This window comes from Neisseria brasiliensis (assembly GCF_009671065.1).
GTDB lineage: Bacteria > Pseudomonadota > Gammaproteobacteria > Burkholderiales > Neisseriaceae > Neisseria > Neisseria brasiliensis.
The window spans coordinates 340,007-455,349 of the sequence record NZ_CP046027.1 but is presented as its reverse complement, the minus strand read 5'-3'; the positions used below and the strand labels follow the sequence as shown (position 1 = coordinate 455,349).

99 protein-coding genes, 5 tRNA genes, 9 pseudogenes and 1 riboswitch (2 of these 114 running past the window's edge) are annotated in these 115,343 nt (G+C 48.9%); of the genes and pseudogenes, 68 read left to right on the top strand and 45 right to left on the bottom strand.

From position 1 onward, the window contains the following. On the bottom strand, positions 1–958 hold the 5' portion of the coding sequence (locus tag GJV52_RS02405; RefSeq protein ID WP_095502691.1) for a Re/Si-specific NAD(P)(+) transhydrogenase subunit alpha. Its footprint begins 584 nt before the window's first position; the window shows 958 of its 1,542 coding nt (coding positions 1–958); its start codon is at positions 956–958; its stop codon lies beyond the left edge, outside the window. 224 nt (positions 959–1,182) lie between these two features. On the opposite strand from GJV52_RS02405, the gene gloA reads away from it, so the two are divergent. Further along, positions 1,183–1,596, top strand: coding sequence for a lactoylglutathione lyase (gloA, locus tag GJV52_RS02400; RefSeq protein WP_095502690.1), 414 nt, complete (start codon positions 1,183–1,185; stop codon positions 1,594–1,596). 70 nt (positions 1,597–1,666) lie between these two features. Here the strand turns inward: gloA and GJV52_RS02395 are convergent, their stop codons facing one another. Together GJV52_RS02395 and GJV52_RS02390 are read right to left on the bottom strand one after the other, a co-directional pair. Next, positions 1,667–2,731, bottom strand: coding sequence for a 2,3-butanediol dehydrogenase (locus GJV52_RS02395; RefSeq protein ID WP_095502689.1), 1,065 nt, complete (start codon positions 2,729–2,731; stop codon positions 1,667–1,669). Between the two features lie 216 nt (positions 2,732–2,947). Beyond that, positions 2,948–3,997, bottom strand: a complete 1,050-nt coding sequence (locus GJV52_RS02390; protein WP_100562482.1) for a histone deacetylase family protein — start codon at positions 3,995–3,997, stop codon at positions 2,948–2,950. A 197-nt stretch (positions 3,998–4,194) separates the two neighbouring features. On the opposite strand from GJV52_RS02390, the gene yajC reads away from it, so the two are divergent. The 6 genes from yajC to GJV52_RS02360 all read left to right on the top strand — a co-directional run bounded on the left by yajC (position 4,195) and on the right by GJV52_RS02360 (position 10,768). After that, a complete protein-coding gene (gene yajC, locus GJV52_RS02385) occupies positions 4,195–4,458 on the top strand; it encodes a preprotein translocase subunit YajC (protein WP_095502687.1) in 264 nt (87 codons plus the stop codon). 71 nt (positions 4,459–4,529) lie between these two features. Beyond that, the gene (gene secD, locus GJV52_RS02380; RefSeq protein ID WP_095502686.1) at positions 4,530–6,392 is read left to right on the top strand and encodes a protein translocase subunit SecD; all 1,863 of its coding nucleotides are present in this window, start codon (positions 4,530–4,532) and stop codon (positions 6,390–6,392) included. Positions 6,393–6,395: 3 nt separating this feature from the next. Continuing rightward, entirely contained in the window at positions 6,396–6,611 is a 216-nt protein-coding gene (locus GJV52_RS13490) for a hypothetical protein (RefSeq protein WP_154212849.1), read from the top strand. 3 nt (positions 6,612–6,614) lie between these two features. Next, positions 6,615–7,550, top strand: coding sequence for a protein translocase subunit SecF (secF, locus tag GJV52_RS02370; RefSeq protein WP_100562484.1), 936 nt, complete (start codon positions 6,615–6,617; stop codon positions 7,548–7,550). 394 nt (positions 7,551–7,944) lie between these two features. Next, positions 7,945–9,246, top strand: a complete 1,302-nt coding sequence (locus GJV52_RS02365) for an MFS transporter (protein ID WP_100562486.1) — start codon at positions 7,945–7,947, stop codon at positions 9,244–9,246. Between the two features lie 640 nt (positions 9,247–9,886). Continuing rightward, the gene (locus tag GJV52_RS02360; RefSeq protein WP_100562489.1) at positions 9,887–10,768 is read left to right on the top strand and encodes a carbohydrate kinase family protein; all 882 of its coding nucleotides are present in this window, start codon (positions 9,887–9,889) and stop codon (positions 10,766–10,768) included. Positions 10,769–10,847: 79 nt separating this feature from the next. On the opposite strand, the gene GJV52_RS02355 is transcribed toward GJV52_RS02360, so the two are convergent. From GJV52_RS02355 to GJV52_RS02345, 3 genes are all read right to left on the bottom strand, one after another. After that, positions 10,848–11,405 (bottom strand): nitroreductase family protein, encoded by a 558-nt coding sequence (locus GJV52_RS02355; RefSeq protein WP_095502911.1) that lies wholly within the window; start codon positions 11,403–11,405, stop codon positions 10,848–10,850. 124 nt (positions 11,406–11,529) lie between these two features. Then, complete coding sequence (serC, locus tag GJV52_RS02350) at positions 11,530–12,636, bottom strand: phosphoserine transaminase (RefSeq protein ID WP_095502912.1); 1,107 nt, start codon at positions 12,634–12,636, stop codon at positions 11,530–11,532. A 124-nt stretch (positions 12,637–12,760) separates the two neighbouring features. Beyond that, the gene (locus tag GJV52_RS02345) at positions 12,761–13,720 is read right to left on the bottom strand and encodes an IS30 family transposase (protein ID WP_154143172.1); all 960 of its coding nucleotides are present in this window, start codon (positions 13,718–13,720) and stop codon (positions 12,761–12,763) included. Positions 13,721–13,904: 184 nt separating this feature from the next. On the opposite strand from GJV52_RS02345, the gene GJV52_RS02340 reads away from it, so the two are divergent. Together GJV52_RS02340 and pheA are read left to right on the top strand one after the other, a co-directional pair. After that, complete coding sequence (locus GJV52_RS02340) at positions 13,905–15,140, top strand: multidrug effflux MFS transporter (protein ID WP_100564239.1); 1,236 nt, start codon at positions 13,905–13,907, stop codon at positions 15,138–15,140. A gap of 159 nt (positions 15,141–15,299) precedes the next feature. Further along, positions 15,300–16,382, top strand: a complete 1,083-nt coding sequence (gene pheA / locus GJV52_RS02335; protein ID WP_100564238.1) for a prephenate dehydratase — start codon at positions 15,300–15,302, stop codon at positions 16,380–16,382. A 75-nt stretch (positions 16,383–16,457) separates the two neighbouring features. On the opposite strand, the gene nqrM is transcribed toward pheA, so the two are convergent. Together nqrM and GJV52_RS02325 are read right to left on the bottom strand one after the other, a co-directional pair. Continuing rightward, positions 16,458–16,682, bottom strand: coding sequence for a (Na+)-NQR maturation NqrM (nqrM, locus tag GJV52_RS02330; RefSeq protein ID WP_095501998.1), 225 nt, complete (start codon positions 16,680–16,682; stop codon positions 16,458–16,460). A gap of 21 nt (positions 16,683–16,703) precedes the next feature. Continuing rightward, entirely contained in the window at positions 16,704–17,744 is a 1,041-nt protein-coding gene (locus tag GJV52_RS02325) for an FAD:protein FMN transferase (protein ID WP_095501999.1), read from the bottom strand. A 278-nt stretch (positions 17,745–18,022) separates the two neighbouring features. Here GJV52_RS02325 and GJV52_RS02320 point away from each other — a divergent pair, with 278 nt between their 5' ends. Next, positions 18,023–18,484: a DMT family transporter gene (locus GJV52_RS02320; RefSeq protein ID WP_095502001.1), complete on the top strand. Its 462-nt coding sequence runs from the start codon at positions 18,023–18,025 to the stop codon at positions 18,482–18,484. Positions 18,485–18,576: 92 nt separating this feature from the next. Here the strand turns inward: GJV52_RS02320 and nqrF are convergent, their stop codons facing one another. From nqrF to GJV52_RS02290, 6 genes are read right to left on the bottom strand one after another with little or no spacing between them, the layout of a single operon-like run. Further along, positions 18,577–19,794 (bottom strand): NADH:ubiquinone reductase (Na(+)-transporting) subunit F, encoded by a 1,218-nt coding sequence (gene nqrF, locus GJV52_RS02315; protein WP_095502002.1) that lies wholly within the window; start codon positions 19,792–19,794, stop codon positions 18,577–18,579. Positions 19,795–19,806: 12 nt separating this feature from the next. Continuing rightward, positions 19,807–20,400 (bottom strand): NADH:ubiquinone reductase (Na(+)-transporting) subunit E, encoded by a 594-nt coding sequence (gene nqrE, locus GJV52_RS02310; protein WP_095502003.1) that lies wholly within the window; start codon positions 20,398–20,400, stop codon positions 19,807–19,809. A 3-nt stretch (positions 20,401–20,403) separates the two neighbouring features. Then, positions 20,404–21,030, bottom strand: coding sequence for an NADH:ubiquinone reductase (Na(+)-transporting) subunit D (locus tag GJV52_RS02305; RefSeq protein WP_095502004.1), 627 nt, complete (start codon positions 21,028–21,030; stop codon positions 20,404–20,406). Continuing rightward, a complete protein-coding gene (locus GJV52_RS02300; RefSeq protein ID WP_100564236.1) occupies positions 21,030–21,800 on the bottom strand; it encodes a Na(+)-translocating NADH-quinone reductase subunit C in 771 nt (256 codons plus the stop codon). The genes GJV52_RS02305 and GJV52_RS02300 overlap by 1 nt, the downstream gene beginning before the upstream one ends. After that, the gene (locus GJV52_RS02295; RefSeq protein ID WP_100564234.1) at positions 21,793–23,025 is read right to left on the bottom strand and encodes an NADH:ubiquinone reductase (Na(+)-transporting) subunit B; all 1,233 of its coding nucleotides are present in this window, start codon (positions 23,023–23,025) and stop codon (positions 21,793–21,795) included. The genes GJV52_RS02300 and GJV52_RS02295 overlap by 8 nt, the downstream gene beginning before the upstream one ends. Positions 23,026–23,027: 2 nt before the next feature. After that, positions 23,028–24,371, bottom strand: a complete 1,344-nt coding sequence (locus GJV52_RS02290; RefSeq protein ID WP_100564232.1) for a Na(+)-translocating NADH-quinone reductase subunit A — start codon at positions 24,369–24,371, stop codon at positions 23,028–23,030. Positions 24,372–24,862: 491 nt separating this feature from the next. Between GJV52_RS02290 and GJV52_RS02285 the strand changes: the two genes are divergently transcribed. Then, on the top strand, positions 24,863–25,702 hold the full coding sequence (locus GJV52_RS02285) for an aldo/keto reductase (protein WP_095502008.1): 840 nt from the start codon (positions 24,863–24,865) through the stop codon (positions 25,700–25,702). Positions 25,703–25,947: 245 nt separating this feature from the next. Here the strand turns inward: GJV52_RS02285 and hisD are convergent, their stop codons facing one another. The 3 genes from hisD to GJV52_RS02270 all read right to left on the bottom strand — a co-directional run bounded on the left by hisD (position 25,948) and on the right by GJV52_RS02270 (position 28,720). Continuing rightward, entirely contained in the window at positions 25,948–27,240 is a 1,293-nt protein-coding gene (gene hisD / locus GJV52_RS02280; RefSeq protein ID WP_100564230.1) for a histidinol dehydrogenase, read from the bottom strand. 74 nt (positions 27,241–27,314) lie between these two features. Then, entirely contained in the window at positions 27,315–27,971 is a 657-nt protein-coding gene (gene hisG / locus GJV52_RS02275) for an ATP phosphoribosyltransferase (RefSeq protein WP_100564228.1), read from the bottom strand. Positions 27,972–28,045: 74 nt separating this feature from the next. Further along, a complete protein-coding gene (locus tag GJV52_RS02270; RefSeq protein ID WP_095502011.1) occupies positions 28,046–28,720 on the bottom strand; it encodes an SCO family protein in 675 nt (224 codons plus the stop codon). A 272-nt stretch (positions 28,721–28,992) separates the two neighbouring features. Between GJV52_RS02270 and GJV52_RS02265 the strand changes: the two genes are divergently transcribed. From GJV52_RS02265 to GJV52_RS02200, 14 genes are all read left to right on the top strand, one after another. Next, a tRNA-Leu gene (locus GJV52_RS02265) sits at positions 28,993–29,077 on the top strand. A 143-nt stretch (positions 29,078–29,220) separates the two neighbouring features. Next, on the top strand, positions 29,221–30,393 hold the full coding sequence (locus GJV52_RS02260; RefSeq protein WP_198511412.1) for a family 20 glycosylhydrolase: 1,173 nt from the start codon (positions 29,221–29,223) through the stop codon (positions 30,391–30,393). Between the two features lie 399 nt (positions 30,394–30,792). After that, positions 30,793–32,577, top strand: a complete 1,785-nt coding sequence (gene ilvB / locus GJV52_RS02255; RefSeq protein WP_100564226.1) for a biosynthetic-type acetolactate synthase large subunit — start codon at positions 30,793–30,795, stop codon at positions 32,575–32,577. Then, complete coding sequence (ilvN, locus tag GJV52_RS02250) at positions 32,574–33,065, top strand: acetolactate synthase small subunit (protein ID WP_095502013.1); 492 nt, start codon at positions 32,574–32,576, stop codon at positions 33,063–33,065. The genes ilvB and ilvN overlap by 4 nt, the downstream gene beginning before the upstream one ends. A gap of 69 nt (positions 33,066–33,134) precedes the next feature. Beyond that, positions 33,135–33,428 (top strand): putative quinol monooxygenase, encoded by a 294-nt coding sequence (locus GJV52_RS02245; RefSeq protein ID WP_095502014.1) that lies wholly within the window; start codon positions 33,135–33,137, stop codon positions 33,426–33,428. A gap of 47 nt (positions 33,429–33,475) precedes the next feature. Next, on the top strand, positions 33,476–34,489 hold the full coding sequence (ilvC, locus tag GJV52_RS02240) for a ketol-acid reductoisomerase (RefSeq protein WP_100564223.1): 1,014 nt from the start codon (positions 33,476–33,478) through the stop codon (positions 34,487–34,489). Positions 34,490–34,675: 186 nt separating this feature from the next. Next, complete coding sequence (locus GJV52_RS02235) at positions 34,676–35,635, top strand: IS30 family transposase (RefSeq protein WP_154212848.1); 960 nt, start codon at positions 34,676–34,678, stop codon at positions 35,633–35,635. A 395-nt stretch (positions 35,636–36,030) separates the two neighbouring features. After that, on the top strand, positions 36,031–38,292 hold the full coding sequence (locus GJV52_RS02230) for a NosR/NirI family protein (RefSeq protein WP_100564391.1): 2,262 nt from the start codon (positions 36,031–36,033) through the stop codon (positions 38,290–38,292). Positions 38,293–38,366: 74 nt separating this feature from the next. Then, on the top strand, positions 38,367–40,334 hold the full coding sequence (nosZ, locus tag GJV52_RS02225; RefSeq protein ID WP_100564387.1) for a TAT-dependent nitrous-oxide reductase: 1,968 nt from the start codon (positions 38,367–38,369) through the stop codon (positions 40,332–40,334). 153 nt (positions 40,335–40,487) lie between these two features. Continuing rightward, on the top strand, positions 40,488–41,837 hold the full coding sequence (locus tag GJV52_RS02220; RefSeq protein ID WP_095501845.1) for a nitrous oxide reductase family maturation protein NosD: 1,350 nt from the start codon (positions 40,488–40,490) through the stop codon (positions 41,835–41,837). Positions 41,838–41,897: 60 nt separating this feature from the next. Continuing rightward, the gene (locus GJV52_RS02215) at positions 41,898–42,788 is read left to right on the top strand and encodes an ABC transporter ATP-binding protein (protein WP_095501846.1); all 891 of its coding nucleotides are present in this window, start codon (positions 41,898–41,900) and stop codon (positions 42,786–42,788) included. After that, complete coding sequence (locus tag GJV52_RS02210; RefSeq protein WP_095501847.1) at positions 42,785–43,615, top strand: ABC transporter permease; 831 nt, start codon at positions 42,785–42,787, stop codon at positions 43,613–43,615. The genes GJV52_RS02215 and GJV52_RS02210 overlap by 4 nt, the downstream gene beginning before the upstream one ends. Next, complete coding sequence (locus tag GJV52_RS02205) at positions 43,612–44,109, top strand: nitrous oxide reductase accessory protein NosL (RefSeq protein WP_095501848.1); 498 nt, start codon at positions 43,612–43,614, stop codon at positions 44,107–44,109. The genes GJV52_RS02210 and GJV52_RS02205 overlap by 4 nt, the downstream gene beginning before the upstream one ends. A 161-nt stretch (positions 44,110–44,270) precedes the next feature. Further along, positions 44,271–45,278 carry an FAD:protein FMN transferase gene (locus tag GJV52_RS02200; protein ID WP_095501849.1) on the top strand — a complete coding sequence of 336 codons (1,008 nt, stop codon included), beginning with the start codon at positions 44,271–44,273 and terminating at the stop codon, positions 45,276–45,278. Positions 45,279–45,477: 199 nt separating this feature from the next. Here GJV52_RS02200 and GJV52_RS02195 read toward each other — a convergent pair whose 3' ends face one another. Beyond that, positions 45,478–46,815, bottom strand: a complete 1,338-nt coding sequence (locus tag GJV52_RS02195; RefSeq protein WP_095501850.1) for a sodium-dependent transporter — start codon at positions 46,813–46,815, stop codon at positions 45,478–45,480. 317 nt (positions 46,816–47,132) lie between these two features. Here GJV52_RS02195 and GJV52_RS02190 point away from each other — a divergent pair, with 317 nt between their 5' ends. The 3 genes from GJV52_RS02190 (at position 47,133) to GJV52_RS02180 (ending at position 49,805) form a co-directional block, all read left to right on the top strand. Then, entirely contained in the window at positions 47,133–48,095 is a 963-nt protein-coding gene (locus tag GJV52_RS02190; RefSeq protein WP_095501851.1) for a calcium/sodium antiporter, read from the top strand. Between the two features lie 353 nt (positions 48,096–48,448). Beyond that, the gene (locus GJV52_RS02185; RefSeq protein ID WP_229439473.1) at positions 48,449–49,138 is read left to right on the top strand and encodes a lytic transglycosylase domain-containing protein; all 690 of its coding nucleotides are present in this window, start codon (positions 48,449–48,451) and stop codon (positions 49,136–49,138) included. Next, positions 49,047–49,805, top strand: coding sequence for an integrase core domain-containing protein (locus tag GJV52_RS02180; protein WP_229439500.1), 759 nt, complete (start codon positions 49,047–49,049; stop codon positions 49,803–49,805). The genes GJV52_RS02185 and GJV52_RS02180 overlap by 92 nt, the downstream gene beginning before the upstream one ends. A 25-nt stretch (positions 49,806–49,830) precedes the next feature. Here the strand turns inward: GJV52_RS02180 and GJV52_RS02175 are convergent. The 6 genes and pseudogenes from GJV52_RS02175 to GJV52_RS02145 all read right to left on the bottom strand — a co-directional run. After that, positions 49,831–50,253: pseudogene (locus GJV52_RS02175) on the bottom strand (DUF637 domain-containing protein); the annotation flags it as partial. An 810-nt stretch (positions 50,254–51,063) separates the two neighbouring features. After that, positions 51,064–51,480, bottom strand: a pseudogene (locus tag GJV52_RS02165) (DUF637 domain-containing protein); the annotation flags it as partial. Between the two features lie 46 nt (positions 51,481–51,526). Continuing rightward, positions 51,527–52,018 (bottom strand): hypothetical protein, encoded by a 492-nt coding sequence (locus GJV52_RS13070; protein WP_195690060.1) that lies wholly within the window; start codon positions 52,016–52,018, stop codon positions 51,527–51,529. Next, the gene (locus GJV52_RS02155) at positions 52,008–57,785 is read right to left on the bottom strand and encodes a two-partner secretion domain-containing protein (protein WP_100564516.1); all 5,778 of its coding nucleotides are present in this window, start codon (positions 57,783–57,785) and stop codon (positions 52,008–52,010) included. The genes GJV52_RS13070 and GJV52_RS02155 overlap by 11 nt, the downstream gene beginning before the upstream one ends. A gap of 92 nt (positions 57,786–57,877) precedes the next feature. Next, positions 57,878–58,822, bottom strand: a pseudogene (locus GJV52_RS02150) (ShlB/FhaC/HecB family hemolysin secretion/activation protein); the annotation flags it as partial. A gap of 160 nt (positions 58,823–58,982) precedes the next feature. Then, positions 58,983–60,125: an RNA-guided endonuclease InsQ/TnpB family protein gene (locus GJV52_RS02145; protein WP_095503172.1), complete on the bottom strand. Its 1,143-nt coding sequence runs from the start codon at positions 60,123–60,125 to the stop codon at positions 58,983–58,985. A 44-nt stretch (positions 60,126–60,169) separates the two neighbouring features. Between GJV52_RS02145 and tnpA (GJV52_RS02140) the strand changes: the two genes are divergently transcribed. Next, positions 60,170–60,586 (top strand): IS200/IS605 family transposase, encoded by a 417-nt coding sequence (gene tnpA, locus GJV52_RS02140; RefSeq protein WP_095503171.1) that lies wholly within the window; start codon positions 60,170–60,172, stop codon positions 60,584–60,586. 84 nt (positions 60,587–60,670) lie between these two features. Here tnpA (GJV52_RS02140) and GJV52_RS02135 read toward each other — a convergent pair. The 6 genes and pseudogenes from GJV52_RS02135 to GJV52_RS02110 form a co-directional block, all read right to left on the bottom strand. Continuing rightward, positions 60,671–61,468 (bottom strand): annotated as a pseudogene (locus GJV52_RS02135) (ShlB/FhaC/HecB family hemolysin secretion/activation protein); the annotation flags it as partial. A gap of 328 nt (positions 61,469–61,796) precedes the next feature. After that, complete coding sequence (locus GJV52_RS02130) at positions 61,797–62,150, bottom strand: hypothetical protein (protein ID WP_095503313.1); 354 nt, start codon at positions 62,148–62,150, stop codon at positions 61,797–61,799. Beyond that, positions 62,140–62,583: a hypothetical protein gene (locus GJV52_RS02125; protein WP_095503314.1), complete on the bottom strand. Its 444-nt coding sequence runs from the start codon at positions 62,581–62,583 to the stop codon at positions 62,140–62,142. Before GJV52_RS02125 ends, GJV52_RS02130 begins: the two co-directional genes overlap by 11 nt. Before the next feature lie 50 nt (positions 62,584–62,633). Then, positions 62,634–62,990 carry a hypothetical protein gene (locus GJV52_RS02120; protein WP_095503315.1) on the bottom strand — a complete coding sequence of 119 codons (357 nt, stop codon included), beginning with the start codon at positions 62,988–62,990 and terminating at the stop codon, positions 62,634–62,636. Position 62,991: 1 nt separating this feature from the next. Further along, positions 62,992–63,339, bottom strand: a complete 348-nt coding sequence (locus GJV52_RS02115; RefSeq protein WP_198511426.1) for a molybdenum ABC transporter ATP-binding protein — start codon at positions 63,337–63,339, stop codon at positions 62,992–62,994. 51 nt (positions 63,340–63,390) lie between these two features. After that, on the bottom strand, positions 63,391–63,789 hold the full coding sequence (locus tag GJV52_RS02110) for a phosphoglycerate kinase (RefSeq protein WP_100564589.1): 399 nt from the start codon (positions 63,787–63,789) through the stop codon (positions 63,391–63,393). A gap of 666 nt (positions 63,790–64,455) precedes the next feature. Here GJV52_RS02110 and GJV52_RS02105 point away from each other — a divergent pair. Further along, complete coding sequence (locus GJV52_RS02105) at positions 64,456–64,833, top strand: hypothetical protein (RefSeq protein WP_095503317.1); 378 nt, start codon at positions 64,456–64,458, stop codon at positions 64,831–64,833. A gap of 39 nt (positions 64,834–64,872) precedes the next feature. Here GJV52_RS02105 and GJV52_RS02100 read toward each other — a convergent pair whose 3' ends face one another. Both GJV52_RS02100 and GJV52_RS02095 read right to left on the bottom strand, forming a co-directional pair. Then, complete coding sequence (locus tag GJV52_RS02100; protein ID WP_095503318.1) at positions 64,873–65,136, bottom strand: Txe/YoeB family addiction module toxin; 264 nt, start codon at positions 65,134–65,136, stop codon at positions 64,873–64,875. Further along, positions 65,133–65,381, bottom strand: coding sequence for a type II toxin-antitoxin system Phd/YefM family antitoxin (locus GJV52_RS02095; protein WP_195690059.1), 249 nt, complete (start codon positions 65,379–65,381; stop codon positions 65,133–65,135). Before GJV52_RS02095 ends, GJV52_RS02100 begins: the two co-directional genes overlap by 4 nt. A 322-nt stretch (positions 65,382–65,703) precedes the next feature. Between GJV52_RS02095 and GJV52_RS02090 the strand changes: the two genes are divergently transcribed. The 3 genes from GJV52_RS02090 to GJV52_RS02080 are packed head-to-tail and all read left to right on the top strand — an operon-like array spanning position 65,704 to position 67,348. Further along, positions 65,704–66,663 carry an IS30 family transposase gene (locus GJV52_RS02090; RefSeq protein WP_154212846.1) on the top strand — a complete coding sequence of 320 codons (960 nt, stop codon included), beginning with the start codon at positions 65,704–65,706 and terminating at the stop codon, positions 66,661–66,663. A gap of 41 nt (positions 66,664–66,704) precedes the next feature. Continuing rightward, the gene (locus GJV52_RS02085) at positions 66,705–66,929 is read left to right on the top strand and encodes an AbrB/MazE/SpoVT family DNA-binding domain-containing protein (protein WP_154212845.1); all 225 of its coding nucleotides are present in this window, start codon (positions 66,705–66,707) and stop codon (positions 66,927–66,929) included. Then, positions 66,926–67,348, top strand: a complete 423-nt coding sequence (locus tag GJV52_RS02080; RefSeq protein ID WP_100564407.1) for a hypothetical protein — start codon at positions 66,926–66,928, stop codon at positions 67,346–67,348. Before GJV52_RS02085 ends, GJV52_RS02080 begins: the two co-directional genes overlap by 4 nt. Here the strand turns inward: GJV52_RS02080 and GJV52_RS02075 are convergent. Further along, positions 67,296–67,865, bottom strand: a complete 570-nt coding sequence (locus GJV52_RS02075; RefSeq protein ID WP_154212844.1) for a plasmid fertility inhibition factor family protein — start codon at positions 67,863–67,865, stop codon at positions 67,296–67,298. The two genes, GJV52_RS02080 and GJV52_RS02075, sit on opposite strands and share 53 nt — an antisense overlap. A gap of 398 nt (positions 67,866–68,263) precedes the next feature. Between GJV52_RS02075 and GJV52_RS13065 the strand changes: the two genes are divergently transcribed. The 6 genes and pseudogenes from GJV52_RS13065 to GJV52_RS13435 form a co-directional block, all read left to right on the top strand. Continuing rightward, positions 68,264–68,440, top strand: a complete 177-nt coding sequence (locus GJV52_RS13065; RefSeq protein WP_195690058.1) for a hypothetical protein — start codon at positions 68,264–68,266, stop codon at positions 68,438–68,440. Between the two features lie 125 nt (positions 68,441–68,565). After that, positions 68,566–69,096, top strand: a complete 531-nt coding sequence (locus GJV52_RS02070; protein WP_100564405.1) for a TrbM/KikA/MpfK family conjugal transfer protein — start codon at positions 68,566–68,568, stop codon at positions 69,094–69,096. A gap of 30 nt (positions 69,097–69,126) precedes the next feature. Beyond that, positions 69,127–70,002 (top strand): P-loop NTPase family protein, encoded by an 876-nt coding sequence (locus GJV52_RS02065; protein WP_229439471.1) that lies wholly within the window; start codon positions 69,127–69,129, stop codon positions 70,000–70,002. Next, positions 69,999–70,439, top strand: coding sequence for a hypothetical protein (locus GJV52_RS02060; protein WP_154212843.1), 441 nt, complete (start codon positions 69,999–70,001; stop codon positions 70,437–70,439). The genes GJV52_RS02065 and GJV52_RS02060 overlap by 4 nt, the downstream gene beginning before the upstream one ends. A 461-nt stretch (positions 70,440–70,900) precedes the next feature. Then, positions 70,901–70,990 (top strand): annotated as a pseudogene (locus GJV52_RS13440) (XRE family transcriptional regulator); the annotation flags it as partial. Positions 70,991–71,106: 116 nt separating this feature from the next. Continuing rightward, a pseudogene (locus GJV52_RS13435) lies at positions 71,107–72,114 on the top strand (tyrosine-type recombinase/integrase); the annotation flags it as partial. 47 nt (positions 72,115–72,161) lie between these two features. Here GJV52_RS13435 and GJV52_RS02040 read toward each other — a convergent pair. Further along, positions 72,162–72,237: transfer RNA gene (locus GJV52_RS02040), tRNA-Ile, on the bottom strand. A 218-nt stretch (positions 72,238–72,455) separates the two neighbouring features. Here GJV52_RS02040 and ubiD point away from each other — a divergent pair. From ubiD to pqiB, 5 genes and pseudogenes are all read left to right on the top strand, one after another. Then, the gene (gene ubiD, locus GJV52_RS02035) at positions 72,456–73,934 is read left to right on the top strand and encodes a 4-hydroxy-3-polyprenylbenzoate decarboxylase (RefSeq protein ID WP_095501961.1); all 1,479 of its coding nucleotides are present in this window, start codon (positions 72,456–72,458) and stop codon (positions 73,932–73,934) included. A 298-nt stretch (positions 73,935–74,232) separates the two neighbouring features. Continuing rightward, positions 74,233–75,252: a quercetin 2,3-dioxygenase gene (locus tag GJV52_RS02030; protein ID WP_100564395.1), complete on the top strand. Its 1,020-nt coding sequence runs from the start codon at positions 74,233–74,235 to the stop codon at positions 75,250–75,252. A gap of 229 nt (positions 75,253–75,481) precedes the next feature. Then, positions 75,482–76,938 (top strand): annotated as a pseudogene (locus GJV52_RS02025) (DASS family sodium-coupled anion symporter). Between the two features lie 128 nt (positions 76,939–77,066). Beyond that, positions 77,067–78,359: a paraquat-inducible protein A gene (locus GJV52_RS02020; RefSeq protein ID WP_095501959.1), complete on the top strand. Its 1,293-nt coding sequence runs from the start codon at positions 77,067–77,069 to the stop codon at positions 78,357–78,359. Further along, positions 78,349–79,938: pseudogene (pqiB, locus tag GJV52_RS02015) on the top strand (intermembrane transport protein PqiB); the annotation flags it as partial. The gene GJV52_RS02020 and the pseudogene pqiB, both read left to right, overlap by 11 nt. Before the next feature lie 137 nt (positions 79,939–80,075). Here pqiB and GJV52_RS02010 read toward each other — a convergent pair. Beyond that, on the bottom strand, positions 80,076–81,218 hold the full coding sequence (locus GJV52_RS02010) for an RNA-guided endonuclease InsQ/TnpB family protein (protein WP_095503172.1): 1,143 nt from the start codon (positions 81,216–81,218) through the stop codon (positions 80,076–80,078). A 44-nt stretch (positions 81,219–81,262) separates the two neighbouring features. Between GJV52_RS02010 and tnpA (GJV52_RS02005) the strand changes: the two genes are divergently transcribed. Continuing rightward, on the top strand, positions 81,263–81,679 hold the full coding sequence (gene tnpA / locus GJV52_RS02005) for an IS200/IS605 family transposase (RefSeq protein ID WP_095503171.1): 417 nt from the start codon (positions 81,263–81,265) through the stop codon (positions 81,677–81,679). Between the two features lie 193 nt (positions 81,680–81,872). Then, entirely contained in the window at positions 81,873–82,388 is a 516-nt protein-coding gene (locus GJV52_RS02000; RefSeq protein WP_100564636.1) for a PqiC family protein, read from the top strand. Positions 82,389–82,436: 48 nt separating this feature from the next. On the opposite strand, the gene GJV52_RS01995 is transcribed toward GJV52_RS02000, so the two are convergent. Further along, positions 82,437–83,006 carry a TIGR00645 family protein gene (locus GJV52_RS01995; RefSeq protein ID WP_100564638.1) on the bottom strand — a complete coding sequence of 190 codons (570 nt, stop codon included), beginning with the start codon at positions 83,004–83,006 and terminating at the stop codon, positions 82,437–82,439. A 297-nt stretch (positions 83,007–83,303) separates the two neighbouring features. Between GJV52_RS01995 and GJV52_RS01990 the strand changes: the two genes are divergently transcribed. Continuing rightward, positions 83,304–84,308, top strand: a complete 1,005-nt coding sequence (locus tag GJV52_RS01990; RefSeq protein WP_195690057.1) for an IS5 family transposase — start codon at positions 83,304–83,306, stop codon at positions 84,306–84,308. A gap of 139 nt (positions 84,309–84,447) precedes the next feature. After that, positions 84,448–85,209 carry a sulfite exporter TauE/SafE family protein gene (locus GJV52_RS01985; RefSeq protein WP_369832044.1) on the top strand — a complete coding sequence of 254 codons (762 nt, stop codon included), beginning with the start codon at positions 84,448–84,450 and terminating at the stop codon, positions 85,207–85,209. A 65-nt stretch (positions 85,210–85,274) separates the two neighbouring features. Here GJV52_RS01985 and GJV52_RS01980 read toward each other — a convergent pair whose 3' ends face one another. The 4 genes and pseudogenes from GJV52_RS01980 to GJV52_RS01965 all read right to left on the bottom strand — a co-directional run. Beyond that, a complete protein-coding gene (locus GJV52_RS01980; RefSeq protein WP_100564575.1) occupies positions 85,275–86,873 on the bottom strand; it encodes a peptide chain release factor 3 in 1,599 nt (532 codons plus the stop codon). A 247-nt stretch (positions 86,874–87,120) separates the two neighbouring features. Continuing rightward, on the bottom strand, positions 87,121–88,041 hold the full coding sequence (locus tag GJV52_RS01975) for a c-type cytochrome (protein ID WP_095502166.1): 921 nt from the start codon (positions 88,039–88,041) through the stop codon (positions 87,121–87,123). Positions 88,042–88,286: 245 nt separating this feature from the next. Continuing rightward, positions 88,287–89,735 carry an NAD-dependent succinate-semialdehyde dehydrogenase gene (locus tag GJV52_RS01970; RefSeq protein ID WP_100564577.1) on the bottom strand — a complete coding sequence of 483 codons (1,449 nt, stop codon included), beginning with the start codon at positions 89,733–89,735 and terminating at the stop codon, positions 88,287–88,289. Between the two features lie 157 nt (positions 89,736–89,892). Next, positions 89,893–90,309 (bottom strand): annotated as a pseudogene (locus GJV52_RS01965) (biliverdin-producing heme oxygenase); the annotation flags it as partial. Between the two features lie 45 nt (positions 90,310–90,354). Here GJV52_RS01965 and GJV52_RS01960 point away from each other — a divergent pair. The 14 genes from GJV52_RS01960 (at position 90,355) to trhA (ending at position 103,246) form a co-directional block, all read left to right on the top strand. Further along, positions 90,355–91,032, top strand: coding sequence for an IS1595-like element ISNme3 family transposase (locus GJV52_RS01960; protein WP_095503842.1), 678 nt, complete (start codon positions 90,355–90,357; stop codon positions 91,030–91,032). Between the two features lie 188 nt (positions 91,033–91,220). Next, positions 91,221–91,315, top strand: a riboswitch (TPP riboswitch). A gap of 116 nt (positions 91,316–91,431) precedes the next feature. Further along, positions 91,432–92,229 carry a hydroxyethylthiazole kinase gene (gene thiM, locus GJV52_RS01955; RefSeq protein ID WP_095503038.1) on the top strand — a complete coding sequence of 266 codons (798 nt, stop codon included), beginning with the start codon at positions 91,432–91,434 and terminating at the stop codon, positions 92,227–92,229. An 86-nt stretch (positions 92,230–92,315) separates the two neighbouring features. Further along, positions 92,316–93,122, top strand: coding sequence for a bifunctional hydroxymethylpyrimidine kinase/phosphomethylpyrimidine kinase (gene thiD, locus GJV52_RS01950; protein ID WP_095503037.1), 807 nt, complete (start codon positions 92,316–92,318; stop codon positions 93,120–93,122). Positions 93,123–93,400: 278 nt separating this feature from the next. Next, entirely contained in the window at positions 93,401–93,817 is a 417-nt protein-coding gene (locus GJV52_RS01945) for an OsmC family protein (protein WP_095503036.1), read from the top strand. A 416-nt stretch (positions 93,818–94,233) separates the two neighbouring features. Continuing rightward, positions 94,234–94,980, top strand: coding sequence for a GntR family transcriptional regulator (locus GJV52_RS01935; RefSeq protein WP_100564247.1), 747 nt, complete (start codon positions 94,234–94,236; stop codon positions 94,978–94,980). A gap of 56 nt (positions 94,981–95,036) precedes the next feature. Beyond that, positions 95,037–95,939, top strand: a complete 903-nt coding sequence (locus GJV52_RS01930; RefSeq protein ID WP_100564256.1) for a lysine exporter LysO family protein — start codon at positions 95,037–95,039, stop codon at positions 95,937–95,939. A gap of 79 nt (positions 95,940–96,018) precedes the next feature. Continuing rightward, a complete protein-coding gene (locus tag GJV52_RS01925) occupies positions 96,019–96,798 on the top strand; it encodes a DeoR/GlpR family DNA-binding transcription regulator (RefSeq protein WP_095503034.1) in 780 nt (259 codons plus the stop codon). A 9-nt stretch (positions 96,799–96,807) separates the two neighbouring features. Beyond that, complete coding sequence (locus GJV52_RS01920; protein ID WP_100564249.1) at positions 96,808–97,425, top strand: glutathione S-transferase; 618 nt, start codon at positions 96,808–96,810, stop codon at positions 97,423–97,425. Between the two features lie 115 nt (positions 97,426–97,540). Further along, complete coding sequence (locus tag GJV52_RS01915) at positions 97,541–99,232, top strand: glutamine--tRNA ligase/YqeY domain fusion protein (RefSeq protein ID WP_100564251.1); 1,692 nt, start codon at positions 97,541–97,543, stop codon at positions 99,230–99,232. Positions 99,233–99,424: 192 nt separating this feature from the next. Continuing rightward, positions 99,425–100,687 carry a transcription termination factor Rho gene (gene rho / locus GJV52_RS01910; protein ID WP_095503031.1) on the top strand — a complete coding sequence of 421 codons (1,263 nt, stop codon included), beginning with the start codon at positions 99,425–99,427 and terminating at the stop codon, positions 100,685–100,687. 87 nt (positions 100,688–100,774) lie between these two features. Beyond that, positions 100,775–102,133, top strand: coding sequence for a deoxyguanosinetriphosphate triphosphohydrolase (locus GJV52_RS01905; protein WP_195690056.1), 1,359 nt, complete (start codon positions 100,775–100,777; stop codon positions 102,131–102,133). Between the two features lie 133 nt (positions 102,134–102,266). Next, a tRNA-Arg gene (locus GJV52_RS01900) sits at positions 102,267–102,343 on the top strand. Between the two features lie 20 nt (positions 102,344–102,363). Continuing rightward, positions 102,364–102,438: transfer RNA gene (locus tag GJV52_RS01895), tRNA-Glu, on the top strand. A 181-nt stretch (positions 102,439–102,619) separates the two neighbouring features. Then, positions 102,620–103,246: a PAQR family membrane homeostasis protein TrhA gene (gene trhA / locus GJV52_RS01890; RefSeq protein ID WP_095502843.1), complete on the top strand. Its 627-nt coding sequence runs from the start codon at positions 102,620–102,622 to the stop codon at positions 103,244–103,246. 65 nt (positions 103,247–103,311) lie between these two features. On the opposite strand, the gene GJV52_RS01885 is transcribed toward trhA, so the two are convergent. Next, positions 103,312–104,739, bottom strand: a complete 1,428-nt coding sequence (locus tag GJV52_RS01885) for an alanine/glycine:cation symporter family protein (RefSeq protein ID WP_095502842.1) — start codon at positions 104,737–104,739, stop codon at positions 103,312–103,314. Positions 104,740–105,152: 413 nt separating this feature from the next. Here GJV52_RS01885 and GJV52_RS01880 point away from each other — a divergent pair, with 413 nt between their 5' ends. Next, complete coding sequence (locus GJV52_RS01880; RefSeq protein WP_095502841.1) at positions 105,153–105,878, top strand: YebC/PmpR family DNA-binding transcriptional regulator; 726 nt, start codon at positions 105,153–105,155, stop codon at positions 105,876–105,878. Between the two features lie 103 nt (positions 105,879–105,981). Here GJV52_RS01880 and GJV52_RS01875 read toward each other — a convergent pair whose 3' ends face one another. Further along, a complete protein-coding gene (locus GJV52_RS01875; RefSeq protein ID WP_100564260.1) occupies positions 105,982–106,479 on the bottom strand; it encodes a disulfide bond formation protein B in 498 nt (165 codons plus the stop codon). A 285-nt stretch (positions 106,480–106,764) separates the two neighbouring features. Further along, on the bottom strand, positions 106,765–108,810 hold the full coding sequence (locus GJV52_RS01870) for an AsmA family protein (RefSeq protein WP_229439498.1): 2,046 nt from the start codon (positions 108,808–108,810) through the stop codon (positions 106,765–106,767). 225 nt (positions 108,811–109,035) lie between these two features. Here GJV52_RS01870 and GJV52_RS01865 point away from each other — a divergent pair, with 225 nt between their 5' ends. Together GJV52_RS01865 and GJV52_RS01860 are read left to right on the top strand one after the other, a co-directional pair. Continuing rightward, positions 109,036–109,908: a chorismate mutase gene (locus GJV52_RS01865; protein ID WP_100564254.1), complete on the top strand. Its 873-nt coding sequence runs from the start codon at positions 109,036–109,038 to the stop codon at positions 109,906–109,908. A 161-nt stretch (positions 109,909–110,069) separates the two neighbouring features. After that, positions 110,070–110,747, top strand: a complete 678-nt coding sequence (locus GJV52_RS01860) for an IS1595-like element ISNme3 family transposase (protein WP_095503842.1) — start codon at positions 110,070–110,072, stop codon at positions 110,745–110,747. Between the two features lie 75 nt (positions 110,748–110,822). Here GJV52_RS01860 and GJV52_RS01855 read toward each other — a convergent pair whose 3' ends face one another. Then, a complete protein-coding gene (locus tag GJV52_RS01855; RefSeq protein WP_095503529.1) occupies positions 110,823–111,665 on the bottom strand; it encodes a c-type cytochrome in 843 nt (280 codons plus the stop codon). 285 nt (positions 111,666–111,950) lie between these two features. Between GJV52_RS01855 and GJV52_RS01850 the strand changes: the two genes are divergently transcribed. After that, positions 111,951–112,026 (top strand) — tRNA-Arg (locus GJV52_RS01850). 78 nt (positions 112,027–112,104) lie between these two features. Here GJV52_RS01850 and GJV52_RS01845 read toward each other — a convergent pair. Continuing rightward, on the bottom strand, positions 112,105–113,298 hold the full coding sequence (locus GJV52_RS01845) for an amino acid aminotransferase (RefSeq protein WP_095503530.1): 1,194 nt from the start codon (positions 113,296–113,298) through the stop codon (positions 112,105–112,107). A gap of 175 nt (positions 113,299–113,473) precedes the next feature. Between GJV52_RS01845 and folP the strand changes: the two genes are divergently transcribed. Beyond that, on the top strand, positions 113,474–114,319 hold the full coding sequence (folP, locus tag GJV52_RS01840) for a dihydropteroate synthase (RefSeq protein ID WP_100564177.1): 846 nt from the start codon (positions 113,474–113,476) through the stop codon (positions 114,317–114,319). Between the two features lie 152 nt (positions 114,320–114,471). Then, positions 114,472–115,343, top strand: the 5' portion of a protein-coding gene (glmM, locus tag GJV52_RS01835; protein ID WP_100564175.1) for a phosphoglucosamine mutase. 469 nt of this gene lie beyond the right edge of the window; the window shows 872 of its 1,341 coding nt (coding positions 1–872); it begins with the start codon at positions 114,472–114,474; its stop codon lies beyond the right edge, outside the window.

Genomic DNA, 115,343 nt, shown 5'->3' with positions numbered 1-115,343 from the left:
AGCGGTTGGCCATATCGGTATAGCCGATGATTTTTACGCCGTTGTCGGTGATAAAGAGTTCGCCCGGACGGGTTAATTCGCAGTTGCCGCCGGTGGCTGCTGCCAAATCGACAATCACCGAACCCGGTTTCATCGATTGCACCATTTCGGCGGTAATCAGTTTCGGCGCCGGTTTGCCCGGAATGGCGGCGGTGGTGATGATGATGTCGACTTCTTTGGCTTGCTCGGCAAACAGCTTCATTTCCGCAGCGATGAATTCTTCGCTCATCACTTTGGCATAACCGTCGCCGCTGCCACCTGCTTCTTGTGGGAAGTCGAGCTTCAAGAATTGGCCGCCCATCGATTCGATTTGCTCAGCCACTTCCAAGCGCGTATCGAATGCTTTGACGATGGCGCCAAGTGAGTTTGCCGTGCCGATGGCGGCCAAACCGGCCACACCCGCACCAATCACCAACACTTGCGCCGGCGGTACTTTGCCCGCAGCGGTAATCTGACCGGTAAAGAAACGGCCGAACGCATTGGCCGCTTCAATCACGGCGCGGTAGCCGGAAATATTGGCCATAGAAGACAGCGCATCTAAGGCTTGGGCGCGGGAAATACGCGGCACCATGTCCATCGCTAACACGTTGACTTGCTTATCGTTTAAGGTCTGCACCAATTCAGGATTTTGTGCAGGCCAGATAAAGCTGACCAAGGTTTGACCGGCGTTCAGACGGCCTGTTTCCGATTCGGTCGGCGCGTTGACTTTATAAATCAACGGGCTTTGCCACACCGTATCCGCGTCGGCCATAATCGCACCGGCAGCTTCGTAAGCGGCATTATCCAAGCTGGCAGCCAAGCCGGCATCGCGTTCGATCACAATCTCAAAACCCAGCTTCTGCAACTGGGTCACGGTCGCAGGCGTACACGCCACACGGGTTTCACCGGCCAGAGACTCCTTAGGGATACCAATCCTCATGTCTTCGTCCTTTAAGTTGGTTAATCAAGCTTATGTAAATGAATCTTAGCCAATACTTTATAACTAATTTTTGCCTGAAAGACAATGAAAAAATTCTTTTTCTTAATATATTAATTTTAACTATACTTAGTCCGAAAAAGACTTTAGACTGCGGAAAAGGAGGTGGATAGCGTAGAGATTGTCGTGTTAAAATAAGACTTTAAAACCAACAAAAGGAACACATCATGCGGATGCTCCACACTATGCTGCGTGTCGGCAATCTGGAAAGATCACTGGATTTCTATCAAAATGTTTTGGGCATGCAGCTTCTGCGCCAACATGATTATCCGGACGGCAAATTCTCTTTGGCTTTTGTCGGCTACGGCAATGAAGCGGAAAATACCGTATTGGAACTGACCTACAATTGGGGTACTGAAAGCTACGATTTAGGCGATGCCTTCGGCCACATCGCGATTGAAGTGGACGACGCTTACCAAGCTTGTGAAATGGTGAAACAAAAAGGCGGTAAAGTGGTACGCGAAGCCGGTCCGATGAAACACGGCACCACCGTGATTGCGTTTGTGGAAGATCCCGATGGCTACAAAATCGAGTTTATCCAAAAAAATTCCGGCAATGATTCGGTACAATACGATAAGTAATTCAAGGCAATTAAGAAAGGCCGTCTGAAATTTAAGTTTCAGACGGCCTTTTATTTAACAATTCAATAGGTTAAAGATTCGGATTCACAATGATTTTTACCGCAGATTCGTTGTTGTGAATCAGGCGCTCGAAGCCTTCAGAAATCAATTCGTCCAACTTAATACGTTGAGTGATGAACGGCTCAAGATTGATTTTGCCTTCTTCCACCAGCTTGATGGTTTCGGCATGGTCGTTGCAGTAGGCGATGGTGCCGCGTACGTCCAATTCTTTCATCACCACGCTGTGTACATTGATGGTGGCCGGGTGGCTCCAAATCGACACAATCACCACTTTGGCGGTAGGCTTGCAAGAAGCCACCAAAGTATCCAATACTTTATTCACGCTCGAGCATTCAAATGCCACGTCTACGCCTTCGCCGTTGGTCAATTTCAATACTTCTTCGGTCACATCGACTTCGGAAGGGTCAAGAATATAATCGGCTACACCGGCTTCTTTGGCTTTGTCTTTACGGGCTTTGCTCAATTCGGTGATGATGACTTTAATGCCTTTGGCTTTCAAAATCGCCGCCAGCAACAAGCCGATAGGGCCGGCGCCGCCGACCAAGGCCACATCACCTTCTTTTGCGCCACTGCGCACATAAGCATGATGACCTACGGATAAAGGCTCGATCAAAGCGGCCTGATCCAATGGGATATCGTTGGAAATCGGGTGTACCCAACGGCGCTTAACGGCGATTTTTTCCGCCAAGCCGCCACCACAGCCGCCTAAGCCGATGAAGTTCATATCTTTAGACAAATGGTAATTGCTGCCTTCGCCCGTATCCACATCATCACGGATAATGTAAGGCTCAACTACCACATGCTGGCCGACTTCGATGTCGTCCACGCCTTCGCCCACAGCATATACCACGCCGGAAAACTCGTGCCCCATGGTAACCGGTGCTTCCTCACCGGAAATCGGATGTGGATGGCCGCATGGCGGAATGAAGATTGGCCCTTCCATAAATTCATGCAAGTCGGTACCGCAAATACCGCACCAAGCCACGTTGATGCCGACGGTGCCCGGTGCCACGGTTGGCTCGGGGATGTCTTCAATGCGGATGTCGCCTTTGTCGTAGAAACGTGCTGCTTTCATATGTAACTCCTTTTTGATTAATCAAAGGTTAGGGCTAATGGAATTCAGATATTCATGATATGTATGAAAGGGTGTTCTAATATTATTATCTGTGATAAGTTTTTTATTTGATTATATAAGATAACAATCTTTAATTTAGATTCTACACTTTTTGAGCACGATGTAAATAGGCCGTCTGAAAGCCAAGTTTCAGACGGCCTGATTAAAAGAAACAAATTATTTAGCTGCGCGTTTGCCCTTAAGCCGCTTTTCATATTGATGCGCCTCATCGGCTTTAGGCAATCCGGCCAACACATGAATATGCGCGGCGGCTGATTTTGCCAGCGGCTCAAGCGTGTAGCCGCCTTCCAATACCGATACGATTTTGCCGTTGCAGCTTGAGGTCGTCTGAACAATTTTATGCGTCAACCAAGCAAAATCGGCTTCGTGCAGATTCAGACGGCCTGTTTCATCGAGTTTGTGTGCATCGAATCCGGCGGAAATCACCACCAATTCGGGCTTAAACTTGGCCAGCTTGGGCAGCCATGTTTCCCGAATGGTGGTGCGGAACACGCGGCTGCCGGTATCCGGGGTAAAAGGCGTGTGAATGATATTCGGGTTGCGCCCTTGCTGATTTTGCGGCAAGGCGAACGGAAAAAGGTCGTGCTCAAACATATTCAGCAGCATCACGCGCGGTTCGTCTTTGAAGATTTCCGCCGTGCCGTCGCCGAAATGGATGTCGAAATCAATCACCGCCACGCGTTGCAAGCGGTATTCGGCAATCGCGTGCATCACGCCTACGGCCACGTTGTTGATTAAGCAAAAGCCACCGGCTTTATCGGAATGGGCATGATGGCCGGGTGGACGTACGGCGCAAAAAGTATGGTAAGCTTTTTTGTTCATCACCATGTCAATCGCCTGTACCACCGCCCCCGCCGCAAAACGGGTGGCTTGTAATGATCCGTGACTCATGACGGTGTCGTCGTCAATGCGGTAGATTTTGCTCGGCTGCGGCTGATGACATTCTAGGAAACGCAGGTATTTTCGCGGATGCACCAAGGCGAGTTGTTTGTCGCTGATTTCCTGTGCTTGAGCGGTTTGCAGCTTCGGCCAAATATTTTGGCGTTTGAGTTCGGCTTCGATGGCGGCAATGCGGGCAGGGGATTCGGGGTGATGGATGCCTGGTTCGTGTTCGGCAAAAATAGGATGCGATACCCACAGGGTGCGGGCGTTTTTTCCCATAAGCCGTCGGATAAACGTGCGCAAGCGGTTGATGATTTTCTTCATGTGTGAGCAGGTTCGCAATAAGGTGGGCTTCAGGCCGTCTGAAATTTCAGACGGCCTGACTGATAAATATGGTTAATAAACGCGGAAATACTTGGAAAATTTGCAGACGGCCTTTAGAATAGCGTAATTTTGGGGCTGACCCAACTGAAATTTCAGTCCTGCTTTTCAATTAACAACGATTATAGAACGGAAAAACTATGGAACAAAGTATGTTGGCTCAATTTGCACCGCTCGTCCTCATCATGGTGGTGTTTTATTTCTTGATTATGCGTCCGCAACAAAAGAAATTCAAAGCCCATCAACAAATGCTGTCTGAATTGAAAGTCGGCGATAAAGTGGTGTTGGCTGCCGGTTTCAAAGGCCGCGTGACCCGCGTTGGCGAACAGTTTTACGGTGTGGAAATCGGCCGCGGCGTGGAAGTGGAAGTTGACCGCAACGCCATCGCCAGCAAAGCTGAATAAGATTGATTGCTGCAAAAGCCGCCTCATTTTGAGCGCGGCTGTTTGTCTTTAAGAAAAACTGAAGGTTTCCCATGAACCGTTATCCTTTATGGAAATACCTGCTGATTGCGTTTACGATTATTGTGGCGGTGATTTACGCGCTGCCTAATTTATTCGGTGAAACGCCTGCGGTGCAGGTATCGACCAACCGACAATCTATTGTCATTAACGAACAAACCCAAAGCAGGGTTGAATCTGCTTTGAAGGCGGCCAATATTTCAACCGACGGCATGTTTATTGCCGATAATTCGCTGAAAGTGCGTTTTAAAGATGCGGAAACGCAGCTGAAAGCACGTGATGTGATCGAAAATACCTTGGGTGAAGGCTATATTACCGCGCTCAACCTGCTGGCCGACAGCCCGGAATGGATGGCGAAAATGAACGCCAATCCGATGTTCTTAGGCTTAGACTTGCGCGGCGGCGTGCATTTCACCATGCAGGTGGACATGCAGGCGGCGATGCAGAAAACATTTGAGCGTTACGCAGGCGATATCCGCCGCGATTTGCGCCGTCAAAAAATCCGTATCGGCACCATCCGCCATACAGACAACAGCCTGACTGTGCCATTCCAAGATGCGGCCGATGTGCAAAAAGCCCTGCCGCAACTGCAAAACCTGTTGCCGGAAACCACGCTGACGGCTGACGGTAATAATGTGGTGCTGACGCTGTCTGAAGCGGCAGTCACCAAAATCCGCACCGATGCGGTGAAGCAAAACATCACTACGCTGCACAACCGTGTCAACGAATTGGGCGTGGCCGAGCCGGTGATTCAGCAATCCGGTGCCGAGCGCATTGTGGTGCAGTTACCGGGTGTGCAGGATACAGCTAAAGCCAAAGACATTATCGGCCGTACCGCTACTTTGGAAGTGCGCATGGTGGAAGACGATCCGGCGCAAATTACTGCCGCTTTAAACGGCAATGTGCCAAGTGGTTATGAATTGCTGTATAGCGCGGGCGAGCATCCGCAAGCCACTTTGGTGAGCAAGCAGGTTGAGCTCACCGGCGACAACATCAACGATGCCCAACCGAGCTTCGATGAAATGGGCGCCCCTGCGGTGAGCATCAACTTAGACGGCACCGGCGGCACCATTTTTGCCGAGCTGACCTCGCAAAATGTCGGCAAACGCATGGCGATGGTGCTGATTGACCAAGGTAAAGCCGAAGTGGTGACCGCACCGGTGATTCGTTCTGCCATTACCGGTGGCCGTGTGCAGATTTCCGGCAGCATGAGCAGCGCAGAAGCTAACGATACGTCTTTGTTGTTGCGTGCCGGTTCGCTGGCCGCACCGATGGAAATTGTGGAAGAACGCACCATTGGCCCGTCTTTGGGTAAAGAAAACATCGAAAAAGGCTTTAATTCAACGCTGTGGGGTTTTGCTGCTGTGGCAGTGTTTATGGTGATTTACTACCGCCTGATGGGTGTGTTCTCGACCATTGCCTTGAGCACCAATATCCTGTTTTTGATTGCGATTCTGTCTGCCTTGCAAGCCACTTTGACCCTGCCGGGCATTGCCGCATTGGCGCTGACTTTGGGTATGGCGATTGACTCGAACGTATTGATTAACGAGCGTATCCGCGAAGAATTGCGCGCCGGCGTGCCACCGCAGCAGGCGATTAATCTCGGCTACCAACACGCTTGGTCGACCATTGTCGATTCCAACTTGACTTCGCTGATTGCAGGTATCGCCTTGCTAATTTTTGGCTCGGGTCCGGTACGCGGCTTCGCCGTGGTGCACTGCTTGGGTATTTTGACCTCGATGTATTCGTCGGTGGTGGTATCGCGCGCATTGGTGAATTTGTGGTATGGCCGCAAACGCAAGCTGCAAAGCATTTCCATCGGTTCGGTGTGGAAGCCGGAGCCGGTTGCCTCGAATACCGTGGTGGATAAGGAGTAAAACATGGAATTATTCAGAATCAAACGCGATATTCCATTCATGAGCTACGGTAAACTGACCACGTTTATTTCGTTGGTGACGTTGTATTCGTCGGTGGTGGTATCGCGCGCATTGGTGAATTTGTGGTATGGCCGCAAACGCAAGCTGCAAAGCATTTCCATCGGTTCGGTGTGGAAGCCGGAGCCGGTTGCCTCGAATACCGTGGTGGATAAGGAGTAAAACATGGAATTATTCAGAATCAAACGCGATATTCCATTCATGAGCTACGGTAAACTGACCACGTTTATTTCGTTGGTGACGTTTATTGCAGCCGTATTTTTCTTGGTGACCAAAGGTTTGAATTTCTCGGTGGAATTTACCGGCGGTACCGTTATGGAAGTGCAGTATCAGCAAGGTGCCGATGTTAACCAAACCCGTGAAAAGCTCAATACCTTAAATTTGGGTGAAGTGCAGGTACAAGCTTTGGGTACCAGCAAACACATCATGATTCGTCTGCCGAACAAAGAAGGTGTGCCTTCAGCGCAATTGTCGAACCAAGTGATGGACTTGTTGAAACAAAGCAATCCTGATGTCACACTGCGCCAAGTTGAGTTCATCGGCCCGCAGGTCGGCGAAGAGTTGGTGACCAACGGTTTGCTGGCTTTGGGTATGGTGGTCATCGGTATCATTATTTATCTGTCGATGCGTTTCGAATGGCGTTTTGCCGTGGCGGCGATTATCGCCAATATGCACGATATTGTGATTATTCTCGGCTGTTTCGCGCTGTTTCAATGGGAGTTTTCATTGACTGTGTTGGCCGGTATTTTGGCGGTATTGGGTTATTCGGTGAACGAATCGGTGGTGGTGTTTGACCGTATCCGCGAAAACTTCCGTAAACCGGCCATGCGCAATCATACCGTGCCGCAAGTGATTGACAATGCGATTACCGCAACCATGAGCCGTACCATCATCACCCACGGCTCGACCGAAGCGATGGTGTTGTCGATGTTGATTTTCGGCGGCGCGGCCTTGCACGGTTTCTCACTGGCCTTGACCATCGGTATCGTGTTCGGTATTTATTCATCGGTTTTGGTGGCCAGCCCGCTGTTGCTGATGTTCGGCCTGAATCGAGAAAATATTTCGAAAACGCCGAAGAAAAAAGAAGAAGTGGTGGTGTAACTGCCGTCATCTTTTCAGACGGCCTTGTGAATATGAGGCCGTCTGAACTAAAAAACACGCTGATTTTCAGCGTGTTTTTTTATGGGTGTTTCATTTAATTGAAATAGCACTAAATCGGTATTTCCACTATAGAGACCGTCTGAAACATTCAGACGGCCTCTCAATGAATTTCATTCATATCAACGCGCAAATTTAGAATTTGCTTGTGTATAGTGAAGCCGTTATAGTGGCAGCATTCCGTTAAAAGCATTATTTCAAAAATGAATGATATCAATTGGTATTAGTTAAATCGGTTAACTTGCCGATGACAATATTGATGGAATAGTATCATTTTATTTCGAATAATACTTAAAATGATAAAAGTAGACGGTGATTTGGAAAGAGAAGGTTATTCATGGATTTAAGACAAAAAATTGCCCAAAGCCCGATGAGCGGTTATCAATGGATGGTGGTTGCATTGACCTTCATTTTAAATATGCTCGACGGTTTTGATGTGTTGGCGGTGGCGTTCACGGCAAAAAGTATTCAAACTGAGCTGGGCTTGGATGGTGCGCATATCGGCACGTTGATGAGTGCAGGTTTGCTGGGCATGACTTTGGGCTCGGTATTTTTAGCACCGTTCGCTGACCGTTTTGGCCGTCGCCCTTTGCTGATTTTTTCAACGCTGTTGTCGGCCATCGGTATGTTGATGACGTATTTCTCACACTCGATGGAAACAATTGCGTTTTGGCGTATTGTCACCGGCTTGGGTGTGGGCGGTATTCTGCCGTGTACCAACGTGATTGTCAGTGAGTATGCCAACCAAAAATGGCGCGGCTTGGCGATTGCGATTTATGCATCCGGCTTCGGTATCGGCGCGATGTTGGGCGGTATGTCGGCAGTGATGCTGCAGGGTGAATACGGCTGGCGTTCGGTATTTTTGGTTGGTGCGGTGTTGACCATGTTGGCGGTGGTGTTGCTGATGGCGGTTTTGCCGGAATCGGTGGATTTTTTGCTGACCAAGCGTCCGGCCAATGCCAAAACGCGTTTGGATAAGATTGTCGCCAAAATGGGCTTGAGCGGTGATTGGGCGTTCCCTGAAATCGAACAGGGCGTGAAGAAGGCGAAAGTGTCGATTCTGCGTTTGTTTGAGCCGCAATATCGGGCGACCACGCTGTTGATTTGGTTGGCGTTTATCACTGTGATGGCTTCGTATTATTTTATCAACTCATGGACACCTGCTTTGCTGGAACAAGCCGGTATGGCGAAAGAGCAAAGCCAGTCGGTCGGCATGGCAATTTCAGTGGGTGGCGCGATTGGTTCGTTGATTTTCGGTTTCTTGGCCAGCCGTTGGACGGCACGCGCGGTGTTAATCAGTTTTGGTGTGTTGGCAGTCGGGGCGATTTTTGCATTCTTATCATCAAGCGCTTTAAGCGTGGCGCTGGTGTTTGCCGTTTTGATTGGTGCACTGATGAATGGTTGTATTGCCGGTCTTTACACCATCAATCCGACGCTTCATGCCGCTGATTTCCGCAGCGCCGGTGTGGGTGTCACCATCGGTGTCGGCCGTTTGGGTTCGATTTTGGCACCGATTGTGGCTGGTGGTTTGCTGGATGCAGGTTGGGCGAAAGATGATTCATATGGCGCAACCGCAGCGGTGATTATCTTAGCGGTAGTAGCATTGTTCTTCTTGAAGCCTAAGGTGCAACACGCTTAAGGAAATATGCTCAATAAATGAGAATCAGGCCGTCTGAAAGGGGAAAATAACCTTTCAGACGGCCTTGAATATTTAATGAATGTATTTAAATTTCATTTTTTATGTTTGAAGTTGAATTTTTAGGCGGAGAAAATAGGAAAGAAAAATGAAAATTTAAGCGATTGAAATGTTTATTTACAGGGATTTTGCGGTGTATCAAATTTATGCAGCAGATTCTTAAAGGCTTGCTTGTCAGTTTCAAACTTTTTAAACATAATAGCTTGCATGTAAATTTTATTACATGCTTGCGAGGCAGATTGGTTTAAAATAAAAATAATGCAGTGTTAATGCCCCTTATGTGCCGGGTATATACGGCAGTTATATCGCCTTGTCTTATTTTTATTTGAAACAACTAGGTAAAAGAGAATATCAGCTTAAATGAATAAAAATAATTGTTGGCAGTATACTCATGTTCAAAGTCTGATGGATAGTAGAGATGGCCGGTAGTTTATTCTCAATAATGCGCCAAAATCATTCGGGGATAAACGGTTTTGTCCTCATGGCCAGTATTGCAACGGTTGTTTGAGATGTTTATGATATTGGGAAATTAAAGATATTGTGTTGGAAAATTGTGTAGGTTGTTAATTAAGGAAGATTGAGCATGAAAGTAACCAGTTTCGGTGAAGTGCTGTGGGACGATTTCCCAAGCGGAAAAGTATTGGGCGGTGCGCCGCTGAATGTGGTTGTTCGCCTGAAGGCCTTAGGTGCGGACAGCAGCATCATCAGCTGCCGCGGCGACGATGAAGACGGCGAAGAATTGTTGCGCCAGATTCTGAGTAAGCGCGTGAATGCCGACCTTGTGCAGATTTGCCCTGACCAAGCCACCAGTTTGGTGAAAGTATCGCTGGATAAAAGCGGTAGCGCTTCATACGAAATTGTTTACCCTTGTGTTTGGGACCGCATTCAGGTGCAGCCGGAAGCTTTGCAGCGTGTAGCCGAATCCGATGCGTTTATTTTCGGCAGCCTGGCCACTCGTGACGAAGTTTCCCGCGCCACGCTGGAGCAATTGCTGGAGCAAGCCAAATTCAAGATTTTTGATGTCAATCTTCGCAAGCCGCATTACGATACCGACCGCCTGTTGGCGACCATGAAGAAAGTTGACATGGTGAAATTGAATGACGATGAATTGTACGAATTGGCTGAAGTGTACGGTTCGCCTTATCATTCGATTGAGCAAAATATCGCTTATGTCGCCAAGCTCACCGATGTGGAAACTTTGGTGGTGACGTTGGGCAGTCATGGCGCAGCCTTGTATCGCGACGGCCAGCTTTACCGCCACAGCGGTTTCCGCGTGAAAGTAGCCGATACCGTTGGCTCGGGCGACAGCTTTTTGGCCGGTTTGACGTATAAGCTGTTGAACAATGCCGACCCACAAGAAGCCGTAACCTTTGCCTGCGCATTGGGTGCTTTAGTGGCTTCACGCCATGGAGCGACACCTGAAATTTCTTTGCAGGAAATTGAAACCTTCATGAATCCGGCGTAATGTTTTCATGATGAATCAAAGGCCGTCTGAAAGTAGGATTTACTTTCAGACGGCCTTTTTTGATATTTTGTTGGATTGATTACCAATAAGTCACAAACGAATCCAAATCGGTGTTTTTCGCGCCACCGGTTTCTTCATCGGGTGTGCCGACCATAATCAGGCCAATGATTTTGTCTTTCTCGCCGCAGCCAAAAGCTTCGCGCAACAATGGGCTGTTGGTCCACAAGCCGGTAATCCAAACATTATCAAAACCTTGTGCGGTAGCCGCTAATTGCAAGCCATAGGCCGAGCATGCGGCGCTGAGCATTTGTTCCCATTCCGGTTTGGGTTTCGGCACATTTTGGTTCGGCGCAAAGGTCACGCCAATTACCATCGGCGCCATGTGGCCGACTTTTTCCGCTTTTTTCATTGATTCTTCACCGAAGTTCAACTCGGTAACCGTTTGGCGCAAGAGTTCGCGAAAGCGGGTTAAACCGGCTTCACTTTGAATTACGGTAAATTTAAACGGGCGCATATTGCCATGATCCGGCACTTGGGTTGCCGCTTGCAGCATGATTTCCAATTGTTCGGCATTGGGTGCGGGGGCGACCAGTTTTTTAGACGAGCGTCGGGTGGTTAATAATTCGAGAGCGTTCATGAGAGATTCCTGTGATTGGATGTGTGATGGTTCTTTATAGCACAAAATATTTTTTCAAGCGAATGGGTGAGTCATAAAAGAAGGCCGTCTGAAATGTTCAGACGGCCTATGATTTTGTTTTCAATCAACCGTAGCGGCGTTGGAAATCCTGCATAAATTCGACCAAGGCTTCCACACCGGCCAGTGGCATGGCGTTGTAAATGCTGGCACGCATACCGCCGACTGTTTTGTAGCCTTTGAGTAAACGCAAGCCGCGCAAATCGGCTTCTTGCACGAACATTTTATCCAGTTTGTCGTTGTCGGTTTTGAACACCACATTCATTTTAGAGCGGGCGTTGACGGCAATCGGGTTGATGTAGAAGCCGCCGCTGCTATCGATGGCATCATAAAGCGTTTTGGCTTTGAGGTTGTTCACCGCTTCGATGGCTTTCACACCGCCTTGCGTTTGCAGCCAGCGGAACACCAAGCCCGACATGTAAATCGGGTAGGTAGACGGTGTGTTGTACATGCCGTCTTTTTCGATGTGGGTGCGGTAGTTGAACACGCTTGGAATATTTTTCGGGCAGCGATCCAGCAAATCATCGCGGATAATGACCACAGTTACGCCGGCCGGACCGATGTTTTTCTGTGCGCCGGCATAAATCAAACCGTAATCAGCCACGTTAAATTTACGCGATAAAATTTCACTCGACATATCACACACCAAAGGCGGCATGCCATTTGAAAGTTTTGGCACGTCTTGATATTGCAAGCCGTTGACGGTTTCATTGATGGCAAAATGCACAAAAGCCGAATCTTTGGAAATATTCCAGTCTTCCACGGCAGGCAAGTCTTTGTAATCAAACAATTCACCGCCATGCGCCGCGATGTTGACTTGAGCATCGCCCAAAAGCGGCATTTGCTCGGCTGCCAAGCGGCTCCAGTTGCCGGTAATCACGGCATCAATGCGCTCGAAACCATGCGCCAGATTCATCGCGGTCATATTAAATTGTGTGGTTGCACCGCCTTGTAAAAAAAGCACTTTATAATTATTGGGAATGTTTAACAGTTGGCGCAAATCTTGTTCGGCATGATGCAAAATCGACATAAACATATCGGAGCGGTGGCTCATGGCCATCACGGGGAAACCGGTGCCGTTGTAATCCAGCATTTCTTGCTGGGCGGTACGCAAAACGGCTTCAGGCAAAACGGCAGGGCCGGCGGAGAAATTGTAAATCGGCTGGGCAGACATGGTGTGTTCTTCGCAATAGGAATGATGGAGCATTCGATTTTAGGGTTTGCTATCGGGTTTAGCAAGTATTTAAACCGACATTGAGGCCGTCTGAAAACTTACATTCGCATTTCAAGTGCAACGCTCAAATGCCATTGGCAAGGGCTGCTGAAAACAGATCACCCGGTGTCTCATAGTCCAATGTCTTTCTCGGTCGGCGGTTAAGGGCCTCCTCAACCGCTTTAATCTTTTTAGCACCCAGTTTCCTAAAATCCGTCCCCTTTGGGAAGTATTGTCTGATCAGCCCGTTGGTATTCTCCACCAAGCCTTTTTCCCAAGAATGGTATGGACGGCAGAAGTAAGTTTCCGCACCCAGGGCTTTGGCAAAGGTTTTATGTCGGTAAAACTCTTTACCGTTATCCAAAGTAATCGTTTGAATGATATCTTTAAACGGCTTCAATGCCCGAATCACTACCCGGGCTACATCTTCTGCTTTGAAATTGCTGATTTTGCGGATAACGACAAATTTGGTTTTTCTTTCAACAGCAACCACCAGTCCGCTTTTTTGATCTTTACCGACAATGGTGTCCATCTCGAAATCGCCGACCCGCTCTTTTTGATCGACAATGGCAGGTCTGTGTTCAATGTCGGTTCTGTCCGGTACGCTGCCTTTTGTCCATGCACCGCTGCCGTATTTTCTGCGGTAGGGTTTGGAAACGATACGCAGATGGGTGTACAGGTCGCCGCCGTTTTGACGGTCTTTGGCGAGATAGCGGTAAAGGGTGCTGTGGTGCAGTTTGATGTGTTGATGTTTCAGCAGATAGCCGCAGACTTGTTCGGGGCTGTATTTTTGGGTAATCAGTTTGTTAACAGTCTGTTTGACGGCAGTAGTCAGTTTGGTTGGCTTTTTGTTTTTCTTTTTAACTTCGCTTTGCTGTTGTGCTTTTCGGTAACAGTAGGTTCCGTTGACGGAATGCCGTCTGATTTCCCGACTGACGGTGGCGGGATGACAACCGATGTTCTGTGCGATTTGGTTTAGGGGTAGGTTGCGGTAATGTCTGGAAATGTAGTATCTTTGGTGTGAGGTCAGTTGTGTGTAGGCCATATTGCAATCTTTCTTGTCAGGAAAGGCAGTATACCACCGCATACTGGCCTTTTCTGTTATTGGAAATTGCACTTGTTAGGCGAATGTAAGGGCCTTGTGCTTTCAAAGCAATCTGATATGGGCTATAATTTCAGGTTTTTCAATCGCCTAGCGCGGTTTGTTTTAATGTGAACAGAAAGAAGTTATGACTGCTGCGAAAAAGCCTTTGGGCGAAAAGCAGATGGCGGTATTAATGGCGATGTTGATTGCACTGATGCCGTTTTCGATTGATGCGTATCTGCCGGCGATTCCCGAAATGGCGGAAGACTTGGGCTCGAATATCCACCGAATCGAGCAGAGCCTGAGTATGTTTATGTTTGGTGCGGCATTTGGCCAATTGGTTGGTGGCTCGGTGTCAGACATCAAAGGGCGCAAACCGGTGGCGTTGGTCGGGCTGTCGCTGCATTTCATCAGCGTGCTGGGACTGACGATGATCAGCAACGTCGACCAATTGCTGACCTTGCGTGCGCTGCAGGCGTTTGGCGCAGGCATGACGGTGGTGGTGGTCGGTGCTTTGGTGCGCGACCATTACGATGGGCGTAAAGCGGCGCAGATGTTTGCGCTGATTGGCATTATTTTGATGATTGTGCCACTGATGGCACCGATGGTCGGTGCGTTGTTGCAGAGTTTGGGCGGTTGGCGCGCGATTTTCTGGTTTTTAACCGCTTATAGCGTGTTATTGTTGGTGTTGGTAACATTTTTCCTGCCCAAACCGACGCGCACCGATAAAATCAGCCGCGAGATTTTTGCTGTGGTCGGTGGCCGGTTTAAGCATGTATTGCGCAATAAAGGCGCGATGGGTTATCTGTTTTTCCAAGCATTCAGTTTTGCTTCGATGTTTGCTTTTTTGACTGAATCTTCGTTTGTTTATATGCATTTATACGAAGTGTCGTCGCACGGCTATGCGTGGATTTTTGGTTTGAACATCATCACCATGGCCTTGTTCAACCGCGTAACGGCATGGCGCTTGAAAACCGGCGTGCATCCGCAGAATATTTTGCGCTGGGGCATTATCATTCAGTTTGCCGCCAATTTATCGATGGTGCTGCTGGTGTTGGTGAGTGATTTGCCGCCGATGTGGGCGCTGGTCGGTTGTGTGATGTTGTCTGTCGGTACGCAAGGTTTGGTCGGCGCCAATACGCAGGCGTGCTTTATGAGCTATTTCAAGAAAGAAGGTGGCAGCGCCAATGCGGTGTTGGGCGTGTGTCAATCGGTGATTGGCGCGGTAATGGGCATGCTGACCACATGGCTGCACAACGGCACGGCCTTGATTATGCCGGTGATGATGCTCACGGCGACGGTATGCGGTATTGTGCTGTTGTGGGTGTGTTCGCATGAAGCGTGGATTGAAAATGACAAAAACCGCGGCGAGTTTAAATAAAAATAGTAGTTTTACCTGATTGGTGCAATGAAATACTGTTTTTCCGCAATCATTGGGCTTTAATGCTTTAATTTCTATTATCAGGCCGTCTGAAAGCCTTTCAGACGGCCTGTTTAATGCTAAAATCGCTACATTCACGAATCATGCAAGAGAAACATCATGTCGATTGATGAACAGTTAAAACCCCACCGCGATGCGATTGACGAAATCGACGCCACCGTATTGCGCTTGTTGAACCAACGTGCCGGTCATGCCCACGCCATTGGCGAACTCAAAGGCACCGGCACAGTATATCGCCCTGAGCGCGAAGCCGCCGTATTGCGCCGCATTCAGGCATTGAACGAAGGCCCGTTGCCGAATGAATCGGTGGCGCGCCTGTTCCGCGAAATCATGAGTGAATGTCTGGCGGTGGAGCGCCCGCTCACCATTGCTTATTTGGGCCCGCAAGGCACGTTTACCCAACAAGCCGCCATCAAGCATTTCGGCCATGCGGCTTATACCCAAGCCTGCACCACCGTGGATGATTGTTTCAAGCTGGTGGAAACGCGCCAAGCTGATTACTTGGTGGCGCCGGTGGAAAATTCGACCGAAGGCTCAATCGGCCGCACTTTGGATTTGCTGGCCGTATCCGCCCTTAAAGCCTGCGGTGAAGTGGTGGTGCGCATTCATCATAATTTGCTGCGTAAAAACAGCTATGAAATCAACGGTGTGACCAAAGTTTTTGCCCACGCGCAAGCCTTGGCGCAATGTAACGACTGGCTGGGTCGCAACCTGCCCAATGCCGAGCGTATTCCGGTTTCCAGCAATGCCGAAGCCGCACGCATTGTGGCCGAGTCTGACGATGGCACCTTAGCCGCGATTGCCGGTATTACCGCAGCGGAAATTTATCAATTAAACATTGCCGGTGACTGCATCGAAGATGAACCGAACAACACCACGCGCTTTTTGGTGCTCGGCCATCAAGATACCAGCAGCACCGGCAGCGATAAAACTTCATTGGTGATTTCAACACCAAACCGTGCAGGTGCGGTGATGGGTTTACTGCAGCCGTTTACCGATTTGGGCATTTCCATGACCAAATTTGAGAGCCGCCCGAGCAAATCGGCTTTGTGGGAATATTTGTTCTTTATTGATATCGAAGGCCATAAAGACGATGAGCGCGTGCAAAAAGCCCTACAATTATTGAGCGAACGTGCATCGTTTGTGAAAGTGATTGGCTCGTATCCGACTGTGGTGTTGTAAGGTTTTAAATAAACAAAAGGCCATCTGAAACCTGATTTGTGGGTTTCAGACGGCCTTTATTTTTATAAACATGGACTAATGATCAACCACGATGCCTTTGCTTTCGCCGGCTGCTTTTTCAGCATCCAATTTCTTTTGCAGCGTGTCGCAAGGGATTTCACAATCGCACATTTTTTCCATGCCCAAAGCGGAAATGCCACCGCAGCTGCCTTTAATCGAGCGTTTGGAGAAAATGTAGCCGACTGCCATGCCTAAAATCACCAGCAGGAAAATGCCGAAGGTTAAGAAAAGGGTTTTCATGATGTGGGTTCCAAGGTTAAATTAATTAAGTAACTGTTTGAATGCACTTGATATTTCAGTTTTGTAGCCGTCACCATCGTAGATGATTAAGAATACCGCCAAATCGTGTTGCTCGGCAAGCGCCAAGGCTTTTTCTTCGCCTAACACGAATAAACCGGTGGACAGGCCGTCGGCGGTGGTGGCGTTATCGGCAATCACGCTGATGGACGCGAGCTTGTGGCGAATCGGCGCGCGCGTTTGCGGATTGATGATGTGGGAGAGGCGATTGCCGTTTTGATCCAAATGGAAATTGCGGTAATCGCCCGAAGTGGCCAAAGATTGGTTATCCAGCGGCACGATAATTTGTGTGCCGCTACCTTGCACCATATTCGGCTGCTCAATGCCCACGCGCCAAGCTTCGCCGGAAGCGTTGCGGCCTTTGCCGTGTAATTCGCCGCCTATTTCTACCAAATAGTTGCGAACGCCTGATTTTTCAAGATGTTGTGCCACTTTATCCACGCCGAAACCTTTGGCGATGGAAGATAAGTCCAAATAAACACCGGCTTGGGTTTTGGCAAGCGTGGCAGACTCACCATCGTGAGCCAACAAAATTTTATCGATGCCGACAGCCTGCGCGGCTTGTTCGATTTCGGTTTTGCTGGGTGAGTAGGTAACTGCTTTATCCGGCCCAAAGCCCCATAAGTTCACTAAAGGGCCAACGGTCACGTCTAATGCGCCTTGGGTCATTTGGTTTAAACGTACGGCTTCGGCGGCCACATCAGCAAAATCTTGGGAAATCTTCAGCGGGCGGTTGGCTTTACGCATTTGGTTGAATTGGCTGATTTCCGAATCCGGCTGATAGGTGGACATTTGGCGATTGACTTCTTTCAGCACATCATCGATTTGTGTCTGCATGATTTCCGGTTTGGGCAAATCAAGGCCGTCTGAAAGGTATTTGACGGTGTATGTCGTGCCCATAGTTTCGCCTTGCAGCGTGACCGTTTGCGCTTGTTTGCCACAAGCAGCGAGCAGAAACAGCGTAGCAGTGAAGAATAGGACGGCGAGAGATTTTAAAACGGACATGAGTGTGTGCGACAAAATTTTTCAGACGGCCTATTGTAACGTAAAATGAACACCAACGGGCTGCTCTGAACGATGATGGAGCGGTGGGAAATCGGCTGGAAAGGCCGAGACCTTTGCAAAATCCCTAGATTTGAGTACAGTTCTAAAGTTGTAGCAGCACAGAAAGCGCAGACATATCACAAAGATGGGCAAGCTTTCGAGCAGCGCATAACGAAGAAATGTGCCAAAGATAGGGATTTCCAAAGGCCTCGAGCCGTCTGAATCTTTGGGGCGCTATTATGCGGGCAATTTATCTGGGTTTGGCTTTTGCAGCAGGCATGGCTTCGGCCATGCAGGCGGCGATTAATACGCAACTGGCGCGGTATATGGGTGGCGAAACATTAATCGCTACTTTGATTTCGTTTGCCGTCGGCACGGTTGCGTTGTTTTTCATCACCTGGGCCAAAACGGATTTGTTCGGCTATTTGGCCACTATTGGGCAGCAGCCTTGGTGGAAATTAAGCGGCGGTTTGCTCGGTGCGATGTTTGTGTTCACCAGCGTATTGTTGGCGCCTAAATTGGGTATTGCGAACATGTTGTTTGTCATTATCATCGGCCAATTGCTGGCGGCGGCGGTGATTGACCATTATGGCTTGATCGGCATGGCGGTGCGGGAACTGACGATGCCGAAATTAATCGGCTTGGTGGTAATGGGGGTAGGGTTGGCTTTGTTTTCGTTTGGGGATAAGGTTTGGAAGTAGAAGTTATTTGATTGAAAGAGTGATGCCGTCTGAAAAGGTTTAGACGGCATCAAAATAAAAAAGGAAGAAACCAAAGTTTCTTCCTTTTTTTGTTAGCCGCCGAAATCGTCCAGCAGGATGTTTTCGTCTTCTACGCCCAAGTCTTTGAGCATTTTAATCACGGCTTGGTTCATCACCGGTGGGCCGCACATGTAGAATTCGCAATCTTCAGGGGCTTCGTGGTTTTTCAGGTAGTTTTCATACAAGACATTGTGAATGAAGCCTGTGTAACCATCCCAGTTGTCTTCCGGCAGTGGGTCGGAGAGGGCAACGTGCCATTCGAAGTTGTCGTTTTCTGCAGCCAGTTCGTCGAAATCTTCCACGTAGAACATTTCGCGTTTCGAACGTGCGCCGTACCAGAATGAGATTTTGCGTTTCGATTTCAGACGGCGTAATTGGTCGAAAATGTGTGAACGCATAGGCGCCATACCTGCACCACCGCCGATGAACACCATTTCGGCATCGGTGTCTTTGGCAAAGAATTCACCAAATGGGCCGGAAATCGTCACTTTGTCGCCCGGTTTCAATGACCAAATGTAAGAAGACATTTGACCCGGAGGCGCATCAGGTTCGCGTGGTGGCGGAGTTGCGATACGCACGTTCAGCATGATGATGCCTTTTTCTTCCGGATAAGAAGCCATCGAGTAGGCGCGCAGAATCGGCTCATCTACTTTAGAAACATAGCGCCACAAGTCGTGTTTGTCCCAGTCTTCGTGATATTCCTCAGGAATATCGTAGTCTTTGTAGGCTACGGTGTGCGGTGGTGCATCGATTTGGATGTAACCACCAGCGCGGAACGGCACTTCTTCACCTTCAGGAATGGCCAGTTTCAATTCTTTAATGAAAGTGGCTTTGTTGTCGTTGGAAATGACGGTACATTCCCATTTTTTCACGCCGAATACTTCTTCCGGCACTTCAATATCCATGTCGGTTTTGACATTGACTTGGCACGACAAACGGCAGCCTGCTTTCGCTTCACGCTTGGTGATGTGAGACAGCTCGGTTGGCAAAATATCGCCGCCGCCGCTATTCACTACCACACGGCATTGGCCGCATGAACCGCCACCGCCGCAAGCTGAAGGAATGAAAATGCCTTCATTGGCCAAGGCGCCTAAGAGCTTGCCGCCAGCGGGCATGGTTAGCTCTTTTTCGCCGTTTACTTTAATGGTGATGTCGCCTTCGTTAACCAATTTTGATTTGGCAAACAGAATCATCAGCGCCAAAATCAAAATGATGACGGTAAACATCACAATACCTAAAATAATTTCCATTGTGTGTCTTCCTTATAACTGAATGCCGGAGAACGACATAAAGGCCAAAGCCATCAGGCCGGCGGTGATAAAGGTAATACCCAGACCTTTTAAGCCGTCAGGTACATCGGCATACTTCAGTTTTTCGGTGATGCCGGCCAATGCCACAATCGCCAGCATCCAGCCGGTTCCTGCGCCGAAGCCGTAAACGATGGATTCGGTGAAGTTGTATTCACGCTGCACCATGAACGACACACCACCGAAGATGGCGCAGTTTACGGTAATCAGCGGCAGGAAAATACCGAGGGCGTTGTAGAGGGCAGGGAAGAATTTGTCCAATACCATTTCCAAAATTTGTACCAATGCGGCAATCACGCCGATGAAGGTAATAAATTTCAAAAAGGTCAAATCCACGCCGTCAATCAGTGCGCCTTCTTTCAGCAGCGAGTAAACCAATTGGTTAACCGGTACGGCAATCGTTAATACCACGATGACCGCAACACCCAAACCAAAAGCAGTGGAGACTTTTTTAGACACGGCCAAAAAGGTACACATGCCTAAGAAGAAGGCCAAGGCCATATTCTCGATGAATACGGACTTAACAAATAAGCTCAGATAATGTTCCATGGATTATTTCTCCACCTGTTCAGGTTTCCAAGTGCGGATGGCCCATACCAGAAAACCGATAATAAAGAATGCGCTTGGCGCCAGCAGGAACAAGCCGTTGGCCTGATACCAGCCGCCGTCTTGAATGGTTTGGAAAATAGTCATGCCGAACAATTTACCCGAACCGATCAATTCACGCAGGCTGGCTACGATAATCAAAATCAAGCCATAGCCCAAGCCGTTGCCGAAACCGTCAACAAAGCTTTCCAGCGGCGGCTCTTTCATCGCGAATGCTTCCGCGCGGCCCATTACGATACAGTTGGTAATAATCAGACCGACGAATACCGACAATTGCTTAGACAATTCATAAGCAAATGCCTGCAAAACCTGGTCAACCAAGGTTACCAATGAGGCAATAATCGCCATCTGTACGATAATACGGATGCTGTTGGGGATGTAATTGCGCACCAGCGAGATAAACAGGCTGGAGAAACCGGTTACGAATGCTACGGAAATACCCATGACGATGGCGGTTTCCAATTTGGTGGTCACGGCCAGTGCCGAACAAATACCCAATACTTGCAATGCAATCGGGTTGTTGTCTACCAGTGGGGAGAACATTAAATGTTTCAAACGTTTGGTGTCAGCCATTATTCTGCTCCTGCTTTCAGTTTGGCTAAGTAAGGTTTATAACCGTTTTCGCCAAACCAGTAATCGAACGTACCTTGCACGCCTTTGGTGGTCAGTGTGGCGCCGGATAAACCATCTACGCCGTGTTCTTGATCGGCGCCTGCGCCTTTACCAACACGGATGGCAACGTTGCCTTGCTCATTGTAGAGTTTCTTGCCGACAAATTTTTGCTGCCACAAAGGATTGGCGATTTCGCCACCCAAGCCCGGGGTTTCACCCTGCTCGTAGTAGGTGATGCCGTTGAGCGTGTTGCCGTCTGGTTTCACAGAAACAAAACCATACATTACTGACCACAAACCATTGCCGTGCATAGGCAAAACGATTTGCTCGACCTTGCCGCCTTCGTCTTTTACCAAATAAACGTCGGCGAGTTTGGCACGGGTTTTGATGCTGGCCAAATCGTCTTCAGGGGCAATGCGCACGTTTTGTTGCGGGTCTTTGGCCGCGCTGCGGGCATCGAAGCCTTCCGGCGGATTGTCAACATATTCACCGGTTGCCAAATCTACAACACGCGGTTCGATTCTTTCGGAATAGGTTTTGGCGATGTCGGTTTTCTCATCGAGCAAACCGGCTACGCTTAAGATGTAGCTTTGTTTGTCTTTGGCTTTTTGTTCAAGCTGTTTGGGTTTGAGGCCAACAGCAGAACCGGCTACCACCACAGAACAAACCAAGCTCACCACAATCACGACGGCCAGCGTGCCGCCGAAGCTGTCTTTATTGAATTTAGCCATTGGTGCGCGCCTTTCTGCGTTTGATGTTCGCTTGTGCGACGATGTAGTCGAAAATCGGGGCAAACAGGTTGGCAAACAGAATCGCCAACATCATGCCTTCCGGATAGGCCGGGTTAACCACGCGGATTAACACCGCCATCACACCGATTAATGCGCCATACCACCATTTACCGGTGTTGGTAAACGAAGCAGAGACCGGATCGGTGGCCATAAACAGCATACCGATAGCAAAGCCGCCCAATACCAAATGCCAATACCAAGGCATGGCAAACATCGGATTGGTGTCGGAACCGATGGCGTTAAACAGCAATGAAGTGGTAATCATACCAATCATTACACCGGCGATAATGCGCCAAGAAGCGATGCGGGCGAATACAATCATCAAGCCGCCGATAATTAGCGCGATGGTCGATACCTCGCCAACCGAGCCTGGCATGTTCCCGATAAAAGCATCCATCCAAGTAATCGGCTGACCGGTGGCAACATTTTTTAAGCCGGTCATGCCGTCTGAAGCCCATTGTGCCAAAGCGGTTGCACCTGAATAGCCGTCAATGGCAGTCCATACTTTATCGCCGCTGATGTTGGCAGGATAAGCAAAGAACAGGAATGCACGGCCTGCCAGTGCAGGGTTCATGAAGTTTTTACCGGTACCGCCGAATACTTCTTTCGCCACCACAACACCAAAGGTAATACCCAAGGCGGCCTGCCACAACGGCAGGGTAGGGGGAACGATTAAGGCAAACAGAATCGAAGTCACGAAGAAACCTTCGTTTATTTCGTGTTTGCGGATTGTGGCGAACAATACTTCCCAGAAACCGCCGACGATAAATACGGTGGCGTAAATCGGCACAAAGAAAATCGCACCGAAGAGCATTTTGCTCAACCAGCCCGCATCGGCCGCCATGTTGATGCCCAAAGCATTGGCTAAGGCATAATGCCAATCATTGGCAATGCTTTGTGGCAATAATTCCGGCGTTAATACAGCAAATGCTTGCGCACCCACGTTGTACATACCGTAGAACATGGCCGGAAACAGCGCCAGCCATACCATAATCATCATACGCTTAGAGTCGAGCGCGTCGCGGACGTGTGCCGCTTTGCGCGTTACCGCACCTTGCGTATAGAAAATCGTTGCCGCCGCTTCATAGAGCGCGTACCACTTTTCGTGTTTGCCGCCCGGCAGGAAGTGCGGTTCGATTTTTTCTAAAAAATGTTTCAAGCCCATAATCAGCCTTCCTTCTCAATAGTATCCAGCACTTTGCGCAACAGCGGGCCGTATTCGTATTTGCCTGGGCAAACGAAGCTGCACAAGGCCAAATCTTCTTCGTCCAATTCCAGACAACCCAGGGCTTGCGCGCCGTCGGTGTCGCCGACAATCAAATCACGCAGGAGCAAGGTCGGCAGGATATCGAGCGGCATGATGCGTTCGTATGTGCCGATTGGTACCATGGCACGGTCGCCGCCGTTGACAGCGGTGTTGAACTTGAAGAGTTTGCTTTTGAGGAAATGACCGAGTGTGGTGCGGGTAATGGTGTATTTTTCCGCTTGCGGAGCAATCCAGCCGAAAAACTCCTTGTGGCGGCCTTCTTCCAATACCGACACTTGGTTGTGATAGCGACCGAGATAATCGTGTGGGCCGGTGGCGATGCCGCCGTTTAACACGGAGCCGGAAATCACACGATTGTCGCCATTCACCAATTCACCGGCTGTGAGTTGGGAAAGGTTGGCACCCAATACGGTACGCAACAGACGCGGTTTGTTGACTTGCGAACCGCCCAAAGCGACCACGCGTTCGGTATTCAGACGGCCTGTGGTAAACAATTGACCAATGGCAATCACATCTTGATAGTTGATGGTCCAAACGGTTTTGTTCGCGCCGACAGGCTCGATAAAGTGGATGTGTGTGCCGCTCAGGCCGGCCGGATGTGGGCCATCGAATTCGTGTACGGCGATATTGGCTGCGCTTTCAGACGGCACATTGGCACCGGCTGCTTTACACACATGCACCGTGCGTTCAGTCAATCGGCTTAATACACGCAAGCCGTTGGTGAAGTCAGCCGCTTTTTCGGCAATGATGACAGTTGGGTCGGCAGCCAAAGGATTGGTGTCCATGGCGTTGACAAAAATCGCCGCAGGGTTAGCGTCAACCGCAGGTGTTTTGCTGAACGGGCGGGTACGCAATGCTGTCCACAAACCTGATTGAATCAGATTGGCGCGCACTTGCTCGCTGCTCAAGCCTGACAAGGCTTCGGCAGAATATTGCTCGAAGGTGATTTCATCGTTGCCTGCAACGGAAATCACCACAGATTGCAATACACGTTTCTCACCACGGTTGATCGCCGTGATGGTGCCTGAAGCCGGAGCGGTAAAGACCACGCCCGGATTTTTCTTGTCTTCAAACAATACTTGGCCTTTTTTGACGACATCGCCTTCCTTGACTTTCATCGAGGGGCGCATGCCGACATATTCTTCGCCAAGCAACGCGACTTCGGTAATGGCCGGACCATCATAGATGGTTTGCTCCGGTCGGCCTGCAATAGGCAGGTCTAAGCCTTTTTTTATCTTAATCATAGAGATGCGTTACTTCTTACTAGGTTAAAAAACTGGCAAGCCGATGGTGTTGAGTGTAACCACCGACGTCGGTATTTTGGATAAAGACACATTTTTCTTCAAAATCAAATCAATTTATTCGGTCATCAGCCTAATGGGGCTAATCTTTGTTTTTATTATTAAATAATGGACGATAGCTGATAGAGGCCGCCTGAAACCGAGTTTCAAAGAAAAAACGATTTAAAAATATTCAAATGGCTGAATAAATAAAATCTTTGGGATTTTAACAGGAATGGACGGATTTTTGTCACATTCCGCCAGATTTTTTCACTTATAAGGCTAATTCAGTAAGCCATAATAACTAATAAATTATGATATAAAAATAATACCTTAAGAAACGATATGGCTGAAAAAGAGTTGGGGCCGTCTGAAAAGAATAGGCCGATGAATAAAGCAACCCCACAAAAATCAGACTAAAATAAGCCAGTATTCAACCCAATCGGAGAGTCATCATGGCAAAAAGTACACTGCTCAATCACGGTAAATTAGGCATGGGAACATGGTATTTAGGCGACCGTGCTGCCACGCGCCAAGAAGAAATTGCCGCATTGCGTTACGGCTTGGAACACGGCGTGTCGATTATCGATACTGCCGAAATGTATGGCAACGGACGTTCGGAAAATCTAGTCGGCGAAGCGATTCAGCCGTTTGCGCGAGACAGCATTTACCTGATTTCTAAAGTGTTGCCGAGCAATGCCAACTGCCGAAATTTAGAGCGCAGCTTGGATGCTTCGTTGCGTCAACTGCAAACCGATTATCTGGATATGTATCTTTACCATTGGCGCGGTGCCACACCTTTGGCCGAAACGGTTGAGCTGATGGAAAACATGGTGCAAAAAGGCAAAATCAAAGCATGGGGCGTGTCAAACTTTGATTTGGAAGACATGCAGGAATTGCATGATGTAGGCGGCACCAATTGCGAAACCAATGAAGTGCTCTATCACTTGGGCTCGCGCGGTATCGAGTTTGCGCTGAAACCATGGCAGGATGCCCATGCAATTTCTACCATTGCCTATTGTCCGCTGGCGCAGGCCGGTGATTTACAGGATGATTTGCTGCATCATCCGGCAGTTCGCCAAGTGGCGGCTGAACTCAACATCAGCGTGTATCAAGTGTTGCTGTGTTTTACTTTGGCGCAGCAAAATATGGTATCGATTCCGCGCACCGGCAAAACAACGCATATGAAGGAATTGGTCGATTGCTTGGCTATCCGTTTGTCGCCCGAGCAATATGCGGCTTTGGATGAAGCTTATCCTGCACCACAATGGCGCGTGCCGCTGGATATTCAATAATCAGATGAGGCCGTCTGAAATATTCATTTTCAGGCGGCCTGAGACCTTTGTAAAATTCAATTTGAACTAAGAAAACTACGCTCGTCATTCCCGTGCAGGCGGGAATCCAGACCTATCGTTTTCAGGAATATTTAACTATTTCAGAAGTTTAACATTCTGGATTCCCGCCTGCACGGGAATGACGGTTTAAAGATTTATGAAAAATAACGAGTTTTACAAAGGTCTTGGCCTTGTTATTTACACCATCAATCTTTCAAGCGGAACTCTGCGGCACGGGCGTGGGCGGTCAGGCTTTCGCCGTGTGCCAATACGCTGGCGATTTGTCCCAGTTTTTGTGCACCGGCTTCGGAAACTTGAATCAGGCTTGAGCGTTTTTGGAAATCGTATGTGCCCAATGGCGACGAGAAACGGGCGGTGCGGCTAGTCGGCAAAACGTGGTTCGGGCCTGCGCAATAATCGCCCAAGCTCTCGCTGGTGTATTTGCCCATGAAAATCGCACCGGCATGGCGGATTTTCTGCGCCCATGCTTCGGCGTTTTCAACCGATAATTCCAAATGCTCCGGCGCAATGTAGTTGGCAATCTCGCAGGCTTCGTCCAAATCTTTGGCCAAAATCATGGCACCACGGTTGCCCAAGCTGGCTTCGATGATGTCGCGGCGCGGCATTTCTTCAATCAGCTTGTCCATGGCGGCTTTCACTTCGTCCAAATACGCTTGCGACGTGCCGATTAAAATGGCTTGTGCAATTTCGTCGTGTTCGGCTTGACTGAACAAATCCATCGCCACCCAATCGGCAGGCGTGGAGCCATCGGCAATCACCAAAATTTCAGACGGCCCTGCCACCATGTCGATGCCGACCACGCCGAACACGCGACGTTTGGCAGCGGCGACAAAGGCATTGCCCGGGCCGGTAATTTTATCGACTTGCGGCACGGTTTCGGTGCCGTAAGCCAACGCTGCCACGGCTTGCGCGCCGCCGACAGTAAATACTTTGGTTACGCCGGCCACATAAGCGGCGGCCAAAACGATGTCGTTGCGCTCGCCTTTCGGCGTCGGCACCACCATGATGATTTCTTTCACACCGGCCACGTGCGCAGGCATGGCATTCATAATCACGCTGCTCGGATAGGCTGCTTTGCCACCTGGCACATAAATGCCCACGCGGTCGAGCGGGGTGATTTGTTGGCCGAGCAGAGTGCCGTCTTCATCGGTATATTGCCACGATTCCATTTTTTGGCGTTGGTGGTAGCTTTCCACACGTTTGGCTGAAGTCTGTAAGGCCGTCTGAACTTCCGCCGGAATGCGGTCAAACGCGTTTTTCAAATCATCTTGGGTTAAGGTCAAATCGGCGATGGTTTGCGCGGAAGTGCCGTCAAATTTATTGGTGTATTCGATTAAGGCCGCATCGCCGCGTTTTTGCACATCGGCGCAGATGTCGGCCACGATTTGATCGACTTTGGGGTCTTGCGCGGTTTCAAAAGCCAATAGGGCTTTGAGTTCGGCTTGGAAACTGTCGGATTGGGTGTTGAGAAATTTCATGACTTGCCTTTATTTTCATAGTAAAAATTGCGTTTCAGACGGCCTATGCAAATGATAAGGCCGTCTGAAAAATATTATTTGTCGCCGTTTACCACGCCGGCAAAGGCTTGGATAATTGGCTCAAGCAGGGTGTGTTTGGTTTTTAATGCAGCTTTATTCACCACCAAGCGGCTGGAAATATCGACGATGTGTTCTACCGCTTCGAGGTTGTTGGCTTTGAGCGTGCCGCCGGTGGAAACCAAATCGACAATCGCATCACTCAAGCCGACCAGCGGCGCAAGTTCCATTGAGCCGTAAAGTTTGATGATGTCGACGTGCACACCTTTGGCGGCAAAATGCTCGGCGGCGATATTCGGATATTTGGTGGCAATGCGTAAGCGGCTGCCCGGTTGGGAAACGCTTTCGTAATCAAAGCCTTTGCGCACGGCAACCATCATGCGGCATTTGGCAATCTGCAAATCGAGCGGTTGATACAGGCCATCGCCGCCGTGTTCGATTAACACGTCTTTACCGGCAATACCAAAGTCGGCTGCGCCGTATTGCACATAAGTCGGCACATCGCTCGCGCGCACAATCACCAAGCGGATATTTTCATGATTGGTGTCGATGATGAGTTTGCGTGATTCTTCAGGGTTTTCGGTCGGAACGATACCGGCAGCGGCCAGCAGGGGAAGGGTTTCATCGAAAATCCGGCCTTTAGAAAGGGCAATGGTTAATGCGTTGTCAGTCATTGTGGATTCTGCTCTATTTTGGGTGTGTGGATAGCGAAAGGCCGTCTGAAAAAATCTTTCAGACGGCATGGATATTATAATAAAGTGCGGATGTCGGCAGCAACGGCATCAGGTTCGGTGCCGTAAGGTGAGAAGATGGCGACTTCGCCTTCTTTGTCAATCAAATACGCGCCTGAAGTGTGGTCAACCAGATAGTTGGCGCTGCCTTCTTTTTGGTTGACTTTGGCTGATACCACACGGTATTGCTGTTTAATCACCGGCAGGGCTTGGCCTTCGGTGGCGGTAATGCCGATGAAATCAGGGTGGAATTGTTTGGCGTATTTGCCAATCAGCTCCGGCGTGTCGCGTTCAGGGTCAACGCTGGCGAATACCACTTTCACATTTTTGGCATCGTCGCCCAATTGTTTTAAAGTATCGCTGTAAGTCAGCAATTCAGTCGGGCAAACGTCAGGACAGTGGGTATAACCAAACGACAATACCACCACATTGCCTTTCAAATCGCTTAATTTAAATGGTTTGCCGTCGCCATCGGTCATTTCAAAATCACCGCCGATATCTTCTTTGCGCATATCGGTGCCGTTGATTTGACCCGGTACGGCTGCTTTTTTAGCTGGCGCGACTTCGGTGCTTGGAGCGGTAGAAGCAGGTGCTTCAGGTGCTTTCGGTGCGGCTTCTTCTTTAGGTTGGCACGCAGCCAGAGCGGCTAAGGCAAAAACGCTGAATACAAACTTTTTGGCTGTGATGGGCATGGTATTCTCCGATTGATTGAGTTTTGCGAGACAATATCCCGTATCTTAACGCTTTTGTTCCTTGAAATGTAGCATTTCTCATGAATTTTATAGAAAATTCATCAAAGTTTGATATAGATGCACATTTGGCTTGCACATTAACACCGAGTGAATTTGAAATTTGATAAATATAATTTCATTTTTAATCAATAAATTGTCATTTAATTGTCAAAAAAATCATCAAAAGCACTTTACAAGTTTTTTGTGCTGGCTATAATAGCGACTTCTTCACCGCCCAGGTGGCGAAATTGGTAGACGCAGGGGACTCAAAATCCCCCGCCGCAAGGTGTGTCGGTTCGAGTCCGACCCTGGGCACCAAATTCTGAAAACGGTCGCTTAAAAGCGACCGTTTTTGTTTTGCATTATTAAAAAACATAATCTTCATTTCATCATCATGCTTGGGAGTGGCATTCGTTTGCCAGCGGGAAATCTGTTGAATTTTACTTTCACGGATTTCAATTATGAACAAACAATTCTCTACTTTGCGCGCATCGCTGCAAAGATTCTTTTTATATTTCATCATGGCATGTTTCTTATTGGCTAATGCTGCTTGCGACAGCCGTTCGGCACATGCGGATAATCTGTCGGCACAAGGCAAGCATAATGGCCTGATGCTGGATAATGCGCGCCGTTATTATTCGGTGGCGGTAATCAAGCAATATATTGATACGCTGGCCGAAAATGGCGGCGGTTTTCTACACCTGCATTTTTCTGACCATGAGAATTACGGTTTGGAAAGTGAGTTATTAAACCAGAAAGCCACCGATGCAGATGTTTCAGACGGCCTTTATCGTAATCCGCAAACCGGCAAACTTTTTTTGAGTGATGTGCAGTTGGGTGAAATTGTGGCTTATGCACATGAGAAAAAGATTGAGTTGATACCGGAATTAGGCAGCCCAAATCATATGGATGGCATTTTTGCGCTGCTCATACATCATCGCGGCGAAGATTATGTGCGGTCGATTAAATCGAATGTGGTGGATGATGAAATCGATATTACCAATCCGCAAAGTATTGCTTTGGTAGAAACCTTAATGGTGGAAGTAATGGCCAAGTTTCCGTACAGTAAACGCTTTCATATTGGTGCGGATGAGTTTGGCTACAGCGTAGAAAGCCACCCTGAATTTGTCGCCTATGTAAACCGATTGGCTGATTTTCTCGACCGTAAAGGCTGTAAAACCCAGATGTGGAATGATGGTGTCATTAAGCAAAGTTTGGCTGATTTAAATCAGCAAATCGAGATAACCTATTGGAGCTACGACGGTAATGCGCAAGACAAAACCGAGCGCAAGAAACGCCGCAATCTGCGCGCCAGTATGCCGGAATTGATTGAAGCCGGTTTTAAAGTGTGGAACTACAATTCTTATTATCTTTATTTTATTCCTAGTTCGGATGTCGGCTCTTCCCATGATACCAATTACGCCATTCGCGGTGTCGAGCAGCATTGGCATTTAGGCGTGTGGGACGATGCCAATAGTCAAAACGCTTTACCGCCATCGCAACAGCAGGCCATCGGCGGAGCGGCTTTGGCGGTGTGGGGTGAGCATTCTGATTCATTAAGCGATCAAACTGTGTTTACCCATACGCAGAAACTATTAAAAGCTGTGTTGGCTAAGGCAAATAATCACAATTAAATGAATAAATAGGCCGTCTGAACGTTTAAAAATTTCAGACGGCCTATTTATTAACCTTCGAGTGCTTATTCAAACTGTAGACAATTGTGGCATGCCAATCAGAAACACATAACCGATTGGTGGATATTTATTTTATAAAAATCAAACAGTAATTAAATTTAATAAAAATAATGTTAAAAGATGAAAGTTTTTGTCTTGCCTGAAAACGCAGATTAGGTTATCGTTGGGCTTCTTCATTTTCATAAACTCTGAGCCTTAATCCAATTGTCCAAACGGATTGGCTGTCGTCGTGTCCTAGCAATGTGCGTACCCTAAATCGCTACTTGATAGGCTTGCATTACAGGTGCTGTGACGAAGCTGCTGTTGCTGTTGGTTTAACGCCCTATAAAAGAGGTTGTTATGCAATTATCAGGCGCACAAATCATTGTGCAAAGTCTCAAGGCAGAAGGCGTTGAATACGTTTTCGGCTATCCGGGCGGCGCAGTTCTCGAAATCTACGACGCCATCTACCAGCTCAATAAATTCAAGCACATCCTGACCCGACACGAACAGGCAGCCGTTCATGCAGCCGATGCGTATGCGCGCACCAGCGGCAAAGTTGGCGTGGCTTTGGTGACTTCAGGCCCCGGTGCAACCAACGCAGTAACCGGTATTGCCACAGCTTATTCGGACTCGATTCCGATGGTTGTGATCACCGGTCAGGTTGGTACGCCGGCTATCGGCAGTGATGCGTTCCAAGAAGTGGACACCATCGGCATTACCCGCCCGTGTGTGAAACACAATTTCTTGGTGACCGACATCAACGATTTGGCCAATACCATCAAAAAAGCGTTCCAAATTGCTGCCAGCGGCCGTCCGGGCCCTGTGGTGATTGATGTGCCGAAAGACGTGACTCAGGCGATGGCGAAATTCAGCTATCCGCAAGAAGATATTTTTATCCGCTCTTATCAGCCGGTGGTGCAAGGCCATGCCGGTCAGATTAAAAAAGCGGTGCAGATGTTCGCTTCTGCCAAACGTCCGATTATCTATTTCGGCGGCGGTATCGTATTGGGTAACGCCAGCCAAGAATTGGTGGAATTGGTACACGCTACCGGCGCGCCATGCGTTGGCACCTTGATGGGGTTGGGCGCAGTACCTTCCAGCGACCGTCAATATCTCGGCATGTTGGGTATGCACGGTACGTATGAAGCCAACTTGGCCATGCAGGATGCCGATGTAGTGTTGGCTGTGGGTGCGCGATTTGATGACCGCGTGGTGTCAGTGCCATCCAAATTCTTGGAAAAACCGAAAAAAATCATTCATGTCGATGTTGACCCATCGAGCATTGCCAAACGCGTTAAGGCCGACATTCCGATCGTGGGCGACGTGAAAAATGTATTGGCCGAAATGGTTTGCTTGGTGAACAAACAGCAATCCGTACCGAGCCGCGAGCATTTGGATAAATGGTGGAAAAACATCGAATCATGGCGCAGCCGCGATTGCTTGTGGTTTGATCAAGACGAAGAAACCATCAAGCCGCAGTTTGTGGTGAAAAAATTGGCGGAAATCACCAATAATTCAGCCATCATCACATCCGATGTCGGCCAGCATCAAATGTTTGCCGCGCAATATTACCCGTTTGAGCGCCCGCGCCAATGGTTGAATTCCGGCGGTTTGGGTACCATGGGTGTCGGCCTGCCTTATGCGATGGGTGCCAAACTGGCCGCACCGGAGCAGGATGTATTCTGTATCACTGGTGAAGGCTCGATTCAGATGAACATCCAAGAATTGTCGACCTGCTTCCAGTATAAGATCCCGCTGACTGTTGTGACCTTGAATAACGGTTATCTCGGTATGGTGCGCCAATGGCAGGAGCTTTACTACAGCAACCGAGAATCGGAAACTTATTTTGATTCCTTGCCGGATTTCGTGAAACTGGCAGAAGCTTACGGCCATGTCGGCATTCGCGTGACCAAGCCGTCTGAAGTGGAAGGCGCGATTCGCCAAGCGCTGCAACACAACCGCGAAGGCCGCTTGGTGTTTATGGATTTCATCACCGATAAGAAACAAAACGTGTTCCCGATGGTGGGCAACGGCAAAGGTCTCGACGAAATGGTGCTGCCGGTACACATGCGTGAAACCAAAGCCGACAGCGACGTGAACGATGTCAACGACCGTGATTACGATACAAGGAGCGTGCCATGAGACACATTTTGTCCATACTGATGGAAAACGAATCCGGTGCGATGAGCCGTGTGGTGGGTCTCTTTTCAGCGCGTGACTACAACATCGATTCATTGTCGGTGGCCGCGACTGAAGACCAAACCTTGTCGCGCATGACCATCGTGACCCACGGTGACGACAGCGTGCTGGAGCAGATTACCAAGCAGCTCAACAAGCTGGTTGAAGTGATTAAAGTGGTCGATTTAAACGAAAGCCGTTTTGTCGAACGCGAATTGATGTTGGTGAAAGTGCGTGCAGCGGGTAAAGATCGCGACGAATTTTTACGCCTGACCGAGATTTATCGTGGCCATGTGGTTGATGTAACCGATCGCAGCTACACCATCGAAATCACCGGCTCCAGCGACAAATTGGATTCTTTCTTAGAAACCGTAGGGCGTGCACAAATTTTGGAAACTGTGCGCACAGGCGCAGCCGGTATCGGTCGCGGCGAGCGTATTTTGAAAATTTAATGCCACGCTCGTTCAGACGGCTTGCTAAAAGATTTTAGGCCGTCTGAAACCAATACAGGAGAAGTTGAGATGTCGATTATTAAGATTGTTGCCTTGATTACCGTGAAACCTGAACACCGCGAAACATTGTCTGCCCAATTCGCCCAGTTGGTTCAAGCCAGCCGCGCCGAAGCAGGGAACAACAGCTATGATTTGCATCAGGATATCCAAAATTCCAACCGCTTCGTGTTTGTCGAAAGTTGGCAATCGCAAGCGGCGGTGGACGAACACAATGCCAGCGAGCATTTTCAGGCATTTGTTCAAGCCATCGAGGGCAAAACCGATCATCTTGAAATTGTGATGCTCAACGAACTCTCCATCTGATTTTTTAAAGTTAACTCAACAAACCTATTCAAATAAAAGGAATTGAAATGCAAGTTTATTACGATAAAGATGCCGACCTGTCATTGATCAAAGGCAAAACCGTTGCCATTATCGGTTATGGTTCACAAGGCCATGCCCACGCTGCCAACCTGAAAGATTCAGGTGTAAACGTGGTGATCGGTTTGCGTCAAGGCACTTCTTGGGATAAAGCGGTTAAAGCCGGCCACAACGTGAAAACCGTTGCCGATGCCACCAAAGATGCCGATGTTGTGATGATTTTGTTGCCGGATGAAAACCAACCGGTTGTGTACAAAAACGAAATCGCACCTAACCTGAAAGACGGCGCGGCTTTGGCGTTTGCGCACGGCTTCAACGTACACTACAACCAAATCGTGCCGCCATCAAATGTAGACGTGATCATGGTTGCGCCTAAAGGCCCTGGCCACACTGTACGCAGCGAATTCTTGAAAGGCGGCGGCGTCCCTTCATTGATCGCCGTTTACCAAGACAATTCCGGTAAAGCACGCGACATCGCCTTGTCTTACGCAGCAGCCAACGGCGGCACCAAAGGCGGCGTGATTGAAACCAACTTCCGCGAAGAAACCGAAACCGACTTGTTCGGTGAACAAGCTGTATTGTGTGGTGGTGCGGTTGAATTGGTGAAATGCGGCTTTGAAACTTTGGTTGAAGCAGGTTACGCCCCAGAAATGGCTTACTTCGAATGTTTGCATGAATTGAAATTGATCGTAGATTTGATGTACGAAGGCGGTATTGCCAACATGAACTACTCAATTTCTAACAACGCCGAATACGGTGAATACGTGACCGGCCCTGAAGTGGTGACTCCTGCAACCAAAGAAGCGATGAAAAAAGCCTTGTACCGCATTCAATCTGGTGAATACGCGAAAATGTTCATCCAAGAAGGCGCAGCCAACTATTCTTCAATGACTGCCCGTCGTCGCTTGAATGCTGACCATCAAATCGAGAAAGTTGGCGCACAATTGCGTTCGATGATGCCTTGGATTGCGAAAAACAAATTGGTAGATTTAGATAAAAACTAATTTTTAGCCATGTCTTTTACAAAATGCCGTCTGAAATGTTCAGACGGCATTTTTTTATGCTGAATCATTTAGATACATTTAACTTATATCAAGGCCCTTACATTTGCCTAACAAGTGCAATTTCCAATAACAGAAAAGGCCGGTATGCGGTAGTATACTGCCTTTCCTGACAAGAAAGATTGCAATATGGCCTACACACAACTGACCTCACACCAAAGATACTACATTTCCAGACATTACCGCAACCTACCCCTAAACCAAATCGCACAGAACATCGGTTGTCATCCCGCCACCGTCAGTCGGGAAATCAGACGGCATTCCGTCAACGGAACCTACTGTTACCGAAAAGCACAACAGCAAAGCGAAGTTAAAAAGAAAAACAAAAAGCCAACCAAACTGACTACTGCCGTCAAACAGACTGTTAACAAACTGATTACCCAAAAATACAGCCCCGAACAAGTCTGCGGCTACCTGCTGAAACATCAACACATCAAACTGCACCACAGCACCCTTTACCGCTATCTCGCCAAAGACCGTCAAAACGGCGGCGACCTGTACACCCATCTGCGTATCGTTTCCAAACCCTACCGCAGAAAATACGGCAGCGGTGCATGGACAAAAGGCAGCGTACCGGACAGAACCGACATTGAACACAGACCTGCCATTGTCGATCAAAAAGAGCGGGTCGGCGATTTCGAGATGGACACCATTGTCGGTAAAGATCAAAAAAGCGGACTGGTGGTTGCTGTTGAAAGAAAAACCAAATTTGTCGTTATCCGCAAAATCAGCAATTTCAAAGCAGAAGATGTAACCCGGGTAGTGATTCGGGCATTGAAGCCGTTTAAAGATATCATTCAAACGATTACTTTGGATAACGGTAAAGAGTTTTACCGACATAAAACCTTTGCCAAAGCCCTGGGTGCGGAAACTTACTTCTGCCGTCCATACCATTCTTGGGAAAAAGGCTTGGTGGAGAATACCAACGGGCTGATCAGACAATACTTCCCAAAGGGGACGGATTTTAGGAAACTGGGTGCTAAAAAGATTAAAGCGGTTGAGGAGGCCCTTAACCGCCGACCGAGAAAGACATTGGACTATGAGACACCGGGTGATCTGTTTTCAGCAGCCCTTGCTAATGGCATTTGAGCGTTGCACTTGAAATGCGAATGTAAGGCCGTCTGAAAAAAAACCATCGGTAGTATTTTCAGACGGCCTATTCATCATTCAATCAAAAATCAATAAAATAGATTGAAATAAAATGAACTTTATAGGCTGATATGGTGAGTTAATCAATTATTCCTGATTCATAGCATTATTTGTATCTGCTTTAGCTATAAAGAATTATTGCACTAATATAAATTCACTTTAAGATTTGTAAACTTGATTTATATCAAATTATGGATACTAGATGATTCATATAATATCATTGTTTTGAGTAATCGAGTCATCGGGGATAGGTTATGTACGGTTTTGATAGGGATGGAGCAGAGAATAACAATCTGCTCAAATGGGTGGTTGCGGTCGCGCTGGCATTGGTTTTGATGGTGATCAGCCTACCGGTTCATGCAGAGCGTCTGCCGGAGTTTTTGAGCAAAGTACAGCCGTCTGAAATTTTTCCGACAGCCGACCGCTACGGTGAGCCTGAAGGCAAGCCGATGGTGGCGCGTGTGTACAAAGGCGACGAGCAACTGGGCTTGGTATTCATCACCACCGATGTTGTCAATACCCGCGGGTATTCGAGCAAACCCATTGATACCATGGTGGCCTTAGCCAATGACGGTACGATTACCGGTGCCAAACTGGTGGCGCATAATGAACCGATTATGCTCATCGGCATCCCGCAATCGCGTGTGGATAAATTTATTGATGACTATATCGGCCTGAACTTCATTACCACGCCTCCGAAGCCGGGCGTGGCACCTTCCGACATCATCAGCGGCGCGACCGTGACGCTGATGGTGATTAACGACAGCATGCAGCGCTCGATTAAAACCATTGCCCAACAATACCAATTGGGCACAGCAGGTGCGACAGCGGCTGTGGCTGCCGATGGTGCTGCTGCAGCACAAACAGCGGTGCAAACCCGTCCGCGCCGTGCTGTTGGTATGGATAAACAAGATATTCAATCATGGAATGCCTTGCTGGAACAAAAAGCCGTCACCAAGCTGCACATGACGGTGGACGAAGCCAATAAATTATTTGAGCAAAGCGGCAAAGAAGGCGTGGTCGAACACGCCGAAGAAGGGCCGGGCGATGATACTTTTGTCGATATGTATGTGGCGGTGGTAAGCCAGCCTTCCATCGGTAAAAGCTTATTGGGTGAGGCAGGGTGGAACAACTTGCAACGCCGTCTGAAACCGGGTCAACAAGCGATTATGGTTGCCGGCGAAGGCCGCTATTCTTGGAAAGGCTCGGGCTATGTACGCGGAGGTATTTTTGATCGCATTGAGATGATTCAGGGCGACAACAGTTTCCGCTTTACCGATGCGCAACATGAGCGTGTGGTGGCTTTGGCTGCAGAAGGCGCGCCGGCCTTTAAAGAAGTATCTTGGTTCACCATTCCGGAAGATGTGACATTTGATGCTGCCGAACCGTGGCGTTTGCAATTGATGATTCAGCGCGTATTGAGTGTGAGCGACAAAGCATTTGTCACTGCCGATTTGGCCTACGAATTGCCGCAGGGCTATTACGTTGACGACCCTGAAGCCGAGCCGGTGACCATCACTGCACCGATTGAAGCACCTGCTGCCGAAGGCCGAAAATTGGCCAACCAAACCGCCGGCATTTTGGAAACCGCAACCGATGACGGTGTATCCAGTCAATTGTGGAAACAGATTTGGCAGGCGAAAAAAGCGCAGATTATCGTGGTCGGCATTGCATTAACCATTTTGCTGCTGGTGTTCTTGTTCCAAGACTGGATTGTCCGCTATGAAAAATGGTATGACCGTTTTCGTATTGCCTTCCTAACATTTACTTTGGTTTATATCGGCTGGTACGCGCAGGCGCAATTGTCGGTGGTGAATACCCTGACGCTGTTTTCTGCCATTTTGACTGATTTCCACTGGGAATTCTTCCTAATGGATCCGCTGGTGTTCATTTTGTGGCTGTTTACGGCGGCGACCATGCTGCTGTGGAACCGTGGTACTTTCTGTGGCTGGTTGTGTCCGTTTGGCTCTTTGCAGGAGTTGACCAACCGCTTGGCGAAGAAATTGGGCGTGAAACAAATCACCGTGCCGCATCTGCTGCACACGCGCTTGAGCGCGATTAAATACGTGATTTTCTTCGGTTTGCTGGCGATTTCGCTCTACGACTTGGGTTTGGCCGAGCATTTTGCCGAAATCGAGCCGTTTAAAACCGCGATTATTTTGAAATTCATGCGCGAATGGTGGTTTGTGTTGTTCGCTGTGGCATTGTTGGCCGCCGGTTTGTTTATCGAACGCTTCTTTTGCCGTTACTTATGCCCCTTGGGCGCAGCGATTGCGATTCCGGCACGCTTCCGCATTTTTGACTGGCTGCGCCGCTACAAAATGTGTGGCAATCCGTGTCAGATTTGTACACACGAGTGTCCGGTTCAAGCGATTGCGCCTGAAGGCGATATTCATCCGAACGAGTGTATTCAATGTCTGCACTGCCAAGTGATGTATCACCATGAAACACGTTGTCCGCAAGTGGTGGCAACCAACAAGAAGAAACAACGCCAAGCTGCGGCCAAATCGGAACATGAAGCCGAGCAAACCGCCAAGGCCAATGAGCATGTGGTGCACTTTGTGAAAACCGGTGCAAAAATCACCGTTGAAAAGTAAAGAATTAGTTTCCCTTATCCCACGGTAGGCCGTCTGAAAAGACAAATACCGAATTTCATCCCAAGGAGAGTTTTATGTCAGACGAAAAATTAGAACAAAACGGCTTAAGCCGACGTTCATTCTTAGGCACTGCCGCGGCTTCCGGTGCCGGTATTGCCGGTGCGGGCTTGTTGGGTTTGGCCGGTTGTTCCAATGCCGAGAACGATAAAGGCGCGGCTGTAAGTTCTGCACCTGCGGCCAAAGCCGACACACACAGCAGCGAGGGCGGCCAGTCTATCCACGTGGGTCCGGGCGAGCTGGATCAATACTACGGCTTCTTATCAGGCGGACAATCCGGTGAAATGCGCTTGGTAGGCTTGCCTTCCATGCGCGAACTGATACGCATACCGGTGTTCAATATGGACAGCGCCACCGGTTGGGGCCGTACCAACGAGAGCCTGCGTATTTTGAACGAAAAAAATACGCCTGAAACCAATGCATTTTTGAAAGCCAGCGGTTTGCGCTGCCTTCCAAATGGCGACTTGCACCACCCTCACTTGTCGTTTACCGACCAAACTTACGATGGCCGTTACGCTTACGCCAATGATAAAGCCAACAATCGTGTGTGCCGTGTGAATTTGGAAATCATGAAAACCGATAAAATCATCGAGATTCCGAATGCTTCCGGTATCCACGGTTTGCGTCCGCAACGTTATCCGAAAACCGGCTATGTATTTGCTAACGGTGAACACATCGTACCGGTAGATGGTGTTGGCAATCTGAATGACCCGAAAACTTGGAATGCGGTGTACACCGCTATCGACGGCGAAACCATGGAGATTGCATGGCAGGTGTTGGTAGACGGTAACTTGGATAACGGTGATGCCGACTACCAAGGTAAATATTCATTCTCTACCTGCTATAACTCCGAGCGGGGATTGACTGTGCAAGCCGCTTCTGCCAACGAGCAAGACTGGGTAGTCGTGTTCAACTTGGCGGCGATTGAAGAAGGTATCAAAAACGGCGACTTTAAAGAAGTTAACGGTGTAAAAATGGTGGATGGCCGCGCCGAAGCCAATTCTAAATACACCCGCTACATTCCGGTGCCAAACTCACCGCACGGCTGTAATGCCTCGCCTGACGGCAAATACATCATGCTCAACGGTAAACTGTCACCAACCGTGACCGTATTGGACGTAAGCAAACTCGATGATTTATTTGCCGGTAAAATCCAGCCGCGCGACGTTGTCGTGGCCGAACCGCAATTGGGTTTAGGCCCGTTGCATACCGCATTTGACGGCCGTGGCAACGCCTACACCACTTTGTTTATCGACAGCCAAATGGTGAAATGGAACATCGAAGATGCGATTAAAGCTTATGCCGGAGAGAAAATCGATCCGATCAAACAAAAAATCGATGTTCACTACCAACCGGGTCACAATCACACTACCATGGGCGAAACCAAAGAGGCTGATGGTAAATGGTTGGTATCTTTGAATAAATTCTCGAAAGACCGTTTCTTGAATGCCGGTCCGCTGAAGCCTGAGTGTGACCAATTGATCGACATTTCAGGCGACGAGATGAAATTGGTGCACGATAATCCGACTTTTGCCGAACCGCACGACTTCTGTTTGGTGGCTGCGTCTAAAGTGAACCCGGTCAAAACTTGGGATCGCACCAAACACGCCTGGTGGTGGAAAGATGCCGCCGATATGGCTGCCAAAGACGGCGTTGAGTTGGAAAAAGCCGCCAAAGTGGTGCGCGAAGGCAATAAAGTACGAGTGTATATGACTGCCGTTGCGCCTGCATTCAGCGTGCCGCAATTTGAAGTGAACCAAGGCGATGAAGTGACCGTGGTGGTGACCAACGTGGAAACCATCGAAGACTTGACCCACGGTTTCACTTTGGAAGGCTACGGCATTGCGATGGAAGTCAGCCCGCAACAAACCAGCTCGATTACCTTTACCGCCCATCGTCCGGGCGTGCATTGGTACTACTGCCAATGGTTCTGCCACGCATTGCACATGGAAATGTCAGGCCAAATGATTGTAAAACCTAAATAATCTTACCTGATATCAACAAGCAGGCCGTCTGAAACGGTAATTCCTTTTCAGACGGCCTTTATAACAAAGCCATTTGAAAATCAGGCAGATGGTTTTGTTATAATGTTAAACTTGTCGCGCCGATACAGGCCGTCTGAAAACAAGAGAAACCACATGCACACTCTATTTCATGTCAAAACGCTGCAATACGCTGTTTGTGCGCTGCTCACCGCAGTAGGGTTTCAGACGGCCTTTGCTGCCGTGATTGCCGTTTCACCCACGGATAATCTCAATCAAATCATTGCCCAAGCCCAAGCAGGCGACACGCTCAAGCTCGCTTCGGGCGTGTATCAAACCAAAATCATCATCGATAAACCCTTAACCTTAGAAGGGCCGGCAGACCGTTCCGCCACCATTCAAGGCGACCGTCAAGGTCGTACTGTCAGCGTGCATGCGCCTGATGTGGTGATTCGCCATCTTACCGTCAGCGGCTCGGGCATGAGCCTGCCGGATATGGACGCCGGCATTTATCTGGAAGAAACCGCCACCAACGCTTTGGTGGAAAAAAACGATATTCTGGATAATTCCGTCGGCGTGTATCTGCACGGCCCCAAAGATGCCATGGTGCGCGACAACAAAATCGTCGGCAATGCCGAATTGCGCGTGAATGAGCGCGGCAACGGCGTAACCGTGTGGAACGCGCCCGGTTCGCAAGTGGTGGGCAACGACATTTCCAAAGGCCGCGACGGCATTTTTTCCAACGCCAGCACCTTCAATATTTATAAAGGCAACCGCTTTCACGATGTGCGCTTCGCCGTGCATTATATGTACACCAACGACAGCGAAGTCATCGACAATATTTCCATCGGCAACAACATCGCCTATGCCATGATGTTTTCCGACCGCATCAAAGTACGAGGCAACATCGCCGTGATGAGCCGCGATCAAGGCATCATGCTCAATTACGTCAACCAGTCGGAAGTGCAGGACAACGTAATTTATCAGGCCGACAAATGCCTGTTTGCCTACAACGCCAATAACAACAAAATCTTTGGCAACCATTTCGAACAATGCAAAATCGGCATCCATTTCACCGCCGCCATTGAAGGCACGGAATTGACCGACAATTCGTTTATCAACAACGAAAGCCAAGTCAAATACGTCAGCACGCGTTTCTTGGATTGGTCGGAGGACGGGCGCGGTAATTATTGGAGTGACAACAGCGCGTTCGACCTCGACGGCGACGGCTTCGGCGACAGCGCATACCGCCCCAACGGCATCACCGACCAAATCATCTGGCGCGCACCGGTGGCCAGACTGCTGATGAACAGTCCGGCGGTGAGCATTGTGAAATGGGCGCAAAGCCAGTTCCCCGCGATTATGCCGGGCGGTGTGGTGGACAGCAAACCGCTGATGAAGCCGTATCAAAACCCGACCATGCCGTATTATCTGCAACACAAAGCGGAAATGTTGCAAGCAGCCAAGCAAACCAAATCGGCATGGGCGGCGCAGGCAAACGAATAAAGGCTTTCAGACGGCCTTATGTTGAAAAAGGCTGTCTGAACAAACACACAAGGAAACACCATGAGCAATCATGTTGAATTGAGAAACGTGACCAAACAATTCGGCGAACAGCGCGCGGTCGATCATGTCGATTTGGTGCTGAAAGCCGGTGAGAGCGTGGGCTTGGCCGGACACAACGGCGCGGGTAAATCCACACTGATGAAGCTGATTCTCGGCTTGATTACGCCAACGCAGGGCGAAGTGATGCTGTTGGGTGAGAAAACCGGCAGCAAAGCCGGTGCGGCGGTGCGCAGCCAAATCGGGTATTTACCGGAAACGGTGGCGCTGCACCCATCGATGACCGGTTTGGAAACCTTGGCTTTCTACGCCAAACTGAAAAAGCAGCCGCTGAATAAAAACCAAGATTTGCTTGAACGCGTGGGCATTTCCCAAGCAGCCAAACGCCGTGTCGGCACTTATTCAAAGGGTATGCGTCAGCGTTTGGCTTTGGCGCAGGCGTTGTTGGGCGAGCCGAAGGTATTACTGTTTGACGAGCCGACTACAGGTTTGGATCCGGCTTCACGGCAAATGTTTTATGAAGTAGTGCGCGAATTAAACGGTAAAGGCGCAACTGTGTTGCTCAGCACCCACGCTTTGGCCGAACTCGACGGCCATGCAGACCGCGTGGTGGTGATGAAAAACGGCGCCAAAGTCGCCGATGGCAGCATGGACGAACTGCATGTGCAAAGCGGTTTGCCACTCACGGTGAATGTGCGCCTAAAACACGGCAAACCTTTGTCATCGCGCTGGCAGTCTTCAGACGGCCTCAATTTCCGCGCGCAATGCCAAGCAGACGAACGCATGGCTTTGTTGGCCGAATTGGGCGATTTAAACGATTTGGCCTATCTCGACATCCATACGCCGACGCTCGATGAAATGTATGCACAATTCTTGAAAAGGGAAGACGTATGAACCCGATTTTGATTATCACCGGCAAAGAAGTGCGCGACAGCCTGCGCAACCGCTGGGTGTTGGCGGCGGCGTTGCTGCTGGCGGCATTGGCTTTGTCGCTGGGGTTTTTGGGCAGCGCGCCAACCGGTTCGGTGAAGGTCGATCCGCTTACGGTTACGGTGGTGAGCCTGTCGAGCCTGTCGATTTTCCTGATTCCGCTGATTGCCATGCTCTTGGCCTACGATGCCTTGATTGGCGAAATCGAGCGCGGTACGATGGGTTTGTTATTAAGCTACCCGATTTCGCGCAATCAAATTTTAGCGGGTAAGTTCTTGGGGCACTTGATTATTTTGACTTTGGCCACGACTGCCGGTTACGGCTTGGCCGGTATTGCGTTGCAGTTGGCCAATGGCGGCATCAACATCGCCGCATGGAAACCGTTTGCCGCTCTGATTGGCGCCAGCGTGATTTTGGGCGCGGCGTTTTTGGCCTTGGGCTATTTAATCAGCGCGAAAGTGAAAGAACGCGGCACGGCGGCAGGCATTGCCATCGGCGTGTGGCTGTTTTTCGTGGTGATTTTCGACATGGCCTTGCTTGGCGTGTTGGTGGCCGATACGCAGCAAACACTCACCGCGACTATGGTGGAAAGCATTTTATTGTTCAACCCGACCGACATTTACCGCCTGCTCAACCTGACCGGCTATGAAAACACCGCCATGTATTCGGGCATGGCCGGTTTGACCGAGCAAATCAGCCTCACGCTGCCGGTGTTGCTGACCGCGCAGGTGTTGTGGGTCATCATTCCGCTGCTGTTGGCGGCTTGGATTTTTGGAAAGCGACAAATATGAAAACATTTGCCTTAACAATCTGCACCGCCTTGCTGCTCGCGGCTTGTGGTGCCAAAGAAAACACCGCGCCGCCGCCTGCTCCGGCGCCGATTACTGCACAATCGACCGGCCATTACTGCACCATGAACCTGATGGAACATGACGGCCCGAAAGCGCAGCTGTATCTCAACGGCAAGCCCGATAAGCCGGTGTGGTTCTCGACCATCCGCCAAATGTTCGGCTATACCAAGCTGCCGGAAGAGCCTAAAGGCATTCATGTGATGTATGTCACCGATATGGGTGAAGTCACCGATTGGGCGCAGCCGAATGCCAATGATGCGTGGATTGATGCCAAAAAAGCATGGTATGTTATCGAAAGCGGCTTTATCGGCGGCATGGGTTCGGAAGATGCGCTGCCGTTTGCGGACAAAGCCAAGGCTGAGCAGTTTGCGCAAGAGAAGGGCGGCAAAGTGGTGAGCTTTGATGAGATGCCGGAAGCGTATATTTTTAAATAATGTGAATAGGCCGTCTGAAAAGGGTTTTGAGCTTTCAGACGGCCTGAGATTTTGTAAAACTCATTCATAAACCAGTACGCGTAATGACGGCGGCTAGGGTGTTTCTTGATGATTGAAGGGGTTCACAAAATTATCTGTTTTGATTTTATTTCAGAAAAGCCATGAATATCCCCCTAAACCGCCGCCGTTTTTTGGCCATCAGCGCCATTGTGGCCGGTGGTGCGATTTTGCCGTTTGCACTAAACCGCCCAACCGATAAACCTAATCCCGATGAAGCTGAGCCGTTTGTCTGGCAGGGCATTGCTTTGGGTTCGGGTGCGCAGTTGCACCTATATCATGTTGATCGTCGCCAAGCCGATGATTTGGTGAATAAGGCATTGGCGGAAGTGGCGCGTTTGGAAAAGATTTTCAGCTTATACCGCGACGACAGCCTGATTGTGCAGCTTAACCGTGAAGGCCGTCTGAACAATCCGCCGCAGGATTTGTTGGCGCTGTTGAGCATCAGCCAAGAAGTTTACCGACTCACCCAAGGTGCGTTTGACCCGAGCATTCAGCCGCTATGGAACTTTTATGCCGATTATTTTAGACGGCATCCCAATACCGATACGCCGCCGTCGCAGGCGGATATGAATCGAGCCTTGCAGCAGGTCGGTTTTGATAAAGTGGAATTTGACGATACCTTTGTCCGCTTTCACGGGCGGGATATGGGCTTGTCGTTTAACGGCATTGCCCAAGGCTACATCACCGATAAAGTGGTGAAATTGTTGCAGCAAAACGGCGTGGAACAAGCCTTGGTGGATATGGGTGAAATCCGCGGCTTGGATACACGCGGTGAACGCACTTGGCAGGTGGGTATCCGCGATCCACAAAATGAGCAAGGTGTATTGATGAATGTGCCGCTGCAAAACCAAGGCTTTGCCACGTCGGGCGGCTATGGCACGGTGATGGATGAAGCGGGTAAGTTTACCCATTTGTTTGACCCGCGTTCGGGGGTGAGCACACCGCGTTACCACAGCATGAGCGTAATGGCGCCAACCGCCACGCTGGCCGATGCGTTTGCTACGGCGTTTTCGGTGATGTCGCCAGATGAAATCCGGCAAGCGGCGCGGGCTAAGCAGGCTAAAGTGTGGCTGGTGATGCCGGATAGGCAGATGAAAGTTATTGAATAGAAGAAAAAACAGTTTTCATCATGTTTGCATTGCGAATATCTCAAGGAAGCTTGAATTGTTGTTGCAGTGCGTGCTGTTTTCACTGTGAAATTGAATCTCAAGCTAATCTGAGAAACTGAAAAACATGAAAGCCGTCTGAAACCAGTACCTGTTTCAGACGGCTTTTGTATGAATATTAGCTGCTTATTATTTGTCGGATTTAAATCCAACCCAATGAATTGATGAAAACGATCAGGATGGCAATCGGCGCTAAGAAGCGTAAGGTATTAAGCCATAATTGAGTCACGTTTTTCGGTACGGAGCTACCTTCGCTGATATTTGCCAAAACCGATTGTTTGTTGCGCACCCAGCCGGTGAAAATGGCTACACTCAATGCGCCGATCGGCATAATAATGGCGGAAATCATGTAATCCCACAAATCGAACACGGTTTTGCCGAATATTTTAAATTCGCCTAATACGCCAAACGATAAAGCCGAAGGAATACCAACGATAAAAATGGCCGCGCCGATTAGCCAAGTGCGGCTTTTGCGTTTGCTTTCGTCTTGGCGGATGGTGGCGGCAATCACGGTTTCCAGCATGGAGAATGCAGAAGTGAGGGTGGCAAACACCACCAGCAACATAAAGATGGCAAAGAGGATGGTGCCGAACGGGATTTTCATAAACACTGCAGGCAACACGATAAAGATTAAGCCCGGGCCTTGTGAGGGTTCAAAGCCAAACGCAAACACCGCCGGGAAAATTACCAAACCAGCCAGCAACGACACCAATAAGTTCATCCACATAATGCTGTTGCCCGAGCGGAACAAATCCTGCTTTTTGCTCAGGTAAGATGCGTAAGTAATCATGGTGGATACGCCGATACTCAACGCAAAAAATGCCTGACCCAGCGCCATCAGCATGGTGTGCGGCGTGAAGTAAGACCAATCGGGCTTCAGCAAAAATGATACGCCCTGCATGGCATTGGGCAGTGTCATCGAGCGGATGGCCAAGACAATAAACAACACAAACAAAGCTGGCATCAGATAGCGGTTGGCTTTTTCAATGCCGTTTGAAATTCCGCCTTTAACCACCCAAACCGTCATCAACATAAATAAGCCTTGATAAAGCAACACACTCCCAGGATTGGCGATGGTGGCGCCGAATAAGGCTTCAAAGTTGGCTTCAGAGTGGATTTGGCCGGTAAACGCGTGCACCACATAATTCAGCACCCAGCCGCCGACCACGCTGTAAAACGACAGCAACACAAAACACGCTGCCACGCCCATGCGGCCAACCCACGGCCACTGCGAACCGGGGGCGAGTGTTTTGAACGCATCGACCGCGTTTTTACCGCTGGTTCGGCCGATGTAAAACTCAGCTAATTGCACTGGCAGCGCAACCAAGATGGTAAACAGCAAAAACAATAAAAAGAATACGGCACCACCGTTGGTGCCGGCGGTGTAGGGGAATTTCCAAATCGCGCCCAAGCCAATCGCCGAACCGGCCGCAGACAGGATAAAGCCTAATTTGGATGACCAAGAAGCAGAAGCATTCATAAATGTATCGAAATGTAAAAATAATGGCTGATTGTAGCAAAGCTGTTATGCATATTGGAGTGGGTAAGGCCGAGATTGTGGGATTAAGCACGGAAGGTGCCGAGAATAGATGGCATAGGGTGGAAACCATCAAAAAATTTAGAAGGCAAAGAATTAATGCAAAGAAAATAGTTGAAAATAGAAATATTATGCCGTCTGAAAACAGAATATCATCTTGGCGTATCAATTTATCAAACAGGTCTCAGCGCCGTCTTGGAAAGATTAGGAAAGCTGCTACAATAGCTTCCTTTCAAAACACACCAAATACAAGGAAAATAATGCTTTACGCTATCATAGCCATTATCGTCGGCCTCGTTTTACTGGTCTGGAGCGCCGACCGCTTTATTGATGGTGCGGCTGCTACCGCCCGCCATTTCGGCATGTCGCCATTATTAATCGGTATGGTCATCGTCGGCTTCGGTACTTCCGCGCCGGAAATGGTCGTCTCCGTCATGTCGGCCTTAGACGGCAGCCCCGGCATTGCTTTGGGCAACGCCTATGGCTCCAACATCACCAACATCGCCCTGATTTTGGGTGTCACCGCCTTAATCAGCCCGATTATGGTGCAAAAACAAATCGTTAAAACTGAAATGCCGGTATTGCTGGTGATTACCGCTTTAGCCGCGTTTCAATTGTTTGATGGTTATTTGAGCCTGATGGATGGCACGATATTGCTGCTGGTGTTGCTCGGCTATATGGGATGGACGGTAAAAACCAACCTGAAAGGTGCCGATAATATTGTCGAAGACCTTTCGGATGAATTGGAAAGCGGCCAAATGCCGCTGAAAAAAGGCTTGTTTTGGTTGATTGTGGGTTTGGTGGTATTGGTACTCAGCTCGCGTCTGTTGGTGTGGGGTGCGGTGACCGTGGCGCAAAGCATGGGTGTGAGCGATTTGATTATCGGTCTGACCGTGGTGGCCATCGGCACATCATTGCCGGAGTTGGCTTCATCAGTAGCCGCCGCGCGTAAAGGCGAACACGACATCGCCATTGGCAATGTGGTCGGTTCCAACTTATTCAACACCTTATCCGTAGTCGGCTTGGCTTCCGTGATTCACCCGATGGAAGTCGCACCGGAAATCCTCACCCGCGACGTCGCCATTATGTCGGGTTTGACTGTGTTGCTGTTTGTCTTCTGCTTGGGCAAAGGTGGCGCAGGTCAGATCGGCCGTCTGAAAGGCTTGATTTTACTGGGCTCGTATGTGGCTTACACAGGTTATTTGATTAGCACCAGTTTTTAATTTTTTATAAGGAATAAAAAAGAGCAGGGGATTTCCTGCTCTTTTTGTTTTCAGACGGCATAATTTTTCAGCAATCATTAGGCCGTCTGAAAGCAAAACCGGATATGCCAAGTGACATATCCGGTTTTTAATTTGGTGGGTCCGGTGGGTTTCGAACCCACGACCAAGGGATTATGAGTTAGAAATGTAAAACATAACTAATTGTTTTTAAATGGTAGTGAAGCCTGCACATACAGTCTGATACAGTCGCATAAATCGTCATTTAGGCACAAATTAGACACAAGAAGCAATATTTAAATCCTTTACAGAAGGCTTTAGATATTGCTTTTTTATTTTGGAGAACAGGAGGCTTAATGAAAAAATACCTTTTAGCATTCGTTTTGCTGGCTGCATCGGCCGCTCACGCGGAAAAGCTCACTTGGCCTCAATATGCGGCCTTGGTTGAAAAACACGCAGCCGCACAGCGTCTTGACCCTAATATGATTTGGGCGGTAATGGGACGGGAAAGCTCTGGTAATCCAAATGCGTTATCACACAAAAACGCACGCGGATTGATGCAGGTTATCCCACCCACGGCAGCGCGGATGGGGGTTAATCCTAAGTATCTGTACCACCCTGAACCGAACCTGATTGCAGGCACGCGCTATCTGCGTTTTTTGTGCGACCGTTACCCTGACCGAAATCATCCGACGGGCTGCAACATGGATTTGGTCTTGGCCGGATACAACGCCGGTGAAGGGGCAGTCGACAAATACCGGGGCATACCGCCTTATGCTGAAACCCGCGCGTATGTGAAAAACGTCAAATACCGCTATGCACGGTTGAGTAAACATCCTGTTCTGATGGCTGCTGCTGTAGAAACTAGTAGCGTTGTTTACAGTATTTCCAGGAGAATACTGAAACATGAACATGCACAAAAACACCCGTCTCACCCCGCACCACCGCCAAGCCATTTGGCTGGCCTACACGCAGGAAAAGGAAAGCGTCACCTCCCTGGCACGCCGCTACCAAGTCAGCCGCGTCACCATTTACCGCGCACTTAAAGCCGCAAGAGGCAGATTGCTCAAACCCCAAACCAGTACCAACAACCGTTTCAAACAGGCAAAGTACGGAATGAAACGCCTGGCCAAGGTAGAACGCGGCATTCAGGAAAAACTCAAAAGGCAGGCCAAACGCTACAATAAATCCTATCCCGGAGAGCTGGTACATCTCGATACCAAACGGCTGCCGCTGCTCAAAGGGCAGAAAGCCACCGATAAGCGGGATTACCTGTTTGTCGCCATTGACGATTTCTCAAGGGAGCTATACGCCGCCATTTTGCCGGACAAAACCGCAGACAGTGCTGCCAAGTTTCTGACCGAACTCCTGATTGATCCTTGCCCATACCTGATTGAGTACGTTTACTCCGACAACGGTACGGAATATAAAGGCTCAGCCAACCATGCTTTCGGTGTAGCCTGTTATGAGAACGGGATTGGTCAAAAGTTTACCCGGGTTGCCCGTCCGCAAACCAACGGTAAGGCGGAACGGGTTATCCGCACCCTGATGGAGATGTGGCATGAGAAACAGTTGTTTGACAGTCCGGAACACCGGCGAAAGGAGTTGTGCCGCTTTGTTAATTTCTATAACACTGTGAAGCCGCACCGCAGTTTGAACGGCGATACGCCGTTTGAGGTCTTGCAGGCTTATTTTTCTCAACCTGTGGTGTAAACAACGCGATGATTTCCTACATCTAGGTAATGCCGATAAATTTGCGCTTGGTACGGGTGTCAAGTTTGTCGTAGTTGAGATCTTCAACGGCGTAGAGAACCAGCCCACGTCCGGCTTCGATTTTAACGGAGCCGCGGGGTGCGTCAAACAAGGTGGCGTAGGCACCGATATTGCCGCCGGATTCGATTTCAATACCTTGTGACGCACTGAGGCTCACCGGGTCGGCTTTGGCGTTTTTATGCTCTTTGATTTCGGTAACGTGTTTGCGGTTATGCCATTTGCCGGTTTTATAGCTGCGTTTGTCGAAGGTATAGAGTTCGCCCTGTCCGGCGTAATAGAACTGGTCGCCGTAGGATTGCAGTTTGATTTTGCCGTTTTCCGAACTGATATCCGTGGTGCTGAGCAGGATGCGGCTGTTTTCATTGGCATACGGTGCGCTAATGCTCACACCGGTTTTACCCGAAAGTTCTGCAGCAAGCGTAGGGGAGTGTCTTCAGCACGCACGCGTCTGGGCAGTATACAGAGAATCTGAATATTTACTTGCATAACAAATGCCGTCTGAAAAATTGTGAGCTTTTCAGACGGCATTGAGCCGTAAATCATGGAACGCGTGCGTGCTGAAGCACACACCTTACACATGGATTTTAGGTTTCATGCAGGCTACAGCTTGCTTTTCTATACTAATATCTGGATTAGTACCAACCTTTTTTGTATATTCATTCTTATCGGCAAGTTTTAAAATCGCTGGTTTTATTACCCTATGGAATCTTTCCTGATTTACACTCTTAGAACCAATATAAAGATCTTTATTTTTACTAGTACTGCCACGAGAAGCATAGGCATGGTCAGGCATTTTATCTTGGGAGATTTTTACACGGCCACCTTCAGGCGTAATGGCATAAAGAGCATCAGCTTCTTTAAGTTCCCTAACACCTTGCTTCATTGTGGAGTAAGCATCTTCAAAATTTCCTCTTTTGTACAAATTAGCAGCTTTTTCAAACAAAGCTTTTGCGCCTTTATAACCTTTTGCAAGTATTTTTTCTCCTGGAATAAATGAAGCTAATGCAAATGCTTTTGAACTTAAGGTATCTGCTTTTGAAAAATCGTTGGCTCCCCCATAGGGAGTGAATAACATGCCAGCTGCTTCGTTAAATACATGCATTTGATATTGTTTTAATTCTTCATAAGCTTTGGGATTCGTTTTCTTTAACTCTTCTTCATTCTTTTTTGCTTTGTGGCTTCCATAAGATCCGCCAAATAAATTATTTTCAACAGCAACTTTAGCTGTATTGGCCGCGGCATCGACATCGCCGCCCGCCACACCGCTTACCGTACCGGCAACCAGTTTGCTGTATGCCAGAATCTGTTCGCGCTCTTTGGCCGTTAAGGCAGCAGGGTTTTTACCGTTAACCAAAGCCTCCCCGACAATCTCCCCCACGGCCGCACCGATGGCACCGTCCTGACATTTACCCTTATTCGCCGCCGCTGCCGCACAGCCCGCTACGGCATGAGCGATTTTGTGGGCGACATAGTGCTGATCCAGTCCTTTAATCTTACTCGCCGCCTCCCCATGCGCGGTATTGACCAAAGCGGCAAGGATATTCGCTTCCAGATTGTCTTTCAGACTGCCGCCGTTAACGGCGGTGTTAATCAGCGCGGCGCTGCCGGCAGTTGCATTGAGGCCGTCTGAAAAATAGATATTCAGACGGCCTATTTCTGCTTTAAATGATATTTGGGTTTAAAATATCATCATATTTCCCAAATTCCGGGAACAGAATGATTTTATCTTTTTGTGAATAATGTTCCGTTTTTTCATACCTCTGATTAGTCGTAAAATCCTCTTTTAAAACGTAGCATTCGTCATTTTCGGCATTAAAAAAGTAAGTCGTGCCTTCGGCTATTTCATGAGAATCCAGACTCATATATTCTCGCCAAACCGCCATAGAAAGGTAATATCTCTCCGAATTGGGACGTTTTTTAAAATGGTGAGTTAAATAATCCCTTCCATATTTATCTACAAAATCCACAGCAAAAAAATTTGTTTCTTGACGCAAAGTTACGACATAAACAGGATTTTCTACAGAACCTATTAATGCGGTATATAAATTACCGGTATCATGCTTTTTTTTCGCATTTTTTTCTGTAAGTAAATTTTTAGCACCTCTATAAAACCCCCAATGCCATTCTTCACAGTAAAAAATTTTATTTTCCATTGTATACCTTTCCTTGATTATCACGTATTAAAACGTTACGGGTTGCCGCTTCTTGCAATACTCTCGTTGGAATTGGCCTTACTTGCACAGGAACTTCCAATATTATCTTTCCTTGTAACGTCTGATTTCTCAGTAGAGAATTTGTACTTGGAACATTTGCTATTGGCGTACCAACCTTATATTTACTAGCCGCTTCACGGATATAGCTTATCGCTGTACTTTCCTGAACTTGTGAAAGCTGGGTAAACTTCCTTGATACAATTTCCCGAGTAGTTGGATTATAAGAATCCACTCTGGCATATCCGAACGGGGAATTTCTGTTCACCACATAAAGCTCATTATACGGGTATTTGGAAGACATAATACGGTTAAACTCATTACCATTCTCTATCCTTGCTCGGTATATTGGCTGAGCCGTTAACCCTCTTGCAGCCCTCAAATTATCATAATACCGCTGGTAAATCTGTACCTCAGTATTAGACCATGGCGAGCCTGGGTTTCTTGCCATGGCGATTCCATTAAATTGCGGGTCAATCCTTCTGATTTGGTTTGTCAACGACTGTATTTGAAGCATAGCATATTCATGCTCTGCCTGTTGTCTTGCCGTCCAGCGGGCAGCTGCCCTGCGTGCGGCTGTTGAGTTGTTCTCCACCGCCACAGCAGCCGCATTGGCAGCCGTATTCACATCCCCTTTAACCAATGCCACAGTACTGCCCGCTATTATTTGCGAGTAGCCGATGATTTTCTGCCGCTCGTTGGCCGAAAGCGTATTCACATCACGTTCGCCCAACATCGCTTCGCCAACCATCTCGCCGACTGCCGCTCCTATTGCCCCGTCACGGCATTTTCCCTGATTCGCGGCAGCTGCGGCTGCACAACCCGCTACGGCATGGGCGATTTTGTGGGCAACATAGTCTTCACTGAGATTAACTTTGATTTTGCTGGCGATTTCTCCGTGCGCGGTTGTTACCAATGCGCCTAAAGCCGCATTACCGAGATTGTCCTTCAAACTGCCGCCGTTGACAGCAGTACCGACACTCGCGGCGGCTGTTGTATTAATCAGATTGGCGGTCAGTTTACCTGCTACGGGATTGCCGAATTGTTCGGAAACAGCTTTGGCAACTTCGGTATTGAAACCGCCTATGCCTTGCAGAACCCCCGCAGTAACGGCTGCGGTGGCAATCTGTTTGACCGTGCTGCTTTTGCCCAATTCTTTCAGGGTGTTTTCCAGATTACCTTTATTGTTTATCAAAGCAACAGCAGCCTGACTGGCGAGGCTGGCCAATGCAGCTTTGCCTGCGGCCGCGCCGACGGCTGCTGCCGAAGAGCCTGCCGCCGCACTACCCGCCGCCGCACTGCCTGCTGCAGCCCCGGTTCCGGCTGCCGTGCCTGCTGCCGCACCGCCTGCACCTGCACCTACTCCGGTGGCTCCTGCCGTTCCGGCCGCCGCCGCTCCCGACATGGCTCCGTAAGTCAGTACGGTAACAACGATAACCACTACCGCTGCTGCGGCAGGGGTCATACCTTCGGCTTTATAGTCCCACTTATCGTAGGCAAGATTGATTTGCTTCCAATCAACGTTCTTAGCCGTCTGAAGCTGTTTCAGGTAGGCGTATTCGGGCTGTTTGGCCAGCTTTTCGATTTCGGTTTTCAGATTGCCTTTCGGAATGTCGACGATATAGCCGCCGGGAGCGGTCAGTTTGGGCGGAGTAGGGCTTTCGAAGCTGGGCAGTTTTAGCGTTTCGATAGTGCTGCCGCGTCCGGCCTGTTTCTGCCATACGGTTGAGTTGGTTTCTAATTTTTCTTCCGACTGGATACGGTTCACAATGCCTTTAAGAATGATTTTGGCATCGGCGCGGGCTTTTTCGCCTACGCCTGCCTGAATGTCTGCACCGGCCAGCGTGGTTTTGAATTCTGTGCCTTCGAGTACGGTATCCCAGCCTGAACGGGTGGCCGCGGTTTGGGCAATGACGCGTACGGGCAGTTTGGTTTCGCTCAGTTCGTTTTTGCTGTAATTGCTCTTGCCTACCTTGATGCCGATAAAGCGGCGGCTTTTTTGGACATCCAACTCGTGCTTGTGGATGCCTTCTTCTGCCAGCAGTTGCAGCTCTTCACCCGCAACCAGGGTAACTTTACCTGCAGGGGCATTGAAGCGTGTGGTGTTGGCTTCGATGCTGCCGCCTGCCTGAAGCGTGATGCCGTTGGCGGTCAGTTCGACGGGGGCAGGCATAATCAGGTGGTCGCGGGTGCTGGTAAACTTGGTTTTTCTGATGATTTTGCCGCTTTTACCTTTGGTTTTTAAGAAGGTATAGGCATCGTTTTGTCCAGCCTCCAGTACAATATCACTATGGGCTTTGATGTCTATGCTGCCTGAGGGAGCTTTGATTTCGGATGCACCGATAATAATACGTGCATCATCGAGTGCCGCAGCTGCATGAATACTTACCCCCGTACGTCCGGTCAAACGTGAAGGCTTGTTCAGAGCAGCTTTGTCGTAGTGACTCTTGTAGGTGGGCTTGCCAATTTCATATTGGTCGGTTATGCCGTCAATCAGAATAGCAGCCGCCTCTGAATCTGCTGCCTTTGGCAATACGCCTGCGGCGTGAAGGTTCAGTTTTTTGGAAGCGGTAATATCGGAACCGCTGATTTCGATGCCTTGTGCGGAAATCAAGTCAATATTTTGTGCAGAAAGCTTGGCTTGCAGGTATTCTTTGCCTTTGGGTTTTTTACCTTTAACTTCCTTGTTGATGGCTTGAATATAGAAAGCGAGACGGTCGCGTTCTTCTTGCAGGGTTGGAATCAGCTTGCTTTTAGGCGAGCTTTTTTTCAACTGCGCAATCTGCTGTTCCAATTCTTTGGATTTTTGGTTGAGTTCAGCCGCTTTTTGTGTAGGAAAATAATTGCTGAATGAGTTGTTTACGGCTTCGATATTCAACTTGCCTTTGGTGGTGGCGACAACCAAGTTTTTACCGGCTGTAATTTTAGAACCTCTTAAATCTGTTTCTCCTGTAACCAGACGGATATTGCCTTTTGCTTCCAATGAGGAAACTTGAGCACTAGGCGCACCTGCATTTCCTCCTTTTGCAGACAACAGCAATTTTCCGCCTGTTTTGATGCTCAGGTCGGTATGCGCACTGATGCGGTTGGCAGGTTCGATGGTTAATGTGCCGCTACCTGCTTCAATATTCAGCCGTCCGGCCAATGGTTTTAATTCGGCATTATCTTCCAAAGTTTTGGTCGAAACGGTACTCCAATTGATGTTGCCGCGCTTGACTAGGGCGGTACCGGCAGTAAGGTTGATTGCACCCGCTCTCAGCGTGGTGTTGTCGGCAATTTGGGAATAGCGCGCATTGAGTGCCAATACACCGTTAGCCACCAGCTTGTTGGCAGAAGGCAGTTTGTCGTTTTGCCAAATCTGGCTGCCGGTAATGCTTAGATGACGGTGTGCGTAGGCATCTACTTGGTTGAGCGTTACCCGCTCGTGTTGTGCATTAAGATGCGTATTATGGGTAGACTCCAGCTTGGTATTTTCTATGCTCAATGCCCGGTCGGAATGAATGTTCAATGCCCCGCTTTTGGCATGGACGTTAAGGTTTTTTAAGTCGGCATTACCACCGTTGTTTTTGATGCTGATGTGTTTTCCGTTGATTGAATTGCGTTGTTTTCCGTCACCAAGCTGAATACCGTTGCCGGCAACCAACGTAATATCTCCTGAAGATGAAGTGATATTGGTATTGTCTGCTTTCAGACGGCCTTTACCAACCGATCCTGCATTGACATCGGCCTTGGCTGTCAGGGTATTGTGACCGGTAAAGTCGGCATTACCGTTGGCCAATAAGGATACATGACCGTCTGCAGAAACAGCATGAAGGCCGTCTGAAACGATATTGCCCTGCAATGCGGTGGTTTCGAGAGCCTTGGCTGCGTTCAGCTTGGTATTGCGAAGCTGAATATTGCCTTTGGCTGCCTGAATGTGCAGATTACCCGAGTTGGTACGCAGATTGGTATTGGTAACATTCAGCGAGCCTGCCTCCACACCCATGTCTTTTGAGGCAGTGAGGGTTTTACTGGTGCCGGTAATATGGGCAGCGTTATCCGATTTCAAATGGATGCTGGCGGCAGACAAATCTTTATCAACATTCAAATTCAGATCTTTACCTGTATGAACATACAGATTGCCGGGAGTATTCAGATTGGTAGTGTTGGCAGTAATGTTATCGTCTGCCAGTAAAGCAAGCTGCTTGCCGCCCTTGATACTGCCTCCGTTTAAGCGGATATCGGAGGTAACTGTTGAAGCTTCCAAAGAAAGCGGTTTGCCTGCTTCGATGTGTGCGGTGTCTTTGGCATCTATTACGGCGGAACTGCTGATGGTGCCGTTGGATAATACGGTAACATCTGCCCCGGTAATGCGTGTGTTATTGCCTAATTCGGCGTTGCCTTTGCTGGAACTGTATACGGTAGTGCCAGTCTGAATACTGGCCTCCTTGATGACGGTACGGCCGCCGGTCGACAGATTGGTCGAACCTTTAGCATTGTTCACATTTGCTTTGCTTTCGATAACCAAATTACGGCCGGCATTTAATACCGTAGCAGCAGGGCGGTTGCCGTTGTTTTGAACGACCGCTCCGTTACGCAAACCGATGTCCTCCCCGGTATCAATAACCAATAAGCCTTTGCTCTCTATCCGGCCGCCATTGGAGATAAATGCGCCTGCTGCGCCTGTTTCGGTGGTTTCGATGGAGAGATAAGTCGGTGATGCTTCAGTGCTGTCGGCAGTGGTGGCGATGCGGCCACTGTTTTCAATACGGCCGGAGGAAGTAACAATCAATTGCTTGGCCGCTTCGAGTGTGCCCGCATTTTTGACGCCCACGCCTTTTTCATTGGCAATCAGGGTAATGCTGTCGGCGTACATACCGCCCAGCGCGGCGGTATCGAGGGCGACGGCAGGTTTCGTACCCGCTGCCGTACCTGCACTGATTTCGCCGCTGGCATAATCCACTTTCTGCGCACCGGTGGAAACCGCCAGGTTTTTACCCTGCAATTTCCCCTGCAAAGCTACTGCACGGGCAAGCACTTCGGTGTAGTCGGCTCCGCCTTTGTCGTTCCAACCTGACGTACCGACGGTCAATTTTCCTTGGCGCACATCGAATCCTGTCAAAGCCCCGTCTTTGCCGATTTGAGGCGTACCGGTGGTTAAGATACCGCGGCCGACGTTTTTAAAGCCGCCGCCGTTCACGGTAATGCCGTTGGGGTTGGCGATAATCACATCGGCCTTTTGACCACCTACGGTAATGATGCCGTTGAGTTTGCTGGCCGCACCGCGCACCTCGTTCAAAATCAACTGCGCACTGCCTTTGGCCAGAAACGGGTTGTTGTTGCGATCGTTGTTCAGTACAGCACCTTTAGCGTCGACATCAAACTGGGTATAGCGGTTGTGGCTCAATCCGAGGGCATTAGGAGTTTGGATGTTGACCAACGGCGCACCGGTATTGGTTTTAAGAATAACGGCCTGCTGGTTTTTAGGGGCGGATTTGTCGGCGGTGATTTGGGCGTGGGCAGGCAATACCATGCTCAGGGAAACCAAAGAGCAGACCAAGGTTTTAAGAGTGGTTTTGAGTTTGCCGTAAAGGCCGTCTGAAATTATCGGCGAAGCTGGGGCAGAACTCCCCACTTGTTTGCCTTTGCCTTGACTGTTGGCGGTTTCGGCAACCGCAACCATGGTGTTGTGCTTTTTACTGAAAACGGTACGATGCAGACCTTTGTTCATGTTTATCCCTTTAAACAGTGTTTGTAATCGCTTCAGACGGCCTGTAAATAATGAAAGACTGTCTGAATATCGGTAAAAAATGCAGGAGAGGGTTAGAAACTGTAATTCAAATTGAAGCCGTAAACGGTGTTGGCCGTCTGAAAACCTTCGGGCTTGTGCAGCGGCTTGCCGGCAAATAAGTCATAAGCAAATATACCGCCTACTTTATGGCTGCCTCTGAAGCCGGCCACTGCACCCGCCAGCCGCTTGCCCGAGGCATATTGGGCACTTTCGCCCGATACCCGACCATAGTCCGCGCCGAGATAGAATTGATGGCGCGGATGGAAATGCCAGCCCAAAGTGTTCTGCCAGTAGAAACCACGCTCTCCGGAAAGGCTCTGTTCACCGTCAAATCCTCGAACGGTGTAGCGGCTGCCGATAGACAACTTGTCTTGGGCAACCAAAGGCGTTTTGTTCCATTGTGCATGGATAGCGGTTTCGTAGGAAAACTGCTGTTTGCCTAAGGTAAACGGAGCGGCTGCATCTAAACTGGTGGCAATGATTTTCATGCGGGATGTGCCAGGAATAGTACCGCCGCCGTTTTCTTCAGGTGCGGGCATACTTTGGCGCATACCGGTACCCCGTTTGTAAGATAACTTGCCGTCCAGTTGCCAGCGGCCTAAAAACGCTTTATGGCGCAGCTCTGCTTCCCAACCTGCAGTACGGCGGCGTTGCACTTCGATTTCGATGTCGTCAATGTATTTATAGGTTTGGCGCGTCCATACTTTCACTCCGGCTGAGGTTTTGTGGCGGCCGTTGCGCCAAAGCATACGCTCGGCGGCAAGGCTACTTTGGTATTGTTTACCGTTGTAATCGTAATTGACGCTATAGCCTTCAGTCGCTTCGTGATAGCGGTGGCCGTTGTGGTTAAAGGAAAACAGCCATTTTTTTACGGGTAGGGAATAATGCACGCTATAGCTTCTGGAGCCGCTTTCGGCTTCCGCACCGGAAGAGTCAGTCAAGTCTATTTTGTGTGCCAAACCTCGCCCATAGGAAACTTGACGTCCTTCCCTCCCTGAAGGGAGGGAATTCCTACGGCGATTTGTGAACGGCATTGAGCCATTCACAAATCGCTTCGGTGGGTTTCTGCTGCTGACCGCCTTACTGCACGGTTCACTTCACAGACGCTACGGGCACGTCCTGCCCTGAAACTTCATTTTACTTTTGCGCTGCCAAAATCTCTTGACCGCGCTTTAACACATTGATTGCACCCACAATATCCGCATTGTTTTGATAGCCACATTGCACACATTCAAAGTTTGCCTGTGTTTGACGGTTATCTTTGGCAGTATGTCCGCAAGCTGGGCAACAACGACTGGTATTTTGTGGCGGAACAGCCACCAAATGCCCACCGCGCCACAACAGCTTATAGTCCAACTGACGGCGAAACTCAAACCAAGACTGGTCTAAAATCGCACGGTTTAAGCTTGATTTGGCAGCAACGTTTTTTCCATGCTGCACGGCGTTGCCTTTAGCGGATTTGGACATATTCGCCACCTGCAAATCTTCCACATACACAATCGCGTGGTTTTGGCTGATTGCGCTGCTGATTTGGTGCAGGTAGTTTTTACGGATATTGCTGATTTTGTGGTGCAAACGGCTGATTTTTGCTTTCAGTTTCTGCCAGTTTTTGCTGAATTTGGTTTTGTGTTTGAACTGTTTTTGCAGTTTTGCTAGTTTGCCTTTCAACGTTTTGAATGCGTTGATTGGCTCAAAAAACTGACCATTGGACAATGTTGCAAATTTGGCAACACCCATATCAATCCCAGTTTCGCCACCGTTTGGCTGCGCGATTTCCTGCTCGGTTTCGGTTTGCATAGATACAAACCATTTACCGCATTTTTGCGATACGGTTACGTTTTTCAGGCTGCCTGAAACGTGTCGGCTGTTGCGATAGCGCACCCAACCGATTTTGGGCAAATAGATACGATTATTTTGCTGCTCCAATTTACAGCCTTGCGGAAAGCGGAAACTGTCTTTTTCGCCTTTGCGTTTGAATTTGGGGAAATCTGCGCGTTTGGCAAAGAAGTTTTTGAATGCGCTTTCCAAGTCTTTCAAACTTTGCTGCAAAACTTGGCTGTGGCAGTCTTTTAGCCAGTCTAATTCTCGTTTCCATTCAGGCAGCAAATTTGCGATTTTGGTGTAGCTAAATTTGAACGAATTATCTTGTTGATATTGTTCGTTTTGATACGCCAAAGCACGATTGAATACGAAACGCGAACAACCGCAAAATTGTTTCATTTTGCGGATTTGCTCGCCGTTTGGCATCAGTTCAAATTTGAATGTTTTGAGTATTAACATGATTTCATGGATAATGGAATTTTTAGCAATTTTACACTTGGTCTATGGAAAAAGAAACTGATTTAAGACGTGGTCGGCACGTTGTTTTTAATCTTCATGTACATTTGGTATTTGTCGCAAAATATCGCCGAAAAGTGTTCACAAAAGAAATTTTGGACGATATGCGCGGTATTTTTGAGAGCGTCTGCACCGATTTTGAAGCGCAACTGGTGGAATTTGACGGCGAAGATGACCATGTTCATTTACTTGTGAACTATCCGCCCAAAGTGTCTATTTCAAAACTGGTGAACAGCTTGAAAGGTGTATCTAGCCGCATGATTAGACAGAAAAATTATCCAAGCATCAAACAAAAATTATGGGGCGGTGCGTTGTGGTCGCCGTCTTATTTTGCAGGTAGCTGTGGTGGTGCGCCGATTACGATTATTCGGCAGTATATTGAACAGCAGAAAACGCCTGATTAACTGAATATCAACGGTTTTAGGACTGCTACGCAGTCCGCGCCTTATATCTCCGCCGTGAACGGCGAAGTTTTACGGCGCAGCCTGATAAAACAAGTCGCTCAACCCTAAAGGATTGTCAAAAGATAAAGCGGCATTGCCTTGATATTTGCCGGTCGTCTTGCCACCAGCATCGTCTATACCGATGCTGAACCGTACTGGTTTATCCTGCGTCCATTTGACCAGCAAATCGCTTTTTTCTTCTTCTTCAGACGGCATAATCTGAATATCGGCCTCAACGCTCGGCAAACGGCGCAGGTTTTCCAAACCCTGCTCTACATCGCGCAGGTTGAGAATCTGGTTCTTGTATAAAGGAAATTTATTATTGAATGCGCTGATGCTGCCTTGCGCAGGCTCTTTACCCCGTTTTTCTTCATAACGGATGCTGCCAGTTTTACCAGCCGATACATGCAATTCCAAAATTCCCCCAGCCATATCTTGCGGCCGGATAAGGGCTTGCGAAGTGAGGTAGCCGCGTGAGATTAAAATTTGTTGCGCGGCTTTTTGCAGCTTGTCCAAATTATTGGAACCTAGACACATCCCGTTCTCAAAAGCCGTTTCTTTCCTTAACGCAGAAGGAAGAAAAGAAAATGTGCGTTCCGTCTCATCATCTAAACGGAAGTGATTAACCCGAATGCACGGTGTTTCCTCTTCGCTCAGGATATAAGCAATCTTTTCCGATTCTTGCTCAAGGCGCACATCTGTATCAGATACAAGCCCGGCATCTATGTGCTGCTGACGCTGCATGGAGCGGATAAGTTCTGCATCGTTTTCATCGGCAGCTAAGGCTTTAAGGGACATGGCAGCCAGCACTGCAAACAGGCATGGAATAGGAATAAATCTCATAGCGTTAATATTATTTTGGTAATTTAACTTATTTTGTCATAAATTTAAAAATATTTATATATATAAAATGATTTTTATTTCAACAATATAAATATCCATTAAAATGAATCATTGCCCGCCGTAGGGGGCAAGAAAAAAACAGGCGTGGGGGTTTCGCAGGCTGCCGAAGGTGCCGCAGAGATCGCCTAAGTCTGTTTTTTTCTTGGGGGCGTGGGGACGTTTCTGCCGAACCTTGAGAGGCGGTAACGGGGCTGCGGCGGGCGGATTTTATGTCTTCAGAATATCCAATTCATGCCGTCTGAAACCGTTTCAGACGGCATGAGTATGCTCAACAGGCAAAGACTGCGGCTATTCTCCAGCGTCTGCCGATATATTTTTTCTCAAAATCATCCTCTAAACGCTGAATTTCTTTACCGTATTTATCCATTTCATAAATATATTTACCATCAAAACACGGTGAAAATTGTTTCTCTTCTGCAACATCCAGCAAAATCACGTCTAAACTCGCCACATTTTTCAAGCGTAAAAGGTTGGCCATTGCCGTTGTCTCTAGTTCCGTCCCATCTGGAATTTTCCCGTTCAGGCCGTCTGAATGTCGCCATAGGCTCATGAAAATATGCCTTTGCTCTTTTGGGTGCAGCGTTAAAATTTCAGACAACAGACGGTCGGTTTCAGCTTTCATGGCGGATGCCTTTCTCTTCGATTTCCTGTTCAAACCACGCTGCAGGGTTGGCGTAAAACTTCGGCGGAAATACCAATGCCACATGAAAATCAATGTTCGTGTTCTGCCAAAACCAATGAGCCACCACATCAAAGTTGCCGTAAAAACAGATTTCCAGACAGCACCCCATCAGCGCATATTCAAACGAGCCGCTGACACTCCGTATCGTTGCGCCCATGCAGACTTTGACTTGTTTGCGGTCTTCCCCTACTACCATCAGCATTTGATGCAGGCGGCAGTAAAGGTCGATGTCGAAAATCACGGTCATATCGCGGTAATACTTGCCCAAACAGTCAAGGTCTTCATCGGTGCAGTCGATACAGTCAAGCTCATCATCCAACTCCGCCACCATTAGGCGGCAGCCGTCTTTATCATATTCAAATCGGTATTTCATTTCGGTTTCCTTGCTTCGGTTGCAGACGGCCTGAAGGGCGTCTGAAAGGCTTAACGCAAATCTTTGAATGAGGCGTTTTTACCGTGCGGATTATTCGACACCTGCCATTTATGGCCGTCGTGCAGATAAACGAAAGCAATCATCACGCCCATAGAATCAAGGTAGTGTTTCGGGTCGGTAAAACCTTCTACCTCACCCGGTGTCCAGCGGTTTAACGGGCTTTCTTCGGGCGTATCCGCCAGCCAGTCGATATTGCCGCGCCGAAACAGTGCATCAATCTGTGCGGCGGTTCGATAACTGCGCTTCAAGGTTTTACCTGTTTCAGACGGCATACCGTTCAGTTGCACATAAAAAGCCTCCACGCTGCCGTCTGCTTTCAAACGGCCGATATAGCAACGCGTTCCCATCTCAAGCCCTCCCGATTTCCACGATTTCATGAATGCGGCCGTAAACCGCATGGCGTAAGGCGGTTTTATCTGCGGCGCACAGTTCGTACCATTGGCCGTATTGGTTCAGCAGATAGCGTTTCAGCACAGGCGAAAAATCAAACATCCAGCCCATCACGGGAATCCCGCGCCGTGAAAAGCCGTTGTTTTTAACGGCTCGGGTCAGATAGTTTTTTTCTTCGCGGTTCAGACGGCCGCCGCCGTTGATTTTTTCCATCAGTTGCGCCGCTTGGCAATTTTCAGGCGGCTGCTCGCTGGCGGTATCGCTGAATCGGTAACAGCGCACTCTTGGCATAAATTGAGGATTCATTTTTTATTCTCCGTTTGTGCAGACGGCCTGAAGGCCGTCTGAAATAATGATTTACCACCAACTGTCATAGAACACGGCCAGCCCTGCGGCAATAGCGGCACGCGCTTTTTCGATAAAGGCTTTGGTTTCGATGATGTCTTCAGGGTAGATTTCATCATCGCCGAAGAAAAAGCCCGGCGTGTGTTCCAGTTTTTCGCCGTCTAAATCGGCCTCCAAACGCGCCAAGTCTTCAAGCTCCAATCGCACATTGCAGCAGTTGAAAGTGTCTTGGCGGCCGAATTTTTCCCGATACAGTTTTTCCATCCAGCCGTGCAAATGGTTGAACTTGCGCCAGTAGGCAATATCGGTTAATTGCGCCTGTTCGCGTTCTTCATCACGCACATTCACATCAGTTTGACGGTCGCCGACAAACTCGGCACGCATGGTATAGCCGTACATATCCAGTCCCATGAAATCATCCTTTCATAAACATTCATTCATAAGTAAACAACCATCGGGGGCAGCGGCCGCCGTGTTGTGATGTCGTTAAAAATTTCAAAGCGCAAAAAGTCCAGACTGGCTTTGTGCGGCTTTCATCTTTGTCCGGTGCGCCCTTAGTGGCGTGGTGGAAAAGGTGGAAGACGTGCAAAGACACTCGTCTTGGTCTGGACTTTTTGCGCTTTGAAATTTAGACATCAACCAACAACACGGCGGCCGCTGCCCCCGATGGTTGTTTTGAAACCTCCAGCCGCTCTGCGGCGTTTCCGCCTCTTAGGCGGAATCAGGGTGGTAAAACCACCCTGTTTTTGGCACTCGTTGCCTATCCTGCGTTCTAGCAGAAATTCGCTTCTTTCTTACGAAATATCCGTTTTTGAAGGAGGAGGTACGCGCGGAGGGGATATAGAAGTTTTTTCTAATTAGATATAGATAGATTTTGTTAGATATATATTAGATTGATATTTGATTAAACTAGATAAACAATAGTTTTTTATTAAGTCATCTATAAATCTAGTATAGATAAATATTTAGATTTAATTAGATTAAAAAATGGTTTTTAATTAGTTAAATTAGATTGAAATTAGATTTTTATAGATGTAAAATAGACATATACTAGATTAAACTAGATTGGATTTAGATATGGGTATTTCTGTTGAAAATTTCATGGCCGGCCAAGTTGAATCAGGTCGTCAATCGAAACTCGAACCGTTCAAAGATGATATTTTGCTGCTCAAAAAGAATGGTTTTTCCCAAAAACAGATTCAGCAGTTTTTGGCGCAAAACGGTATTCAGGCCGGACTTACTACGATAAACTGGTTTATCCGTTCCCGATTGCAAAATGTAGATTCTGCGACAGAAAAACCGATTAAAAAATCTGATAACGTTAATCAATTAACAAATCACAGTATCCTAGTTTCTAAGCCTGAAATTCAGGTGGCAGATTCGGCGCAAGCTCAGGAAAATCACACGGGAAAATTTAACTGGCAGGAAAAAATTGATACGGAAAAATATAAGTGAAAAAGCCGTCTGAAATTATTCAGACGGCTTTTTAGCCATTCAGCGGCCATAATGGTATCGACAGGCATAAACGGTAACTGTGTTTTCTTCAACCGAGTAAACCAGCCGGTGTTCACGATCTATCCGGCGTGACCATAAACCTGATTTTTGATGACGAAGTTGTTCCGGTTTGCCTATTCCTCTTGGGTGGTTGGCTTTAATGTCGTCCAACAGGGCTTTTATGCGTTCAACCTTCTTTAAATCGTGCTTTTTCCAATACGCCAAGTCTTCGGCCGCGCTTTCCGTGAAACGGTGTACCCTCACAGCTCAACCTCTACAAATTTGCCTTGTTCGGCTTCTGCAATGGATTGCTCCAAACGTGAGGCGTTGGCCGGATTCCCGAAAAGATAAAGTGTTTCCATAATTGAACTGTATTCCTCTTCAGACATTAAAACACAGTTACCACCATTTCTACGGGTAATATGAGTTACGACTTGGTCTTCACACACTCTAGTCATGATATTTGCTAAGTCTTCTCGAGCAGAAGTGTAGCTGATAACATGGTTCATAACGAACTCCTCAATAATCATTTATACCTTTTATTGTACATATATTCTGTACAATTCTCAATTCTTCAAAGTACCATCAAAGCTTAATCCACCATGTCCAATTACAGCTATTTATCCACAAAAGCTGTATATATCCATATCAAAAAATAATCATATATCCACTAAACTCCTGTATCAGCGAAGCTTTCAATTAAATGCACAAAAAACAAGCACCTTATATTTTATGTAAGTGCTTACATTCGCCTAACAAGTGCAATTTCCAATAACAGAAAAGGCCAGTATGCGGTGGTATACTGCCTTTCCTGACAAGAAAGATTGCAATATGGCCTACACACAACTGACCTCACACCAAAGATACTACATTTCCAGACATTACCGCAACCTACCCCTAAACCAAATCGCACAGAACATCGGTTGTCATCTCGCCACCGTCAGTCGGGAAATCAGACGGCATTCCGTCAACGGAACCTACTGTTACCGAAAAGCACAACAGCAAAGCGAAGTTAAAAAGAAAAACAAAAAGCCAACCAAACTGACTACTGCCGTCAAACAGACTGTTAACAAACTGATTACCCAAAAATACAGCCCCGAACAAGTCTGCGGCTACCTGCTGAAACATCAACACATCAAACTGCACCACAGCACCCTTTACCGCTATCTCGCCAAAGACCGTCAAAACGGCGGCGACCTGTACACCCATCTGCGTATCGTTTCCAAACCCTACCGCAGAAAATACGGCAGCGGCGCATGGACAAAAGGCAGCGTACCGGACAGAACCGACATTGAACACAGACCTGCCATTGTCGATCAAAAAGAGCGGGTCGGCGATTTCGAGATGGACACCATTGTCGGTAAAGACCAAAAAAGCGGACTGGTGGTTGCTGTTGAAAGAAAAACCAAATTTGTCGTTATCCGCAAAATCAGCAATTTCAAAGCAGAAGATGTAGCCCGGGTAGTGATTCGGGCATTGAAGCCGTTTAAAGATATCATTCAAACGATTACTTTGGATAACGGTAAAGAGTTTTACCGACATAAAACCTTTGCCAAAGCCCTGGGTGCGGAAACTTACTTCTGCCGTCCATACCATTCTTGGGAAAAAGGCTTGGTGGAGAATACCAACGGGCTGATCAGACAATACTTCCCAAAGGGGACGGATTTTAGGAAACTGGGTGCTAAAAAGATTAAAGCGGTTGAGGAGGCCCTTAACCGCCGACCGAGAAAGACATTGGACTATGAGACACCGGGTGATCTGTTTTCAGCAGCCCTTGCCAATGGCATTTGAGCGTTGCACTTGAAATGCGAATGTAAGTATTTTTAGGAGGGTTGAAATGGAAACCAAGTATTTTGTGTCTCACGACGGCAACCGTTGTGGTCTGTTTCGTCATGCTTGAGCAGGCTGAGTATTATATTCGCGAAGAAAACGGCAAAATTGTGATTGAACCTGTTAAAAGCAGGTATTGCTTGGATCAGCTTCTGTCTGCCATTATCGATGACAACCTTCATCAGGAAATTTCGAGCGGCGAACCTGTCGGCAAGGAATTGTTATGAGCAAAAACTATATACCGGATGTAGGGGATATTATTTGGAAGAGCGAGATGGGCAATAATCATGAGCAAAAGATACTGGTTCTGTCCGTATTACTTGCCCGAGAAGCATTTACCGTTATCAGAAATCTCGGCTTCGGACGTGATGGTTTGTACGATTCGGAAAACCGGCCTGTCAAGAATTTGGATATTTCCGATTTGCGGCAACGGCTGAATCCGGCAGGGCAATTGGCCGAAGCATTGCACAGCCTGCCTACGGGTCGAAGTATGGACGATGTTGCTTTTACGGTACGGTGTATGGAGCGTTTCTTGCTGCTGAATCCGCAATATGCGGATGGACGTTACTATTTTAAGGCGTATTTGGACGAAATCAGGGCATTAGTCCCCGATATTGATGATTTAGTGTTTGGAAATGATGATTGAGAAAGTCATGGCAGGCATAAATACTGCATCCGGTTTTGCCCGCAGCTTGCTGTAAGAGCATGGCATTCTGACGGGTTTTACTGAACACCGGTAAATATTCCGCTCCGTTGGCAAGTAGCCAAACGGTTCTTGTCAGGCTATCGGAGAAAACAATGCCTTTATCTTTATCAAAAGTTAACTCACTGATAACTGGAACGGGAGATTTTCTGCCTTGGTTGAACAGAAATCCCGTATTCTGAAATTTTCTGTCTTTACGCCACAATATTTCATTTCCCAAATGATAGTTTGGGTAGTCCTCATCATTTTTCGACATACGCCACGCATCGAGAAATAAGGTGGTGTCAAGCAGCAGGATATATCCGCTGTGGTAAGGGTAATCATGAAATGGCAGGAACATATATACTGTTCTGCTCTTAACCGGGATTTCAAAAATCAAAAAGGGTTCGACTGGAGAACTGTTATTGAGTGTAAATTCGTATTTAATATCCCAATCAAGTTTTAAGGGTTTAAGTTCCATGGGCATTTCCTGTTTCGTGAAAAGAGAAGATGTGGTAATCCAATCTTAACACGGGCAGCGGAATGCCCGCCTATGCAAAGGCCGTCTGAAAGTGTGTATTTCAGACGGCCTTTTGTTCCTACCGTCGTTTCAGACGGCCGGCAACTCAGCGGCTGAGATACAAAAGACTGAGGGGTTACGATACCGTAGCGTGTGTGATGTCCTGTACAAGCACTTTGGCCGTGAACCAATTAGCAGTAGCGGCAGCCTTTGAACAATCGCGGTTTCGGGCCTTATCAGCCCGTTGCCGTTATATCCGTGTGCGCTGATAACGCTGGCTACCGGCGACAGGTCGGGGAGCAGGTGGAAGCCCTGCGCTTTTTAGTGAAAACCAATCCTGAATGTGGAAGGAGATTGAAATGTTTGCGAAAAAAAGCCGTCTGAAAAAATGTCGTGAACGTCTGCTCGGACGTTACGGTTCGATGAAGGATGCGGTCAAACAGGTGGATTTGCTGATGCGCGGCAATATGGATTTGTGTGTGAACATCGTGCAGGTCGGCCGTCAGTTTGAAGTCCGCGCAATCGCGTGGCAATGAAAAAGCGCTTTGTTTCCAAAACGGCTTTTTCTTGGGAGAAATGGATAATCTCGTAGGGGTACGGTGATTATCCTTTTTTTCGTCTATCAATGCAATATCTGCCGTTGTGCAGATGGGGAGCGAATATGAAGAAGTGTTTACCTGCGGCGGCTGTGGCCGTTGCACTGATGGCGGTGTTGCCGGCTCAGGCAGACGATCTGCTGACCGGTGATGTCCGTTTGGCTTGCGAGGCGACTTTGTGCCTGTCGTCGGGGGAGCGTCCCAGCGAGTGTGCGCCTTCGCTGAAGCGTTATTTTTCCATCAAACACCGCAAGCTGTCGGACACCATCAAAGGCCGTCTGAATTTCCTGAAGCTGTGTCCGGCCAGCAATGAAGAGAACATGCCGCAGTTGGTCGACGCGATTGCTCACGGTGCGGGCCGTTGCGACGCTAAGGAACTGAACCGCGTCATGCGCTACACAGTACAAGTTCGTGAGTGCCCCCGTTATCGCACTCGTGATCGTGATAGCTGCCCAATCGTCAAAAAAACCTATGTCCGTCCGTCTAAGCCGTCGTATTGCAAAGCCTATTTTGAACATGGTTGGACAACGGCCGGTGATGCCGTCCGCTATGTCGGCGAAGAGAAAAACGGCGGCAGATGGGTGGACGTGCGTTAAGTTCACTCCTGCTTCAGCATTCGGCATAAAGTGTTAAAGCAGTTTTGGCAGCCTCAATCGGGGCTGCTTTTTTTACAAACGAAAGCCTGTTCGGACGAGCAGGTTTCTTTTTGTGAAAAACATGCTCAAACAAAACGAAAGGTTTATGCCATGAAAGAAGTTCATTTTATTGCACAAGGTAAGGGCGGTGTCGGTAAATCAACGATTGCAAGCTTTTTGGGCGATTATTTAAAGACTAAAGCCAGTGAGCAGTTACATTGCTTTGATACTGACCCGGTGAATCCTACATTTAGCCGTTATGCTGCATTAGAGCCGGGAATTGTCAAAATTTTGACCGATGCAAACAACATTGATGCCCGTTTCTTTGATGGTTTGATTGAAAGACTGGTAAGTGATGAAGGTATTGCAGTAATTGATAATGGTGCGGCTACTTTTGTGCCGCTGATGTCATATATGGCAGAGAATGAAGTGCCGGCGTTTTTGGCTGAAAATGGTATCCGCATGATTATCCATGTGCCATTAGCCGGTGGACAATCATTGCAAGACTGTATGACCGGTTTGAGTCAAACATTAAACAGCAATAGTGCGGAAATTGTCGTGTGGCTGAATGATTTTCAAGGTGTGATTGAGAAAGACGGTAAAGGGTTTACTGATTTTAAAGTCTATCAGGCTAATCAAGACCGCATTATCGGCATAGTTCATATCCCAAATCGCAACCCTGATACCTTCGGAGCGGATATTAAGGAAATGACGACTAAAAACCTGACTTTGACCGAGGCGCAAAACTCTGGTGCTTTCGGCTTAATGCCCCGCCAACGCCTGCGCACGGTGCAGCGTGATTTGTACAGCCAACTGGACAAAATTCCGTTCTTGGCCACAGCCGGCGCAAGTGAAGAGGACGCATGATGAGTAAGCAGGCAAATGTAGAAGCCATCATTGCCGAAGTCTTTCGCACGTCCGGCATCAAGCTGACGGCAGACGACCCTGTAATTGCTATTCTGCTGGTACAGGAAGCCCGTCTGAAAACCTTGTTTGAGGAGCAGCGTATCAGCATTCAGCAAGGCTTGGCCGGATATGCTGCGGATATGGACGATTCTCTGAAGGCTACGGTAAAGGCGGCGGAAGAGCTGAAAATCTATCGGGAACAGATTCTGACAGAGCTGTTGGCCAAAAACGATGAACAGCTTAAAGAAAGCGGAGGCCGTATTTATGCGGCCATGCAGCCGAAGATTGCGGCTCAGAACAAGGCATTGGCAGACGAAATTGCCGCCAAGATGAACCGGTCTTGGCTGGTGGCCATATTGCTTTGGTTTGCTGTTTTGTTGGTTCTGACGTATTGGTAGCCGTTATCTTGTATTACACCGCGTATAGATTCTATGAGCTTTTGTCTCTCATCGTTTCCAGCAAGAGCTATAGCGACCTACGCTGTCTTACCGAAATTATCCGAGAAGCCGAAAACTTAACAGACCCTGTTTTGAAAGAATTGTCTGAATGGGCAAAGCAAGATGTAAAGAAGTTTTTAAAGAAACAATAAGAGGGCGACTTTATGCTGACAGAAGAAAAAAACGGCGGTTGTTACGGTAAAAGTGTATCCGTCGTTTGTTCCGACGGAAGACCAGTTTCCGCACTACCGGCTGGTTCCGCTGGATGTAGACAGGCAGGGTTATCTCTGCCTGCTTTTCTATATTAAGCCGGGCAGCTTTCTGATGTTGGAGCCGCGTATCAAACGATATGCGGCAATCAGAAAGCTGACTTTGCTGTTGGAAAATGCGGTGTATCCGATTTTTGAAATTGGGAGGGTTTGATGCAGCTCACTTTTAACGTTGTTGAAGCAGCAGCATACTGCAAATGCCACCCTGAAACCATTCGGGAACATATTCGGGAAGGCCGTCTGAAAGCATCCAAACCCGGACGTGCCTACTGTATTACAAAGTCTGCCCTTGACGCATTTCTCATGGATTTGGAAAATGCTCAGGTGCAGGCATCACTCGAAAGCAGGAGTGAAGAAAAATGCCGATATATAAACGAAAAAATGGCGTGTGGTATGTTGATATCACAACACAAAGCGGCCAGTGAATTAGACAAACGACTGGCACCAAAAACGAGCAAGAAGCGCAAAGGCTCTACCATAAACTAAAGTATGAATTATGGTCTGCCCGACATTTTGATGAGAAACCGGACAAGTTATGGGAAGAAGCTGCCCTACGGTGGATTGATGAAATGCAGGCTAAAAAGAGCATTGCCAACGATTTATGCCGATTAAGGCGGCTTCCTGAACTGCGCGGTCGCTATCTGCATCATTTAAGCCGTGAATTTATCATGGCAGTGGTGGCCGCCAAGCAGTGCTCAGACAGTACCAAAAACCGGTATCTTGCCTTGATTCGCGCAATATTGAATAAGGCTGTCAAAGAGTGGGAGTGGTTGGATAAAGCCCCTTATCTGAAGCTTTATCAAGAGCCGAAAAGACGTATCCGCTGGTTGACAAGACAAGAAGCCGAAAGGTTGATTGCCGCATTGCCGCCATATATGGCCGACATGGCTGTATTTAGCTTGGCAACAGGTTTAAGGCAGAGGAATGTTTTAGATTTGGAATGGCAGCAATTGGACTTGTCTGCCCGGACAGCTTGGATACACGCTTCAGACAGTAAGTCGGGTAGGGCGATAGGTGTTGCTTTGAATGATACGGCTGTTGCCGTGTTGTCAAAACAGATGGGGAAACATCCCCGATTTGTTTTTACACAGCCTAATGGCCGTAAGGTTTTGAGTATTAGTTCCCGTATTTGGAAAAACGCTTTGGAGAAAGCGGAAATTACTGATTTCCGTTGGCATGATTTGCGTCATACATGGGCTAGCTGGCTGATTCAAGCAGGTGTCCCGTTGGCTGCATTGCAAGAGATGGGTGGTTGGGAAAGCATTGAAATGGTGCGCCGCTATGCCCATTTGTCTGCGGAGCATTTGCAGAATCATGCGGCTTTACTGGATAGGATGGGGCTGGCGGATGGCGCTAATTTGGCACACTTGGAAAAAGGAAAGGAGAAGGTTATTTCCCAAGTGGTTGATTTATATGGTGGGTCCGGTGGGTTTCGAACCCACGACCAAGGGATTATGAGTCCCCTGCTCTAACCCCTGAGCTACAGACCCGTCAGAAGTAGGGGCGTATTGTATCATAATTTAACCGCTTCGCAAGATTGCGAAATAAGGGTAAATCAAGGCAAATCACGCGGTGTAGAATGCCGTGGTATGGATATATGGTTTCAACGCGGCTCAATTGGGCAAAACGCGTTATAATCAGTCCCATTGTTTCGGCAAAGCTTAATCATAAGGCCGTCTGAAAAACATTCGGCTGAAAGAGAGTCAAAATGAAATACAAAGACTTACGAGATTTTATCGCGCAGCTTGAAGCGCAAGGCAAGCTCAAGCGGATTTCCACGCCGGTGTCGCCGGAGTTGGAAATGACTGAGATTGCCGACCGCGTGTTGCGTGCAGAAGGGCCGGCGTTGCTGTTTGAAAATCCGGTACGCGCCGATGGTACGCGCTACGGCTATCCGGTGTTGGCCAACTTATTCGGCACGCCCGAACGTGTGGCGATGGGCATGGGCGAAGACAGCGTATCGAAATTACGCGAAATCGGCCAAACGCTGGCTTATTTGAAAGAACCCGAGCCGCCTAAAGGCATTAAAGATGCGTTTTCCAAATTGCCTTTATTGAAAGACATTTGGAGCATGGCGCCAAACGTGGTGAAAAACGCGCCTTGCCAAGAAATCGTGTTAGAAGGCGAGGCGGTCGATTTGTATCAACTGCCGATTCAGCATTGCTGGCCGGAAGACATCGCGCCTTTGGTGACATGGGGCTTGACCGTGACCCGCGGCCCGAATAAAAAACGTCAAAATCTCGGCATTTACCGCCAACAATTAATCGGCAAAAACAAGCTGATTATGCGCTGGTTGTCGCACCGCGGTGGTGCGTTGGATTATCAGGAATTCCGCAAGCAAAATCCCGATACGCCGTATCCTGTTTCCGTGGTGTTGGGTTGCGATCCGGCTACTATTTTGGGCGCGGTCACGCCGGTGCCCGATGCCTTGAGCGAATATCAGTTTGCCGGTTTGCTACGCGGCTCGCGTACCGAATTGGTAAACTGTATCGGCAACGATTTGCAGGTGCCGGCGCGGGCGGAAATCGTGTTGGAAGGTGTGATTCATCCGAATGAAACCGCGCTGGAAGGCCCTTACGGCGACCACACCGGCTATTACAACGAGCAGGATTGGTTCCCCGTGTTTACTGTCGAGCGCATCACTATGCGCAAAGACCCGATTTACCATTCCACCTACACCGGCAAACCGCCTGATGAACCGGCCGTGCTCGGCGTGGCGTTAAACGAAGTATTTGTGCCGCTTTTGCAGAAGCAATTCCCCGAAATCGTCGATTTCTACCTGCCGCCGGAAGGCTGCTCTTACCGTATGGCGGTGGTGTCGATGAAAAAACAATACGCCGGACACGCCAAACGCGTGATGATGGGCTGCTGGAGTTTCCTGCGCCAGTTTATGTACACCAAATTCATCATTGTGGTCGATGAAGATGTGGACGTGCGCGACTGGAAAGAAGTCATCTGGGCGGTTACCACGCGCATGGATCCGGTGCGCGATACCGTTTTGGTGGAAAATACGCCGATTGATTACTTGGATTTTGCCAGTCCGGTCAGCGGTTTGGGCGGTAAAATGGGCTTGGATGCCACTAATAAATGGCCGGGCGAAACTGATCGCGAATGGGGCAGGGTGATTGAAAAAGATCCTGCCACCGTGGCCAAGGTGGATGCTATGTGGAAAGATTTGGGCTTGTAACAATGGTATGGTAAGGCCGTCTGAAAAAATATTTTTTCAGACGGCCTTTTATTTTGTTTATAAACCGTAGAATTTATACATACAGTTTAGTAAAACATTCTGCTTACACGTTTTCAAACTTGCTGCTATATTAACAAATACATAAATCAACTCTAAAGGAGAAACCATGAAAGCTGCTGTTTTTATCAAGCATACACTGGCTGCCGCCTTGTTGTCGGTGGGTTTGAGTGCTGTTGCCGCCCCATCGCCACAAGCCAAGCAACCGCCGTAAGACTTTTCAGCCATTCAAGCCGTGACCTTGGAGAACAAATTACCGGGACGCAAGATTCCGTATTTTATCCGCAATGACGAAGGTGAGCGCCGTTTGGTTGGCGGCATGGTGTTGAACACCATCGCGCGTGCGGTTGATACCGATGGCGATTATGAGATGATGACTTGGGTGGGCGGCAAGGAAGCCGGTTTGCCGTTGTATAGTCTGAAAAACTCACATCAGGCATTTTATGTGATTGAGGGTAAAGTCGAATTTTGGCTGGACGGCAAATATTACCTGCTCACGCCGGGCGATTATGCCAGCGTGCCACCAGGTGTGAAAGCCGCATTCCGTTTCCAAAACCAACGCAATAAAATCTTGTTGTGGGCAACCGGCCGCGATACGTACCAATCATTCAGCCGCATGGGTGAGCCGTTTAGCGGCCATGTGCAGCCTGAAACAGCCAAAGCCGGTTTCAGCCGCGAGCAATTGTTGGCGGCGACCACGCAAAACGGCAGCTTAACTTGGTTTGGCGAGCCTAAAGCCAAACGCCAAGCGGCCAAAATGACCTTGGATAAAGCACCAAACCGTGCCCAAGCGTATGTATTGGCCGAAGGTGCAGGCGAACGTTATGTGGTGGGCGACCAAATGTTTACTTATTTGGGCGATGCCAAAGCAAGCGACGGCCGCTTTATCGCCTTGTTGACCGAAGGGCCGAAAGGCGATATGGTGCCGCCGCATTTTCATGGCGAACATACCGAGATTTTCTATCCGCTGATTGGCCGCGTGAATATGCTGGGCAACAAACAGCAGCTTGAAGCACAACCGGGCGATGCGGTACACATTCCTGCCGGCGTGGTGCACAGCTATCAAATCAAAGACCATTACACCAAGTTTATCGGCTTCTTAACGCCGGCGGTGTTCGATAATTTCTTCCGCACTTTAGGCGACCCGTGTCAAGGCCGCGTATATCCGAGCCAACCGGGTCCGGTGCAATTCCAGCGTGTGATTCAGAATATCGACAAGTTGGATATTTACCTGCAAGGCGGCAAGCCCGAAGGAAAGTAATGAGCGGTTATTGATCTAAGCTTAAAAGGCCGTCTGAAAGGTATTTTTTCAGACGGCCTTTGGTTTTTGTTCACGCATGTTGCCCAAAAATCAGAATATTTGTATCAAAATAATATCGAATTTATTGTGATACATCAAAGTTAGAGGGTAGGGAGTTGGGATTATACTGTTGCTAACAAATATTAAATCCCGATTTCACACATACAAGAGCTTGATGATGGACAAGAAAATAGGTTTTAAGCCGATTCCGACTGCGGTTGCGGTGGCGTTGGCTTTGTTGATTTGGTTTGTGATTCCCGTGCCTGAAGGGGTAACGCCCGACGGCTGGCATTTGTTGGCAATGTTTGTCGGCGTGGTGGCAGCGATTATCGGCAAAGCCATGCCGATTGGTGCGATTGCGATGATTGCCATTACCTTAGTGGCGCTTACCGGTGTCACCAACGACACGCCTTCGGGTGCGATTAAAGATGCGCTGTCGAGCTTCTCCAGCTCACTGATTTGGCTGATTGGTGTGGCGATTATGATTTCGCGCGGCATTTTGAAAACCGGTTTGGGCGCGCGCATCGGTTATCTGTTTATCGCCGTATGGGGTAAAAAAACCTTAGGCATCGGCTATAGTTTGGCTTTGTCTGAATTGCTGTTGGCGCCGGTGACGCCGAGCAATACCGCGCGTGGTGGCGGCATTATCCATCCGGTGATGAAGGCGATTGCCTCAAGCTACGATTCCGATCCGGAAAAAGGTACGCAAAACCGCATGGGTAAATACCTGTCGCTGGTGAATTACCACAGTAATCCGATTACATCGGCCATGTTCATCACCGCCACGGCACCGAACCCGCTGGTGGTGGAATTGGTGGCCAAGGCAACCAACAGCGATATCGAGCTGAGTTGGGGCACATGGGCGCTGGCGATGTTTGTGCCGGGTTTGATTGCCATGATTTTGATGCCGACGGTGCTGTATTTCATTGCACCGCCGGAAGTGAAAGAAACCCCAATGCCATGCAATTTGCCAAAGACCGCTTGAAAGAGCAGGGACCGATGAGCCGCGGCGAATGGATTATGCTGGGCATTTTCGGCATTTTGCTGTTTTTGTGGGCAGGTATTCCGGCATTGCTGCTGGGCAAAGCGTATGCCGTTGATGCGACAACCACCGCGTTTATCGGCTTGTCACTGCTGCTGCTTTCGGGTGTCTTGACGTGGGATGACATCTTGAAAGAAAAAAGTGCGTGGGACACCATCACTTGGTTTGCCGCCTTGGTGATGATGGCCACCTTTTTGAACAAGCTCGGCGTGGTGACCTGGTTTTCAGGCTTGTTGGAAAGCGGTATCGCCAGCACTGGCATGGGCTGGATGGGCGCATGTGCCTTGCTTTTACTGGCTTATTTATACGCGCACTATATGTTTGCCAGCACCACCGCCCACATTACCGCCATGTTCGGTGCCTTTTACGCCGCCGGTATTGCTTTGGGCGCGCCGCCGATGCTGTTTGCTTTATTGATGGCCGCCGCTTCCAACATTATGATGACCTTAACCCACTACGCCACCGGCACCGCGCCGATTATCTTCGGCTCGGGCTATTCGACGCTGGGAGAATGGTGGAAAGTCGGCTTTATCATGAGCGTGGTCAATCTGCTGGTGTTTGTGGTGATTGGCGGTATTTGGTGGAAAGTATTGGGCTATTGGTAAGGTAATTGGCTATTGAGGCCGTCTGAACATGATTGTTCAGACGGCCTTTTGCAATGTTTCGCTGCTATCAGCTTGTTTTTGCTATATAATGCCGACCTTGATAAAGTTTTTATTCCACACCCGATTTCATGAAACTGTTTCCGACCTACCGACGCTGGTGGCGTTTTAAATCGTTCCGCAACGATGCCACTTTACCGGCGCACACGGTGGATTGTCCAGATTGCGGTAGCCGCACCGACATTCCGCGTTTGCAGCAGGGGCAGGAAGCGCATTGCCCGACGTGCAATCATGAGCTGGTTCAGGTCGAAAAAAATCCCTACATTGCGCCATTGGCCTATGCGACCACATCGCTGATTTTAATGGCTTTTGTGTACACCATGCTGTTTATGAAAATCGAGATGATCGGGGTGGTGTCGATTTTGACTTTGCCGGAAATGATGCGGCTGCTGGTGTTGCAGGAATTCGGTTTCTTGGCCGAAGTGATGTTTATTCTGACATTCGGCACGCCCTTGCTGTTTTTGCTGATGTGTGTGTATGTGTATTCGGCATTGGTCATGGAAAAAATGCTGCCGGCGTTGTTTTATTGCACGCGCGTACTGGTACGCTTGCGGCATTGGATTATGGTCGATGTGTTTTTTGTGTCGACACTGGTGGCGTATATTAAATTATCGTCGGTGTCGGAAGTGACATTCGGGCCGGCTTTTTATCTGATGCTGGTGTTGGCGGTGATGCTGATTCGCACATCGGTGTCGATTCCGCAGCACTGGGTTTATTATAAAATTCATCGCATTTTAGGCCATAATGCTGTTCAGACGGCCTCTGAAGATAAAATCTGCTGCAGCCGCTGCCTGTATTTTCGCGATGCCGGCGAGCAGACCTGCGGCGTGTGCGGTGCGGATTTATACCGCCGCCGTCCGTATAGTTTGCGTATTTCGCTGTGTTTTCTAATCGCGGCGGCAATTTTGTATGTGCCGGCGAATTTGCTGCCGATTATGATTTCGTCCAACCCGACCGCGCTGGAAATCAACACCATCATGAGCGGCATCATTTATATGTGGCACGATGGTGATAAGCTGATTGCGGCGATTATTTTCAGCGCCAGTATTTTGGTACCGGTGTTGAAGATTGTGGCGATGGCGGTGTTGATTGCCTCTGCCTATTTCAAGCCGCCACTTGATGCGCCTTGGATGTCGGTGATGTATCGGATTACCGAATCGGTCGGCCGCTGGTCGATGATTGATATTTTTGTGATTATTATTTTGATGAGCGCGTTTCACACCAATATGGCACGGGTGGTGCCGGGAGAAGCCGCTGTGTATTTCTGCTTGGTGGTCTTGCTCACCATGCTTTCTGCTTATTTTTTCGATCCGCGCCTGATTTGGGACAAAGTTTCAGACGGCCATAATGAATATGAACGATAATTTAAACCAACCTGACAACGATTTACCGCCTCCGCCCCCACCGGCACGTATTAAAAAAACCAACGTATTCACGTCGGTGGTATGGCTGATTCCGCTGATTGCCCTGATTGCTGGCGGTTGGCTGCTGATGAAGCAAATCCGCAATACCGGCCCGACCATCACGCTGCTGCTTGACAGCGCTGATGGCATTGAAGTCAACAATACCGTGATTAAAGTGTTGAACGTAGATGTCGGCCGCATCGCCAAAATTAAATTGCGCGAAGACCGCAAAGGCGTGGAAGCCACGGCGCAATTGAGTGCCGATGCGCAAGATTTAATCCGTAAAGACACGCAATTTTGGGTGGTCAAACCGCGTATCGATCAGAGCGGCGTGACCGGCTTGGGTACGCTGCTTTCCGGCTCATACATCGCCTTTACTCCGGGTACCAGTGCGGAAGAAGAATCGGTGTTTAAAGTGTTGGATATTCCGCCGATTGCCGCCATCGGTCAAAGTGGTTTGCGTTTGAAATTGGCCGGCTCCAACGACAAAATTTTGAGTGTAAGCAGTCCGGTTTTATATGAAAACTTTATGGTGGGTCAGGTGGAAAGCGCGCGTTTCGATCCCGATGACCAAACCGTGCATTACACCATCTTCATCCAAAGCCCGAATGACAAACTGATTCATGCGGAAAGCCGTTTCTGGTTGGAAAGCGGCATCAATATTCAAACATCGGGTAGCGGCATCCAAGTGCATTCGGCGCCGCTGCCGGCTTTGCTCTCGGGTGCGATTGCGTTTAGTTCGCCGAAAACCGATGATGCGCAATCGGTTAAAAACGAAGACACCTTCACGCTTTACGACAGCCGCAGCGAAGTGGAAAACCTGCCGGACGACCGCTCGCTTTACTACACTGCCTTTTTCAAACAATCCGTACGCGGTTTGAGCGTGGGCGCGCCGGTGGAGTACAAAGGCATCAACATCGGTGTGGTGTCGGATGTGCCGTATTTTGCCCGCAACGACAGCCTGCAATTGTTTGCCAACGGCTGGATTCCCGTACGCATCCGCCTTGAGCCGTCGCGTTTGGAAATGAATGCCGATATGCAAAGTAAAGCGCATTGGCAGCAGCAATTTCAGACGGCCTTAAACCGCGGCCTGACTGCCACCATCGCCAGCAACAACCTGATTACCGGCAGCAAATTGGTCGAGCTGACCGACGAGCCGTCTTCCTTGCCGAAGCTGAAACCGCATACCGTATATGGTGGCGATACCGTGATTGCCACGCGCAGCGGCGGCTTTGATGATTTGCAGGCACAATTGGCGAACTTGTTGGAAAAATTCAATAAGCTGCCGCTGGAGCAAACCGTCGGCAACCTGAATACATCGTTGGCCGAATTGAAAACCACTTTGCAATCCGCCACCACGACGTTGAATTCGGTGGATAAACTGATCGGCAAATCGCAAACGCAGAATATTCCGAACGAAATCAACCAAACCTTAAAAGAATTGCGCCAAACCCTGCAAGGCGTATCGCCGCAATCGCCGATTTACGGTGATGTGCAAAACACCTTACAGAGCATTGTTGACGTCCTTCCCTCCCTGAAGGGAGGGAATTCCTACGGCGATTTGTGAACGGCATTGAGCCATTCACAAATCGCTTCGGTGGGTTTCTGCTGCTGACCGCCTTACTGCACGGTTCACTTCACAGACGCTACGGGCACGTCCTGCCCTGAAACTTCATTTTACTTTTGCGCTGCCAAAATCTCTTGACCGCGCTTTAACACATTGATTGCACCCACAATATCCGCATTGTTTTGATAGCCACATTGCACACATTCAAAGTTTGCCTGTGTTTGACGGTTATCTTTGGCAGTATGTCCGCAAGCTGGGCAACAACGACTGGTATTTTGTGGCGGAACAGCCACCAAATGCCCACCGCGCCACAACAGCTTATAGTCCAACTGACGGCGAAACTCAAACCAAGACTGGTCTAAAATCGCACGGTTTAAGCTTGATTTGGCAGCAACGTTTTTTCCATGCTGCACGGCGTTGCCTTTAGCGGATTTGGACATATTCGCCACCTGCAAATCTTCCACATACACAATCGCGTGGTTTTGGCTGATTGCGCTGCTGATTTGGTGCAGGTAGTTTTTACGGATATTGCTGATTTTGTGGTGCAAACGGCTGATTTTTGCTTTCAGTTTCTGCCAGTTTTTGCTGAATTTGGTTTTGTGTTTGAACTGTTTTTGCAGTTTTGCTAGTTTGCCTTTCAACGTTTTGAATGCGTTGATTGGCTCAAAAAACTGACCATTGGACAATGTTGCAAATTTGGCAACACCCATATCAATCCCAGTTTCGCCACCGTTTGGCTGCGCGATTTCCTGCTCGGTTTCGGTTTGCATAGATACAAACCATTTACCGCATTTTTGCGATACGGTTACGTTTTTCAGGCTGCCTGAAACGTGTCGGCTGTTGCGATAGCGCACCCAACCGATTTTGGGCAAATAGATACGATTATTTTGCTGCTCCAATTTACAGCCTTGCGGAAAGCGGAAACTGTCTTTTTCGCCTTTGCGTTTGAATTTGGGGAAATCTGCGCGTTTGGCAAAGAAGTTTTTGAATGCGCTTTCCAAGTCTTTCAAACTTTGCTGCAAAACTTGGCTGTGGCAGTCTTTTAGCCAGTCTAATTCTCGTTTCCATTCAGGCAGCAAATTTGCGATTTTGGTGTAGCTAAATTTGAACGAATTATCTTGTTGATATTGTTCGTTTTGATACGCCAAAGCACGATTGAATACGAAACGCGAACAACCGCAAAATTGTTTCATTTTGCGGATTTGCTCGCCGTTTGGCATCAGTTCAAATTTGAATGTTTTGAGTATTAACATGATTTCATGGATAATGGAATTTTTAGCAATTTTACACTTGGTCTATGGAAAAAGAAACTGATTTAAGACGTGGTCGGCACGTTGTTTTTAATCTTCATGTACATTTGGTATTTGTCGCAAAATATCGCCGAAAAGTGTTCACAAAAGAAATTTTGGACGATATGCGCGGTATTTTTGAGAGCGTCTGCACCGATTTTGAAGCGCAACTGGTGGAATTTGACGGCGAAGATGACCATGTTCATTTACTTGTGAACTATCCGCCCAAAGTGTCTATTTCAAAACTGGTGAACAGCTTGAAAGGTGTATCTAGCCGCATGATTAGACAGAAAAATTATCCAAGCATCAAACAAAAATTATGGGGCGGTGCGTTGTGGTCGCCGTCTTATTTTGCAGGTAGCTGTGGTGGTGCGCCGATTACGATTATTCGGCAGTATATTGAACAGCAGAAAACGCCTGATTAACTGAATATCAACGGTTTTAGGACTGCTACGCAGTCCGCGCCTTATATCTCCGCCGTGAACGGCGAAGTTTTACGGCGCAGCCTGATAAAACACTAAAAGACGCGCAGCCGGTGATCAATACCTTGAAAGAAAAACCAAACGCGTTGATTTTCAACAGCAATACCAAAGACCCGATACCGAAAGGAAGCCAATAATGCGCCTTTTAGCCTTAACTTGCGCCGTGTTGCTCGCCGCCTGCAGCACGCCGCAAAGCACCCGATATTTCGTGCTGCCCGACAGCCAATACACCCAGCCGCGCCAAGGCAGCGAAATGGCGGTAAGAGTGTATCTGGCCGAGCCGTTGAACCAAGGCGGGCTGGTGTATCAGACTGATGCGCATCACTTGAATTTTGCCAAAAACCATTTGTGGGCAAGCTCGCTCGATAGCGCATTAGCCAATAGTTTGAGCAACAAACTCAACCGCTTAAACCGCCAATACACCTTTATCCCTTCCGGCCGCAGTCAAAGCAGCCAAGTGTTGAAAGTGTATATCGAAGCGTTCAATGGCAGCTACCAAGGCCAAACCGTGGTCAGCGGCTACGCACTGTGGCCGAACGGGCAAAGCAAGCCTTTCCATGTCGAAACGCCGCAGCAGGGCGATGGTTATGCGGCCATGGTCGATTCCTTGGAAACCGGCTTGAACCGCGCTGTTGAATTAATGGCTTATTAAAAATAAATGCCGCCTGAACATTTCAGACGGCATTTATTTATAGAAAAATCAATGGTGTTTGTGTGAGGTGCTGTACACAATCTTATCGGTCCACGCCATGGCGACGGCGGAAACCAAGAAGCCCATGTGAATAATGAATTGCCACATCATTTGTTTTTCAGTGAGGTTGGCGGCATTGATGAAGGTTTGCAGCAAATGAATCGATGAAATGCTGATAATTGACATCGACAGCTTCACTTTCAATACCGAAGCATTCACATGGCTGAGCCATTCGGGCTGGTCGGGGTGGTCATCAACGCGCAGCCGTGAAACAAAGGTTTCGTAGCCGCCAATCAACACCATCACCAACAGATTGGCGATCATCACCACGTCAATTAGGTTGAGAATCGTCAGCATGATGGTGTTGTCGTCCATTTGGTTCAGGTTGACCACCAAATGCCACAGCAATTTCAAGAATTTATAGGCGTAAATGGCTTGCACTACTGCCAAGCCCAAATAAATCGGCAGTTGCAGCCAGCGGCTGGCAAAAATCAGGCTGCCCAAGAAATTACGCTGTGGCTGAGGTCGGTAGGACTGGTGTGGTGGCGGAGTGTGTGGTTCGTGTGTGTGTTCGCTCATGTTGGTCAGTAGTAAAACAATCAAAAGGCGCGTATTTTAAATGAATTTTGGCTGAAAATCCAATCTCTTATCATGAATGGGCAGGTGAGGCCGTCTGAAGGTTTCAGACGGCATTGTGTATAGACGATTAAGGTTGATTTCATTAAAATATTCAAAATTTTTATTCAGCCTGAGACCTTTGCAAAACCCCTCTTAAATCCCATGTAAAGTAACTATAGTTACCAAGCGGCATAATACTTCCCAAACACCCTAAAATCCTCTAAATTCCCTTTAAGCCGAATTTAGAGGATTTTCTTCATGAGCAGCTTCTTCAAACAAACCGTCGAAACTATCGTTGGTAAAGACCCCGACCGCTTTCCCTTGCTCAAAATTCAGCTCATTATCGACTGGCAGCCCATTGCCGATTATCTCGAACAACAAAAAGGCCGCTATACCCGTCATCACGGCGGCCGCCCCGCCTATTCATTATTGTCCATGTTTAAAGCCGTCTTACTCGGCCAATGGCACAGCCTGTCCGATCCCGAACTCGAACACAGTCTCATTACCCGTATCGACTTTTATCTCTTCTGCGGTTTTGACGAGCTCAACACCCCCGACCACAGCACACTGTGCCGTTACCGCAACTGGCTGGCACAAAACAATCTACTTGCCGAATTACTGGATTTGATTAACCGCCAATTAACCGACAAAGGCTTAAAAATCCAACATGCCAAAGCAGCCGTTATTGACGCCACCATAATCCAACCACCCGGCGGCAAACAGCGACGGGCGATTGAAACCGATGAAAACGGTGTGGTTTCAGAAAACACTCCCAGCAAAGACCAAGATGCCCGCTGGGTGAAGAAGGACGGTAAGTTCAAACTCGGTTATAAACAACATACTCGTACCGACCATGAAGGCTATATCGAGAAACTGCACATCAGTCCGGCCAACGAACACGAATGCAATCACTTTGAACCGTTGCTGCAAGATATTGCCGAAGGCACCAAGGTTTATGCTGACAAAGGATATGACAGTAAAGCCAATCGAGCCTTACTGCAACAAAAAGGACTTTCAGACGGCATTATGCGTAAGGCGCACCGGGGTCATCCGTTAACTGAAGAAGATAAGGCAAGAAATAAGCAATTGTCGAAAACGCGTTATGTGGTGGAACAGAGCTTTGGTACGCTACACCGTAAATTCCGCTACCACCGTGCGGCTTACTTCGGCTTATTGAAAGTGACTGCGCAAAGTCATTTGAAAGCGATTTGTATCAACCTGCTGAAGGCTGCCAACAGGCTTCGTGTGTCTGCTGCCGCGTGAAAAGGGGGAAATGTGCCCGAGAATAGGGAATTTTAGGTAATGATTGGGGATTTTATGTTGAAAAAAAGCTTACTTAGTAACCTAGGTAAGCTTTTTTGATGGTAGGTAGGGTTTTGCAAAGGTCTCAGACTGCCTGTTGATGGAAACGACGTTTTACTTTTTGATTATTATTGGTTTTTTGGCCGGATTGATGGATGCGGCAGTCGGAGGCGGCGGTCTGCTGCAAATTCTCGGATTGTTTAATATCCTGCCGGGCACGCCGGTGCCGACCGTGTTGGGTGTGGGTAAAGTGGCATCGTTTTCCGGTACAGTCACCGCGACATGGCAATATGTGCGCAAAATTCCCGTGCCGTGGAAAATGCTGTTGCCGGCGGCGATGTTGGCGTTTATCGCTTCGTATTTGGGCGCCAAATCGGTGGCGTTTTTCCCGACCGAATACATGAAGCCGATTATGCTGGTCATCATGATTGTGATGTGTATTTATACTTTTTTGAAGAAAGATTTAGGTCAAATCCAGCGCACCGCCAAACTCACGCGCAAAGAAACCTTATGGGGCTTGTTTTTTGGCGCATTAATCGGTTTTTATGACGGTATTTTCGGGCCGGGTACAGGCAGCCTGTTGGCGTTTATTTTCGTGCGTTTTTACGGCTATGATTTTCTCACTGCTAATGCTTCGGGCAAGGTCATTAACACCACCACCAATTTTGCCGCGCTGACATTTTTTGTGCCGCATGGTCACGTGGTGTGGGCATGGGCAGTTACGTTGGCCATAGCAAATTTGTGCGGCGGCATCATTGGCGCGCGGTTGGTAATACGCGGCGGCACCAAGTTTCTGCGCTATGGTTTTATGTGTTTGCTGGTGTTGATTATCGGCAAATTTGCTTGGGATTTGTGGGTGTAAGTTGGCATCAAGAAAAGGCCGTCTGAAACATTTTGTTTCAGACGGCCTTGCTTATATTTATCTCATCAAGCGTTCAAATTCACCGCATGTTCGCGTGTTTCGTGGAACACAATGTCCGGCCAGCGCTCTTGGGTCAAGCCAAGATTCACGCGGTTGGGTGCGAGGTAGGCGAGGTTGCCGCCGGCATCGATGGCCAAGTTTCCCGCGTTGGCTTTTTCAAATTCGGCCAGTTTTTTCTTGTCGTCGCACGATACCCAGCGCGCCGACCAAATCGATGCGTTGTCGAACACGGCTTCTACGCCGTATTCGGCGGCCAAGCGTGAGGTGACGACTTCAAACTGCAACACGCCGACTGCACCCAAAATCAAATCCGCGCCCGATTGCGGTTTGAATACCTGCACCGCGCCTTCTTCGCCAAGCTGCTGCAAGCCTTTTTGCAGTTGCTTGATTTTAAGCGGGTTTTTAATGCGTACGCTGCGGAACAATTCCGGCGCGAAAAACGGAATGCCGGTAAACGCCAGCTGCTCGCCTTCGGAAAAGCTGTCGCCGATTTGGATATTGCCGTGGTTCGGGATACCGATGATGTCGCCGGCGTAGGCTTCTTCGACCAATTCGCGGTCGTGCGACATAAACGTCACCACGCTGGAGGCGGCGATGTCGCGGTTGATGCGCAGGTGTTTCATCTTCATGCCGCGCTCGAATTTGCCGGAGCATACGCGCAAAAAGGCGATACGGTCGCGGTGTTTCGGGTCCATATTGGCTTGAATTTTAAACACGAAACCGGAGAATTTTTCTTCGGTCGGTTCAACCACGCGCACGGTGGCATCGCGGCCTTGCGGTGCGGGCGCCCAGTCGATTAAGGAATTTAAGATTTCTTGGATGCCGAAATTGTTGATCGCCGAGCCGAAGAATACCGGCGTGAGTTCGCCCGCCAAAAATTCTTCCAAATCAAACTCGTTAGACGCGGCTTGCACCAATTCGATTTCATCGCGCAACTGTTGGATTTCCAAAGGAAAACGGCTTTCCAGCTCAGGGTTGTCGATGCCTTTAATCACGTCGAATTCGTGCGGCAAACGCTCGCCGCCGGCTTCGAACAGATACACTTCGTCATTCAGAATGTGATACACGCCTTTGAAGTTTTTGCCCATGCCGATCGGCCAAGTCACGGGTGCACAGCGAATTTTTAAGATGTTTTCCACCTCGTCGAGCAATTCCAACGAATCGCGCACTTCACGGTCGTATTTGTTCATAAACGTGACAATCGGCGTGTTGCGCAGGCGGCAGACGTTTAAGAGTTTAATCGTTTGTGCTTCCACGCCTTTGGCGGCATCAATTACCATCAAGGCACTGTCAACCGCGGTCAATACGCGGTAGGTATCTTCCGAGAAGTCTTGGTGGCCTGGGGTGTCGAGCAGGTTGACGGTGTGGTCGTTGTAGTCGAACTGCATCACCGATGAGGCCACGGAAATGCCGCGTTGTTTTTCGATGTCCATCCAGTCGGAGGTGGCGAATTTGCCGGTTTTCTTGCCTTTCACTGTACCGGCGCTTTGAATCGCACCTGAGAACAACAACAGCTTTTCGGTTAGCGTGGTTTTACCCGCATCGGGGTGGGAAATGATGGCAAAAGTGCGGCGGTGGCGCACTTGTTCGGGGATATTCGACATAATGATTTTTCTAAAAATTTCAGGCCGTGCTTCAGACGGCCTGTTGAATAATAAAAGACGCGCAATTGTACAAAAAAACGCTTAAAGATTCAATGCTTGAATACGCAGAGGCCGTCTGAAAACTGGATTTTCAGACGGCCTGAAAGCTTGATACATCTTTCGGATTTGGCATATGGCTGTGAGTGGGCTTTAAGCTATGCTGATATCCGAGATGCTGACAAGTGTTCAATCTTGTTTCAACATCCAATCAACGGCGTACATCTTTTGGCGCATCGCCTTTTGGCCAGTCTTTGTGTTTGTGGGCAAACACCGGTCGATCCATGTGGCTCATGAAATCGGCTACGTCAACCGCTTCTTGGTCGGTCAGGCTGTTGGGTTGGCCAAACGGCATATTGCCTTTGATAAACGCGGCGGCAGTGTATGTGCGCGCCATGCCGGCGCCGTCGTTGAAGGAATTTTTACCGGCAACGGCAGGGTAGATATAGCCGCTGTTACCCGGCTGCAACATGCCTTCGCCTTGTTCGCCGTGACAAACCACGCATTTTTGTTCAAAAATGGCTTTACCGTTGACACGGTTTGGCACCAAATTTTTATCGATTTCAACAAAGCCGCGGCCTTCGGGGCTGTGTCCGGGCGGGATGTCTTTAGAAAGCCAAGTCATGTAGGCAATCAGATTGCGCATTTCGGTGCTGTCGTCTGCCAAAGGTTTGCCGTTCATCGAGCGCATAAAGCAGCCATTGATGCGCTCTTCGATGGTGTCCACTTTGCCGCTGCGTGCGCGGTATAGTGGGAACAAGGCCGGTACGCCGTTCCACGGTGCGGCGTAAGGCGTAGAGCCGTTGCCCAAGTGGCAACTGGTGCAGTTTAAGTGGTTGCCGACGTGGTCGGGAACGCGCAGAGCGGTGCGGGTGGCAATATCCAAACCATCGCGAATGGCATCGCCTTCAGCGCCTTCCGGAATGGTTTTGACATCAACCAAGGTCACTTTGATGGTTTCGGTTTTGGCCGGTGCAGCGGGTGCGGAAGCTTTGACAGCTTCGGGCGCGGTAGCCACGGCAGAAGCCGCTGGTTCGATTGGCTTCGCTTGCTCGGTTTGGCTGGTGTTGTTTGGGCTGCAGGCCGTTAAGCCGATACCGGAAATCAGCAAAAATAGGGTAAGGTTCCGCATGATTTTCTCCTTTTTTGTTATGGTTTTAATCGCTTAATCCATGATTCAAAACAAGTTTGTCATGGTAATTTATTTTTAGCATATATTTCTTTATATAACAAATAAATTATATTATTTTTTATCAATACTTTATGTGGAATCATTTCATAGGAAATAAATATAGTAGAATCAATCGCTTGATTGGATAACAAAAGGCCGTCTGAAACCTGGGTTTTCAGACGGCCTTAAAAATAGATTGTTTATATTTAGCGGCTCACGCCAGCAGTGACGATGTATTTCATTTCCAGATAATCATCCATGCCGTATTTCGAGCCTTCGCGGCCGATGCCCGATTGTTTGATGCCGCCAAACGGCGCAGCTACGTTAGATAAACCGCCGGTATTCACTGCGACCATGCCGTATTCCAAGGCTTCTTGGGTGTGAGTGATACGGCCGATGTCGCGACTGTAGAGATAGGCGGCCAAGCCGAATTCGGTGTCGTTGGCGAATTTGATCGCTTCTTCATCGTGGCTGAAACGGAACACCGGCGCGAGCGGGCCGAAGATTTCTTCTTTGGCAAACTTCATGTCCTGCGTGGCATCGCGCAATACGGCAGGCTGCATAAACAGGCCGTCTGAACCGCCGCCCCACAATAATTTACCGCCTTTTTGCTGTGCATCATCGATGAATTCTTTGACTTTTTTCACCGCTTCTTCATCAATCAGCGGGCCGATGTCGGTACCGTCTTCCCAGCCGTTGCCGACGGTGAGTTTTTGCACGGCGGCGGTGAATTTTTCGACAAATTCTTCATACACGCCGTCTTGCACATAAAAGCGGTTGGCGCAGACGCAGGTTTGTCCGGCATTGCGGAATTTGCTCGCTACCGCGCCTTTGACTGCTTCGTCGATTTCGGCATCATCCAATACGATAAACGGCGCATTGCCACCCAATTCCAACGAGATTTTTTTCACGCTGTCGGCGCATTGTGCCATCAGTTTGCGGCCGATTTCAGTCGAGCCGGTAAAGCTGAATTTGCGCACGCGTGTGTCTTGCGTCAACACGCCGCCGATGTCGCGCGATGAGCCGGTAATGATGTTCAACACGCCTTTCGGAATACCTGCGCGTTCGGCCAATTCAATAATCGCTAACGCAGAAAGCGGCGTTTTGGACGCAGGGCGGATGACGAACGTGCAGCCGGCGGCCAGCGCGGGCGCGACTTTGCGCGTAATCATGGCGTTGGGGAAATTCCAAGGCGTAATCGCGGCGCACACGCCGACCGGTTGGCGGATGACCTGCACGCGTTGGTCGGCGGATACCGCCGGAATGGTGTCGCCATAAACGCGTTTGGCTTCTTCGGCAAACCACTCGATATACGACGCGCCGTAAGCGATTTCGCCTTTCGCTTCGGCCAAAGGCTTGCCTTGTTCCATGGTCAGAATCATGGCCAAATCGTCTTGGTGTTCCATCATCAAATCAAACCAGCGGCGCAAAATGCGGCTGCGCTCTTGCGCGGTTTGCGCCGACCATTCGGGCAACGCGGCATAGGCGGCATCGACCGCTTCGCGCGCTTCTTGTTCGCCCATGTCGGGCACTTCGCCGACGATTTTCCCATTAGCCGGATTGGTGATGAGTATGGTTTGGCCGCTTTTTGCCGGTAACCATTGGCCGTTGATGTAACACAGGTTTTTCAATAAGTGTGGGTCGTTGAGTTGCATGGGATAGTCCTTTGAAAAGTTTCAGACGGCCTCAAGTGGCAATGGCTTAAAACTACGCTTCCGAATCGGGCTTGTCAATGTTGGCATCTTTGAGAGTCTGTTTAAAAAGTATCAGGCCGTCTGAATATTCAGACGGCCTGATACTTCAATAATTTGATTAATGACGGTGTGGTTGGAAACCTGCCGGTGCTTCTGCGCCTTCGGGTAAGCCAAAGGTTTTGCGCAAAACGGTTTTATAAAACTCAAATGCTTCTTTGGCACCTTGAATGGCTTCTGCTTCTGCTTCTGGTGACAAAGGCAGCGCATTTAAATGCTCGACAAATTCGCGCCAGTGTTTGCCGCGGCCGTCGGGGTGTGGTGCCAGATGGCGTGCGCCGTGTTCGCCGTTGTAATCCAGTTTTTGCGCGTGTTTAAACAGAAAGGCTGCACCTAAGTTAGATCCTTCGGCGCAGTAGAGCCAGCCGATGGCTTTATTGCCAATTTCCTGTGGTAGGGCTTTGTTATAGGTATCAGGTTGCTCCCCCAAATCTTGCAAATCTTGCATCACTGCATCGTGGCGTGCCATATAAGATAGGGGCTTAGGAAGCAAAATCATCAAAAAACCTGATAAGCTCCTAATATGAAACTAAAAAATAAGTATCAAAAGTTCAGCAAAATTTCAGAGCAAAAGTTTAGAGAAATAATCCGCTGTTTCGCTCTTGATTTGACCGCTTCCGATACTGCTAAAATGACCGGCATTAGTGTACGCAGTATCAATCCTATTTTCCTGAAAATCAGACACAGGATTGCTGCTCTGTGCGAACAAAGCTCACCACTGTCCGGTGTGGTCGAATTAGATGAATCTTACTTTGGTGCGCGACGTATCAGGGGTAAGCGCGGTCGCGGAGCGTCAGGTAAAACCATCGTATTTGGCATACTGAAACGCAATGGCGTGGTCTATACGGAAATCGTTCCCGACGCTTCGAAAGCCTCACTAATCAAGGTCATACGTGGTCACATATCTGCTGACAGTGAAATCAATACTGACGGCTGGAAAGCATATGACGGTCTTGTCGATATGGGCTATGAGAAGCATTACCGTGTCCATCATGGTTCCAATGAGTTTGCTCGAGGAAAGCAACATATCAATGGTATTGAATCTTTTTGGAGTTATGCTAAGGGGCGTTTGGCTAAATTTCATGGTATTTCCAAAGAGATGTTTTATCTGCATCTTAAAGAAACGGAGTTTAGGTTTAACCACCGGCATGAAGATTTAGGTAAAATATTAATGAAGATGCTTCGAAATAACCCAATTTAATATTTTTGCTTCCTAAGCCCCCAATATAAATTTTAACGTTTGCTAACATAATGGATGTTTATTTAACTAAAATCGATAAAGGCTGATCAAATAAGTGAGGTTTATGTTGAAAATAACCGTACTGATCCGCCATGCACCAAACATTGCCATGGCACGATAATCTAAGCTAATATAGCCGGGTATTTTATTGATTAGAGTCGGGGTGCGGTTGCAATGCTGCTGAGAATATACCCGTGAACCTGATACAGTTTGCACTGGCGTAGGAAACTCATCACAAGCATTGATTGCTATGAAGGCACAACCCGCGCATCGGCGGGTTGTGCTTTTTTCAGTCTGGATAAAGTTTCAGATGGCCTCGTTAAGTTCAAGGCCGTCTGAACGATTGTTAAGGAAACCATCATGAATTTTGCCTATCTTGACCACATGCGCGCGCGCAATCCTTTGGTGCACAGCATCACCAATACCGTGGCCGCGCATTTCACCGCCAACGGTTTGCTGGCGGCGGGGGCTTCGCCGATTATGGCCAACGAGCCTGATGAAATGGCGGATATGGCGGCGATTTGCGATGCTTTGCTGATTAACATCGGCACATTGGAACAATCCACCATCGCGGCGATGTTTGCCGCCGGAAAAGCGGCCAATGCGCGTGGCATTCCGGTGGTGCTTGACCCTGTGGGCGTGGCCGCGACGCCGTTGCGCCGTGAAACCGTGGCGCGTTTGCTTGAAAAAATTAAGTTTGCAGCGATACGGGGCAATGCGGCGGAAATTGGTTTTATTGCCGGAGAAGCATGGCAGGGCAAAGGTGTGGATGCGGGGCAAGGTGCGGTCAACGCGGCGCAGATTGCGGCAGCGGTGGCGCAGAAATATCAATGTATTGTGGCGGTAAGCGGCGAGACGGATTATGTTTCAGACGGCCAATCGACATTTGCCGTGAACAACAACACGCCGCTGTTTCCGAAGATTACCGCATCAGGCTGCTTGCTCGGTGCTGTGATTGCGGCATTTTTGGCAACGGAGCAGGGCGATGATTTGGCTGCGGTCACAGCCGCTTGCACCTTTTACGCCGTTGCCGGAGAAGCCGCCGCACAGGGTTTGGATGAACGCCAAAGCGGCACGTTTGGCGTGAAGCTAATCGACAGCTTAGCCATAACGAGCGCGCAAGATTTGGCCGACAAAGCGCGTGTTGAGGCCGTCTGAACAGACAAACGCATGATTATATTTTGAAACAATTTTTCAGACGGCATGTTTAATAAGGCCGTCTGAACGATTTAAGGAGAATAAAAATGGCAGAAACATTCGTACAAAGTTTAACCATCGCCGGTTCCGATTCGGGCGGCGGCGCGGGCATTCAGGCCGATTTGAAAACCTTTCAAATGCGCGGCGTATTTGGCACCAGTGTGCTGACCGCGGTAACGGCACAAAATACCTTGGGCGTACACGGCGTGCATTTCGTGCCGACCGACATCATCACCGCGCAAATCAAAGCGGTGGCCGACGATTTCGACATCCGCGCGTTCAAGCTCGGTATGCTCGGCACGGCGGAAATCATCGAATGTGTGGCGGATAATCTGCAAAGTTGCCGTTTCGGCCAGATGGTGCTCGATCCGGTGATGATTGCCAAAGGCGGCGCTTCTTTGCTGCACAATTCGGCAGTGGAAGCAATGAAAAAACATTTGTTGCCGCGCACCGATGTGCTTACGCCCAACCTGCCCGAAGCCGAAGCCTTGACCGGCGTGAAAATCGACAACCGCCAAGATGCCGAACGCGCCGCGCGGCTGCTGCAAGAAGCGGGCGTGAAGCATGTGGTGATTAAAGGCGGCCATCTGGACAACAGCCAAAGCGAAGTCTGCACCGATTGGCTGTTTACACCGAATGATGTGGTGGAAATGGAAAGCCTGCGTTTCCCAACGCCGCACACCCACGGCACCGGTTGTACCTTCTCTGCCTGTATTACCGCCGAATTGGCCAAAGGTTTTGCCGTAGAAGAAGCCGTGCAAACCGCCAAAGACTACATCACCGCCGCCATCAGCCAACCGCTGAACATCGGCGCAGGTCACGGGCCGGTGAACCATTGGGCTTATAAAGATTGATTGTGATGGTAAAAGGCCGTCTGAAAATCTGTTTTTCAGACGGCCTTGAGTATGGATATTTCATGAAGAAGCATCATATACCTAATAACATCATGCTTTAAACGAAAACCTCATGGCGAGAATATTGCCTGATGTTGTTTTAAGCGCAGCATCTTTTTGCGCATCAAAAATTATTACACCATTAGCAGCATTGGTAATTTGGCATGGAATTGTTTACAATACGCGACATCTAAGCCGCATCCAAATCCAGTGCGGTGCTTATTAAGAAAGTATAGAATATGCAAGTTACATCAAAATGGTTGGACGGAATGTGTTTTGTCGGCACCACTGAGGGCGGACACAGTGTGGTGATGGAAGGTGCGGCGGCGGAAGGCGCGGTGAAGCGCGGTGCCAGCCCGATGGAAATGTTGTTGCTGGGTGTGGCCGGTTGTTCCAGCATTGATGTGGTGATGATTGCCGAGAAGCAACGCCAAAAAGTAGTCGATTGCCAAGCCACGGTAACAGCCAAACGCGCCGATGAAGCACCGCGCGTGTTTACCGAAATCCATATTCATTTCAAAGTCATCGGTCATGATTTGAAAGAAACGGCAATTGCCAAAGCGGTGGAATTGTCGGCGGAAAAATACTGCTCTGCATCGATTATGTTGGGCAAAGCGGCGAAGGTCACGCACAGTTTTGAAGTTGCTGAAGCCTGATGACTTTGCACATTCCCTATCTTGGGCAAAGCTCAAATCTGGGGTGTGGCAAAGGGCAGTGGGATTTTTCAGACGGCCTCATTTAAAAATGAATTAATAATGCCGTTTTCAGGTAAAATAGCTCGTTAGGGCGCGCATGGCGAAATAGCGTAAAAGGCCGTCTGAACAGCATGATAGGGCAGATTAAATCCGTATGGCGCAACATTTGCCTGCAAATCGCCCATCAAAAAAGCAGATATATTCAAGCTGTATCTTGAATATATCTGCCGATTTGAACCTTTTCTCTCTATTTAACCGCCTTGTAATACTTGGCTTTTCTTTAGAGTTATTGTGCAATTTATGCTCTGAATTGTCAACAAATTTTATTAATATTATAAATAATCCGTTTGTGCAAGTAAAATTGCTAGGAAAATCAAATGAATAATCAAAATAAATCAAATCATAACGCAACCAATACTGCACCGGCGACGTCTTCATTAATTTTGGAAGAGCGACATGATTCCGAGCTTTTCCGTGTTTATGCATCTATTTTGGATGCCATTACAGACCACGTTTTGTTGCCGGGCAAGAAGCTGACCGAATCCGATTTGTGTCGCCAGATGGTGTGTTCACGCAATACCGTGCGCAGCGCTTTGTCGCTGTTGGCGCACGATAAAATTGTCGATTTGCAGCCTAATCGCGGCGCTTTCGTGCATGTGCCGGATTTGAAAGAAATTCAGGATGTGTATAAGTCGCGCATCGAATTGGAAGCGATGATTTTCAATTTGCTGCTTGAATTGCCGGATTTAGAAACGCGTTTGCAACCGATGTATGACATGATTGAGCGCGAAGCGGAAGCATCGGTAAACGGCGACAGCGTGGGCTGGAACCGTTTGGCCAATGCCTTCCACGTTGAATTGGTGCGCCTGTTGGATAATGATGTATTGTTTGAAATCATGAATACCTTGTGCGCCCGCTCATCGCTGATTGTGGCGGTATTTGGCGAACGCAGCCACGGCCACGGCCACCGCACCAGCGGCCACACCTATAATGAGCATCGCGAAATTTTGGATTTGCTCGCCGCAGGCAAACGCACGCGGGTGTTGAAACTGTTGCGCCGTCACTTGGGCAGCTGTATCGAGCGCTTGGAAGGCAAATACGAAGCGCAAAACGAATTGCATTAATGAATCAAAGAGAGGCCGTCTGAAAGGTTTTCAGACGGCCTTTGATGTGGGAAAAAATGGAAAGTTTGACAACCTTATTGTCGGTGTTGGTGCCGATGTTTCTTGGTTTTTTTATCCGCCTGCCCAAACATTATTTGGCCTTAGTGGATAAAATGCTGGTGGTGCTGGTGTATGCCGTGCTGTTTTTAATCGGCGTGTCGCTCGCGCGCGTGGAGAATTTGGGTTCGCAACTCAATACCATCGTGCTGACGACTTTATTATTGTTTGCCTGCACCATCGGCATGAATTTACTGGCCTTGATGTGGTTTGACCGCCGCTTTCCGTGGCAGGCCAAAGGTTCGGGCCAAAAAGCCAATGTGAGTTTATCGGGCAGCGCCAAACAGCTCGGCTGCGTGGCTTTGGGTTTTGTATTCGGCAAATTGATGGCCGACGTGTGGCTGCCGTCTGAAAACTTGGGTATGTATTGCCTGATGGCGCTGGTGTTGCTGATCGGTATCCAGCTCAACGGCAGCGGTGTGAGTTTGCGCCAAGTATTGATTAATAAGCGCGGCGTTCAGACGGCCATGATCATGATGGCATCGTCGTTGGCCGGCGGTTGGTTGTTTGCTGCGTTGAATGAAGATGTCTCGTGGCTGAAAGGCTTGGCTCTGGCTTCGGGCTTCGGCTGGTATTCTTTGTCGGGCCTGGTGATGACCGAAGCTTACGGCGCGGTGTGGGGCAGTATTATGCTCTTGAACGATTTGGGGCGGGAATTTTTTGCGCTGGTGTTTATTCCGATGTTGATGCGCCGCCATCCGAGCGCGGCGGTGGGCGTGGGCGGGGCGACCAGCTTGGATTTTACTTTGCCGGTTATCCAAAGCTCGGGTGGTTTGGCCGCTGTGCCGCTGGCGATTAGTTTCGGCTTTATCGTTAATGTGGCGGCGCCGTTTTTGATGGTGGTTTTTTCCTCATTTGGTTGAAGCCGTTAGCAAAATTTGGCAAAATTCTAAAAATATTCTGCATAAGAACAATACGGCAGGCCACACAAAAGAGAATACCATGAAACCACGAATCCAAAGACACGAAAAAATCATCGAATTGGTGCGCGCGCAGCATTATATGTCCATCGACCAATTGGCCAAAGAATTGGACGTAACGCCGCAGACCATCCGCCGTGATATTAACTTATTGAGCGAAGAAAACGTGTTGCGCCGCTATCATGGCGGGGCGACTTTGGGTGATGTATTAGAAAGCGAGTTGCAACAAGGCAAGCGCAACAGCCATCAGGAAGAGAAAAATGCCATTGCGCAACTGATTGCCGACCAAATTCCCGATAATGCCTCGCTGTTTCTCAGTATCGGCACCACCATGGAAGCCGTGGCCGCCGCGCTGATTAAGCAGCGCCGAAACTTACGCATCATCACCAACAATATTTACGTCGCCTCAATGGCATCTTCACGCAGCGACTATATTGTGATTATCACGTCCGGCGTGGTGCGCCCGATTGACGGCGGCGTGACCGGCGTGGCTACTGTGGATTTTATTAATCAATTTAAAGTCGATTATGCGGTGATGAGCACCCATGGCGTGGAAGAAGACGGCTCGCTTTTGGATTACGACTACAAAGAAGTCAGCGTGATGCAGGCGATGATGAACAATGCGCGCGTGAAGTTTTTGGGCGTGGATCACACCAAGTTCAACAGCAATGCCTTAGTGCGCTTGGGCAGCATTACCGAATTCGATAAAGTGTTTACCGACCGCGCGCCGGCCGATAATATGCGCAAAATTCTCGACAGCGCCGGCGTGGAATGGCTCACGCCGCCTACGCGCTCATCTTAGGAGCAGAACATGAAATTATGGTATTCCAATACCAGCCCGTATGTGCGCAAAGTGCGTGCCGTGGCCGCTTATCACGGCTTGGAGGCGCAGATTGAAGCCCATCTCATCAGCGGCGCAGCGTTTTCCGAACAAGCCGAACACAACCGCGATACACCGCTCGGCCGCATTCCGGTGTTGCAAACCGATGACGGCACATGGCTTTACAGCAGCAATGTCATCGCCGAATACCTTGATGCACACGGCAGTAACGACAGCTTATATCCGCAAGGTGACAATCGTTGGGCAATCTTGAATCTGCACGATTTGGCCGCAGGTATGCTGGACAACACCATTGATATGGTCGGTGAAAAGCTGTTGCGCGCCGAAGCTGAATGGTGGCAGTCGCGCCATGCCCAGATTATGCAGCGCAACACGCGCACGCTGCCGGTGTTGGCCGAAGCCATTCAGCCATTTGGCACAGAATTGAATATCGGCACACTCAATGCCGTGTGCGCGATTGATTTTCTCCGTTTTCGCAACGCCTTGACCCAAGCCGATACCATGGAAGGATTCTCCGAATTGGCCGCGTGGTCAGACGAAATGAATGCGCGCCATGCTTGCTTGGCAGCGACTCAACCTTGCGCCTAAACGATTTATCAAATCCGCCATCTCAGGTACAATTCATTTTTCAAAATTTCTTTTCAGACGGCCTTTTCAAGACCAACAGGCCGTCTGAATCCTTATCTTTCATAAAGACGATTTTATGCTGAATAAAGAACAATTTGCGGACAACCATTTCATCCGCACCATCATCGAAGACGACTTACAAAGCGGCAAACACAGCGCTATTCAAACCCGTTTTCCACCTGAGCCAAACGGCTATTTGCACATCGGCCACGCCAAATCCATCTGCCTGAACTTCGGTTTGGCTTATGTTTACGACGGCCTGTGCAACCTGCGTTTTGACGACACCAATCCCGAAAAAGAGAGCGACGAATACGTCAATTCGATTAAAGAAGACGTGCGCTGGTTGGGCTTTGAATGGTCGGGCGAGCCGCGTTATGCCTCGAATTATTTTGACCAACTGTTTGATTACGCAGTCGGTTTGATTAAAGAAGGTAAAGCGTATGTCGATGATTTGACTGCCGAAGAAATGCGCGAATATCGCGGTACGCTGACCGAGCCGGGCAAAAACAGCCCTTACCGCGACCGCAGCGTGGAAGAAAACTTGGACTTGTTCTACAAGATGCGCGACGGCGAATTTGCCGACGGCAGCAAAACCCTGCGCCTGAAAATCGATATGGCCGCGGGCAACGTCAACCTGCGCGACCCTGTGATTTACCGCATCCGCCGCGCGCATCACCACAATACCGGCGACAAATGGTGCATCTACCCGATGTATGATTACACCCACGCCATTTCCGATGCGATTGAAGGCATTACCCATTCGCTGTGTACGCTGGAATTTGAATCACACCGTCCGCTGTATGATTGGGTGCTCGACAATATCCCCGCACCGCATCCAACCCGTCCGCGCCAATACGAATTTTCACGCTTGGAATTGCTGTATTCCATTACCTCGAAACGCAAACTGAACCAATTGGTTTCAGACGGCCATGTATCCGGCTGGGACGACCCGCGTATGCCGACCATTTCCGGTATGCGCCGCCGCGGCTACACGCCCGAAGGCTTGCGCCTGTTTGCCAAGCGCGTGGGTATTTCCAAATCAGAAAACGTGGTGGACATGAGCGTATTGGAAGGCGCGATTCGCGAAGAATTAGAAAATTCCGCCCCACGCCTAATGGCGGTGTTGAACCCGTTGAAAGTGACCTTGACCAATTTTGAAGCCGGCAAAACCCAAAGCCGCCGCGCTGCCTACCACCCGAATCACGAAGAAATGGGCGAACGTGAAGTGCCGGTTTCGCCAACCATTTATATCGAAGCCGACGACTTTGCCGAAGAACCGCCAAAAGGCTGGAAACGCTTAACCCTAGGCGGTGAAGTGCGCCTGCGCCATGGCTATGTGATGAAGTGCGATGAAGTGGTTAAAGATTCTGACGGCCACATTACCGAACTCAAATGCAGCATCGATCACGACACACTGGGCAAAAATCCGGAAGGCCGCAAGGTCAAAGGCGTGATTCACTGGGTATCTGCCGAACACGCCGCTGAAATCAAAGTGCGCCTGTACGACCGCCTATTTACCGAAGCACGTCCCGATGCCATCCGTGGCGAAGACGGCGAATATCTGCCGTTTACCGATTTCCTGAATCCCGAATCGGTGAAAGAAATCACCGCCTACGCCGAGCCAGTGGCCGCCACCTTGCCACCCGAAAGCCGCTGGCAATTCGAGCGTATCGGCTATTTCGTGACCGACCGCAAAGACCACAGCGCCGAGCAGCCGGTATTCAACCGCACTGTAACCTTGAAAGATTCTTGGCAGGCTAAGGCGTAAGATTAAGGCCGTCTGAAAGTATGTTTTTCAGACGGCCTTCCATCTTCAATCCCGACCAAATACGGATAATATTTGACACAAAAAGCCTGACCGCCTAAAATTCCATTTTCTTTCAGCATATGCCTTTCATACGGCATGATCTATTCCTTCAGACGGCATCCGTCGTCTTCAATTCTATCAAAATCACTCATTATGCACGTTTCTGAATTACAAACATTACACATTTCCAAATTGTTGGAAATGGCCGAAGAGCATGGCATCGAAAATGCCAACCGTTTACGCAAGCAAGACCTCGTTTTCGCCATTGTGCGCCAAAAAATGAAGCAGGGTGAGAGCTTTACCTGCTCGGGCACTTTGGAAATTCTGCCCGACGGCTTCGGCTTCCTGCGCAGCGCCGACACTTCTTATCTGGCCGGCCCTGACGATATTTACGTTTCCCCAAGCCAAATCCGCCGCTTTAATCTGCACACCGGCGACACCATTGAAGGCAGCGTGCGCGTACCGAAAGACAATGAGCGTTATTTCGCCCTTGTGCGCTTGGATACCATCAACGGCGATGATCCGGAAGCGTGCAAACACAAGATTTTGTTTGAAAATTTAACGCCTTTATTCCCAACCAAACAATTCAAGCTCGAGCGCGACATCAAAGCCGAAGAAAACCTTACCGGCCGCGCGATTGATTTGGTGTCACCGATTGGTCGCGGCCAACGTGCTTTGTTGGTGGCGCCGCCGAAAACCGGTAAAACCGTGATGCTGCAAAACATTGCCCACGCGATTACGGCCAATAATCCGGAAGTTGAATTAATCGTGTTGCTGATTGACGAGCGTCCGGAAGAAGTGACCGAGATGAGCCGCAGCGTAAAAGGCGAAGTGGTGTCTTCCACGTTTGACGAACCGGCGCAACGCCATGTGCAAGTGGCTGAAATGGTGTTGGAAAAAGCCAAACGCATGGTTGAACACAAAAAAGACGTGGTGATTCTGCTCGATTCGATTACCCGCTTGGCGCGCGCGTACAATACCGTGGTGCCGACTTCAGGCAAGATTTTGACCGGTGGTGTCGATGCCAATGCCTTGCACCGTCCGAAACGCTTCTTCGGCGCGGCGCGTAACGTGGAAGAGGGTGGTTCGCTCACCATCATCGCTACTGCATTGGTTGAAACCGGCAGCCGCATGGACGACGTGATTTATGAGGAATTTAAAGGCACGGGCAATATGGAATTGCACCTCGACCGCCGTATGGCTGAAAAACGTCTGTTCCCGGCCATCAGCATCAACAAATCCGGCACCCGCCGTGAAGAATTACTGGTGCCGAACGACCAGTTGCAACGCATGTGGCTGCTGCGCAAATTCCTGCATCCGATGGACGAAATCGAAGCCACAGAATTTTTGGTGGGCAAGTTGAAAGATTCCAAAGATAACAACGAATTTTTCGAACTGATGCGCGGTAATAAATAAGTGGTTATTGTGAGGCCGTCTGAAACTTTCAGACGGCCTCAATTTATTGTATAGTCAAATCATTCAAACTGATACGGAACCTTACTCATGCAGGCAAAAATGAACTGGCAGGATTTATTGTCCACCCAACGCTTTCGCGTGAAAGATGGCGGCATTGTGCCGACGGTAACGCCGTCCACACAAGAAGGCATGGATGCTTTGCGCACCGATTTTCACATCGATTACGACCGCGTGGTGTTTTCCGGCTCGTTCCGCCGCTTGGGGCGCAAAACCCAAGTTCATCCCTTTGCCGAGCACGATTTGACCCACAATCGTTTAACCCACAGCGTGGAAGTGGCCAGCGTCGGCAGAAGCTTGGGTAACCGTGTCGGCATGATGTTGCAAGCCGGTGAGTTTTTGCCTTTGGGTAATACCCCGAGTGATATCGGCGCGGTGGTGCAGGTTGCATGTTTGGCGCATGATTTGGGCAATCCGCCGTTTGGCCACACCGGCGAAGACGCGCTGCGTGATTGGTTTCGTAATCCGCAACACAGCCGCTATCTGCAAGGCTTGAGCGAAATTGAGCGCAATGATGTGCAAACCTATGAAGGTAATGCCCACAGTTTGCGCATTTTGGCGACGTTGGAAATGTACCGCAATCGCGGCGGTATGCGACTGACGGCGGCGACCATCGGCGCTTTGCTGAAATATCCGTGGACGACGTTGCATCCCAACGGCAGAAAGAAATTCAATATTTACCAAACCGAGTTGCCGTTTATTCAATGTGTTGCCGAAGAATTGGGCTTGCTGCAATTGGGCGAAAACCATTGGGCGCGTCATCCGCTGTCTTATCTGATGGAAGCCGCCGATGATATTTGCTACGCCTTGTTGGACTTAGAAGATGCGGTTGAGCTGGATTTGCTCAGCGATACCGAAGTCGAAAGCATATTATCCGAGCTGACCTTTGCTGAAAGCACATGGTATGCCCAATCCAGTCGCCAGCGTTGCGCCATGCTACGCGGCATTGCCATCGGGCGGGCAATTGATGATGTCGCGCAAACCTTTATGAAACACCAATCCGACTTGCTCAACGGCGAATTCAAAGGCAAAGACTTAATCGCTTTGTGCAGCCCTGAAGTACAAAATACGCTTGAGAAAGCCAAAGATTTGGCGCGCACACGCATTTTCCGACATCACACCAAGCTTATTACCGAAATTGCCACATTCCCGTGCTTGGGCTCTATTTTGAATTTGCTGGTGCCGGCGGCTTATGCGTATCTGGTGCACAAACATGTTGATTTGCGCCAATCTTTGGTGTTGGAATTGCTCAAAAACGATGACCCCATCACCGAAAATGACACACTTTACCAAGCCTACATGAAGATTTTGGATTTTGTCGGCGGCATGACTGACAATGCTGCGGCCAAGATGGCGCAAGATTTATCCGGCCTAGGCATGTTGCGTTAAAATTTATTTAATTTTATTTCAATTGTTTATTGAAAATCTCAAAAAATAATGGAAAATATACTAGACAGGATTCAGTAAATTCTTTATTATTCGGTCTTCTTGATTCACAGCGCAACAGCGAGGTGATGAGGATGCACCCGTAGCTCAGTTGGATAGAGTATCTGGCTACGAACCAGAGGGTCGGGCGTTCGAATCGCTCCGGGTGCGCCATTAAGAAAATCCTTTATTCCGCGCCCATCGTCTAGCGGTTAGGACATCGCCCTTTCACGGCGGTAACCGGGGTTCGATTCCCCGTGGGCGTGCCACATACTTAACAAAAGCCTTACTGGATTCAGTAAGGCTTTTGTTTTATTCTTAAATGATTTATTTAAATATCATTCATTTGATAAAAAAGAGCGGTTAACTTATTTTTATCTTTCAGACGGCCTTTTATTCAAGGAATCGGCGTACACTGTTGGCTGTCATCCATGATGAGAAATAAAGCTTATGTATCAAGGTGAGCGTTTTAATGCGTATAGCCATTTGGTCGGCGCGCTGCTGGCGTTGACCGGTATGGTGTTGCTGATTGTGAAGGCGGTTGAGGATTTTGATCCTTACAAACTTGCCAGCGCGATTACTTATGGCGTGTGCTTACTGCTGTTGTATTTGGGCTCGACGCTGTATCACAGCATTCCGCAGCCGAGAGTGAAAGCAGTATTGCAAAAGGTAGATCATTGCATGATTTATCTGCTGATTGCAGGCAGCTACACGCCGTTTACGTTGGTGACGCTGAAGGGCGGTTGGGGCTGGTCGCTGTTTGGCGTGTCGTGGGGATTGGCCTTATTCGGTATCATTCAGGAATTGACCATTGGGCGTAAGAGTGAAAAACGTTTGTTGTCGATGATTATTTATGTGGTGATGGGCTGGCTGATTTTGGTGGCGATGTATCCGTTGGCGAAGAGCTTGTCGGCAGCTGGGTTGTTTTGGCTGGCCTTGGGCGGTGTGTTATACAGCGTCGGCATTTATTGGTTTGTAAATGACACCAAAATCAAATATGGCCACGGTATTTGGCATTTGTTTGTGATGGCAGGCAGCCTGGCGCAGTTTATTTGTATTTATTTTTATGTTTTATAAGTTTCAGACGGCCTCTATGAAAATTAAAAAACCTCTCCGTTTAATACGGAGAGGTTTTTGTTTGGCTATTGCTTGTCGTGGAATTCATGGAATTCGTATTGGTAAGACAATGGTTTGCCGGCTTTGGTTTGTACCAAATAATCGTCGTACACCGCGCGGATTTCTTTGCGCATCAGGAAGAGGGCGATTAAGTTGGGAATCACCATAAAGCCGTTAAACATATCCGACAAATCCCATACCAAATCCACTTTGCCCAAGGTGCCTAACACAATCGCAATTAAAACCAGCGTGCGGTAAAAGCCCAAATGCTTGCCACGGAACAAAAAGCGGATATTGGATTCACCAAAATAATACCAGCCGATGATGGTGGTAAAGGCAAAGAAAGTCAGGCACACGGCCAGCAGTTGGCCCCCGAAATCGCCGAATGCAATGATAAAGGCTTGCTGGGTTACCGCCGCGCCTTTCAAACCTAAAGTATTGGCATCGGTGAGCAGAATAATCAGCGCAGTAGCGGTGCAGACCAATAAGGTGTCAATAAATACGCCGACAAATGCTGCCATGCCTTGCTGTACAGGGTGTTTCACATTGGCGGTAGCATGGGCGTGCGGAGTCGAACCCATACCGGCTTCATTGGAGAACAAACCGCGTGCTACGCCGTAACGGATGGCTTCACGCATACCGATACCGGCCGCACCACCTAAAACCGCGCTCGGGTCGAAAGCAGCTACAAAAATATGCTGAATCATCGGGCCGATATGGGTGGAGAATTTAAACAAAATCACCACCGCGCACACAATGTAAATCACCGCCATAAACGGCACCACAAACTGTGCCACATTGGCAATGCGGTTGACGCCGCCGATCACAATCAAACCGGCTAACACCGCCAACACAATACCCACCGCCAATGCCGGCACATCAAATGCCACAGTCACCGCCGAAGCGATCGAGTTCGCTTGCGTGGCGTTACCGATAAAGCCCAAGGCAATGATGATGGCGATGGAGAAGAAGCCGGATAAAAAGCGGGCGGCAGGGCGGCCGATTTTTGGGGTTAAGCCATGGGTAATATAAAACGCGGGGCCGCCGATGTATTTGCCGTGGCTGATAACGCGGTATTTTTGTGCCAAAATCGCTTCGGAAAAAATCGTCGACATGCCGAACAAAGCCGACAGCCACATCCAGAAAATTGCGCCTGGGCCACCGGCGGTCAGCGCGGTGGCGACACCGGCCACGTTACCCGTGCCGATTTGGGCAGAAATGGCGACAGCCAAGGCTTGAAATTGAGACAGCGATTTTTGGTCTTTATCGGCGCCGTCTTTTTTGCTGAACAAACCGCCGAAAACCGACTTGAAACCCGCGCCGAGCTTAGTAAGCTGCGGTACACCCAAATACACCGTGAAAAACAAGCCGATGCCGATTAAGGCATACATCAGCAGGTAATCCCACAGCACTTTATTGACCGCGCCCACCAGCGCAGACAATGTTGCTTCCATAATAAACCTCGAAAAATAAAAAGTTAATCAACGTGCGGCACACAGCGGCAACTACTCCGCTTTAATCCCATTTGATCACCTCGGGCGAGCAGGCCGTTGGTTGAGTAAGAGATTATCCGAATGCTCTTTATGCGTTCTTTAATAAAGAAACATTTTCGGCATCATACGCCTAATCTTGGTTCAAGAGAATACAAAAACTGAATGGATATAACGAAATTTAACATTAAATTGATTTAAACCAAGCCAAGAGACAGGCCGTCTGAAAGTTTTCGGCGGTAAAAAACTTATGATAAAATATGCGTTTTTCAGAACAAAATGGCTCTTGCGTGGGTGTGATTGATTAAAATAAGAATGGCACAAATCCATGCTTACTTTAATCGGTTATCAAACGCAAAAAATCGAAAGGAATCCACATGGCAGGCCATAGTAAGTGGGCGAATATCCAGCACAAAAAAGCGCGTGTTGATGCGCAGCGCGGCAAAATTTTTACCAAATTGATTAAAGAAATCACCGTTGCGGCCAAATTGGGCGGCGGTGATCCGGCAGCCAATCCGCGCTTGCGTTTGGCCATGGACAAAGCATGGGATGCCAACATGCCGAAAGACAATGTGCAACGCGCGATTGACAAAGGTACCGGCAATTTGGAAGGCGTGGAATACATCGAATTGCGCTACGAAGGCTACGGCATCGGCGGCGCGGCTTTGATGGTTGACTGCATGACCGATAACAAAACCCGCACCGTGGCCGATGTGCGCCATGCGTTCACCAAAAACGGCGGCAATCTGGGCACCGACGGCTGCGTGGCGTTTAACTTTGAGCACCAAGGCTATTTGGTTTTTGCCGATGCCGACGAAGATGCTTTGATGGAAGCCGCTTTGGAAGCGGGTGCGGAAGACGTGATTGTCGATGAAGAAGGCATGATTGAAGTCATTACCGCGCCAAACGACTGGGCGGGCGTGAAAGCCGCATTGGAAGAAGCCGGCTTCACGCCAGTAGATGGTGACGTCACTATGCGTGCGCAAAATGAAACTGTGTTGACCGGCGAAGATGCTGTGAAAATGCAAAAGCTGCTCGACGCGCTGGAAAGCTTGGACGACGTGCAAAACGTTTACACTTCAGCCGTATTGGATTTGGAATAAATTCTGTTGGGCAGTAAGCATGAGAAAAAAAGCAGACTGAAATCAGTCTGCTTTTTTATTGGATAGGCCGTCTGAAAAAATTTCAGACGGCCTTGAATTTATCTCAAACACGTGTTTGACGGGTTTTAAACCACATGCCCCATACCAACACGACCACAAAGCCAAAATACAAAACGCTCCACACTGGTAAGGCAACGCCGAAAACGTAATCCGGTTCGGCACAATTGCCAAAACCGCGAATAATTGGCTCATACCAGTCAAACAGCGGCCAATCACGCAGGCGGAAAGTCCATGGTGCGCCGCAGGCAGGGGCGGTGCCGGCGGGTAGGCTTTGAATCCAGATTTGGTAAATGGCCACGCCCATGCCGTAAAGTGCCGGAATGCTGACTAAAAATGCGCTGACAGTGCGGGCGGTGGTGGATAGCTGGCGGTTGAACGTGGTAAGCAAAGCAACCAGGCCGACGGCCAACACCATCAAACGCTGCACAATACACAGCACGCAAGGATTCATGCCGACGATGTATTGTAAAATAAACGAACCACACGCAGCGGCGGCGGAAAGGGCGACAATACCCCATAAGGTTGAGCGGAATAAGTTCATCATCCTAAAGCCGTTTCAGACGGCCTATTTAATAGTTAATATATTTTTGATTATAACGCTTTGGCTGTGTTGGTGGAATCGAATGTCAAAATAATGAGGCCGTCTGAACGTAAAAAATGGCTTTCAGACGGCTTGAGACCTTTGTAAAATCCCCAGATTTGAGTGCAGTTCGAAGTTAGGGCGGCGCAGAAAGTGCAGACATCAATAGGATAGGCAAGATTTTGAGCAGCGCATAACGAAGAAGTGTGCCAAAGATGGGGATTTTGCAAAGGTCTCAGTCTATCTTTATTTTCGTCTTGGAATCAACCAATTCCATTGCTCGCGGAATGTCTCTTCTAAGGCTTTTTGTTTTTCTTGCGGGGTACTTAAACCATCCGTCAATTGTCCGTAATCCAAGGTAATCGAAGGATTGTGCACCGAGCCTTTGATTTTCAACGGCACGGGGCGTGAATCGGGATTACGGGCATTGTAAATGAGTAGCTCTTCTGATAATTCCTGTTTTTCCAAATTGGTGAAACCGCTGCTGATGACGCGCACGCTGTCAGACAATAATTCGGTGTTGACATGGTGGCTGACGCCTTTTTCAATCACGCTGTGCAGCGAAAAGCGGTGAAACGGCGTTTGCAGGTTATTTTCCGTGTCTTTTTTAATATTGCCGCTTTGCAAGATGTTGTTCATGTCGATACCGTGCCACGCGCCGTCTGAAACATTCAGACTGAGCGTGCCGTCTAAAAGCTGTAACAAACTGCGGCGGTCTTGGCCTTTGGAGGTCAGGTCAATCACTGCATCGCCGGTGCCGCTGAAGCTGTGAAAACCAAATAAATCTTGCAGTAATGGGCGGATTTGCACGCCTTGCGCGTTTTGCTGTAAGTGGTAAGAAATCGGCGTGGTGTTGGCCATGCTGATGCCGCCTTCGGTTTGGCCGCCGTATAAACCGGCTTTGAAATTGGTGAAGGCGATGTGCTGGCGGTTGGCCGAAATCAATGTTTCAACATTTTCCAACTGCAAACCGGGAAAATTCATGCTGTCGATTTTAACCTGCGCTTCGATGTCGGGCAGACTGTCGTCGTTGAGAAATTCGGGGTAAATATTGCCGGATTGTGCTTCTAAATCTTCCCAGTAGGGCGCAAGAGAGAGTTTTTGCAAGGCGAGGCCGGCTTCAAGCAGTGGCACTTCACCGGCTTCATTGCTGTATTTTAAGCTGAGGGCAGCCGGTTGGCGGTCGAAATAGCCATTGAATTTGCCTTGCCAATGCCTGAAATCGGTCAGGCTGAAGCTGCCGTCGAGCAAGCTGATGTAGCGTGGACGGGGCGAGCGGTTAACCGTATCCTGCATGGTGGTAATGTGGATGGCATCGGATTTTAAACCGTCGGTTTTTTGCCAAACCAAAGGGCCGGAAACGGAAAGATTGGTTTGCCATTGTGCGGTGCGGTGATTGGCGTTGAGCTTAAAGCCCTCCAGTGAAGCCTCGCCGTTGAGTAGGTTGCCTTTATCTAATTTCAACGAGCCGCTCCATTGGCTGGCTTCGCTGCCGGCGGTGAATGCACTGTTGAATGTGTCCACAAACACATGATCGGTATTGAAAGTCAGGCGCGGTACTTGCGCGGTCAGGTGAAAATCTTGGTAAGAGCTGTCGGCACGTAGAGCAAGATTATTTGCCTGCAAAGAGCTTTGTTTGGGCTGCCACGCAAGTGCGCTGTCGGCAATGATTTTGATGGTTTCATCGTTCAGACGGCCTTCTGCGCTTAAATGAAATTTAGGGATTTTCCAGCCGTTGGTTGCGGTTTCCAGTAAACCCGAGCCTTTCCAAGAAACTGGAATTTTGCTGTGATTGAAATTGCCGCTAACGCTGAATTCGCGCGTGCCTGAATCGGGGGCTTTGGCATTTAAGCCAAATTGTTCGATCAGGTATTCACCGTTAATCAGGCGCAAGCGTAAGGTGCTGTTTTCAATAATCAGGCGGTTAAGATTGACGTTGCGGCTTTGTTGTTGCCAAATGTCTTGCAAGCTCCATTTGCCGTCTTGCGTGCGCTGCAAGGTGGCATCGGCACCGGAAACCACCCATTTTTCAATCACAGGGCTATCCGCCCACAAGCTTTGCCAAGCCAAACCAATCTTCATTTCTTTGATGTGAATGGCGGCATCGGTGGTGTGCGGTCGGCTGATGATGAGGTTTTTTAGGGTAATCGTTGGGCGTGGAAACAGATTGCGCGTGATGCTTTTATCGAAGCGGATGCTGCGTTCGGTTTGTCCTAAGCTTTCTTGGGCAAATTGATGAATGCGCTCGGCGCTGAGAAAATGGTAAACCGATGCATACAGGCTGACAAACATCAAAAACGATGCCAGCAGACCGAAAAAAATGATTTTCAGCCAGAATTTTCCTGAGTTAAGCAAGCGGTTTAGCATAAAAAGGGGAAACAGACAATTAGGTATGCAGTATAACACAAGGGCGATGCGGTTAACGTAAAGCGATATGATGAACGGTAGGAGAATTTAGCCAATTAGGCCGTCTGAAAAATATGTTAATATCGGATTCTCAATATCAGGGAGCGCAAAATGATTATTGTGATGCAGAAACAGGCTTCGGCCGAAGCGGTAACGCGTGTAATTGAATGCATCCGCAGCCGCGGTTTGCAGGAGCATGTTTCCCAAGGTGAAGAGCGGACTATTATCGGTGCAGTCGGCGATGAACGCGTGTTTCATCCGAATGAATTGGAGCGTCTGCCGGAAGTAGAGCGGGCGATTCGGGTATTGAATGATTGGAAAATCATCAGCCGGGAGGCGCAGCCGCAAGACAGCCGAATTACCGTTCGCGGCGTGGTGTTCGGCGGTGAGAAAATGCTGGATATTGCCGTCGGCTTTAAATCAGATGCCGATGCGGTGTTTATCGATCCGTTTTTTATGTCGGCCAGACCGTATGCCGATGTGGACAACAGCAGCGAAAAAGCGCAAATCATTGCTATGCAGCAGGAAATTGAGCGTATTCACGAAGCGGGCAAACCGGTATTGGTGCGGATTCGTGATGTGCGCCAAATTGAATCGGCTTTGGCAGCGCAAGCGGATATTTTGTATTTGGGCGGCGAATTGATGAGCAACCGTGCTTTGCAGGATGAAGTAGGCCGTCTGAACACGCCGGTGGTGTTGTGCAAAGACAAGCATCACCGTGTCGATGATTGGCTGGTTGCTGCCGAACACATCGCCTTACGTGGCAACCACCATATTATCTTGGGCGAAGCGGGTACGTTGAGCTTCGAGCCGGAACACACCTACCGCTTGGATGTTGACGCGATTGTGCGCGTGCGTAAAGTCACCCATCTTCCGGTGATTGCCAATATTACCGGCTTGTGGCACAGCGATATGCCGCAAGAAGTGTTATACCGATTATCGGTGGCATCGGGGGCAAATGGGGTAGTGAGTAGCTTAGACTGATTTTCTATATGGATAAAAATTAAGGCCGTCTGAAAAATATGTTTTCAGACGACCTTTTGTGATGTTTAAAGTAGAATTTTTTGATTGGAATGAATTGAAATGTTGCAATAAAAAAGGGGCTTAGGAAGCAAAATCATCAAAAAACCTGATAAGCTCCTAATATGAAACTAAAAAATAAGTATCAAAAGTTCAGCAAAATTTCAGAGCAAAAGTTTAGAGAAATAATCCGCTGTTTCGCTCTTGATTTGACCGCTTCCGATACTGCTAAAATGACCGGCATTAGTGTACGCAGTATCAATCCTATTTTCCTGAAAATCAGACACAGGATTGCTGCTCTGTGCGAACAAAGCTCACCACTGTCCGGTGTGGTCGAATTAGATGAATCTTACTTTGGTGCGCGACGTATCAGGGGTAAGCGCGGTCGCGGAGCGTCAGGTAAAACCATCGTATTTGGCATACTGAAACGCAATGGCGTGGTCTATACGGAAATCGTTCCCGACGCTTCGAAAGCCTCACTAATCAAGGTCATACGTGGTCACATATCTGCTGACAGTGAAATCAATACTGACGGCTGGAAAGCATATGACGGTCTTGTCGATATGGGCTATGAGAAGCATTACCGTGTCCATCATGGTTCCAATGAGTTTGCTCGAGGAAAGCAACATATCAATGGTATTGAATCTTTTTGGAGTTATGCTAAGGGGCGTTTGGCTAAATTTCATGGTATTTCCAAAGAGATGTTTTATCTGCATCTCAAAGAAACGGAGTTTAGGTTTAACCACCGGCATGAAGATTTAGGTAAAATATTAATGAAGATGCTTCGAAATAACCCAATTTAATATTTTTGCTTCCTAAGCCCCTAAAAAAATGCACCGTATTAACGGTGCATTTTTTATATTTAAATCGCAGCAGGATTATTTAATCATGTAATCTACAGCAGCTTTGATTTCGTCGTCGGTCAATGAAGGATTGCCGCCTTTAGCAGGCATCATACCTTTCTTGCCGGTAAAGCCTTCGATTGAGTGTTTGTACAAAGTGTCTTTACCTTGAGCCAAGCGTTCTTTCCAATCGGCAGCATCGCCAACTTTAGGAGCACCGGCTACACCTGAAGCGTGACAGGCCATGCACAAACCGTCGTAAACTGCTTTACCGTCAACACCGGCAGCGGCTGGTGCAGCAGCTTCAGCGGCAGGGGCGGCTTCTGCAGGTGCTGCAGCGGCTTCGCCTTCAGCAGGAGCGGCATCTGAAGCAGCAGCTTCGGCAGGAGTAGCTGCGCCTTCATCAGGGTTAGGGAAAGAACCGCCTGATTTGTTGGCCATAAATACAATCACGCGTTTCAATTCTTGATCGGTCAAGTCAGCCGCGCCACCTTTGGCAGGCATGGCGTTGAAACCGTTAAGCGCGTGGTTGAACAGGGTGTCGAAACCTTGTGCAATGCGTGGCGCCCATTCGGCGTTGTTTTCCAGTTTTGGCGAATTTGGCACGTTGCTGTCAGACGCGTGACATTGGATACAGATTTTATTGAAGATAGCTTCGCCTTGGCGTTCGCCTACCGGAATACCGTCGCCCAACACAATTTGGCCGGTCGGCTGAATACGGGTTTGGGTGGCTGATTCGGTGGTTTGGTCGACATCGCTGAATGACGCGCTGCCGGCCAGCTTGATGAAGAAGAATACGGTCGCGAGCAAAATAACGATACCGCTCACAAGGGTGAACAATGCTGAGCCTTGGGCTTTGCTGTTACTGAGTTGTTTCATTTGGTAGGCCTCGCCGTTAGGTTAGGTTGTGCTATAAGGTTATATTTGGTTTGTTAAACGGAATTAACAATATTTTGCTGGATTATACTGAATTAACAGGTGCTTTCCAATCTATCTGCTCGAAATTCTGCAAAAAACTTTAAAAATAAAAATTTTGCATGAGTTAAGGGTTTGTAATATATAAATATTCTTAAGATTGGATTTTGTTGCCGTGTGTAGCCTTTCATTCACTTGGCACATTAATTTTGCCAAACACCCGAATTTAAGCTAATCTTACGTTTTTCTGTACCCGTAGCTCAGTTGGAAGAGCATCAGTTTCCGAAGCTGAAGGTCGCTGGTTCGATCCCAGTCGGGTGCGCCAAAAAGCTTATTATGTAAGAGGCCGTCTGAAAAGAGAAGTTTTTTCAGACGGCCTTTTGATTTACTTCAAATTATCGTCTTATTTCAAGACTTCGGCAAAGGCGTCGGCCACATATTCGACGTTGCTCGGATTCAATCCCGCCACGCACATGCGGCCGGAAACCAAGAGATACACGCCGAATTCTTCGCGCAAACGGATTACCTGTGCTTCGGTCAAGCCGGTGTAGCTGAACATGCCGCGCTGCTTGATGAAGTAGCTGAAATCTTTATCCGGAATTTTCGCGCTCAATACTTCATATAAACGCTGACGCATGGCACGGATGCGGTCGCGCATGCCATACACTTCGCTTTGCCACAGCGCAAACGATTCCGGCGTGTTCATTACATCAGCGGCGATATAGGCACCGTGGGCGGCAGGGCTGGAATAAATGCGGCGCACGGTGAATTTCAGTTGGCCGAACACCAGTTCTGCTTCTTCCTGCGTCGGGCAAACCACGCTCAGGCCGCCAACGCGTTCGCCGTAAAGTGATAAGTTTTTCGAAAACGAGTTGCTCACAAATAGCGGCAAGCCCATGTCGGCGGCTTTGCGGATGGCGTAGGCATCGCTGTCCAAATCTTCGCCGAAGCCTTGATAGGCAATGTCCATAAACGCAATCAAACCGCGCGCCTGAATCACCTCCAACACTTTATCCCATTGCGCTTCGGTCATGTCCACGCCGGTCGGGTTTTGGCAGCACGGATGCAGAATCAGCACGCTGTTTGGTGGCAGCGTTTCAAAAAACGCCACCATTTCATCGAATTTTACGCCGATGGTGGCCGGGTCGTAATACGGATAAGTGCCGACTTCAAAGCCAGCGCCTTCAAAAATGCTTTTGTGGTTTTCCCAGGTCGGGTCGCTGACATAGGCTTTGGCATCGGGAAACCAGCGGTGGATAAAATCGGCGCCGATTTTCAATGCGCCCGAGCCGCCCAAGGTTTGGATGGTGGCGATGCGTTTTTCTTTCATGGCAGCATGGCCTTTGCCGAACAACAAATGCTGTACCGCCTCACGATACGCGCCCAAGCCTTCCATCGGCAGGTAAGGGCTGGTGCGCGGTTCGGCCGCACGTTTCACTTCCGCCTGACGCACCGATTGCAACACCGGCATTTTGCCTTCATCGTCAAAATAAATGCCGATGCCTAAATTGACTTTTCCCGGACGGGCATCGTTGTTATACACTTCGACCAAGCTTAGAATCGGGTCGCCGGGGTAGAATTCGACATGCTGGTACATGATGTTTCCTTTGAATCTCTCAAAAATAGGGCGGATAAGTTTTGATGAATGGGATTTTGGCATAAACCAAGATTGTTGACAATTCTATTATCGGGCCATCTGAATATTTAACGCTTTCAGACGGCCTGTTATAATGTCGCGTTTATGTGTAGCCGTTTGAGAGAAGGAAAGATTTATGACGCAAACCATCTGGCAGGCAGGGCGTTTTAAGATTGATTTGGTCGCGCCGAAAATCATGGGGATTGTGAACCTCACGCCGGATTCGTTTTCAGACGGCGGCACTTATTCGCAAAATGTTCAGACGGCCTTACGGCACGCCGAGCAGTTGTTGAAAGACGGGGCGGATATTCTCGATATCGGCGGCGAATCTGCACGGCCGGGTTCGGATTCTGTGTCGCCCGAAGAAGAATGGCAACGCGTGCAGCCGGTGTTGGCGGAAATCGGCAAATGGAATGTGCCGGTGAGCTTGGACACGCGCCGCGCTGTGGTTATGCAGCAGGCATTAGCGCAAGGCGGTGTGGACATCATCAATGACGTGGCTGCGTTGACCGATGAAGGCGCGGTGGACGTGTTGGTGCGTTATCCCGACATCGGTATTTGCCTGATGCACATGCAGGGTTTGCCGAAAAACATGCAGGATAATCCGCAGTATCAAGATGTGGTCGGCGAAGTGGCGCGTTATTTAAATGAACGCGTGGCGGTGTGTGCCCAAGCCGGTATTGCTGCCGAACGCATCACGCTTGATCCGGGTTTTGGCTTCGGCAAAACGCTGCAACACAATATCGCTTTGATGCGCCATTTGCCCGAATTGATGCAGGCCACCGGTTTGCCGATGTTGATTGGCGTGTCGCGCAAAAGTATGATTCGTGAGTTGACCGGTGAAAACACGCCGTCTGAACGCGTTCACGGCAGCGTGGCAGCAGCATTAGCATCCGTGGCGCGCGGTGCGCAGATTATCCGCGTACATGATGTAAAGGCCACTTCGGATGCGCTGAAAGTGTGGCAGGTGTTGGGCGTTTAAGCGATGGATACATACCTTGATGCCGTCTGAAATACAAGTGTAATGAAACTATACCTTTCAGACGGCATCTAATCGCGTTAGGCAGATTTCGCCTGTTGCCCGGGCAATCTCTTTTATAATTTTTCCAATTTCAAACGAACGGAGCAATCTCCATGGCAAAAAAATATTTCGGTACCGACGGTGTGCGCGGTGAAGTGGGTCAATTTCAGATTACCCCTGAATTTGTGTTGAAACTGGGCTATGCCGCCGGTCAGGTGCTGGTGCAGCATGATGCCGAGCAAAAACCGACCGTGTTAATCGGCAAAGACACACGCATTTCCGGCTATATGCTGGAAGCCGCGCTGATTGCCGGTTTCACCGCAGCCGGTGTCAACGTGATTCAAACCGGCCCGCTGCCGACCCCAGGCGTGGCTTATCTGACCCGTGCTTTGCGTTTGTCGGCCGGTGTGATGATTTCCGCGTCACACAATGTCTATTCCGACAACGGTATCAAATTCTTTGCCGAAGGCGGCGTGAAGCTTTCTGATGAAATTGAGTTGGAGATCGAAGCTAAAATCGATCAGGAAATGAAAACCCTGCCGTCTGACAAACTCGGCCGTGCGTGTCGTATTAACGGCGCTGACGACCGCTACATCGAATTTTGTAAATCCACTTTCCCGGCCAACTTAGATTTGCGCGGTTTGAAATTGGTGGTTGATACCGCCAATGGTGCGGGCTACGATGTGGCGCCGAAAGTGTTCCACGAGTTGGGTGCCAAAGTGATTTCCATTGGTGCTGAGCCAAATGGTTACAACATCAACGAAAAATGCGGCGCTACCCATACCAAAACCCTGCAAGCGGCTGTGTTACAAAATGAAGCCGACTACGGCCTCGCTTTGGATGGTGACGGCGACCGCCTGATGATGGTCGATAAAAACGGCAAAGTGTACGATGGCGACAGCCTGATTTACGTTATCGCCAAAGCCCGTGCGCGCGAAGGCATCGAAATCGGCGGCGTGGTTGGCACCGCGATGACCAACATGGC

Coding starts and splice junctions, on each gene's coding strand:
- GJV52_RS02365 (WP_100562486.1), top strand. CDS start 7,945: ATGGATTTAAGACAAAAAATTGCCCAAAGCCCGATGAGCGGTTATCAA.
- GJV52_RS02210 (WP_095501847.1), top strand. CDS start 42,785: ATGAACCCGATTTTGATTATCACCGGCAAAGAAGTGCGCGACAGCCTG.
- GJV52_RS02295 (WP_100564234.1), bottom strand. CDS start 23,025: ATGGGCTTGAAACATTTTTTAGAAAAAATCGAACCGCACTTCCTGCCG.
- GJV52_RS02130 (WP_095503313.1), bottom strand. CDS start 62,150: ATGAAAGCTGAAACCGACCGTCTGTTGTCTGAAATTTTAACGCTGCAC.
- GJV52_RS13065 (WP_195690058.1), top strand. CDS start 68,264: ATGTTTGCGAAAAAAAGCCGTCTGAAAAAATGTCGTGAACGTCTGCTC.
- GJV52_RS02060 (WP_154212843.1), top strand. CDS start 69,999: ATGATGAGTAAGCAGGCAAATGTAGAAGCCATCATTGCCGAAGTCTTT.
- GJV52_RS02145 (WP_095503172.1), bottom strand. CDS start 60,125: ATGTTAATACTCAAAACATTCAAATTTGAACTGATGCCAAACGGCGAG.
- GJV52_RS01995 (WP_100564638.1), bottom strand. CDS start 83,006: ATGAGCGAACACACACACGAACCACACACTCCGCCACCACACCAGTCC.
- GJV52_RS02360 (WP_100562489.1), top strand. CDS start 9,887: ATGAAAGTAACCAGTTTCGGTGAAGTGCTGTGGGACGATTTCCCAAGC.
- GJV52_RS02215 (WP_095501846.1), top strand. CDS start 41,898: ATGAGCAATCATGTTGAATTGAGAAACGTGACCAAACAATTCGGCGAA.
- GJV52_RS02020 (WP_095501959.1), top strand. CDS start 77,067: ATGAAACTGTTTCCGACCTACCGACGCTGGTGGCGTTTTAAATCGTTC.
- GJV52_RS02395 (WP_095502689.1), bottom strand. CDS start 2,731: ATGAAAGCAGCACGTTTCTACGACAAAGGCGACATCCGCATTGAAGAC.
- GJV52_RS01970 (WP_100564577.1), bottom strand. CDS start 89,735: ATGCAACTCAACGACCCACACTTATTGAAAAACCTGTGTTACATCAAC.
- GJV52_RS13070 (WP_195690060.1), bottom strand. CDS start 52,018: ATGGAAAATAAAATTTTTTACTGTGAAGAATGGCATTGGGGGTTTTAT.
- GJV52_RS02095 (WP_195690059.1), bottom strand. CDS start 65,381: ATGAACCATGTTATCAGCTACACTTCTGCTCGAGAAGACTTAGCAAAT.
- hisD (WP_100564230.1), bottom strand. CDS start 27,240: ATGAAATTTCTCAACACCCAATCCGACAGTTTCCAAGCCGAACTCAAA.
- GJV52_RS01915 (WP_100564251.1), top strand. CDS start 97,541: ATGCTGAATAAAGAACAATTTGCGGACAACCATTTCATCCGCACCATC.
- hisG (WP_100564228.1), bottom strand. CDS start 27,971: ATGACTGACAACGCATTAACCATTGCCCTTTCTAAAGGCCGGATTTTC.
- GJV52_RS01920 (WP_100564249.1), top strand. CDS start 96,808: ATGAAATTATGGTATTCCAATACCAGCCCGTATGTGCGCAAAGTGCGT.
- GJV52_RS02230 (WP_100564391.1), top strand. CDS start 36,031: ATGGTGATCAGCCTACCGGTTCATGCAGAGCGTCTGCCGGAGTTTTTG.
- GJV52_RS01930 (WP_100564256.1), top strand. CDS start 95,037: ATGGAAAGTTTGACAACCTTATTGTCGGTGTTGGTGCCGATGTTTCTT.
- GJV52_RS01870 (WP_229439498.1), bottom strand. CDS start 108,810: ATGTTTGTCAGCCTGTATGCATCGGTTTACCATTTTCTCAGCGCCGAG.
- GJV52_RS13490 (WP_154212849.1), top strand. CDS start 6,396: ATGGAATTATTCAGAATCAAACGCGATATTCCATTCATGAGCTACGGT.
- GJV52_RS02245 (WP_095502014.1), top strand. CDS start 33,135: ATGTCGATTATTAAGATTGTTGCCTTGATTACCGTGAAACCTGAACAC.
- thiM (WP_095503038.1), top strand. CDS start 91,432: ATGAATTTTGCCTATCTTGACCACATGCGCGCGCGCAATCCTTTGGTG.
- GJV52_RS02070 (WP_100564405.1), top strand. CDS start 68,566: ATGAAGAAGTGTTTACCTGCGGCGGCTGTGGCCGTTGCACTGATGGCG.
- GJV52_RS02205 (WP_095501848.1), top strand. CDS start 43,612: ATGAAAACATTTGCCTTAACAATCTGCACCGCCTTGCTGCTCGCGGCT.
- nosZ (WP_100564387.1), top strand. CDS start 38,367: ATGTCAGACGAAAAATTAGAACAAAACGGCTTAAGCCGACGTTCATTC.
- GJV52_RS01845 (WP_095503530.1), bottom strand. CDS start 113,298: ATGTACCAGCATGTCGAATTCTACCCCGGCGACCCGATTCTAAGCTTG.
- GJV52_RS01925 (WP_095503034.1), top strand. CDS start 96,019: ATGAAACCACGAATCCAAAGACACGAAAAAATCATCGAATTGGTGCGC.
- GJV52_RS02320 (WP_095502001.1), top strand. CDS start 18,023: ATGCGGGCAATTTATCTGGGTTTGGCTTTTGCAGCAGGCATGGCTTCG.
- GJV52_RS02260 (WP_198511412.1), top strand. CDS start 29,221: ATGAACAAACAATTCTCTACTTTGCGCGCATCGCTGCAAAGATTCTTT.
- GJV52_RS01880 (WP_095502841.1), top strand. CDS start 105,153: ATGGCAGGCCATAGTAAGTGGGCGAATATCCAGCACAAAAAAGCGCGT.
- GJV52_RS02000 (WP_100564636.1), top strand. CDS start 81,873: ATGCGCCTTTTAGCCTTAACTTGCGCCGTGTTGCTCGCCGCCTGCAGC.
- GJV52_RS01975 (WP_095502166.1), bottom strand. CDS start 88,041: ATGCGGAACCTTACCCTATTTTTGCTGATTTCCGGTATCGGCTTAACG.
- ilvB (WP_100564226.1), top strand. CDS start 30,793: ATGCAATTATCAGGCGCACAAATCATTGTGCAAAGTCTCAAGGCAGAA.
- GJV52_RS01985 (WP_369832044.1), top strand. CDS start 84,448: ATGGAAACGACGTTTTACTTTTTGATTATTATTGGTTTTTTGGCCGGA.
- GJV52_RS02010 (WP_095503172.1), bottom strand. CDS start 81,218: ATGTTAATACTCAAAACATTCAAATTTGAACTGATGCCAAACGGCGAG.
- pheA (WP_100564238.1), top strand. CDS start 15,300: ATGTCGATTGATGAACAGTTAAAACCCCACCGCGATGCGATTGACGAA.
- folP (WP_100564177.1), top strand. CDS start 113,474: ATGACGCAAACCATCTGGCAGGCAGGGCGTTTTAAGATTGATTTGGTC.
- GJV52_RS02155 (WP_100564516.1), bottom strand. CDS start 57,785: ATGAACAAAGGTCTGCATCGTACCGTTTTCAGTAAAAAGCACAACACC.
- GJV52_RS02075 (WP_154212844.1), bottom strand. CDS start 67,865: ATGGAACTTAAACCCTTAAAACTTGATTGGGATATTAAATACGAATTT.
- thiD (WP_095503037.1), top strand. CDS start 92,316: ATGGCAGAAACATTCGTACAAAGTTTAACCATCGCCGGTTCCGATTCG.
- secD (WP_095502686.1), top strand. CDS start 4,530: ATGAACCGTTATCCTTTATGGAAATACCTGCTGATTGCGTTTACGATT.
- GJV52_RS02270 (WP_095502011.1), bottom strand. CDS start 28,720: ATGCCCATCACAGCCAAAAAGTTTGTATTCAGCGTTTTTGCCTTAGCC.
- GJV52_RS02305 (WP_095502004.1), bottom strand. CDS start 21,030: ATGGCTGACACCAAACGTTTGAAACATTTAATGTTCTCCCCACTGGTA.
- GJV52_RS01855 (WP_095503529.1), bottom strand. CDS start 111,665: ATGAAACAACTCAGTAACAGCAAAGCCCAAGGCTCAGCATTGTTCACC.
- GJV52_RS02190 (WP_095501851.1), top strand. CDS start 47,133: ATGCTTTACGCTATCATAGCCATTATCGTCGGCCTCGTTTTACTGGTC.
- GJV52_RS02120 (WP_095503315.1), bottom strand. CDS start 62,990: ATGGGAACGCGTTGCTATATCGGCCGTTTGAAAGCAGACGGCAGCGTG.
- GJV52_RS01945 (WP_095503036.1), top strand. CDS start 93,401: ATGCAAGTTACATCAAAATGGTTGGACGGAATGTGTTTTGTCGGCACC.
- serC (WP_095502912.1), bottom strand. CDS start 12,636: ATGTCTGCCCAGCCGATTTACAATTTCTCCGCCGGCCCTGCCGTTTTG.
- GJV52_RS01990 (WP_195690057.1), top strand. CDS start 83,304: ATGAGCAGCTTCTTCAAACAAACCGTCGAAACTATCGTTGGTAAAGAC.
- GJV52_RS01960 (WP_095503842.1), top strand. CDS start 90,355: ATGAAACTAAAAAATAAGTATCAAAAGTTCAGCAAAATTTCAGAGCAA.
- GJV52_RS02390 (WP_100562482.1), bottom strand. CDS start 3,997: ATGAAGAAAATCATCAACCGCTTGCGCACGTTTATCCGACGGCTTATG.
- secF (WP_100562484.1), top strand. CDS start 6,615: ATGGAATTATTCAGAATCAAACGCGATATTCCATTCATGAGCTACGGT.
- nqrF (WP_095502002.1), bottom strand. CDS start 19,794: ATGGAAATTATTTTAGGTATTGTGATGTTTACCGTCATCATTTTGATT.
- GJV52_RS01935 (WP_100564247.1), top strand. CDS start 94,234: ATGAATAATCAAAATAAATCAAATCATAACGCAACCAATACTGCACCG.
- GJV52_RS02110 (WP_100564589.1), bottom strand. CDS start 63,789: ATGGGACTGGATATGTACGGCTATACCATGCGTGCCGAGTTTGTCGGC.
- nqrE (WP_095502003.1), bottom strand. CDS start 20,400: ATGGAACATTATCTGAGCTTATTTGTTAAGTCCGTATTCATCGAGAAT.
- GJV52_RS02300 (WP_100564236.1), bottom strand. CDS start 21,800: ATGGCTAAATTCAATAAAGACAGCTTCGGCGGCACGCTGGCCGTCGTG.
- ilvC (WP_100564223.1), top strand. CDS start 33,476: ATGCAAGTTTATTACGATAAAGATGCCGACCTGTCATTGATCAAAGGC.
- GJV52_RS01885 (WP_095502842.1), bottom strand. CDS start 104,739: ATGGAAGCAACATTGTCTGCGCTGGTGGGCGCGGTCAATAAAGTGCTG.
- GJV52_RS02090 (WP_154212846.1), top strand. CDS start 65,704: ATGGCCTACACACAACTGACCTCACACCAAAGATACTACATTTCCAGA.
- GJV52_RS01860 (WP_095503842.1), top strand. CDS start 110,070: ATGAAACTAAAAAATAAGTATCAAAAGTTCAGCAAAATTTCAGAGCAA.
- GJV52_RS02200 (WP_095501849.1), top strand. CDS start 44,271: ATGAATATCCCCCTAAACCGCCGCCGTTTTTTGGCCATCAGCGCCATT.
- GJV52_RS02195 (WP_095501850.1), bottom strand. CDS start 46,815: ATGAATGCTTCTGCTTCTTGGTCATCCAAATTAGGCTTTATCCTGTCT.
- GJV52_RS01875 (WP_100564260.1), bottom strand. CDS start 106,479: ATGAACTTATTCCGCTCAACCTTATGGGGTATTGTCGCCCTTTCCGCC.
- GJV52_RS02355 (WP_095502911.1), bottom strand. CDS start 11,405: ATGAACGCTCTCGAATTATTAACCACCCGACGCTCGTCTAAAAAACTG.
- trhA (WP_095502843.1), top strand. CDS start 102,620: ATGTATCAAGGTGAGCGTTTTAATGCGTATAGCCATTTGGTCGGCGCG.
- GJV52_RS01905 (WP_195690056.1), top strand. CDS start 100,775: ATGCAGGCAAAAATGAACTGGCAGGATTTATTGTCCACCCAACGCTTT.
- nqrM (WP_095501998.1), bottom strand. CDS start 16,682: ATGAAAACCCTTTTCTTAACCTTCGGCATTTTCCTGCTGGTGATTTTA.
- GJV52_RS02325 (WP_095501999.1), bottom strand. CDS start 17,744: ATGTCCGTTTTAAAATCTCTCGCCGTCCTATTCTTCACTGCTACGCTG.
- rho (WP_095503031.1), top strand. CDS start 99,425: ATGCACGTTTCTGAATTACAAACATTACACATTTCCAAATTGTTGGAA.
- GJV52_RS01865 (WP_100564254.1), top strand. CDS start 109,036: ATGATTATTGTGATGCAGAAACAGGCTTCGGCCGAAGCGGTAACGCGT.
- GJV52_RS02115 (WP_198511426.1), bottom strand. CDS start 63,339: ATGAATCCTCAATTTATGCCAAGAGTGCGCTGTTACCGATTCAGCGAT.
- GJV52_RS01980 (WP_100564575.1), bottom strand. CDS start 86,873: ATGTCGAATATCCCCGAACAAGTGCGCCACCGCCGCACTTTTGCCATC.
- GJV52_RS02220 (WP_095501845.1), top strand. CDS start 40,488: ATGCACACTCTATTTCATGTCAAAACGCTGCAATACGCTGTTTGTGCG.
- GJV52_RS02290 (WP_100564232.1), bottom strand. CDS start 24,371: ATGATTAAGATAAAAAAAGGCTTAGACCTGCCTATTGCAGGCCGACCG.
- GJV52_RS02345 (WP_154143172.1), bottom strand. CDS start 13,720: ATGGCCTACACACAACTGACCTCACACCAAAGATACTACATTTCCAGA.
- GJV52_RS02125 (WP_095503314.1), bottom strand. CDS start 62,583: ATGAAATACCGATTTGAATATGATAAAGACGGCTGCCGCCTAATGGTG.
- yajC (WP_095502687.1), top strand. CDS start 4,195: ATGGAACAAAGTATGTTGGCTCAATTTGCACCGCTCGTCCTCATCATG.
- gloA (WP_095502690.1), top strand. CDS start 1,183: ATGCGGATGCTCCACACTATGCTGCGTGTCGGCAATCTGGAAAGATCA.
- GJV52_RS02105 (WP_095503317.1), top strand. CDS start 64,456: ATGGGTATTTCTGTTGAAAATTTCATGGCCGGCCAAGTTGAATCAGGT.
- ilvN (WP_095502013.1), top strand. CDS start 32,574: ATGAGACACATTTTGTCCATACTGATGGAAAACGAATCCGGTGCGATG.
- GJV52_RS02235 (WP_154212848.1), top strand. CDS start 34,676: ATGGCCTACACACAACTGACCTCACACCAAAGATACTACATTTCCAGA.
- GJV52_RS02185 (WP_229439473.1), top strand. CDS start 48,449: ATGAAAAAATACCTTTTAGCATTCGTTTTGCTGGCTGCATCGGCCGCT.
- tnpA (WP_095503171.1), top strand. CDS start 81,263: ATGGAAAAAGAAACTGATTTAAGACGTGGTCGGCACGTTGTTTTTAAT.
- GJV52_RS02080 (WP_100564407.1), top strand. CDS start 66,926: ATGAGCAAAAACTATATACCGGATGTAGGGGATATTATTTGGAAGAGC.
- GJV52_RS02340 (WP_100564239.1), top strand. CDS start 13,905: ATGACTGCTGCGAAAAAGCCTTTGGGCGAAAAGCAGATGGCGGTATTA.
- GJV52_RS02285 (WP_095502008.1), top strand. CDS start 24,863: ATGGCAAAAAGTACACTGCTCAATCACGGTAAATTAGGCATGGGAACA.
- tnpA (WP_095503171.1), top strand. CDS start 60,170: ATGGAAAAAGAAACTGATTTAAGACGTGGTCGGCACGTTGTTTTTAAT.
- ubiD (WP_095501961.1), top strand. CDS start 72,456: ATGAAATACAAAGACTTACGAGATTTTATCGCGCAGCTTGAAGCGCAA.